The sequence below is a fragment of the Paenibacillus humicola genome (assembly GCF_028826105.1).
GTDB classification, from domain to species: Bacteria; Bacillota; Bacilli; order Paenibacillales; family Paenibacillaceae; genus Paenibacillus_Z; species Paenibacillus_Z humicola.
Genome location: NZ_JAQGPL010000001.1, coordinates 5,277,501 through 5,392,843, shown reverse-complemented (window position 1 = coordinate 5,392,843; position 115,343 = coordinate 5,277,501). Strand labels below are relative to the sequence as shown.

Sequence of the window (115,343 nt, the reverse complement as noted above, 5' to 3'; positions counted from 1 at the left end):
TATTCGAACGGTTTTGTATCGTACCTGGACGTATTGATGAGCGCCACCAGCTTTAGCGATTTTCTCGGGCGGCTTGATTCGCTCCAGTCCATTCTCGGCCAGGATAGGCAAATTTTGGATGACCATAAGAAGGAAAAAGCGCTGGTCGCGGCGAAGAAGCAGGAGATCGAGCAATCGCTCGCGGACGTGAAAGCGATGTACGCCAAGCTGGACGATTACCACGACCTCCTGACGGATAAAGAGAAACAAAAGGAAGTCATGGTGCTCCAATATAATCAGAAGGCCCAGGAGCTTGAGGAAGTCAGCAACGAGCAGGAAGACACGCTGATCGCGCTGGCGAAGAAGGTCGCCGACCTGGAGAAGCAGAAGAACAACATCAAAAATTATTATTCCGGCGGCAAGCTGGCTTTACCTTTACATACGAAATGGCGTTTGTCCTCTCCGTTCGGCATGCGGATTCATCCGATTACCCACGTGCGCAAGGGTCACACCGGCATCGACATGGCGGTCCCGAAGGGAACGCCGATTTACGCGGCGGAATCGGGCGTCGTGCTCGTCGCGCAGTGGTGGGGCGGATACGGCAATTGCATTATCATCGATCACGGCAACGGACTTTGGACGCTGTACGGCCATATTCTCGACGGCGGCATCAAGGTGAAGAAAGGCGAGACCGTCAAGCGCGGGGAGCAAATCGCCGTAGTCGGCATGACAGGCATGGCGACCGGATATCATCTGCATTTCGAGGTGCGCAAGAACGAGATCCCGGTCAATCCGCTGCCTTATATTCAATAACAACTGCATAGCGGGACGATTCCCGCCTTATACCGGCATGCCGTACCTGAAGCAAATAATTGGGTGCGGCTTGTCATATACTAGGAGGGTTGTTTCCAAGCCGGTACATCGAAAGTGGTGGGATGATGCTGTTTAAAGGAAGAACGGTTGCGGCGTTCATGCTGCTGACAATGGCGCTTTCGGTCCTGGTCACGCTGACGTTGACCGATCGCTGGATGCCGCTTGGAGGCCCGGCCAGGGCCGTTACCTCCGCGGCTTCCGGGAAGGAAGGGCTCACCGCGAAGGAGAAGGACAAGCTGGATGCCGTGATGGACCTGATCGAATCGAAATATTACCAGCCGATTGACCGGGAGAAAGTGGTTGACGGGGCCATCGGCGGAATGATCGGCGCGCTTGGGGATCCGTATTCCGTTTATATGGAGAAGGATGTGGCCAAGCAGTTTTCCGAGACGATCGAAGGCTCGTTTTCCGGTATCGGGGCCAGCGTGACGCTGCAGGGCGGCAAGGTTTCCGTAGAGTCGGCGATCAAAGCTTCGCCGGCCGAACGCGCCGGGCTGCTGCCGGGCGACGTGCTGCTGTCGGTGAACGGAGAGAAGCTCGAAGGACTCACCTTGAACGATGCGGTATCCAAAATCCGCGGGCCGAAGGGGACGAAGGTCACCCTGCTCGTTCAACGCTCCGGCGTCAGCAAGCCGTTCCAGCTGGTCATCGTCCGCGACGACGTCGATTACGAAACCGTATATTCGCATTTGCGCAGCGACGGCATCGGCGTGATCGAAATCCGACAATTTTCGCTCAATACGGGAGACCGGTTTGCCGAAGAGCTGGAACAGCTCGAGAAGAAGGGGATGAAAGGGCTCGTCATCGACGTGCGCAACAATCCCGGCGGGGTGCTCCCGGTCGTCGTTTCGGTGGCGCAGCCGTTTGTGCCGGCCGGCAAACCGATCGTCCAGGTCGAGGACCGCTCGGGCCATCGCGAGGAGACGCTGTCCAAAGGCACGGGCAAACCGTACCCCGTCGCAGTGCTGATCAACAAAGGCAGCGCCAGCGCCTCGGAGGTGCTGGCCGGCGCCCTGCGGGAAGAGGCGCATGCGGTGCTGGTCGGCGAAACGTCGTTCGGCAAGGGGACCGTTCAGGTCAGCTACGACAAGACGCTCGGCGACGGCAGCCTGATCAAGATGACGATCGCGAAATGGCTGACGCCGCTCGGTAACTGGGTGCACGAGAAAGGGCTGAAGCCGGACGTCGAGGTCGTGCCGCCCGATTATTATACGGTGACCAAGATATCCAAGACGAAGACGCTCGCGCGCGATTCGATCGGCGACGACGTCCGCAGCCTGCAGATAATGCTGGCCGGGCTTGGCTATAAGGTCGACCGCAAGGACGGCTATTTCAGTGCGGAGACCGAGGAGAGCGTCAAAGCGTTCCAGAAGCAGGCCGGGCTTCCGGTAACCGGGAAGGCGGATAAAGCGACGGACGAGAAGCTCGAGCGCGCGCTTATCGGGAAAATCCGCGACGAGAAAAACGATGTGCAGCTGAATAAAGCGGTCGAGGTGCTCCAGGCGAAGCTGGCCCAGCGCGGATGAAGCCGGCTCGGGAGAGATAAAGAATCGCAAAAGCGCCGGCGATTATCCCCCGTAAAAAAAGGGCAGGCAGGATTTTGCGTCCCGTTTGTCGAAGTGATTGGGAAGGTTGGTTTTCGCGGATTAGACCGCGGCGCCGCCTTCTTTTTTTGCGAGATCGACGACTTCTTGTCAAAAAGGAGTGGACGTTTTGGACACCGCTTTGGAAATGCTCCGGCAGGCCGGATGGGCTGCCGTGCAGCTGCTCATATCCCCGTTCTATTATGCGGCATTAATCGTGATCGCGCTGCAGTACGGACGGCAGACCGTGCTCGAGCGAAGATTGTTTCACGTCCGGCTTCACGGATGGCAGAGCCAGCTGCTCCGCTCGGTGCTGGCAGGGTTTGCCGTCGGCCTTGCGATGTCCGCCGCGGGGCTGTTTCTCGGCATTTCGGTTACCGGCGAAGCCGTCCTCTGGATGTGGGGCGCCGCGGCGCTGCTCGCGCTTGTGCGTGTGCGGTTCCTGTGCTTCGCCTACGGTACCGGCCTGCTCGGCGTCCTGCAGTGGGCGCTCGGCTGGACGGCGCTGGCGCAGCGCGGGGACTGGCTGGGCACAGCAGCCGCATCGCTCGCACGGCTCGACATTGCCGGCCTGCTGCTGCTCGCCGCGCTGATGCATCTTGCCGAGGCGCTGCTCGTCAGGCGGCAGGGCGCACGCTTCGCCAGCCCGCTGTTTCTGGCGGGCAAGCGGGGCAAGCTGATCGGCGCTTACGCGCTGCAGGGCTTCTGGCCGGTACCGCTCCTCCTGCTCGTGCCGGCCGCCGCGGGAAGCGGCGCGGAGACGGCGCTGCCGTGGCCGACCTTGCTCGGCGGCGGGTTCACCCAGCAGGGCGCCTGGACGATGATCGGTTTTCCGGTCGTAATCGGCTTCTCCGAGCTGACACGGACGATGCTGCCGGAGATGAAGGCGCGCGGCGTTTCGGCGCTGCTGGCTCTGTACGGCGCCGTCCTTGCGGGGGCGGCGGCGCTTGCGGCCTTCTGGCCGCCCTTTCTGCTAGCCGCAGCGCTGCTTGCGCCGCTCCTGCACGAAGGGATCATGCTGACCGGCCGTCTTTTGGAGGCCGGGCGCAGCCCGCGGTTCACGCATGACGAGCGGGGGCTGTGCGTGCTCGCCGTCATTCCCGGAACGCCGGCGGAAGCGATGGGCCTGCAGGCCGGGGAAATTTTGCAGAAAGTGAATGGCGTCCGCGTCGGGACGAAGGAGGAGCTTCACGCCGCGCTGCACGTCAACTCGGCCTTTTGCCGGCTCGAGGTGATGAACCTCGAAGGCCAGGTCAAATTTGTCCAGCGCGCCCGTTATGCAGGCGAGCATCACCAGCTTGGCGTCGTGCTTGCGCCGGACGAGAAGGCGAATTATTATGCGGCAGCGCGGAACCTGTCGCTCATCGGTCTTCTGCGCCGCGGCCGCGCGGCGCGCAAGCGCGAAACGCCGTCGACGATGTAAGACCCGGCTCCTCGCCGGCTTTTATTTCGGAATCAACGGAAGGCCTGGGACTTTCAATGTCCCGGGCTTTCGTTTTTTGGCCAAATCCTTTTATAATAGAGTTATAGTTTCGTATGCTTTAATAAATGGAGGCAATAGCATGCAGACCATTCATCCGCCAGAAATCCAGCGCATGATCGACGGCCTGAAGGATCAGGACCTTTACATTCATCTCGAAATGACGTCGGGTGCTTATGCGGCGCACCGCGACGCTTCGCGCCATCCGGCCGCGAATTTTATTTCGAACGCCGTGATCCGCTACGCGAGCGGCTCGATTCAGGGCAGCGGGCCTTACCGGGTCGGCCTGAAGACCGAGAAGGGCTGGATCTATACGGAGGGGCTCACCCACTATGAGGAAACCGAGAAAGAGCGCCTGATCATGGCCGGCCACGACGGCGAAGGCAAGCTGGTCGTCGCCCTGCAGCTGAGCCGGGAGCCGTTCTGAACGGACCCGAGGAGAGGAGAAAAAAATGATGGAACGACGAGTTTTGGTCGTACTGCCGCATCCCGACGACGAGGCGTTCGGCATCTCGGGAACGCTGTCCAAATACGTCCAAGAAGGCGCAAGCGTCACCTATGCCTGCCTCACCTTGGGCGAGATGGGACGGAATATGGGCTTCCCGCCTTTTGCAAGCCGGGTGACCCTGCCGTCGATTCGCAAGCAGGAGCTGGAAGCGTCCTGCGCCGCGATCGGCATTCGTGATTTGCGGATGCTCGGCTTCCACGACAAGACGGTCGAATTCGACCGGGAGCGGCTTGACAGCTGCATGGAAGAGCTGCTGAGCGAGCTTAAGCCGACGCTTGTGATCACGTTTTATCCGGGATACAGCGTACACCCCGATCATGACGCCACCGGCGCGTCGGTCATCGAATCGATCCGGAAGCTGCCGGAAGCGGACAGGCCGCTCGTATACTGCGTTGCATTTGCGAGAGGCCACGAAGAAGCGATCGGCAAGCCGGACGTCATTCACGACGTAAGACCGTTCGTGCAGCAAAAAATCGCTTCGATTACTTCGCATCGTTCGCAATTTCAGGCCGTGGTCGGCGAAATGAAGCTTTCGCAGCAGGAAGCCGAAGAACGGTTCGGGACGGAGCGGTTCTGGACGTATACATTCGCCTGATCGTCTATAGTACGGAAGAAGCCCGTCCATCGGTGGACGGGCTTTCTCGCTAGCGTTAAGCTTTTCTCCTTACCTTCGCAATAGATCTTAGGAAAGTAACGTGTTCCCTCGCCAAAGAACAGCATCATCCGTTTCTTCAAGCTGCCGGAACGTTCCCCGGTCGGCTTCGCTGCTTTCGTTCGGCCGACAGCTGCGGCTATTCCAATTTCCGGAGCACGGTAATTTCGACGCGGCGATTTTTTTGGCGGTTCGCTTCGGTTGTATTTGGCGCGACCGGACGGGTGTCGGCGTAGCCGGCGATTTTGAACTTCTTCGGTTCGAGGCCGTCCTTGTCGATAAAATAGCGCAGCACCGACAGCGCTCTGCCGGCCGACAGCCCCCAATTGTCCTGAAATTCGCCGCCGGGCTGGACCGGCAAATTATCGGTATGGCCTTCAATGCTGATCGTGTTGTCCAGCTGCTTAAACAGGCTGGACAGCTTGTCGAGCACCGGAAAGGCGCCTTTCTTCAAGTCCGCTTTGCCGAGATCGAACAGAAACTGATCGGACAGCCGGATCGCGATGCCTTCCGGCACATCGGCAACGAACACCTGGCTTTCGAGATGGTTCGCTTTCGCATATGCCCGCACGATTTTCAGCAAATCCTGCAGCTCCCGTTCCCGCAGTTGCTTTTCCAGCTGCCGCACCTCCTCGGGGTCCGGCATCTGCGCGTTCAGTTTGGTCAGCTTCGGCTGCTGCGCTTTATCGAGGCCCCCGGTCACGCCGGAGCCCATCTCGAGCACCGAGTCCGCTTTGCGGAATTCCAGCTGAAGCGACTGTGCCAGCACTTTGTATTTATCGACATCGATGCGGCTCATGGCGTATAAAATAACAAAAAAGATGAGCAGCAGCGTAATGAGATCGGAGTAAGTAATGAGCCAGCGCTCGTGATTTTCCTTTTCTCCGCCGCGTTTTTTACTCCTCCTGCGCATCCGGCTCCACCTTCTTCGCCTTCGGATTTTCCGCATCCAGCAGCATGAACGAGGTCAGCTTCTTGCGGATGAGCTGCGGATTTTCGCCGGCCTGGAGCGCGAGCACGCCTTCGAGCATCAGCTCCATCGTCTGGATGTGCTCCTCGCTGTTGGATTTGATTTTGCTGGCGATCGGCAGGTACACGAGATTCGCGCCGGCGACGCCGTATAGCGTGGCCGTGAAGGCAACCGCGATTGACGGGCCGAGCAGGCTTGGGTCCGACAAATTGCTGAGCACGTGGATAAGCCCCATCACGGTGCCGATAATGCCCATCGTCGGCGAGAAGCCGCCGGCCGATTCGAAAATTTTTGCCTGCTGCTCGCGCTTGCGTTCGAGCGCATCGATTTCCATCATCAAAATTTGCCGCGTCAGCTCGGGATCCGTGCCGTCGACGACCATCAGCAGCCCGTCGCGCAGGAAGGGCTCGTCCATCCCGTTCGCTTCCTTCTCCAGCGCAAGCACCCCTTCGCGCCTGGCCACCGTAGCCATCGCGACGATCCGGTCGATCAGCTCGTAGGGATCCGCGCCCGAGCGGCTGAAAGCAAGCCGCAGCGCACCGGGGATCTGCTTGAGCCTCGTGAGCGGATAGCTGACGGCGACGGCCGCGAATGTACCGCCGAAGACGATCAGGATGGCCGTTTTCTCAAAGAGGCTTTCCGCATGGCCGCCTTCCCAGACAAAGCCGAAAAATAACGCGAGCAAACCCGCGGCGATGCCAAAAACCGTTGTCATATCCATCGGTTCGAATCAGCTCCGTTTCGTGTGGTAATGTGACGTTTTGCGTTGGCCGGATGCCTTGTTGACAGCAACCTCCGATTGCAACGGGGAGGCGAAATCGGTATAATAGGACGGGAACACATATTCTTATGTATTTTTTGCGACGCTGTCTATTTTATCGGGAAATATGGGCATACCTTTTAATAGGCCTTTATTCATAGAAAACATAGGATTGGGGTGCAGGCGAACATGAGCAAGGCGCAGCTGTTTCAGCTGAAATCCGAATACCGGCCGCAGGGCGATCAGCCGCAGGCGATCCGCAAGCTGGTGGAGGGCGTCGAAGCAGGGATGAGGCATCAGACGCTGCTCGGTGCGACGGGCACGGGCAAAACGTATACGATTGCCAACACGATTGCGCAGCTGAACCGGCCGACGCTCGTCATCGCCCACAACAAGACGCTGGCGGCGCAGCTGTGCAGCGAGTTCCAGGAGTTTTTTCCGGACAACGCCGTGTCCTACTTCGTCAGCTACTACGACTATTACCAGCCGGAGGCTTATATCCCGTCTTCGGATACGTACATCGAGAAGGACTCGAGCATTAACGACGAAATCGACAAGCTGCGTCACTCGGCGACCAGCTCGCTCTTCGAACGGCGCGACGTCATTATTGTCGCGAGCGTCTCGTGCATCTACGGTCTCGGTTCGCCGCTCGAATACAGGGAGCTGGTGCTAAGCCTGCGCGTCGGCATGGAGAAGCCGCGGGACCAAATCCTGCACAAGCTCGTCGACATCCAGTACCAGCGCAACGATATCAATTTCATTCGGGGAACGTTCCGCGTGCGCGGCGATATCGTTGAAATTTTTCCGGTTGCCAACAACGAGCGGGCGATCCGCGTCGAGCTGTTCGGCGATGAAATCGAGCGCATTACCGAGATCGACGTGCTGACGGGCGAAATCGTCGGCGAACGCGATCATGTCGCGATTTTTCCGGCCTCCCACTTCGTGACGCGCGAGGAGACGATGCGCGTGGCACTGAAGAATATCGAAGCGGAGCTGGAGGAGCGGCTCGCCGAGCTGCGCGGACAGGGCAAGCTGCTGGAGGCGCAGCGGCTGGAGCAGCGGACCCGCTACGACCTGGAGATGATGGCGGAGATGGGGTTCTGCTCCGGCATCGAGAACTATTCGGGGCCGCTCACGTTCCGTGAACGCGGCGCGACGCCATATACGCTGTTCGATTATTTTCCCGACGATATGTTGATCGTTATTGACGAATCCCACCAGACGCTGCCGCAGATCCGGGCGATGTACAACGGCGACCGGGCGCGCAAGGAGGTGCTGGTCGATCACGGCTTCCGGCTGCCGTCCGCACTCGACAACCGGCCGCTTCGCTTCGAGGAGTTCGAGGAGAAGGCAGGACAGCTGATCTATGTGTCCGCAACGCCGGGGCCTTACGAGCTGGAGCACTGCCCGACGATGGTGGAGCAGATCATCCGGCCGACCGGGCTGCTGGATCCGATCGTCGAAGTGCGCAAGACGAAAGGGCAGATCGACGACCTGCTCGGCGAAATCCGGGAGCGGCTGGCCAAGGACGAGCGCGTGCTCGTTACGACACTGACCAAGAAAATGTCGGAGGACCTGACCGATTATTTGAAGGACGTCGGCATCAAGGTACGGTATCTGCATTCGGACATCAAGACGCTGGAGCGGATGCAGATTTTGCGCGACCTGCGGATCGGCACCTTTCATGTGCTCGTCGGCATCAATCTGCTGCGGGAAGGGCTGGACCTGCCGGAAGTATCGCTTGTCGCCATTCTGGATGCGGATAAGGAAGGATTCCTCCGTTCCGAACGGTCGATGATCCAGACGATCGGGCGGGCGGCGCGCAACTCCGACGGCCGCGTCATTATGTACGCCGACAAAATCACCGAGTCAATGGAGAAGGCGATTTTCGAGACGGAACGCCGCCGCGCGATCCAGATCGCCTACAACGAGAAGCACGGCATTACGCCGCAGACGATCCGAAAGCGCATCTACAACGTGATCGAAGCGACCAAGGTCGCCGAGCAGAAGAGCGAATATTTAACCGGTCCGAGCGTCGACAAGATGAGCAAGAAGGAACGCCAGTCGCTGATTCAGCGCTTGGAGGCGGAGATGAAGGAAGCGGCGAAAAACCTGCAGTTCGAGCGTGCGGCTGAGCTTCGCGACGCCCTGCTTGAGCTGAAGGCGGAAACGGCTTAACGGGAGGAGAAACTTTAAGTGGCCAGCGATTCGATTGTCATTAAAGGGGCGCGAGCCCACAATTTGAAAAACATCGACGTCACCATTCCGCGCGACCGGTTTGTCGTGTTGACGGGGCTGAGCGGCTCGGGCAAGTCGTCGCTGGCGTTCGATACGATTTACGCGGAAGGGCAGCGCCGCTACGTCGAATCGCTGTCCGCCTACGCGCGTCAGTTTCTCGGGCAGATGGAGAAGCCGGACGTCGATTCGATCGACGGCCTGTCGCCGGCGATTTCCATCGACCAGAAGACGACCAGCCGCAACCCTCGTTCGACGGTCGGCACCGTAACGGAAATTTACGATTATTTGCGGCTGCTGTTCGCCCGCATCGGGAAGCCGCATTGTCCCGATCACGGCATCGAGATCACATCGCAGACGGTGGAGCAGATGGTCGACCGGCTGATGGAATATCCGGAGCGGACGCGGCTGCAAATTTTGGCCCCGATCGTTTCCGGACGCAAAGGGGAGCACACGAAGCTGTTCGCCGATATCCAGAAGCAGGGCTTCGTCCGCGTCCGCGTCAACGGCGAGATGCGCGAGCTGAGCGAGAAGATCGAGCTCGACAAGAACAAGAAGCACACCATCGGGGTTGTCGTTGACCGGATCGTCGTCAAGTCGGATATCGGAAGCCGGCTCGCCGATTCGATCGAGACGGCGCTTAAGCTTTCCGGCGGCCAGGTGCTGGTCGACGTCATGGAGAAGGAAGAGCTGCTGTTCAGCTCGAACCTTGCGTGCCCGCAGTGCGGGTTCAGCATCGACGAGCTGGCGCCGCGCATGTTTTCGTTCAACAGCCCGTTCGGAGCTTGTCCGGAGTGCGACGGTCTCGGGGCGAAAATGATCGTCGATCCCGACCTGCTTGTCTCCGATCCGTCGAAGTCGATTTTCGAAGGCGCTTTTGAGGCATGGGCAGGCAGCACCTCCAACTACTATCCGCAGTTTCTGGATGCCGTTTGCCAGCATTACCGCATTCCGACGAACGTTCCGGTCAAGGATCTGTCTCCCGAGCAAATGAAGAAGCTGCTGTACGGGACGGGCGGAGAGCGGGTGCGGTTCCGCTACGAGAACGATTTCGGCTACACGAAGGAAGCATACGTCCCCTTCGAGGGCATCGTGCACAACCTGGAGCGCCGTTACCGCGAGACGGGCTCGGACGGCATCCGCGAGCATATCGAGCAGTACATGAGCGCCAAGCCGTGCGGCAGCTGCAAGGGCAAGCGGCTGCGCAAGGAAAGCCTGGCCGTAACGGTCGGCAAGCAAAATATCGCGTATGTGACCTCGCTTTCGATTGGTGAAGCCCAGCGCTTCTTCGGCGGTCTCGACCTGAACGAGAAGGAGCTTACGATTGCGAATCTGATTTTGAGGGAGATCAACAGCCGGCTCGGCTTCCTCGTCAACGTCGGGCTGGAGTATTTGTCGCTCAGCCGTTCCGCGGGAACGCTGTCCGGCGGTGAAGCGCAGCGGATCCGGCTCGCGACGCAGATCGGCTCCAGCCTGATGGGCGTCCTGTATATCCTGGACGAGCCGAGCATCGGTCTGCACCAGCGCGATAACGACAAGCTGATCCAGACGCTGGAGCATATGCGCAATCTCGGCAACACGCTGATCGTCGTCGAGCACGACGAAGACACGATGCTGGCCTCCGATTACATTATCGACATCGGTCCCGGCGCGGGCATTCACGGCGGTCAGGTTGTGTCGCAAGGGACGCCGCAGGAAGTGATGGCGGACGAAAATTCGCTGACCGGCGCCTATTTGAGCGGCCGCCGGTTCATTCCGGTGCCGCTGACCCGCCGCGAGACGGGCGACAAGTGGCTCGAGGTGCGCGGAGCGAAAGAAAACAATTTGCGCGGCATTAACGTCAAGATCCCGCTCGGCGTGTTTACGGCCGTGACCGGCGTATCGGGGTCGGGCAAATCGACGCTCGTAAACGAGATTTTATATAAAACGCTGGCGCGCGATCTGAACAAAGCGAAGGTGCGGCCGGGCGAGCATAAGGAGATCCGCGGTCTGGAGCATATCGAGAAGGTCATCGATATCGATCAGTCGCCGATCGGCCGCACGCCGCGTTCCAATCCGGCGACGTACACCGGTGTGTTCGACGACATCCGCGACGTTTTCGCGTCGACGAACGAAGCGAAGGTCCGCGGCTACAAGAAAGGACGCTTCAGCTTTAACGTCAAGGGCGGGCGCTGCGAATCGTGCCGCGGCGACGGCATCATCAAGATCGAGATGCACTTCCTGCCGGACGTCTACGTACCTTGCGAGGTGTGCAAGGGCAAACGGTACAATCGCGAGACGCTCGACGTGAAGTACAAAGGCAAAAGCATCGCCGAAGTGCTGGGGATGACGATTGAGGACGCTTGCGAGTTTTTTAAAAACATTCCGCGCATCCACCGCAAGCTGCAGACGCTGCTCGATGTCGGCCTGGGCTATATGAACCTCGGCCAGCCGGCAACAACGCTGTCCGGCGGAGAGGCGCAGCGCGTGAAGCTCGCTGCCGAGCTGTACCGCCGCAGCACGGGCAAAACGATGTATATTCTCGACGAGCCGACCACCGGCCTGCACGTCGACGATATCGACCGGCTGCTCGTCGTGCTGCACCGTCTTGTCGATTCCGGCGAATCGGTGCTTGTCATCGAGCATAATTTGGATGTAATCAAGACAGCTGACTACTTGATCGATCTCGGGCCGGAGGGCGGCAGCGGCGGCGGCATGATCGTAGCCACCGGTACGCCGGAGCAAGTGGTGAAAACGAAAGCCTCCTATACCGGCCAATACTTGAAGCCGATTTTGGAGCGCGACCGCGCGCGCACGATTGCAAAGCGCGAAGCGGAGGAGGGAGTGGCAGCCGGGAGGGCGGATTAACATCGGCTGGGTTAAACCTCCAGGCGCCGTAGGCTGGACCTTCCGTTCGCTATTTTCCCCGCTCAAGCTAAGGGGAAGTGACGATTGGAAGCCGTCCCGGCCGCAGTCCGTACCCGACTGGAGTGGAAGTGTTACTTCTCTGTACGGTTAAATTGAAGCGACAGACCGGAATCCGTATCGTCGTTTATGCCGTGAACAATTAACCCCGTCTTTCCGGATCAAGCCTTTCGGAAAGACGGGGTTATTTCTGCTGCATGATTCACGTTTCGCCTTCCTCCGCTATCGATCAAAGGGAGAAGCTTGTTCCGCGCGCCTTAAGACGCGCCGGCTGTTTCTTCTTGTCCGATGCCGACACGAAAAAACCTCCGGAGCTTCATCTCCGAAGGCTTTTCGATCGGCTAAATAGTTAACCGGCTAAAATTTCATTCAGCTTTTCTTGGAACGCCGGCACGCCGACGCGCTTCACGAATCCGTTAAACGATTCGCCGGCCGAACGGTTTTCCTTGTAAAATCCAATCAGCTTCACAAGCACGCCGCCGACGTCGTCGCCTTTGACACGGCCTTTCAGCGCGGTATTAAACGATGCGTTGGGGCCGAGCGTACCGCCGACGGCAATGTCGAACGCGTCGACCATGCCTTCCGGTGTTTTGACCAGCGCGCCCTGCAGACCGATATCGGCAATATGCTTCTGGCCGCAGGCGTTCGGGCAGCCGATGAAATGAATGCGGATTTTCTCATCCAGCTCGATAGCCGAATCCAAAAATTCGGCGACGCGGTGTGCGCGTACTTTCGTTTCCACAACGGCCAGATTGCAAAATTCGTTGCCCGTGCACGATACGGTGCGGCTCATGAACGCTTTGGCATTCGGCGACAGGCGGCGCAGAACGGGCGCTTTAAGCGCCTCTTCGACCTTGTCGTCCGGAACGCCGCTGATGATGATGTTTTGCGACATTGTCGTGCGGATTTTACCTTCGCCGTATTGATCTGCGAGATCGGCCAGCTGTTCAAATTCGTCGGCGTTCGTCCGGCCGACCGGAACATTCAGGCCGATAAAGTTATAACCGGCTTGTTTCTGGGGGTATACGCCGTCATAATAAACGGCGTTCCAGCCGAGCATTTTGTTCTCGCCCTTGGACGGCATATCGCCGATAATTTCGAGCAGCTTTTCTTTGAATTTTTCCGGACCCCAGTCGGCAACGAGAAACTTGAGACGCGCCTGATGGCGTTTCTCGCGGTAGCCGTAGTCGCGGAAAATCGTCGTGACGCCGATGGCGACTTTCAGCACCTCGTCCGGACGGACGAATAGATCGAGCTCCTTCGCCAGGTGCGGCTTCGCCGACAGGCCTCCGCCAACGTAAGCGTGGAAGCCGATCACTTCCTGGCCGTCGATTTCTTTCACGGCGGGCACGAACGCAAGGTCGTTGATCTCCGCGTTGGCATTGTTATAAATGTTGCCAGAGATGGACATTTTATATTTGCGGGGCAGGTTCGAGAAATCCCGGTTCAACAGGAAGAAATCGTTAACCTGATTTACAATGTCGACCGTATCGATCAGCTCGTCCTTGTCGATGCCGGCGAGCGGGTTGCCGACGATGGTCCGCGGGCAGTCGCCGCAAGCTTCATACGAGTACAAGCCGACCGCTTCGAGGCGGTTGAAAATATCCGGCATATTCTCGATTTGCAGCCAATGGAACTGAATCGCTTGACGTGTCGTTACATCCATCAGATCGCGCCCGTAATCCCGGGCGATCGAAGCGAGTGCGCGGGCCTGCGCGCTTGTCATAATGCCGGTGTTGATGCGGACGCGCATCATGAAGTGGCCATCCTTCGGCTTTTGCTCGTAAACGCCGGCCCATTTAAACCGGTTCATGTCGTCTTCCGGAATGGAAGCATAGCCTTCCTTCGAATAGTTGTCGATGATGGTACGGATGACATCGAGCCCGTCCTTTTCATGTTTGACGAATTCGAATTTATTCAATTTGGACGGTTCTTTCATCCAAACGGCTTCGTAAGCCATGGTCAAAATCCTCCTCGCTCATGCGAATGCCGGCGCCAACAGTAATTCCGACGATTCAGCTATGAATTATCTACAAAAATGGTACCACATAATCCCGGCATCGACAATGGAAGCAGTAGAATCGTTTTATAAGACTTTATTATGCGGCGTATTGCCTGCGATTATATTGAGGCGTTTTTCATAGCCATCGCAATGGTGACAAAGTTGTTACGAATCGCAATTCGGACTTGCAACATTGGCACGCAGCGGCTAACATTAGCTAATATAGGCTACGTGCGAAATTAAGGAGGTCTCCCATGTTTCTTGCAGATAATGCTGCCACCGCAGCAGCGGCTGCGGCACCGGCAGCGGCGCCGATCAGCAAATTCGATCCGTTCGACATCGTTATGCTGCTGTTTACCATCCTGATCTTCATCGGCTGGGTGCGACTGCTGATGGCACGCCCGAAGAAAAACAAATTCGCGATCGGATTTGCAACCCTTGCGCTTGCCGTCTTCCTCTTCGCAAACTATGTCATGATCTTCAAAGTGTGGCTCAGCTGATCGAACGTTAGCGGCGCGCGCCGTTCAAACCGCCAGGCTTCCGAATTGCCGGAGCTTGGCGGTTTATTCGTTTCCGGAGAAAAGGCGGACTCTTCGCCAGATACGTCGTGCCATGCGCAGAAAAACAGGCTGACACCGGAAACGGAGTCAGCCTGCTGCTTGTAAGCCGGCCGATGAGCCGGTTACACCCACCACATTTCCCCGAGCGGCTCGCGAATGAGCACCTGCTGCAGGTTTTCGACGGCTTTCGTGAAGCCTTCTTCCACGGACATCAACCCGTCTTCATGCTCGATGCTAACGACGTAGTCGTAGCCGACCAGACGCAGGGCGCTGATGATGTCCGCCCAAGTCTTCATGTCGTGGCCGAAACCGACCGTACGGAACTGCCAAGCGCGGTCGAGCATCATCGTATAAGACTGCATATCCGTTACGCCATGCTTGTTGACGTTGATCGGATCGATCGAAGTATCCTTCGCGTGGAAATGATGAATCGCGCCGGCGCGGCCGAGAATTTGAACGGCTTGAACCGGATCGATGCCCTGCCACCACATGTGGCTTGGGTCGAGGTTGGCGCCAATCGCTTCGCCTGCAGCTTCGCGGAGTCGAAGCAGCGTCGCCGGTGTATGGACCGAGAAGCCGCCGTGCAGCTCGAGGCCGATTTTAACGTTGCGCTCGGTAGCGAGCTTGCCGATTTCGGACCAGTACGGAATGACCTTCGCTTCCCACTGCCATTTCAAAATGTCCTGGTAATCGTTCGGCCAAGGCGCGACCGGCCAGTTCGGATATTTCGCGTTTTCATGGTCGCCCGGGCAGCCGGAGAACGTATTGACAACCGGTACGCCGAGCCTCGAGGCCAGCTCGATCGTTTTGCGGATGACCGCATCGTGCTCGCTCGAGATCGCTTTTTGCGGGTGAAGCGGATTCGCATGGCAGCTCAGCGCACTGATCGTCAGTCCGCGGGCGTCGACCGCCGCTTTGAACGCCTTCAGCTTGCTTTCGTCGGCTAACAGCTGGTCGGGATCGCAGTGCGCGTTGCCCGGGTAGCCGCCGGTGCCGATTTCAATCGCTTCGAGTCCTTTGGATGCGATGTAGTCGAGAGACTCTTCGAACGTCTTCTGTGCGAACAGTACGGAAAATACGCCGAGTTTCATCGGATTGATATTCCTCCCATTAATCATATGACTGTCTTAAAGCTGGACAAGCCCTATTATAGCATGCGCAAACGGCCCCGTTGACATGAAGCTGATGCCAATAACAAAATCGCATACAAAAAAGACAAATGAATGCAAGCGTTTTAGCCTGCATTCTGCCATTCGTTTTCGGTGGAATCGGGGGGCTCGCTCTGGTAAACTTGGTTGTACATCATATGAACGAACCATAAAAAGGATGGCGGAATATACAGTGACAATATCAAACGTTATCGAACGACGTCAGGTCGAGCTGCTGGCTCCGGCGGGAGATTGGGAATGCATGCGGGCGGCTGTGGCGAACGGGGCGGACGCGATTTTTTTCGGCGTGGAAAAATTCAACGCGCGGGCGCGGGCGAACAATTTTCAAATGGACGAGCTGCCGGACATTATGGCGTTTCTGCACAGCTACGGAGTTAAAGGCTTCCTCACGTTCAACATTCTCGTCTTCGAGAACGAGCTGGAGGAAGCGAAAAAGCTGGTCGAGGCATGCATCGACGCGGGTGTGGATGCCGTCATCGTGCAGGATCTCGGCCTGGTGAAGCTGATCCGCGAGATCTCGCCCGATTTCCCGATCCACGGCTCTACGCAGATGACGATCACTTCGCCCGAAGCGGTCGAATTCACGAAGCCGTTCGACATCGAACGCGTCGTGTTGGGACGGGAAAACAATTTGAAGCAGATCCGGACGATCGGCGAGCAGGCGAAGCTGCCCATGGAGGTATTCGTGCACGGGGCGCTTTGCGTTTCCTACTCCGGCCAATGCCTTACATCCGAGATGTGGGGAGGCCGCTCGGCCAACCGCGGCGAATGCGCGCAGGCGTGCCGGCTGCCCTACGATCTGCTGGTCGACGGGGAGCGGAAGCCGATGGGCGATGTGGCCTACCTGCTTTCGCCGAAGGACCTGGCGGCGATCGAGATCATTCCGGAGCTGATCGAAGCGGGCGTGGCATCGTTCAAAATCGAGGGCCGCTTGAAAAGCCCCGAATACGTGGCCAACGTCGTGAGCAAATACCGCGCCGCCATCGACCGCTATTTCGAAGGCGATCGGTCGGCCCCCTCGAAGGAAGAGCTGCGGGAGCTGCAGCAGAGCTTCTCGCGCGGCTTTACGCACGGCTTTCTGAAAGGAACGAACAACAAGCAGCTTGTGGAGGGCACGTTTCCGAAAAGCCGGGGCGTTTATCTCGGCCGCGTGGAACGGGTGCTGCAGGACGGCGTCGTCTGCCGCATCGAGGCGCCGCTGAAGCGCGGCGACGGCATCGTTTTCGATGCCGGCGATCCGACGAAGAAGGAAGAGGGCGGACGGGTGTACGATTTGCGGCGTCAGGGCGCGAAGCTGGAGGGCGAAGCTCAGGAAGGAATCGTGCTTGAGCTTGTTCCGGGCCGCCATGACGTTGATCTTAGGCGCGTGCATATCGGCGACCGGATCTGGAAGACGAGCGATCCGGCGCTCGACAGGCGGCTGCGCGCCACCTTCGAGACCGAGAAGCCGTATCGCGTCTTCCCGCTGAAGGTCGAAGTGAGCGGCGTTAGCGGTGAGCCGCTGCGGACGCGCTGGACCGACGTGCAGAAAGGAACGGCCGTCGAGGTCGTCTCCGGACTGCCGCTGGAGCGGGCGGAGAAACGCCCGATGGACGAGGAGCTGCTGAGCGAGCAGCTCGGACGGCTCGGCGGGACAATTTATCAGCTTGAGTCGCTCGAGGCTGAGCTGCAGGGCGATTTGATTCTCCCGATCCGCGAGCTGAACCGGATGCGCCGCGAAGCGGTCGAGCGGCTGGCCGGCGAACGGCCGAAGCCCCCGGTCTATATTAAGCGGGCGGCCGACGTCTATGCGGATGTGCTCCTTGTGAACGCCGCGGGCGATTCCCGCGGGAGAGCCGGGGCGTCGGCGAAGACGCCGGCTGCGCAGCTGACGGCGCTGTGCCGCAGCCTGCCGCAAATCGAGGCGGCGGCTAGTTCCCCGGTCGGCCTGATCTATGCCGATTTCGAGTTTATCAAGCAGTTTCCAGCCGCCGTCGAAATGGCGCGAAGCGCGGGCAAACGTATCGCGCTGGCGACGCCGCGTATCCATATGCCAGGCGAGAACGGCTACCATGCGAACATCCTTAAGCTGCAGCCGGATGCCGTGCTCGTCCGCAACACGGGGGCGCTTTATTATTACATGAAGGCGCGTTCGGAACGCCCGGGCGAACCTTTTCCCGAGCTGATCGGCGATTTCTCGCTGAACATTGCCAACCACAAGACGGCGGACCTGTTTACCGTCGCGGGCTGCAGCCTGGTGACGCCTTCGTACGATTTGAACGTCCAGCAGATGCTGGACCTGCTCAAACGCAGCGATACGTCCAGGATGGAAGTCGTCATCCATCAGCATCTGCCGATGTTCCATACGGAGCACTGCGTGTACTGCACATTCCTGAGCGACGGCACGGATTATACGAATTGCGGCCGCCCGTGCGAGGAGCACCGCGTATCGCTGCAGGACCGGATCGGCATGTCGCACCCGGTGCGCGTCGATGAAGGATGCCGCAACACGGTCTACAACGCGATCGAGCAATCCGGTGCGGAATATTTGCGTCAATTCGCCGATCTTGGCGTCGCTTCGTTCCGGATCGAATTTCTGGAGGAAACGGCGGATAAAGCGGCGGAGGTGATCGGGCTTTACGGGGAAGCGCTGGCCGGGCGGATCGGCGGCACGCACGTATGGCGCAGCCTGAAAGCGATCAACCAGCTTGGGGTGACCCGCGGACAATTGGCGAAATAACGCGAAATCGGCTGGAAGCGTTCCATCTTTCGACCGTTCATGCTACGGAATGCCAACTTTCTGCCGCCGATTGAAGCAGCCGGAAGGGTTTTGAACGGATTAGGCGAATAGTACCAGTATCGGTACACCATTAGCGACGGACGTCGGATGCGGTTGGCTGAAGAAATATGGGGAATATGGTGAGGGCATGAAGATGGATCGCAATAAAGCAAGCGGGAACGAGCTCGGCGATGCTTGGAGCGACAAGGTGCTCGCATTCGAACGGGCTATTTTGGACGGCGGCATGCTTCAGCTTGAGGAGCTTCGTTCCATTCCGGATGCTTATCGGTTGAAATCCCCGGTACTCCTGCGCGCGGAATGCGAGGACGGACTGCTGAGCGGAAACGTTCATGTGACGAAAAAACGGCTGGAAACGGCGCTCAAAGGGTACGCCGCCCAAGCGGACGAGCAGGCGATGCTTACTATGATGGGCATGCTGGCGCTGCTCTACGGTCAGGTTGGCGACAGGATTGAAGCGAAGCCCGTTCTCCTGCTGCTGGAGCAGGAATGGGCGCGGTCGCCCGAGCGGTGCAGCGGCTTTGTCCCCTGGGCGTTGGCGAGGCTGTTGGAGGGGGTAAGCCCGTCGACCGGCGCCGAACGCGGCGCACCGGGCGCATCGGAGCTGTTTTACGAGGCTGCGGACGGTTTCCGCCGGGAAGGGAAACCGGTCTGGGCGGCATTCGCCCTGCTCGACCGGCTCCTGTTTGACCCGGTCACGATCGACGGAACGGAATGGGAGCTGTGGGTGCGCTGGATCAAAAGGCACGCTTCGGAAGCCCGGTACGGGAAAGCGCTTGGCGAACTGCTGGCAAACCGTTCGGGGAACGAGGAGCTGTACGCCTCGCTGCCCGGGCGTTATGCCTATTTGTGCAGGGCGGTACTGTCGGGCGCGGCGGACGAACAGCCGGATGAGCCTCTGGCGGAGGACATCGAAATCCTTCAATATGCTTCTGCGGCTAAAATCAGGCGGGCGCTCCGCAGCGGTGAGGTGCACGGGGCGGCGGCCGAGTTGAATACGCTCACATTGCTGCTGCGAAGCGGAGCGGCGCCGGCGATGCGGCGGCTTGCCGCCTCGCTTGCCGAAGAAATTCATGCGGCGCGCGAAAATGAACATGCGGCGGCCTGGCTGCCGCCGGGCGCGGCGGAGTTTGATCCGTCTTCGGACAAGGCGCTTGTCGACGAAGTGATCGGCGACCCCAGCCTAAATCCCGCCTATGACGGCGCACCGCCGGCGAACGGGCCGGGTCGAGCGGACGGCGGGATCGCCAAATGGCGCGTCAAGCTGTTCGACGGTATTTCCTTCGGCCGCATCGGCTCGGAGGAAGCCCGGCCCGTCTGGAAGCGCCGGAAAGCGGGGGAGCTGCTCGTTTATTTGCTCGTGCAGCCGGGGTACCGGGCAAGCCGGGAACAGGTCATCGAGCGGGTCTTCGGCGAAGGCGATCCGGCGAAACGGTCGAACCAGCTGTACGTCACGCTGCACGATTTGCGCCAAACGCTTCGGGACATGGGACTGTCGGACGATCCCGTTTACGCCCGGCGAGGCGTCATCGGCATCGAAGAGCAGTGGGTCGACGTTGTCGATTACGAGAAATATTTGGCGCTCTCCCGCGTCGGCGACCAGCTTTGGACGGACGACCGGGAGGAAGCATGCCGGCTGTACGACGAAGCGCTTCCGATTTACGGCAAGCTGGGAACGGAGCTGCCCCAGACGGACTGGCTCGAACGGCTTCGCGAGCAGCTGCTCGACCGGCAGACGATCATGCTGAAGCGGCTGGCCGTTTATTATACGGAAATCCGCGACGATATTCGCGCGGAGCAGCGGCTGGCGGACTGGATTTCGTTTCGCCCCGAGCAGGAGGAAGCGTACGAGCTCATGATCCGGCATAACCTCGGTCAAGGACGGCGGACCGAAGCGGCCGGCTGGTACCGGCGGCTGGAACGCGTCTGCAAGGAAGAGCTGGGAAGCCGGCCGAACGAGGAGATCCAGCGGCTGTTATGGGGATGAGAAGGAGCAAGGAAGAGTTTGCGTGTCCCGGAGCGAGTCTGACCCGGTCCCTTCTGGTTCTCTACACCGTGTCGCTTCTGGTCGGACTTGTCATTGCGCTGGGTGGAAACGTGCTGATCTTAAACGTCTCGCTCTCCAGCCTGCCCATGTTCGGCCTGCCGATTGCCTTCCTGTGCGCTTCGGTCATTGCGGCCGCGCTGTTCGGGTTGACCCGGCTCCGGCTGAAGCCGGTCTATGAATGGTTTCGCGAAAACGGGTCGAAGGAGCAGGAGCAGTCCGCCTTGTTCCGGTTGTTCCGTTGGCCGTACGAGCTGCTTGTCGTCATGAGCGTCCTCGGCTGTCTGTTTTCGATTGCGGCGCACGTTGCGGACAAGCTTCGCTCCGGCGGCGCAGCGGGTTTAGCGCAGGCCGATTGGCCAAGGCTGCTCGGCATAATAGCGGGGGAGCAAAGCCTGTCGGTCACGCTCGGCATCTTCATGTTCACCGCCGTCAGAAGGCTGCTGCGGCCGATTTTGCTGCGGGTGCAGCCGCTGCCGGACCGGTTTACCCCTCACGCTTCGATCGCCCAGCCGCTGCTGATCACTTATGCGGGAACGTTTTTGATCGCGCTGCTGAGCCTGTTCCAATTGATCGTCACGGCCCGGGAAGCGGGTAAAGGGGTCAATCTTTACGTATTCGCCGGAGCCGCCTTCTTTTATTTCACCGCCGGCCTCCTTCTGTTCGGGTTCGTGACGCTTCAGTTCCAGCGGGAGCTTCGCGAATTGATCCGCCGGATCCGAGAGCTGGTCAGCGGAGGACGGGAAGGAATCGGCTCGCGGATGCCGGTCATTTCGGGGGACGAAACGGGCGAGCTGGCGCTGGCCTTTAACGAGCTGCAGGCCCGCATCGGCCGCGAATACGAATCGTTCGAGCGCGAGCTGAAGCTGGCCTACAACGTGCAGGAGAAGCTGCTGCCGCCCGGCGATTTGACGATCGGCTCGTACCGGATCGCCGCGCGCTGCCGGCAGAGCCGGGGCGTCGGGGGCGATTTTTTCGACGTGCTGTCGCTAGGCCCCAGCCGGTTTGCGTTCATGATCGGCGACGTGTCGGGCAAAGGCATGCCGGCGGCGCTGATGATGTCCGCGCTGCTTCTTTTGTTTCGCGCGGAAGTGAAGCGCTGCGGCGAATCGGCCGAAACGCTGTCGCGGCTCAACCGGCAGCTGTGCGAGGCGATGGGCGAAGAGGGCTCCGTCTCCATCGGCGTCGGCATCGTCGATATGGCGACGGACAAGATCCAATATGCAAGCGCGGGGCATTTGTCCCCTTATTTGGTCTCGGCAGAAGGCGAGGCGAAACCGGTCGAATCCAGCTCGCTGCCGATCGGCTTCGATACGGATGCGAGGTATGAGCGGACCGAGTTCGCGATGAAAGCGGGTGATCGTCTGGTCCTGTATACGGACGGACTGATCGAAGCCAAAGACGCCGCCGGGACGATGTACGGCTTCCAAGGGCTCGAGGCCGAGCTGGCCGAATGGGGAACAAGCGGCGATCTGTCCGGATTCGTTGACGAATGGCTCCATCGTCTGGATCGTACGTTCCGTTATGGCGGCGACGACCGTACCGTGGTGGTGCTGGAGCAGGCCGCTCACCTGCGCAAGCCGTCGATTGCGGCGGACAGCGTTTCTCCGGGCGGATTTCCGCCCGGTCCGTTTGTGAACCGCGAATGGTCGCTTCACAGCCGGCTGGGCGAAGAGCGCGGGGTCGCGCTGGAGCTCGGCGCCTGGATCGAAGAGGCCTGGCCCGAGGCGAACGTGCGCGAGGACGTGCAGAGCGCGATCGCCGAAGCGATCGTCAACGCGATCGAGCACGGGAACAATCTGCGTGAGGACGCGCGCGTGGCGGTTGTCGCTCAAATCGGAAGCCGCCTGACCGTCTGCAAAGTATACGACGAGGGCGGCGGGTATTTTCCGCACGTGGCGCGCGACGAGGCGGAAATGGAGAAGAAGCGGGAATCCGACGATCCGCGGGGATGGGGCCTTGTGCTGATCGATTCGCTGGCGGATTACTGGTCTACCGGGCGGGACGAACGGGGATTTTATACCGAGCTGTACTTTATGCGGAAAACAAAGGCCGGACTCGGTCTATAATAGAGAAGGAAAGGGGCTGACTGGCGGTGGAACAGCCGTTAACGATCGAAAAACGTTCCTTTCAAAACGGAATGGTGCTCAAACTGGCCGGCGATCTGACGAAAGCGGCGGAAGCGGATCTGCTTGAAGGACCGGGCGGCGCCGGAAGTCTCGGCGAGGACGTCCGTTTTCTTGCGCTGGATTTAAGCCGGGTCCCCTATATCAACAGCGGCGGGATGGCGGTTCTGATCCGTCTCGCCCGGAACGGCAAAAAAGCCGGAGTACACACCTTCGCCTGGGGCGTGACGCCGCATTACGAAAAATTGTTTCGCATGGTCGGATTGACCGAATTCGTCATGCTTTATCCGGATGAATTCGCCGTCTTCGAACGGATCGAATCGCTCGAGCCGTGAATTTACGCGACCTGCCCGAAGGAGCCGACACCAATGAAACCGGCGATATATGAAAACTGGAGGCACGCGTTCAAGCTGGATCCCGACAAGGAGCTGTCCGACGAAGCGCTGGAGGCGGTCTGCACGTCCGGCACCGATGCGGTGATCGTCGGCGGCTCGAGCGGGGTGACCTATGACAATACGAATGAGCTCTTGTCCCGGATCCGCCGCTACCCGGTGCCGTGCGCGCTTGAGGCATCCAGCGGAGAGGCGGCCGTTCCGGGCTTCGATTACTACTTCATCCCGCTTGTACTTAACGGCGAGGCCGAATGGCTTGTCCGGCGGCAGCTTGAGGCGCTGCGCCTATACGGCGTGTTTATCCCTTGGGAGCAAACGGCCGCGGAAGGATATGTGATCTTGAACGGAGCGTCGGAGGCCGCCCGGCGGACGGGCGCCGAAACCGAACTGGATGCGGAGCAGATCGAAGCCATCGTGCGCATGGCCGACCGGCTGATGCGTCTGCCGATCCTTTATATCGAATACAGCGGCGTATTCGGCGACATGGAGCGGCTCGGACGAATCCGGGAGCTGCTGACCGGGGCGCGGCTTTTTTACGGGGGCGGCATCGACGGTCCGGAGAAGGCGCGCGCCGCTGCGGCATGGGCCCATACCGTCATCGTCGGTAACGCGGTCTACGACAAACTGAACGAAGCGCTCTCAACCGTAGCGGCCGTTAAAGAAAATATCGATTGACTCGTCCGAACTTTTGCAATCCGCCGCTCAATCGTTTTCGAAACGGCCGTAAGGATGACGCGGCGCCTTCACGCCCTGGATCCCAGATCGTTACGGATGCCACGTCCGATTTGAGACGTAAGCATTCAACGTCCATCCCAAACGCGATGCCGTTCCGATTGGGGGAATGTCGGTCATCCGGCTCCATAACAATCGATACGGCACTGTCATTTCCGGTTCGCCGGCACACGTGCATCCTGACGTCCACCCCGGTGGTTAAGGGAGTGTCATTTCGGATTGCAACGCAAGCATCCAGACATCCATCCCAGTGGTTACCACAATACCGTTTCGTGCTGCAACGCGGAACATCCGCATTAATCCCAATCGCTACACCTTTGCCTGCTCCCCGGTTTCCAGTGCGGAGGATCCAATCCCTTGTTCGCCGCGACACACACTTTTTTCATTCGCCTTTTTTCATTCGCTTCGTAAATCCTGTTTTTACCTGCAGACACCTCCTGTAACTGTTCTTACCCGAGTTCACCGGCTCAATGAAGCCGGCACAGCCGAAAACTCAATTGACACCGCCGCGGCGGTTGTCTATGCTGAGAATAGGCGAACAAATGCGAACAAAAGGAGTTTTACCGGTATGCTGAATGAATACGGTATCGACCAGGCGGTGCAGAAGCTGAATCCCCCGCAGCGGGAAGCGGTGCAGGCAACGGAAGGGCCGCTGCTTATTATGGCGGGAGCGGGAAGCGGCAAAACGCGGGTGCTGACCCACCGGATCGCGTATTTGATCGAAAAGCGCCGCGTCGCTCCGTGGAGCATTCTGGCGATCACCTTTACGAACAAGGCGGCTCGAGAGATGCAGCAGCGTGTCGCGTCGCTTGTCGGTCCCTCCGGACAGGATATATGGGTGTCCACCTTTCACTCGATGTGCGTGCGCATCCTGCGCAAGGATATCGGCCGCATCGGATTTACGTCCAATTTTTCCATTCTCGATTCGGCGGACCAGCTTTCCGTGATCCGCAATTGCATGAAGGATATGAATATCGACACGAAAAAGTTCGAGCCGAAAGGCGTACAGGCGGCGATCGGGGGAGCGAAGAACGAGCTGTTGACGCCGGAACGGTTCGAGAACCGGGCAGGGAGCTACTTCGACCAAATCGTGGCCAAAGTATATGCAAGCTACCAGAAGCGGCTCAAGAGCAACAACTCGCTCGACTTCGACGACCTCATCATGACGACGATCCAGCTGTTCAAGGACGAGCCGGATGTGCTCCATTTTTACCAAAACAAGTTCCGTTATATCCACGTCGACGAATATCAGGACACGAACCGCGCGCAGTATATGCTCTGCCGGATGCTGGCGGATAAGCATCACAATATTTGCGTCGTCGGCGACAGCGACCAGTCGATTTACCGGTGGCGGGGCGCGGATATTACGAACATTTTGAATTTTGAACAGGACTACCCGGAATCGAAGACGATTATGCTGGAGCAGAATTACCGTTCGTCGGCGAATATTTTGAACGCTGCGAACGCCGTGATCAATCTGAATGCCGGTCGCAAGCCGAAGAAGCTGTGGACCGATCGCGGCGGGGGCGAATCGATCGGGGTATACGTGGCGGAATCCGAGCACGACGAAGGGTATTTCGTGACGTCGGAAATTCGCAAGCATGTTTCAAAAGGGCGAAAATACGCCGATCATGCCATTCTTTACCGGACAAATGCACAGTCCCGCGTGATCGAGGAAACTTTAATTAAATCCGATATTCCGTATCAAATTGTCGGCGGCATCAAATTCTATGACCGGAAGGAAATTAAAGACCTGCTCGCCTATTTGCGGCTGGTCTCCAACCCGGACGATGACATCAGCTTCGTGCGAATCGTCAACGTGCCGAAGCGGGGCGTCGGCGATACGACGGTCGCCCGGCTGGCGGAAATCGCCGGGGAGCGCGGCGTTTCGCTGCATGCGCTTCTCGAGGAGCTCGATTGGCTGGACGTGACGGGCCGCGCCCGGACCTCGCTGCGCGAGTTTCGCGAGATGATCGGCAATTTGACCCGGATGGTCGAATATTTGTCGGTCACCGAGCTGACGGAGAAGGTGCTCGAATTATCCGGCTACCGCGAGGAGCTGAGCCGCGAGAATACGCTGGAATCGAAAGCGCGGCTCGAGAATATCGACGAGTTCCTGTCGGTGACGATGGACTTCGAGAAGCGAAGCGAAGACAAGTCGCTCGTATCGTTCCTGACCGATTTGGCGCTGATTGCCGATATCGATTCGATGGGCCGGACCGAGGCCGAGGACGGCGAGAAGGATGCCGTCGTGCTCATGACGATGCACAGCGCCAAAGGCCTCGAATTCCCGATCGTTTTCATCATCGGGATGGAGGAGGGCGTGTTCCCGCACAGCCGCGCGTTGATGGACCACGAGGAGCTCGAGGAGGAGCGCCGGCTTGCGTACGTCGGCATTACACGCGCCGAAGAGCGCCTGTATTTATCCTGCGCGCGGACCCGCACGCTGTTCGGCCGCGCGAGCGCGAATCTGCCGTCGCGCTTCCTGACCGAGGTGCCGGACGAGGTGAAAGAGGAAGCCTCGCCCGGCACCGTAATCGGGCGGCGCGCCGGCGGCATCGGCTACGGCGCCGGCAGCCGCGGCTCCGCGGGAACCGGCGGGTTCGGGTTCCGCGGCGCGGGGGGACGCCCCGGCGCGGTCGGGGCGTCCGGCGCGGCGGGCGCCGGCTCTTCCGGCGTGCGCGTAAGCACGCCGCTCGACGCCGCACGCGCGGCCGGAGCGGGCGCCGCCGGAGACGCGGCGGCGCGCGATTTCGCGGCGGGTGACAAGGTATCGCACGCCAAATGGGGCGTCGGCACCGTCGTCTCCGCGCGCGGCACCGGCAACGACAAGGAGCTGCAGATCGCATTTCCGGCTCCGGTCGGGGTAAAGAAGCTGCTCGCAAGCTTTGCTCCGATTACGAAAGTATAGCTTTGATTTTTATATCGGGAGGAACGATGGCGCTGTGACAACGGCAATGGAACCGGGGCAGGCCCGCGATCCGAAGCTTGAGGCCCAAATGCGCGAGCTTGCGGAGCAAATCGAACATCATAACTATCAGTATTACACCTTGGATCAACCGACGATCAGCGACAAAGAATACGATGCCCTGTACGATAAGCTTGTCGAATTGGAACGCCAGGCCGGCTATGCGCTGGAGGATTCCCCGACTCAGCGGGTCGGAGGCGACATTCTGAAGGGCTTCGAGCCGCACCGTCATCGGGCCCGCTTGTGGAGCCTCGATAAAGCGCAGGACCGCGAAGCGCTTCTCGCATGGAACGCCCGTGTCCTGAAAGGGATCAACGATTTCAATTCCAAAAATCCGGACGCCGTCCCGTTGCCGGAACCGTCCTACGTCATCGAACTGAAATTCGACGGTCTTACCCTGAATTTGACCTATGAAGGGGGAAAACTCGTTCAAGCCGCAACCCGCGGCAGCGGCGTTGTCGGCGAAGGTATTTTGGCCCAGGTTAAAACGATTAAATCCATTCCGCTGACCATTCCGTTTACGGGCGGGCGGATCGAAGTGCAGGGCGAAGGCATCATGTTTCTATCCGTGCTCGAAGCCTATAACAAAACCGCCGTCGATCCGCTCAAGAACGCGCGCAATGCTGCGGCCGGCGCGCTGCGCAATCAGAATCCGCGCATAACGGCCGAGCGCCGCTTAAGCGCATTTATCTACAATGTCGGTTATGCCGAAAACGTCGCGTTCGCCACGCATCAGGACATGCAGCGTTTTCTGCAGGACAACCGGTTCAAGGTCAATCCGTATTCAACGTACTGGAATACGATTGAAGAAGTGACCGCCGAGCTGGAACGGATCGAAGCGATGCGCGGCGAGCTGGATTATCTCATTGACGGAGCCGTTGTGAAGCTGACCGATATGCGCACGCGCGAAGTGCTCGGCTATACCGACAAATTCCCGCGCTGGGCGGTCGCGTACAAATTCGAGGCCGAAGAGACGACAACGATTCTCGAATCGGTATCCTGGGAAGTCGGCCGAACCGGGAAAATCACGCCTGTTGCGCGTGTCGAAGCGGTCGAGCTGGCGGGCGTTTCCGTGCAAAACTGCACATTGAACAATATCGGCGACATCGAACGCAAAAATTTGAAGCATGCGCTCGGCACCCGCGTCTTTATTCGCCGCTCCAACGACGTGATCCCCGAAATACTCGGAAAAGCGGACGACGAGCCCGGGGCGGAGATCGTATACCCCGACGCATGCCCGTCGTGCGGCACGGCTCTGGAGCTGCGCGGAGCCCATTTGTTTTGTCCCAACAAGCTCGGCTGCAAGCCGCAGACGATCGGGCGCATCACTCATTTTTCTTCCCGGGACGCCATGGATATTGAAACGTTCAGCGTCATGACGGCGGAGCAGCTGTTCGATGAATGCGGCGTGCACGACCCGGCCGATCTGTATGATCTGACCTATGACAATTTGATCGGATTGGAGCGCTTTGGCGACAAGAAGGCGCGCAATCTGCTCGAAGCGATCGAGAAGTCCAAGGACCGCGAGCTTGCCGCCTTTCTGTTCGCGCTCGGCATTCCGAATACCGGCAAAGCGACGACCAAAATGCTCGCCGACCATTTTGGCAGCTTGGAGGCGGTCCGTTCCGCTGCAATAGAAGAATTGGTGAACCTGCCGGATGTCGGGGGCATTGTGGCGGAGAGCATCTATACGTATTTCCGCGATCCGGTTGCGGCCTCCAGCATCGATCGAATGATCGCCAGCGGCGTGAAAGCGAAGTCCGATGCGCCGCCCCCCGTGCGAACGGACAGCGCGTTCAGCGGCAAAACGGTGGTGCTGACCGGCACGCTTGCGACGATGAGCCGCGACGAAGCGGCGAAAAAGCTCGAAGCGCTTGGAGCGAAGGTAAGCGGCAGCGTATCGAAAAAGACGGATTTCGTCATCGCGGGCGAGAATGCAGGCAGCAAGCTGACGAAAGCGCGCGATCTTGGCATAACGGTAATCGAAGACGAGGACGCGTTCAAAAAAATGCTGGGCGAATAATATACAGCGAAAAGCCGCTGCGAAGGAAGGGATAACGCGGCGGCTTTTGTCATTTTTTACAAGTTGATTTCTTTTGCGGAAAAATGTTATATTATTTTTTGCCGCTCGAAAGGGCTGAGAAACACCAACAGTCAGCTTCGAAAAAAGATTCGAAACGCTGTTGACATAGCCAACGAGAGCTGGTATTATAGGTATCTGTCACGACAAAAGGTGACAGCAAGTTCTTTGAAAACTGAACATATGGATCGCGTTAATTCGACAACGTTTGAATGGAATGAGCTAACAAGCTTTTTCATATCGAGCTTTTCTCTATCGACCTTCGGTCGAAAGCGAAAAACTCATTTTTATGGAGAGTTTGATCCTGGCTCAGGACGAACGCTGGCGGCGTGCCTAATACATGCAAGTCGAGCGGGGCAGGAGGGAGCTTGCTTCCTCCCGCCTAGCGGCGGACGGGTGAGTAACACGTAGGCAACCTGCCTGCAAGACCGGGATAACATCCGGAAACGGATGCTAATACCGGATACGCGGCTTTCCTGCATGGGGGAGCCGGGAAAGGCGGCGCAAGCTGTCACTTGCAGATGGGCCTGCGGCGCATTAGCTAGTTGGTGGGGTAAGGGCCTACCAAGGCGACGATGCGTAGCCGACCTGAGAGGGTGATCGGCCACACTGGGACTGAGACACGGCCCAGACTCCTACGGGAGGCAGCAGTAGGGAATCTTCCGCAATGGACGCAAGTCTGACGGAGCAACGCCGCGTGAGTGAAGAAGGTTTTCGGATCGTAAAGCTCTGTTGCCAGGGAAGAACGGGTCGAAGAGTAACTGCTTTGATCATGACGGTACCTGAGAAGAAAGCCCCGGCTAACTACGTGCCAGCAGCCGCGGTAATACGTAGGGGGCAAGCGTTGTCCGGAATTATTGGGCGTAAAGCGCGCGCAGGCGGCTTCGTAAGCCCAGTGTTTAAGCTCGGAGCTCAACTCCGATACGCACTGGGAACTGCGAGGCTTGAGTGCAGAAGAGGAAAGTGGAATTCCACGTGTAGCGGTGAAATGCGTAGAGATGTGGAGGAACACCAGTGGCGAAGGCGACTTTCTGGGCTGTAACTGACGCTGAGGCGCGAAAGCGTGGGGAGCAAACAGGATTAGATACCCTGGTAGTCCACGCCGTAAACGATGAATGCTAGGTGTTAGGGGTTTCGATACCCTTGGTGCCGAAGTTAACACATTAAGCATTCCGCCTGGGGAGTACGCTCGCAAGAGTGAAACTCAAAGGAATTGACGGGGACCCGCACAAGCAGTGGAGTATGTGGTTTAATTCGAAGCAACGCGAAGAACCTTACCAGGTCTTGACATCCCTCTGACCGGTCTAGAGATAGGCCTTTCCTTCGGGACAGAGGAGACAGGTGGTGCATGGTTGTCGTCAGCTCGTGTCGTGAGATGTTGGGTTAAGTCCCGCAACGAGCGCAACCCTTGATTTTAGTTGCCAGCACGTAATGGTGGGCCCTCTAAAATGACTGCCGGTGACAAACCGGAGGAAGGCGGGGATGACGTCAAATCATCATGCCCCTTATGACCTGGGCTACACACGTACTACAATGGCCGGTACAACGGGAAGCGAAGGAGCGATCCGGAGCGAATCCTAGAAAAGCCGGTCTCAGTTCGGATTGCAGGCTGCAACTCGCCTGTATGAAGTCGGAATTGCTAGTAATCGCGGATCAGCATGCCGCGGTGAATACGTTCCCGGGTCTTGTACACACCGCCCGTCACACCACGAGAGTTTACAACACCCGAAGTCGGTGGGGTAACCGCAAGGAGCCAGCCGCCGAAGGTGGGGTAGATGATTGGGGTGAAGTCGTAACAAGGTAGCCGTATCGGAAGGTGCGGCTGGATCACCTCCTTTCTAAGGAATATACCGGTCCCGACCAGGACCGGACAAAATGTCGAATAACGCGAATCCATGTGTTCAGCTTTGATGGAATTTGCTTGGGGCCATAGCTCAGCTGGGAGAGCGCCTGCCTTGCAAGCAGGAGGTCAGGAGTTCGATCCTCCTTGGCTCCACCAAAAGCATTGCCATCAACAAGCCGCAGATGATACAATATCATGTGCGAATTGCACCTTGAAAACTGGATACGAACAAATGAAACATCCTTTAGCTGAGTTTATTGCTTACGAAGCCCGTTTTCTTTGGAAAACGACTAGGTTAAGCTACTAAGAGCGCACGGAGGATGCCTAGGCACTAGGAGCCGACGAAGGACGTGGCGAACAACGAAATGCCTCGGGGAGCCGTAAGCAGGCGTCGATCCGGGGATGTCCGAATGGGGAAACCCGGCTGGGGCAATGCCCAGTCACCCGTTGCTGAATCCATAGGCAGCGTGGAGGCATACCAGGGGAACTGAAACATCTCAGTACCCTGAGGAAGAGAAAACAATAGTGATTCCGTCAGTAGCGGCGAGCGAACGCGGATTAGCCCAAACCAAGGGGCTTGCCCCTTGGGGTTGTAGGACGTCTCACATGGAGTTACAAAAGCGTTGGTTAGGCGAAGCGGTCTGGAAAGGCCGGCCAAAGAAGGTAAAAGCCCTGTAACCCAAAATCAGCGCTCTCCGAGACGGATCCTGAGTACGGCGGGACACGAGAAACCCCGTCGGAATCCGGCAGGACCATCTGCCAAGGCTAAATACTCCCTAGTGACCGATAGCGAAGCAGTACCGTGAGGGAAAGGTGAAAAGCACCGCGGAAGCGGAGTGAAACAGAACCTGAAACCGTGCGCTTACAAGAAGTCAGAGCCCAATTTAGGGGTGATGGCGTGCCTTTTGTAGAATGAACCGGCGAGTTACGTTCCCGTGCAAGGTTAAGGTGAAGAGCCGAAGCCGCAGCGAAAGCGAGTCTGAATAGGGCGACTTGAGTACGTGGACGTAGACCCGAAACCGGGTGATCTACCCCTGTCCAGGGTGAAGGTGCGGTAACACGCACTGGAGGCCCGAACCCACGAACGTTGAAAAGTTCGGGGATGAGGTGGGGGTAGGGGAGAAATTCCAATCGAACCCGGAGATAGCTGGTTCTCCCCGAAATAGCTTTAGGGCTAGCCTCGGCGTAAGAGTCATGGAGGTAGAGCACGGATGGGGTGCGGGGCCCGCCAAGGGTTACCAAGTCCCGTCAAACTCCGAATGCCATGGACTTATCGCCGGGAGTCAGACGGTGAGTGCTAAGATCCATCGTCAAGAGGGAAACAGCCCAGATCATCAGCTAAGGTCCCCAAGTGTGTGTTAAGTGGGAAAGGATGTGGAGTTGCCCAGACAACCAGGATGTTGGCTTAGAAGCAGCCACCATTGAAAGAGTGCGTAATAGCTCACTGGTCGAGTGACTCTGCGCCGAAAATGTAACGGGGCTAAACACACCACCGAAGCTATGAATTGCCTTTTAGGCAGTGGTAGGGGAGCGTTGAATACGGGTTGAAGGTATACCGTAAGGAGTGCTGGACTGTATTCAAGTGAGAATGCCGGTATGAGTAACGAAAAGACAAGTGAGAATCTTGTCCGCCGAAAGCCTAAGGGTTCCTGAGGAAGGCTCGTCCGCTCAGGGTAAGTCGGGACCTAAGGCGAGGCCGAAAGGCGTAGTCGAAGGACAACAGGTTGAGATTCCTGTACCACCGTAAACCGTTATGAGCGATTGGGGTGACGCAGAAGGGCAGTGACGCGGGGCGATGGAATGCCCCGTCCAAGCAGTGAGGCTGGTTGATCGGCAAATCCGTCAACCGATAAGGCTGGGCTGTGATGGGGAGGGAAAATTACAGTACCGAAGGTCATGGGCTCCGGCTGCCGAGAAAAGCCTCTAGCCAGGTGAAGGTGCCCGTACCGCAAACCGACACAGGTAGGCGAGCAGAGTATGCTAAGGCGCGCGGAAGAACTCTCGTTAAGGAACTCGGCAACATGACCCCGTAACTTCGGGAGAAGGGGTGCCTCGGTAGGGTGAATAGCCCGAGGGGGCCGCAGTGAAAAGGCCCAAGCGACTGTTTAGCAAAAACACAGGTCTGTGCGAAGCCGTAAGGCGAAGTATACGGGCTGACGCCTGCCCGGTGCTGGAAGGTTAAGGGGAGCGGTAAGCCGCAAGGCGAAGCTGTGAACCGAAGCCCCAGTAAACGGCGGCCGTAACTATAACGGTCCTAAGGTAGCGAAATTCCTTGTCAGGTAAATTCTGACCCGCACGAATGGCGTAACGACTTGGGCGCTGTCTCAACGAGAGATCCGGTGAAATTTTAATACCTGTGAAGATGCAGGTTACCCGCGACAAGACGGAAAGACCCCATGGAGCTTTACTGCAGCTTGATATTGGACTTTGGTACGATCTGTACAGGATAGGTGGGAGCCTAAGAAGCCGGAGCGCCAGCTTCGGTGGAGGCGCCGTTGGGATACCACCCTGATCGTATCGGAGTTCTAACCTGCTACCCTGAAACGGGTAGAGGGACCGTGTCAGGCGGGCAGTTTGACTGGGGCGGTCGCCTCCTAAAGCGTAACGGAGGCGCCCAAAGGTTCCCTCAGAATGGTTGGAAATCATTCGAAGCGTGTAAAGGCAGAAGGGAGCTTGACTGCGAGACCGACAAGTCGAGCAGGGACGAAAGTCGGGCTTAGTGATCCGGTGGTACCGCATGGAAGGGCCATCGCTCAACGGATAAAAGCTACCCTGGGGATAACAGGCTTATCTCCCCCAAGAGTCCACATCGACGGGGAGGTTTGGCACCTCGATGTCGGCTCATCGCATCCTGGGGCTGAAGTAGGTCCCAAGGGTTGGGCTGTTCGCCCATTAAAGCGGTACGCGAGCTGGGTTCAGAACGTCGTGAGACAGTTCGGTCCCTATCTGTCGCGGGCGCAGGAAATTTGAGAGGAGCTGTCCTTAGTACGAGAGGACCGGGATGGACGTACCGCTGGTGTACCAGTTGTTCCGCCAGGAGCACCGCTGGGTAGCCAAGTACGGACGGGATAAGCGCTGAAAGCATCTAAGCGTGAAGCCCCCCTCAAGATGAGATTTCCCAGTATGTAAGACCCCTGGAAGACGACCAGGTTGATAGGTTCGAGGTGGAAGCGCGGCAACGTGTGCAGCTGACGAATACTAATCGGTCGAGGGCTTATCCTATCGGTGTTCACGGACACGTGAACGCCGCTTCGGAAGACCAGCTAAAGAATTGATCGGATGTTCGTATCCAGTTTTCAGGGTGTAACGCCCTGAAACAGTTGGACGGATTGGGCGCAAGCTCGAACCGAGTTCAACACCCCGTTTGGTGGCGATGGCGGAGGGGAACCACGCGTACCCATCCCGAACACGACCGTTAAGCCCTCCAGCGCCGATGGTACTTGGACCGCAGGGTCCTGGGAGAGTAGGACGTCGCCAAGCAGCACGAAACCGATTCGCTAAATGCGAGTCGGTTTTTTTGTTGTTTAATACAGGTCAATTAACTTTTGGGACAGTTAACCTTTCGCCTTAGGTTCCGTATCGATTCACCGCCGCTTCAGCGGCGTCAGCTGCATCAGCTGCATCCTATTAATTCCCCAACATTCCCCTGTTGTGGTCTGAACACTTTCACAACCGGATCCCATTTGTGACGTTTAAGGAATCTCTCCGAAGAAGAAATTCCGAATCCAGCAGGCTTCCCGTTTATAATCTCCGGCACTGGTGTTAATGAGTGGTAATGTATAAATCCGCTCATGCCGACCAATATAGTGATAAGACCCTGCTCATCCGATCCCTTGACCTTTTAATAAAAATGCGTATAATAAAATTAAAGTCAAAGAAAGTCAAAGTCAATCGCACGTAAACTTTGACACTCTTGGCTTGATCGGCAAACGGTCGAAGGTTTGTTTTGGCAAGTTAGGGAGGTTGGCAAATTGCGCAACATTTCCGATCTCATCGAGCAGTATTTGAAGCATATGCTGCAGGAGAGCACTGACGGCGCCGTGGAGCTTCAGCGCAACGAGTTGGCGGATCGATTTTCCTGTGTACCGTCCCAAATCAACTACGTGATCAGCACGAGGTTTACGTTGGAGAAAGGCTACATGGTGGAGAGTAAACGAGGCGGCGGAGGGTATATCCGTATCCAGCGCATCGATCTTCCCGCTTTGACGGCCATCCAAGGTCACATCGCGCAGACGGTCGGAGACGAAGTGGACCAGAGTACGGCGGAAGGATTGATTTATCAGCTCGAGGAAGCGAAGCTCATTTCACGCAGGGAAGCCAATCTGCTGAGGGCTGCGGTATGCCGCGACGCCATTGCGGTAAAGCTGCCGCTGCGGGATCAGATTCGCGCCAGGCTGCTTAGAGCGATGCTGCTGACGCTGCTCGTGAAGTAAAGCCTATGAAACCAAGGGCTTTGCAAAGGAGGGATTTACGCTCCAATGATTTGTCAGGAATGCGAAAAAAGGCCAGCCACGCTTCATTTTACGAAGATTGTGAACGGCGAAAAAACGGAGTTCCATATTTGCGAATCGTGTGCGCGGGAGAAGGGCGAAGGTTTGCCGGGCACGGCAAACGGTTTTTCCATACACAGCCTGCTGTCGGGTCTGCTCGATTTTGAACCGGGCGGAACCGCGGGGGCAGGCAGCGCAAAGCAGCAGACGCTGCGCTGCGACGCATGCGGTCTCACGTACGCCCAATTTTCCAAAATGGGGCGGTTCGGCTGCAGTCAATGTTATGCCAAATTCGGCGACAAGCTCGATCCTATCCTAAAACGCGTACACGGTAATACGGTGCATACCGGAAAGGTGCCGAAGCGATCCGGAGGCAAAATTAAATTGAAACGCCAAATCGAACAGCTCCGGCGCGATTTGAACGAACAAATCGTACGCGAAGAGTTCGAAAGCGCGGCGAAACTCCGTGACCAGATTCGCGAGCTGGAACGAAAAGCGGCGGAAGGCTGACGGGAAAGAGGTGTTGTTGGTTTGTCGAAACGTTCGTTTGCAAGGCATGCGCTGAGCGATTGGATGAAAGGCACCGGTCCCGATTCCGATATCGTCATCAGCAGCCGGATCCGGATCGCCCGAAACCTGAGCGGTTTCCCGTTTCCGATGCTCGCTACGAACCAGCAGGCCCGCGAAGTGATGGAGCGCCTGACGGCGGTCGCAGAATCGGGAAGGCTGAGCGGCCTTGGACATTTCGATACGATTCCGTTGTCCGAACTGAACGAGCTGGAACGGCGCGTGCTGGTCGAGAAGCATTTGATCAGTCCGAATCTGGCGAACGAATCCCGGTGCGGTGCGCTTATTCTGAGCAGCAACGAATCGGTAAGCATTATGGTGAATGAAGAGGATCATCTGCGGATCCAGTGCTTGTACCCGGGCTTTCAAATCAATGAAGCATGGGAGCTGGCAAGCCGCATTGACGATATTTTTGAGGAAGTGACCGATTACGCGTTCGATGAGCACCGCGGTTATTTGACTTCCTGTCCGACAAACGTCGGTACCGGCATCCGGGCTTCGGTCATGATGCATCTGCCCGGTTTGGTGCTGACGCAGCAAATCAACCGCATTTTGTCGGCCATTACGCAGGTCGGCCTTGCGGTCAGAGGGATTTACGGGGAAGGCAGCGAGGTGCAGGGAAATCTGTTCCAAGTATCGAATCAAATAACACTGGGGCAGTCGGAAGGCGAAATTATTGAGAACCTGTTCAGCGTGGCGAAGCAAATTATTGAGCACGAGCGAGCGGCAAGACAGCGTATGCTGGAAGAGTCGCGGCTTCGCCTCGAGGACCGGATCTTCCGGTCCTACGGGATTTTATCCAATGCCTTTATTGTGGATTCGAAAGAATCCGCCCAGCGTCTGTCCGACGTGCGGCTCGGCATTGATCTCGGCTTGATCGAGGATGCCTCGCCGCAAGTGATGAATGAAATGATGGTGATGACTCAGCCGGGTTTTCTTCAGCAGCTATTTGAAGAGAAAATGAGTCCCGAACAGCGGGATGTCCGGCGCGCGGAACTGATCCGCAGGCAGCTTCATCGAAAACCTGATCATGGGGGTGCTTGAAGATGATGTTTGGACGATTTACCGAGCGGGCGCAGAAAGTGCTCGCATTGGCGCAGGAAGAAGCGGTTCGTCTCGGTCACAACAATATCGGGACGGAGCACATTTTGCTCGGCTTGAACCGCGAAGGGGAAGGTATTGCAGCCAAGGCGCTTATCGGTCTCGGTCTCAGCCTGGAGAAAATCCAGGATGAAGTCGAGGCGCTCATCGGCCGCGGACAAGAACAGCCGACGAATATCGCATATACGCCGCGGGCGAAAAAAGTAATTGAGCTGTCGATGGATGAAGCCCGCAAGCTTGGTCATACGTACGTCGGGACGGAGCATATTTTGCTTGGGCTTATCCGTGAAGGCGAAGGGGTTGCGGCGCGAGTGCTGAATAATCTCGGCATCAGCCTCAATAAAGCACGGCAGCAAGTGCTTCAGCTGCTCGGCAGCAGCGAAGCGGTTTCCAGCAGCCACGGCACCGCTTCGAACGTAAGCACGCCGACGCTCGACGGTCTGGCCCGCGATTTGACGGCGTTTGCCAAGGACGGCAATCTGGATCCGGTCATCGGCCGGAGCAAAGAAATCGAGCGCGTCATCCAGGTGCTCAGCCGCCGGACGAAAAACAATCCGGTGCTGATCGGCGAACCTGGCGTCGGCAAAACGGCGATCGCCGAAGGGCTCGCGCAAAAAATAATTGCCGGCGAAATTCCGGAGACGCTTCGCGACAAACGCGTTATGACGCTGGACATGGGCTCCGTCGTTGCGGGCACGAAGTACCGGGGTGAGTTCGAAGACCGGCTCAAAAAAATTATGGATGAAATCCGCCAAGCGGGGAATATCATCCTGTTCATCGACGAGCTGCACACGCTGATCGGCGCTGGCGGCGCGGAAGGCGCAATCGACGCCTCCAACATCTTGAAGCCGGCGCTTGCCCGCGGCGAGCTGCAGTGCATCGGCGCGACGACGCTGGACGAATACCGCAAATATATCGAAAAGGATGCCGCGCTTGAGCGCCGCTTCCAGCCGATTACGGTCGATCAGCCGTCACCTGAAGAGGCGGTTCAAATTTTGCACGGACTGCGCGACCGCTACGAAGCGCATCACCGCGTGAAAATTACGGACGAAGCGATCGAACAGGCCGTCAAGCTGTCGGATCGTTATATTACGGACCGGTTCCTGCCGGATAAAGCGATCGACCTGATCGACGAGGCCTCCTCCAAAGTACGTCTCAAATCGTACACGGTACCGCCGAATCTGAAGCAGCTGGAAAACCGGCTCGAAGATATCCGCAAGGAGAAGGACTCGGCTGTGCAAAGCCAGGAATTCGAGAAAGCGGCGGCTCTTCGCGATACGGAGCAGAAGATCCGGGAAGAGCTTGATACTACGAAGAACCAATGGAAGGAAAAACAAGGCCGCACCGATTCCGAGGTAACGCCGGAAGACATCGCGCAGGTTGTGGCAAGCTGGACCGGCATTCCGGTCAGCAAGCTGGCTGAAGAAGAGACGCAGCGTCTGCTGAAGATGGAAGACATCCTGCACGACCGCGTCATCGGCCAGGAGGAAGCCGTAAAGGCGGTCTCCCGCGCCATCCGCCGCGCCCGCGCCGGGCTCAAGGATCCGAAACGCCCGATGGGCTCTTTCATCTTCCTCGGTCCGACGGGCGTCGGGAAAACCGAGCTGGCCAGAGCGCTTGCGGAAGCGATGTTCGGCGATGAGAATGCGGTCATCCGCATCGATATGTCGGAGTATATGGAGAAGCACTCCACCTCCCGTCTTGTGGGAGCTCCTCCGGGATATGTCGGCTATGAAGAGGGCGGCCAGCTGACCGAGAAGGTACGCCGCAAGCCGTATTCGGTCGTCCTGCTCGACGAAATCGAGAAGGCGCATCCGGAAGTGTTCAATATTTTGCTGCAGGTGCTGGAAGACGGACGGCTGACGGATTCGAAAGGCCGCGTCGTCGATTTCCGCAACACGCTTATCATCATGACGTCGAACGTCGGCGCCGAACAAATCAAGCGCAATTCTTCGCTGGGCTTTACCGCCGCGCAGGATGCCGGACGCGACTTTAACATCATGAAAGACAAAGTGATGGCAGAGCTGAAAAAAAGCTTCCGTCCGGAGTTCCTGAACCGGATCGACGAAACGATCGTCTTCCATTCGCTGGACCAGGAGCACATCGCACAAATCGTGACGCTCATGTCCGACGAGCTGCGCAAACGGCTGCGCGAGCAGGAAGTGGACTTCACGCTGACCGATACTGCGAAAGCTTTTCTCGCCAAGGAAGGCTTCGATCCGCAGTACGGCGCGCGTCCGCTGCGCCGGGCGATCCAGAAGCATATCGAGGATCGCTTGTCCGAGGATCTGCTGATGGGCAATATCTCCAAAGGCGATACGCTGACGATCGACGAGAAGGACGGCGAGCTGGTCGTGACGCGTTCGAACGCCGAACCGGCTGCAAAATCGTAATCCCGCTGTAAAGCCACATTAAGGGACAGTTCCGACAAGCCCCCCGGGGGCAGAAAGGAGCTGTCCCTTTTTTTGGCGCAGTGCCGAAGGCAATAAAGGTGTTTATCCCCGGCGCGAGAAATGGTAAACTTTTGTTGAACGCCTATCGAATAAGGAGCCGCTAATGGCAAAAGTTAAAATCAAATTCGCATGTACCGAATGCGGCAACGAATCGCCGAAATGGCTGGGCAAATGTCCGGGCTGCGGTTCATGGAATACGATGATTGAGGAAAAGGAAACGATCGTCAAAACACAGGGTATGGGCTCACCGCTCATTCAGACGAAAGAAAAGCCGCGTTCCATCATACACATAGAAAGTGGCCAGGAGCCCCGAATCGAGACCAAGCTGCAGGAGCTTAACCGCGTGCTCGGCGGGGGCGTCGTGCCCGGTTCGCTCATTCTGGTCGGCGGGGATCCCGGGATCGGGAAATCGACGCTGCTGCTGCAGACGTCCCATGCGCTGGCGTCGAAATCGCTCACCGTGCTGTATATTTCCGGCGAGGAATCGGTTCGCCAAACGCGGCTGCGGGCCGACCGTCTCGGCGCGTTGACGGAGTCCCTCTACGTGCTGTGCGAGACGAACATGGAGCTGATTAACGAAGCGATTGAGTCAATCCGGCCGGATTTTCTCGTTATCGATTCGATTCAGACCGTATACGACCCGAACGTGCCTTCAGCGCCCGGCAGCGTCGCGCAGGTGCGTGAGTGCACGGCCCATTTTATGCGCGTCGCAAAAATTAAAGGCATCGCCACCGTGCTCGTCGGCCATGTGACGAAGGAAGGCGCAATTGCCGGCCCGCGTCTGCTGGAGCATATGGTGGATTGCGTGCTCTATTTCGAAGGCGAACGGCATCATTCGTATCGGCTGCTGCGCGCGGTCAAAAACCGCTTCGGCTCGACGAACGAAATCGGCATCTTCGAGATGGGCGAAAGCGGCCTGCGCGAAGTGACCAATCCGTCGGAGCTGTTTCTGTCGGAACGGCCGCTCGGCGTTTCGGGATCCATCGTCGTGGCGAGCATGGAAGGGACGCGTCCGGTGCTTGTCGAGCTGCAGGCGCTCGTGGCGACAACGAATTTTCCTTCACCGCGGCGGATGTCGACAGGCATCGACCATAACCGGATGGCACTCATCATTGCCGTGCTGGAGAAGCGAATGGGCATGTTCCTGCAAACCCAGGACGCTTATCTGAACGTCGCCGGCGGGGTGAAGCTTGACGAGCCGGCCGTCGACCTGGCGGCGGCCGTCAGCATCGCTTCCAGCTTCCGCGACGCGCCAACGAGACCGTTCGACGTCGTGTTCGGCGAGATCGGGCTGACCGGAGAGGTGCGCGCCGTATCGAGGGCGGAGCAGCGCGTAAAGGAGGCGCAAAAGCTCGGATTCAAGCGCGTGATCATGCCGGAGAAAAGCCTGAAGGGCTGGAACCCGCCGTCCGGCATCGATATCATCGGCGTAGAAACGGTGTCGGACGCGCTTCAGGCGGCGCTTGGATAGAGGGGGCAAATGATGAAGGAACCAAGTCCACAAGAAATCATGAATCAACTGCTGCAAATGGTCGCGCCCGGGACCGCTTTCCGGGATGGTCTGGACAACGTTCTGCGTGCCAAAACGGGGGGACTCATTGTCGTCGGTTACAGTCCGGAGGTCATGGAACTCGTTGACGGGGGCTTTTCCATTAACTGCGATTTTTCTCCGAACTATTTGTACGAGCTGGCCAAAATGGACGGCGCCATTATTTTAAGCGAGGACCGCAAACGCATTTTATATGCCAATACGCAGCTTATTCCGGACAGCTCCATCTCGTCGATCGAGACGGGGATCCGCCACAGGACCGCGGAAAGGGTGGCCAAGCAGACGGGCAAGCTGGTCGTTTCCATTTCGCAGCGGCGTAACGTGATTACGCTGTATCAAGGAAATCTTCGTTATTCCCTGAAAGAAATGGGCGTTATTTTAACGAAGGCGAATCAGGCGATTCAAACGCTTGAGAAATATAAAACGGTGTTGAACCAGTCGTTTACGAATCTGTCCGCGCTTGAATTCGAAGAACTGGTTACGCTGCAGGAAGTCGCCCATGTGATCAAGCGGGTTGAAATGGTACTGCGCGTGAAAAACGAAATTAAACGTTATGTGAACGAGCTGGGGACCGAGGGCCGGCTGATCAGTATGCAGATGGAAGAGCTGGTCGGAGGCGTCGAGGAGGAAGCCTGGTTCCTGCTGAAGGATTACGCCCGAGACTCGCAGGACGAGCGGGTTCGCGAAATCCGGGCCGCGATTCATAAGCTGAATTCGGAGGAGCTGCTTGATTCGGGACCGATCGTCAAGCTGCTTGGTTACTCCGCAACAAACACCGCCGTCGAGGAGCTGATCGCTCCGCGCGGCTACCGGCTGCTGAGCCGGATTCCGCGGCTGCCAACGGTGATTATGCACAATTTGATCGAACACTTCCAAAAGCTGCCGCATATTTTGATGGCGACCATTGAGGAGCTGGATGCCGTCGACGGCATCGGTGAGGTCAGAGCCCGCGCAATTAAGGAAGGGCTGAAGCGGATCCAGGAACAGATGTTCATTGACAGACAAATCTAAATCCCATACAATGTGAGAATGCGGACAGTGACTCTTTTGCCGCTTCTGCGCCGCGGTCGCTCATCCCCTGGAAAACCGGTACAGGCAGTATTTTCACGTTCAGACGTTCATGCCGTGTCCGGACTTTTGGGGCATAGTAAAGATGAGGTGGAGCAAAAGATGATTACGAAATCGATACCGAGTCTTTTTACGGTGGCGAATTTGTTTCTGGGGATTATCGCCATTATTCTTATTTTTCCCGATAACGCGAAGCCGGAGATCGCCGCGATGATGGTTATTATCGCCATGCTGATGGACGGAGTGGACGGACGTGTGGCAAGAGCGCTCAATGCGCAGAGCGAATTCGGCAAGGAGCTTGACTCGCTTTCGGATGTCATTTCGTTCGGCGTTGCGCCGGCCTTTATTATGTACAGCGTCGCTTTTCAGGAGCTGAACGCGGCTCCCGCTTGGATCATTACGGCGCTGTTCCCAATATGCGGGGCGCTGAGACTTGCCCGTTTCAATGTCATTACGAGTTCGTCGGGTTATTTCATCGGTCTTCCGATTCCGGCGGCGGGCGGAGTACTCGCTACGCTGGCCCTGTTCCACAAGGACATCCCGGTGTCAGTCCTGATGGCAAGCACGCTCGTGCTTTCGTTCCTGATGGTCAGCACCATTAAATATCCGAATTTCAAGAAAGTCGGTATTCCGCGAAACGCCGTATGGGTCGTGCCGATTATCGCAATCATAACGGTTGTGCTCGGCATTGTGTTTCACAATCACCTGTCCAAAATCGTCTTTATTCCGCTTGTGCTCTACGCGCTTTACGGCCTAAAAAAAAACGTTGATCGCCGTCTCCCCGTGAAATTTCGCAAACGCCGCAAACCGGCTCTGCAGGAAGACGGCGTTCATACGGAGCACAGCGCATAAACCGTGGATATACATCGAACCGCCCTGTGGCAATCCTCTTCGGAAGGATCGCCGCAGGGCGGTTTTTTGTCGTCAATATAAGAGAAACGGTCTTGCCCCCGCAGTCGGGCGACGGAAGCGTTCTTGTGTCAGATCAGGTCAAATTAAACAATCCGAGGGTGGAGCATTTTCCTGATTCCTGGGCGACCACATCATCGAGCTGAATGCCCAGCAAGTTGCACATCGCAGACATGTAAAACAAATTGCGTCCCAATTCGTTCTGAATGGCGTCCTTGCACAGCTCGCACAGCTCGCCGTTCATGTGATGATGCAGCTTCACCTTCGCTTGTTCCAGGTTGATGTCGTCGGAAAATCCCTGCTTGCGGGCATTCAATTCGATGCAGCCGCATTCCGTTACGGATTTCGCTACGGCACGATTGACAGCGGCGCCGGACTGGCCGTACTTCGACATGACGTCCAGCAAACTTCGGTGCCGAAGCAGCACGTCGGACACTTGCTGTTGAAATTGCGTCAGCGTTTGGGCACTCATCGATTCCACCTCACTTCGGGTATGCATTGCATGCTCTTATTATAAGCCTCAGCGCCCCGCATTTCAAAACCGAAATGCCTATTTTATTTCCTCTGCCGAAAAGGTTAACAATTTCTAATCGTTTCCCGTTCCACCACGATTAACGTGTGAAAGATTGGCACATAATTGTAATGGAGGTGGATTCATGTGATGAAACGAATTATTCAAACGATCGGCGTGCTGTTTGGCGGAGCGGCAGGCGCCCAAGTGTATAACGGGATGAATTTGGGCGCGTTTTGGAGCGATACGTCATACGGTATGCTGCAAACATCGGGCGGCTACTACATGAATGTTGGAATCGGCGCGGTGTGCGGCTTCGTGGCGGCGTCGATGCTGTCCGGAGCGATCGTCAAATGGATGCAGCGGGGCGTCGAACGCGCTGCGGCCGTCCCGGCGGGAGATTTGCTGTCCGGAGCGGGAGGGCTGACGCTTGGTCTAGCGCTGTCGGCTCTCGTGTACCCGGCTTTTTCGGGCCTTCATGGCGCGGCGGTCTTTATCCCGATTTGCTTCACGGTGGCGCTTGGCTTTATCGGCCTGCGCCTTGGCCTCAGCAAGCAGGAGGAAATCTCCGAGAAGCTTGCCGGCTTGTTTCAAGCGAAGCGCAAACCGGCTGCCGCCGATGAGGAAAGCAGCTATGAAGAGCATAAAATTTTAGATACAAGCGTCATCATCGACGGTCGGATCGCCGATATTTGCAAGACCGGGTTTATCGAAGGCACGCTGGTCATTCCGGAGTTCGTGCTGGAGGAACTGCAGCATATTGCCGATTCCTCGGACTTGCTGAAACGCAACCGCGGCCGGCGCGGACTGGACATTTTGAACAAAATCCAGAAAGAGCTCGACGTGAAGGTGCTCATTTACGAAGGGGAGGTTGAGGAGGGCGAGGTCGACAGCCGTCTGGTGAAGCTGGCCAAAATTTTGAAGGGCAAGGTCGTCACGAACGACTTCAACCTCAACAAAGTGTGCGAGCTGCAGGGCGTCTCGGTGCTGAACATTAACGATTTGGCCAACGCCGTGAAGCCGGTCGTGCTGCCTGGAGAAGAAATCGTCGTCCAGGTAATCAAGGACGGCAAGGAGCACGGGCAGGGTGTCGCCTATCTCGACGACGGCACGATGATCGTCGTGGAAGGCGGCCGCGATTATATCGGAACGACGATGGAAGTGCTCGTGACCAGCGTCCTGCAGACGTCCGCGGGACGGATGATATTCGCCAAGCCGAAGCTGTTGGAAAAAGCGCTGTAACGCGGTATGATAGTACTCATGCGGCGTTTCGGGCGATCGAAACGTCGAAATGAGCTTACAGCGAGGCGGTTGAAGAGCATGTCGCGCAAACGGGAAACATGGGGCGTCGTCGTCGTGGCGGCGGGACGCGGAACGCGGATGGGGACGGCGGAGAGCAAGCAGTATCTGCCGCTGCGGGACAAGCCTATTCTGGTCCATACGCTGGACGTTTTTAATGCGATGGACGAGGTCGGCGAAATTGCGCTGGTCGTGCCCGCGTCCGACGTGCGGCGGTGCTCCGAGCTCGTACGAGCGTTCGGAATCGATAAAACATCGGCGGTGATTGCCGGTGGCGGCGAGCGTCAGCATTCGGTGCGGCTCGGTTTAACGGAGCTCACCTCCGAGTGGGTCATGGTGCACGACGGGGTACGTCCGCTGGTCAGCGCCGCCGCTATCCGGCGCTGCATGGCCGAAGCCGGGCGGTCCGGAGCAAGCGTGCTTGCGGTTCCGGTCAAAGACACGATCAAGCAGGTCAATGAAGCGGGTGTCATTGTTTCGACGCCCGACCGGCGCAGCTTGTGGGCGATCCAAACGCCGCAAGCTTTTCGTCGTTCCCTGCTGCTTGACGCGCACGAGAAAGCGGCGGCGGACGGCTTTGTCGGCACTGACGACGCGATGGCGGTCGAGCGGCTGGGCGTACAGGTAACGGTGGCGGAAGGGGAATATACAAATATCAAGATCACAACGCCCGATGACCTGCCTTATGCGGAGTTTTTACTTGGGGAACGGGAACGGCTTTCCACACGATTCGGGAGAGGGGAACGGGAGCTATGATACGGATTGGACAAGGCTTCGACGTCCATCAGCTGACGGAAGGACGGCCGTGCATTATCGGCGGCGTCACGATTCCGTATGAGAAGGGGCTGCTAGGCCATTCCGACGCCGACGTGCTGCTGCACGCGATCAGCGATGCGATTCTCGGCGCGCTCGGAATGGGCGATATCGGCAAGCATTTTCCGGATACCGATCCGGCGTTCAAGGACGCGGACAGCCTGAAGCTGCTGCGTCATGTCTGGTCGCTGGCCAAGGAACGCGGCTACAAGCTGGGCAACGTCGATTCGACGATTATCGCGCAGCGGCCGAAGATGGCGCCTTACATCCCGCAAATGACGGCTATTATCGCGGAAGCGCTCGAAGCGGAAGAGCCGCTGCAGGTGAACGTCAAAGCGACGACGACGGAGCGGCTCGGCTTTGCCGGGCGGGGCGAAGGAATCGCGGCGCAGTCGGTTGTAAGCCTCGTGAAGGTTATGCTATGATCGGTTGAAAACGGAACAACGAAAAGGAGCAGCGTAAAGTTATGACGGATCAGGTTCGCGTTCGCTACGCGCCGTCCCCCACCGGGCATCTTCATATCGGCAACGCCCGCACGGCCTTATTCAATTATTTGTTTGCCCGGAGCCTCGGCGGCGCCTTCATCATCCGGATCGAAGACACCGACGTGAAACGCAATGTGGCGGGCGGCGAGGAAAACCAGCTCACCTATTTGAAATGGCTCGGCATCGACTGGGATGAAAGCGTCGACGTCGGAGGCGAGTACGGCCCCTACCGGCAGACCGAGCGGCTGGACATGTACCGGACATGTTACGAGGACCTGCTTGCCCGGGGGCTGGCCTATCGGTGCTACTGCACCGAGGAGGAGCTGGAGCGGGAGCGGGAGGAGCAGATCGCGCGCGGCGAGACACCGCGCTACTCGGGCAAGCACCGCGATCTGTCCGAAACGGAGAGGCTGGCCTTCGAAGCGGAAGGCCGCGTGCCCAGCATTCGTTTCCGCGTGCCCGAAGGCCGGACGTACACGTTTACGGATATGGTCAAAGGCTCGATCAGCTTCGAATCGGACGGGATCGGCGATTTTGTCATCGTCAAAAAAGACGGCATTCCGACGTATAATTTCGCCGTTGCGGTCGACGACCATTTGATGGCGATCAGCCACGTGCTGCGGGGAGAGGACCATATTTCCAACACGCCGCGCCAGCTGATGATTTACGAGGCGCTGGGCTGGGAGCCGCCGCAGTTCGGCCACATGACGCTGATTGTCAACGAGCAGCGCAAAAAGCTGAGCAAACGCGACGAGTCGATCGTTCAGTTTATCGAGCAGTATGACGCGCTCGGCTATTTGCCGGAGACGCTGTTCAATTTCATCGTGCTGCTCGGCTGGTCGCCCGAGGGAGAGCAGGAAATGTTTTCCCGCGAGGAGCTGATTCAGGCGTTCGACGCCGCCCGCCTCAGCAAAAGCCCGGCCGTATTCGACACGAACAAGCTGGCGTGGATGAACAACGAATATATCAAGAAGACGGAGCTGCCGCGTCTTGTCGAGCTTTGTCTGCCGCACCTGCAGCGTGCGGGACGGCTGCCGGAGACGCTTGACGACAGCGGCCGGGCATGGGCGGCGGCGCTCGTCGCGCTTTATCAGGATAAGCTGCGTTACGCGTCGGAAATTGTGGAACTGACGGAGCTGTTCTTTCAGGCGGATGTTCAGGACGAGGAAGAAGCGAAGACGGTGCTGGCCGAGCAGCAGGTGCCTGCGGTGCTGGCGGACTTCCTGGATCGGGTCAAAGCGCTCGAAGCGCTGGACGTGGACAATGTCAAAGCTGCGATCAAAGCGGTGCAGCAGGCGACCGGCTTCAAAGGCAAGCAGTTGTTTATGCCGATCCGCGCCGCACTGACCGGGCAAACGCACGGACCCGACCTGAACCAAACGATTGCGCTGCTGGGCAAATCGAAGGTGGAGACGCGGCTGGCCGCCCGATTGGCTTAGGGCTTTCGCCCTGACGGCAGGTGAACGCCTCTTGCGGGTTTTTCGGCAGTCGGCTATACTTAGAGGTACAATTTTGTTATCGGTATGTACGGTTAAAGGCTAGGATCAGGAACGTTCATGATTTTGCGGGGATTGACAGAGAGGGCGACCGTTAGGACGGAGCCGGCGCTTGCGGAGCATTAGGACTCTGCCGGAATCGGACCGCCAGTCGAACGGGTGGAAGTCGCCTGAGTTCCTTGGAATGGACGCTGCGCCTGTGAGCCGCGTTTCCGATCCGCCCCTTATTCGGGCCGCGGGGTAGGTCGCGACGTATCGTCCGCGTTAAGGACTTCGAGACGGGTGCCGTCCTTTTATGGGGCATCCACCTGAGCAGAGTGGAACCGCGTCCGCTGACGCCTCTGCAGCGATACTCGCTGCAGAGGCTTTTTGCATTCGCGGACACCGTGCCGTACTTGCGCGCCGAAGCCGGAGAGGAGTCTTGACTATGTTTCGCCATATCAGGTCCGATATCGCAACCGTGTTTGACAACGATCCCGCCGCCAGAAGCAAGTTCGAGGTCGTTTTTACGTATTCGGGCCTCCACGCCATCTGGGCGCATCGGCTGGCGCACCGGTTATACCGGCGGGGCTGGTTTACGATTGCGCGCATTATATCGCAGATCAGCCGGTTTTTTACCGGAATTGAAATTCATCCCGGCGCCAGAATCGGCGAGCGCCTGTTCATCGATCACGGGATGGGCGTCGTCATCGGCGAAACGTGCGAGATCGGGGATAATGTCGTGATTTACCAGGGCGTGACGCTCGGCGGCACCGGCAAGGAGAAGGGCAAACGACACCCGACCATCGGCAATAACGTCGTTATCGGTTCCGGGGCGAAGGTGCTGGGTTCGTTCACGGTTGGCGATAATGTCAATATCGGCTCGAATGCCGTCGTTTTGCGGGAAGTGCCCCCGAACAGCACCGTGGTCGGCAACCCGGGACGCGTCGTCAAACGAAACGGCGAACGGGTCGGCGACCGGCTCGACCATACGAAGCTGCCCGACCCCGTCGTGGAGATGCTGCGCGACATGCAGCGGCAAATCGACGACTTGAAAGCGGAACTGAGGCGCGACCGGATGGAGCGGAAGGAACTTGAGAAAGAGCCTATAGCTGGAGGAGAAGCGAGAAGATGAGCTTGCATATTTACAATACGATGTCACGCGAAAAAGAGGAATTCAAACCGCAGAAGCCGGGCAAAGTGAAGATGTACGTATGCGGTCCGACCGTGTACGATTACATTCATATCGGCAACGCCCGGCCGGTTATCCTGTTCGATGTTTTGCGGCGGCACCTGGAGGCGTCCGGCTACGAGGTCAACTACGTGATGAACTTTACCGACGTCGACGACAAGCTGATCCGCAAAGCCGAGCAGCTCGGGACGACCGTCCCCGAGGTCGCGGAACGGTTCATCGCCGCGTTCAACGAGAACATCGAAGCGCTCGGCGTGCGCAGGGCGACGATCAATCCGCGGGTAACCGACAATATCCCCGAAATCATCGCGTTCATCGGAGGTCTGGTCGACAAAGGCTACGCCTACGAAAGCGGCGGGGACGTTTACTTCCGCACGGGAAAATTCGACGAGTACGGCAAGCTTTCGCATCAAAATATCGGCGAGCTTCAGTTCGGCATCCGCATCGGCGTGGATGAACGGAAAGACAGCGCGCTCGATTTTGTCCTGTGGAAAGCGGCGAAGCCGGGCGAAATTTTTTGGGAGAGTCCCTGGGGTCCCGGCCGTCCCGGCTGGCATATCGAATGCTCGGCGATGGCGAAGAAATATCTTGGCGATACGCTCGATATTCACGGCGGCGGACACGATCTGCAGTTCCCGCATCACGAATGCGAGGTGGCGCAATCGGAATCGTTGTCCGGCAAGCCGCTGGCGCACTACTGGATGCACAACGGGTATATCAACATCAACAACGAGAAAATGTCGAAATCGCTCGGCAACGGCATTACGGTGAACGAGCTGTTCAAACGGGTCAATGCCGAGGCGATCCGCTATTTCATGCTGTCCGGGCATTACCGCAGTCCGCTCAATTTCAGCGACGATACGATCGAGCAGGCGGTCAACAGCGTCGAACGGATCGCAAACTGCTACTGCAATCTGGAGCACCGACTGACCGTCGCGGTCAAGACGGCGGACGAGGACGCGGAGAGCCTGAAGAGCCGCATCCGGGAAATTGAGGGCAGGTTTAAGGCGAAGCTGGACGACGACTTCAATACGCCGGATGCGATCACAGCCGTTTTCGATCTGGTCAGCGAGGCGAACCAATATTTGAAGCGTCCGGTTGTTTCGGTGGAAAGCCTGCAGCTGCTGAAGGAATCGCTCGAGTCGTTCGACCGCGTCCTCGGCTTGCTGCCGATTCGGCAGCAAGCCGGGCTGCCCGATGCGGAAATCGATGCGCTCATCGCCGAGCGGACCGAGGCGCGCCGGACGAAAAACTGGAAGCGGGCCGACGAGATCCGGGACCAATTGGCCGGCGAGGGCATTCTGCTCGAAGATACGCCGCAGGGCATCCGGTGGCGCCGCAAATGACGGGGCGAAGCGATTTGCCGCCGGCATCCGGTAAGCCGGAGGCCGGTATTACGGGCCCGGCGGGCCCGGCAGGGACGGAATCGGACGCCGCTTTGTCCGGGCCTGAAGGCGAAGGCCTTTGGTTCCATGCTCCGGCCAAGCGGCCGAACCTGTTAAACCCCGTCGTGCTCGCCTACGTCGGCGACGCGGTGTTCGAGCTGCTCGTCCGGCAGTACCTGGTGAGCCTGACCAATCACAAGTCGGATCACCTGCATCGCCAGGCGACGAGGCTTGTCTCGGCCAAAGCGCAGCGCGCGCTCCTGGAGAAGTGGCAGCCGCTGCTGACCGAGGCCGAGGCGGAGATCGTCCGGCGCGGGCGGAACGCCAAATCCGGCAGCCCGCCTAAAAACGCCGATCCGGCCGATTACCGGCATGCGACGGCGCTGGAATGTTTGGTGGGGTATTTATATTACGGCAAGCAGAGCGGACGGCTGCAAGAACTGATGGCGGTCGCCTTTGGCGAGCAACATGCCGCTTCCCGCTGCGCCGAGGAGGACAAGCAATGACAGAGCGGGATTCGGGAGAATGGATCGCAGGCAAGCATCCGGTTATGGAGGCGCTGCGTTCCGGCCGTGAAATCAATAAAATATGGGTTGCCGAGCAGTCCCAGAAAAACCTGCCGGCGCAAATCATCGCGGAAGCCCGGAGAGCCGGCATCGTCGTGCAGGTGGCGGACAAGCGCAAGCTGGACCAGCTCGCCCCGGACGTTCCGCATCAAGGAATCGTGGCCCAGGCGGCGGCGTACCGGTACTACGAGATCGACGAGCTGCTGGAGCGGGCGGCGGCAAGCGGAGAGACGCCGTTTTTTCTGCTGCTCGACGAAATCGAGGACCCGCACAACCTCGGATCGATCCTGCGAACCGCGGAATGCACGGGCGTTCACGGGGTGATCATCCCGAAGCGGCGTTCCGCCTCGTTGAACGCGACCGTGTCCAAAACGTCCGCCGGGGCGGCCGAATACGTGCCTGTCGCAAGGGTCACGAATCTTGCCCAGACGATCGACCGGCTCAAGGAAGCGGGGATCTGGATTGCGGGAGCGGATGTCGGAGCCGAGCGGGACGTATACGAAACGGCCCTCGATATGCCGCTGGCCGTCGTCATCGGCAACGAGAGCAAAGGCATCGGCCGTCTGATCCGCGAGAAGTGCGATTTTCTGTTGAAGCTGCCGATGACCGGCCGCCTGAATTCGCTGAACGCTTCGGTTGCCGCGGGCGTGCTGATGTACGAAGTGATCCGGCAAAGGCGGAGCCGATAGCCGATGCGGCGTCAAAAAGACGTTCTGCTCGTCGACGGCTACAATATGATCGGCGGCTGGCCGCAGCTTGCGGCACTGAAGGAACGCAACCTGGAGGAAGCCCGGGACCGGCTGCTTGAAATGCTGGCCGACTATCAAGGGTTTACCGGCCTGTCGGTCGTCGTCGTGTTCGACGCGCATCAAGTGCCCGGCTCGGGCGCTTCCTTCAGCCAATACCGCCTGAAGGTCGTGTATACGAAAGAGAAGGAAACGGCGGACGCCTGCATCGAGAGGCTGGCCTCCGAGCTGGCTCTGCGCAGCCGGGATATCTATGTGGCGACCTCCGATTCGGTGGAGCAATACGTCGCATTCGGCAAAGGAGCGCTGCGGATTTCGGCGCGCGAGCTTCTCATCGATATCGAGCAGAACCGCAAGGCGATCGAGCGGACGATTCAAGGGAGCGGAGGCGCCAAACGCAACGAGCTCGACAATAACCTCAGCCTCGACGTGCGGATGAAGCTGGAGCGGCTGCGCCGCGGCAAGCAGTGAGGGGACGGCAAAGGCCTTATTTTTCATCAACCCGCGCACTGATGTCAAATTTCTTCACGCGCACTTGACGCCAATCGGAGATTGCTTCCAATTCTACTAGTTAATAATCGAATGTTCGACATCATGTTCATTGACGGTATCAGGTTACATAATGTATACTGTTTTTATCTTTTGGTTTATGCACGAATTGGTAGAATGCAGTCCGTTGAAGTAGCCCATGGAAGCAATGCACGCCTTTCGAGCCGGAGGGATTGTTCGTGAGCATCGACCTCAAAGAGTGGAAAACGCTGGAATATGACTGCAAAGCGGACGAAGATGTGGTGGAAGCGGTTCGTGACGGCGACGGCGAGGCGCTGGAGTATTTGATCAACAAATACAAGAACTTCGTCCGCGCCAAAGCGCGTTCCTACTTCCTGATCGGGGCCGATCGCGAGGATATCGTGCAGGAAGGCATGATCGGATTATATAAATCGATACGCGATTTTAAAGGGGACAAGCTGGCGTCTTTCAAGGCGTTCGCCGAGCTGTGCATCACGAGGCAAATCATTACGGCGATCAAGACGGCCACCCGTCAGAAGCATATTCCGCTGAACTCCTACGTATCTTTGGACAAGCCGATCTACGATGAGGATTCCGATCGCACGCTGCTTGACGTCATATGCGGAACCCGGGTTTCCGACCCGGAAGAGCTGATCATCAATCAGGAAGAGTTCGTCGGTTTGGAAGATAAAATGTCCGAGATTTTAAGCGACCTCGAGCGCAAGGTGCTGATGCTTTATCTCGACGGGCGTTCCTATCAGGAAATCGCCGTCGATTTGGACCGTCACGTGAAATCGATCGATAATGCGCTTCAGCGCGTGAAACGGAAGCTCGAGCGGTATTTGGAAATCCGCAATATTACCGGCTGACCCGGCGGACATCCGGGCGGAGCAGCACGATTGGAGCCTTTTAGGCTCTTTTATTTTTACTTCCCTCCAACGTTTGGAACGGCTGTTTTTTGCCGATACTAGGCAGTGCAGTTCGAGAGAGTCCGGAAGGCTTCGCGATGAGATGGCGGTCGGGAAAACGGAAGCGTTCGTATGCGGTCAGGCTTGACAAGCGATAAGGCGCTGCAATATTCATTGACACGGTTTACCGCTTGTGATAAATTGTTTGAGTGGCCCTAAATAGGTTTTTTTTTGGTGGGTTCTGAATCAAGTTTGGTTCACATACGACGATTCAAGCTTTTTTTATTTTACGGTAGTTCGGGAGGTGTACGGGAATGCGGGTTATTATCACGCTGGCGTGCAACAACTGCAAACAAAGAAACTATGCAACCAGCAAAAACAAACGGAATCACCCCGACCGCATCGAGATGAAGAAGTTTTGCAAGTTCTGCAACGAGCATACTCCTCATCGCGAGACGAGATAACTTGGAGGTGTGGACGTGACGTTTTTAGCAAAGCTGAAGCAAAGCTTCGGCACGACGTTTTCCTTCTTCTCCGACAGCTATGCGGAACTGAAGAAGGTCCGCTGGCCAAGCCGTAAAGAGCTGACAAGCTACTCGATCGTCGTCCTGGTGACGGTCATCGTTGTCGCGATTTACTTTTGGGTTCTTGACATCGGGATCTCCCAATTGGTCGAACTGATTGTTTAAGAAGGGTCCAAAAGGTGGCTTGTTATGGAAAAAAGATGGTACGTTGTTCATACTTACTCCGGGTATGAGAATAAAGTGAAGGCGAACCTGGAGAAGCGGGTCGAATCGATGGGGATGGAAGACAAGATTTTCCGAGTCCTCGTTCCGATGGAAGAAGAAGTGGTGAACAAAGACGGCAAGAAGAAGACCGTCATGCGCAAGGTTTACCCCGGCTACGTCCTTGTGGAGATGATTCAGACCGACGACTCCTGGTATGTCGTTCGCAATACGCCCGGCGTGACGGGATTCGTAGGATCGACCGGTTCCGGTTCGAAGCCGACGCCTCTGCTGCCCGATGAAGTGGAGCAGATTCTGAAGCATATGGGCATGGAAGAGCCGAAGCCGAAGATCGAATTCGATCTGAAAGAGACGGTTCGCGTCAAAGTGGGTCCGTTCGCCAACTTCGTCGGTACGGTCGAAGAAATTTTGCTGGATAAGAGCAAGCTGAAGGTGCATGTCAACATGTTCGGCAGGGAAACCCCGCTTGAGCTGGATTACACTCAGGTGGAGAAGATATAAACCGGTTTCCGCATAAACCGCCGTATGGCGGAGGAGCGGCCCCGGCAGCACCGGTTCCGTTTCCGGCACGATTACTCGGGCAAGGAGGTGTGCAGCATGGCAAAAAAAGTGATCAAGTTGGTTAAATTGCAGGTTCCGGCAGGCAAGGCGAATCCGGCTCCGCCGATTGGCCCGGCGCTCGGTCAAGCAGGCGTGAACATTATGGCGTTCTGTAAAGAGTTCAACGCGCGTACGGCGGATCAGGCCGGGTTGATTATTCCGGTCGTTATTTCCGTATTCGAGGATCGTTCGTTTACATTCGAGACGAAAACGCCTCCGGCAGCAGTGCTTCTTCGCGTCGCAGCCAAGATCGATAAAGGATCAGGCGAGCCGAACAAGAAGAAAGTCGCTACGGTAAAGCGGGATAAGGTTCGCGAAATCGCAGAGCAGAAGATGCCTGATTTGAACGCGGCTTCGGTTGAAGCGGCAATGCGTATGATCGAAGGCACGGCCCGCAGCATGGGCGTCGTCATCGAGGACTAATTCACTGATGACGAAATCGTAAGACACGCCGGTTTGCGTTGTCTTTTGAGCGGAAGCAAGGTTCCGCTCCGTGGGAGGACTCCGCAAAGGAGATGTTCCGTTACGACCACACGAGGAGGAGAATAGAAATGGCTAAAAACGGCAAGAAATATCAAGAAGCCGCCAAGCTGATCGACAGCGAGGCAACGTACGAATCTTTGGAAGCCATTGAGCTTGTGAAGAAGGCATCTTCCGCCAAATTCGACGAGACGATCGAAGTCGCCGTGCGGCTTGGCGTCGATTCGAAGAAGCAGGACCAGGCGGTGCGCGGAGTTGTCGTACTTCCGCACGGCACGGGTAAAACGAAACGCGTTCTCGTTTTCGCGAAAGGCGACAAAGCCAAAGAAGCGGAAGCGGCAGGCGCGGATTATGTCGGCGATGCCGATGTGATCAACCGCATTCAGCAAGGCTGGTTCGATTTCGACGTTTGCGTCGCGACTCCGGACATGATGGCTGAAGTCGGTAAGCTCGGACGTATTCTCGGCGGTAAAGGTCTCATGCCGAACCCGAAAGCGGGCACCGTTACGTTTGACGTGGCCAAAGCGGTTCAGGAGATCAAAGCCGGTAAAATCGAGTACCGTCTCGATCGTGCAGGTCAGATCCACGCTCCGATCGGTAAAGTATCCTTTGACGCAGAGAAGCTGAACGAGAATCTTCGGACGCTGGTCGATGCGCTCAATCGCGCGAAGCCGGCGGCTGCGAAAGGCATTTACCTGAAAAACATTGCCGTTTCCTCGACGATGGGACCGAGCGCGCGCGTGAACGCCGCCGTATTCCGTTAAGAGAAACGACGACTGACATTCGAATACGCATACCGTAGACAGTAGGTGCCTTCGGGCTTAATTTCCTACCGAGGTGTTATGATAAAGCGTTTGTGACGCTTCGGCCGCTGGGCCGAGCGAATACCGGACCGTCATGGCCTTCGCATCGTCTGCGAGGGCCTTTTCTCATGCATCGCGGACAATGGAATTGGAAACGGAATGCCCAGTAGATTACGGGAGGTGTACAAATTGGCAAACGCAAAAATCATCGAAAGCAAACAACAAGCGGTGAACGAAATTTCGGCGAAGCTGCGTGAGAGCGCGTCAACGGTCGTTGCGGACTATCGCGGACTGAACGTTGCGCAAGTGACGGAGCTTCGGAAGCAGCTTCGCGACGCGGGCATCGAATTCCAAGTGCTTAAAAACTCGCTGGTGCGCCGTGCGACTGCAAGCGCCGAGCTGAGCGAGCTGGACAACGTGCTTACGGGACCGACAGCGATCGCATTCAGCAAAGCGGATGCCGTAGCGCCTGCGAAAATCTTGAGCGATTTCGCCAAGAAGAATGAAGCGCTGCAAGTAAAAGGCGGCGTTGTCGACGGTCAAGTGTTCGACGCCGGCCAAATTAAGGCGCTGGCGGACCTGCCTTCCCGCGAAGGCTTGCTGTCCATGCTCCTCAGCGTGCTGCAGGCGCCGATGCGCAACTTCGCGCTTGCGGTTAAAGCCGTTGCGGAAAAGCAAGAAGCGTAAGACCGGTTCATAAAATTCAAACACGATTATTGGAGGTTTAACCATGAGCAAAGAGCAAATCTTGGAAGCCATTAAAGGCATGAACGTTCTGGAACTGAACGATCTCGTTAAAGCAATCGAAGAAGAATTCGGCGTAACGGCCGCAGCACCGGTAGCGGTTGTAGCCGGCGGCGGCGCAGCCGAAGTGGCTGAGCAAACCGAATTCGACGTCATTCTCAACAGCGCAGGCGCGTCCAAAATCAACGTCATCAAAGTCGTTCGCGAAATCACGGGTCTCGGCCTGAAAGAAGCGAAAGATCTGGTCGACAACGCACCGAAGCCGCTGAAAGAGAAAGTCGGCAAAGAAGAAGCGGAAGCTGTAAAAGCGAAGCTCGAAGAAGCGGGCGCTTCCGTCGAAGTGAAGTAATTGAAGCTTCAATAGCAGCAAACCCCTTGAGGCCGCAGGCTTCGAGGGGTTTGTTGAATTTTGGGCTGAGGAAGCCAGGAGGAAAAACATGGCCGATCATTACTTTACGCGTACCCCCGGCGCCGAGCATAACCGGCAGCTCCATGAGTCCCAACTGCGCGGCATTCGGCTGCAGTTTTTGACGGATGCAGGCGTTTTTTCGAAATCGGGTGTCGATTACGGGAGCCGCGTGCTTGTCGAAGCGTTGGACCTGCCGGATAACGCCCGCGTACTGGATGTCGGATGCGGCTACGGGCCGATCGGCATAACGGCGGCCAAGCTGGTGCCGAATGGGCATGTGACGATGATCGATGTGAACGAGCGTGCTATCGAGCTAGCGGAGGAAAACGCAAAGCTGAACGGAGTTTTGAACGTGACCGTGCTGCAAAGCGATTTGTACGAGCGGGTGCGGGAGATGAAGTTTGATGCGATCGTGACGAATCCGCCGATCCGGGCGGGTAAAGCGGTCGTGCACCGTATTTTTGAGGAAGGCTTCCAGCTGCTCGCGCCGGGCGGAGCAATGTGGGTGGTTATTCAGAAGAAGCAGGGCGCGCCGTCGGCGGCAAGCAGGCTGGAGGAAGTGTTCGGCGCGGTCGAAGAAGTGACGAAGGACAAAGGCTATCGCATCTTTAAAGCGGTCAAGCGGCTCTAATACGAAACGCAACTATTTGTTGACTTGGTATTTTTGATGTGGTATCATTATAAAATGTCAGCATTAAGATGGGCTCAATCTCTTTAGTTTACTAAAATGTCAAGCGTTATTTTGGCCAGCCTGATTTCACAGCCTGTATGTAAGGGAGGGAATGGCTCCCGGACGTGCGATGGGATGAATAAAATATCCCGGTTTGACGTATAATGTTTACATTTTGGGCAAAATTACTTGATATGGGCCTTTTTGCGTGCTGGAAGTTGCAGAAGCGGTTTGGCAGAGACATGCTCTTTTTTCGAATTAGTTCGATAAGGGCTTTTCTTTATTTAAAATATAAGAAAATATAAATTTGAATGTTATGCTTTCTTATATTCGGAGTAAAGATACTGCTTTACCGCCTAAGAAGGCGCGGGATTTCGCGCTTTCTGTGCCAGCGGTTCGTGCGAAGCGTGAGCCGTTTTTCTGCTTGCTGCATGATGATGCGTTCGGCAATCGGCCGATGCCGTTGGCGGACGTTACTTTACGCTTACAGAACCGTTTGTTGGCTTCGCGGCCGGTTAACGGTGAATACGAATCACTTTCTGTTAAGCAGACATGAGGGGTGAGGTTAAGTTGGCAGGACAACTTGTTCAGTATGGTCGGCGCACGCGCAGAAGCTATGCCCGCATCGACGAAGTGCTCGAAATCCCGAACCTGATTGAAATCCAACAAAAATCGTACGAGAAGTTTCTGGAGAAGGATTTGCTTGAGCTGTTCCAGGACATCTCGCCGATTCAGGATTTTACGGGGAACTTGATGCTCGAATTCATCGACTACTCGCTCGGCGAGCCGAAATATTCCGTCGATGAGTCGAAAGAGCGCGACGTGACATACGCAGCGCCGCTGCGCGTAAAGGTTCGGCTGATCAACAAGGAAACCGGCGAAGTGAAAGAGCAGGAAGTGTTCATGGGCGATTTCCCGCTGATGACCGAGACGGGCACGTTCATCATTAACGGCGCGGAACGGGTTATCGTCAGCCAATTGGTGCGCTCTCCTAGTGTCTATTTCAGCACGAAAGTGGACAAAAATGGCAAAAAAACGTATACGGCGACGGTTATTCCGAACCGCGGCGCCTGGCTGGAGCTTGAAACCGACGCAAAGGACATCATTTACGTGCGGATCGACCGTACGCGGAAAATCCCGGTGACCGTTCTCCTGCGCTCACTCGGCTTCGGCACGGACGCCGAGATTCTGGATTTGCTCGGCCATGACGAATATATTCGCAACACGCTCGACAAAGACAACACCGACTCGACGGAGAAAGCGCTGATCGAAATTTACGAGCGCCTGCGTCCGGGCGAACCCCCGACGCTGGACAATGCCAAGAGCTTGCTCGTGGCGCGCTTTTTCGATCCGAAGCGTTACGATCTGGCCAATGTCGGACGTTACAAAATCAATAAAAAGCTCCATATCAAAAACCGCCTTTTCAATCAACGGCTTGCCGAAACGCTGGTTGATCCGACGACAGGCGAAATTTTGGCCGAAGCCGGCCAAATGATCGACCGCCGTCTGCTTGACGAGCTGATTCCGTACTTGGAGAATAACGTAGGCTTCAAAATCTACCATACGGCTGGCGGCGTTCTCGATGCGGATAGTATTCCACTTCAGGCCGTCAATGTATTCTCGCCCGTAGAAGACGGGAAAATCATTAAAGTCATTGCCAACGGTTTGATCGACAAGTCCGTCAAGCATATTACCCCGGCGGATATTATCGCATCGATCAATTATTTTATTAACCTCTTACACGGCGTTGGAAGCACCGACGATATCGACCATCTGGGCAACCGTCGTCTTCGTTCGGTCGGCGAGCTGCTGCAGAACCAGTTCCGCATCGGTCTGTCCCGGATGGAGCGCGTCGTTCGCGAGCGTATGTCCATTCAGGACGCGAACGCGATTACGCCGCAGGCGCTGATTAATATTCGTCCGGTTATCGCGTCGATCAAGGAGTTTTTCGGGTCCTCGCAGCTTTCGCAGTTTATGGACCAGACAAACCCGCTTGCCGAGCTGACGCATAAACGGCGTCTGTCCGCACTCGGTCCAGGCGGTCTGACGAGAGAGCGCGCCGGTTTCGAAGTGCGGGACGTTCACAACTCCCACTACGGCCGGATGTGCCCGATCGAGACGCCTGAAGGTCCGAACATCGGTTTGATCAACTCGCTTTCGACGTTTGCCCGCATCAACGAATATGGTTTTATCGAGGCTCCGTATCGCTGGGTCGATCCGAAGACGAGCATTGTTACCGAGCAGATTGCCTACTTGACGGCGGACGAAGAAGACAACTACGTCATCGCCCAGGCAAACGCGAAGCTGACCGAGGAAGGCAAATTCGCCGAAGAATCGGTTATCGTCCGCTACAATAAGCAGGCCGACAACATTTTGACGATGCCAAGCGACCGGGTCGACTATATGGACGTATCTCCGAAGCAGGTTGTTTCGGTGGCAACGGCGCTTATTCCGTTCTTGGAGAACGACGACTCGAACCGCGCGCTGATGGGCTCCAACATGCAGCGTCAGGCGGTGCCGCTCTTGATCCCGAAATCGCCGCTTGTCGGCACGGGGATGGAGCATAAGTCGGCCAAAGACTCGGGCGTATGTATCGTCTCCAAGTATGACGGAGTTATCGAACGCGTCTCGGCCAATGAAATTTGGCTGCGCCGGATTGAAGTCATCGACGGCAAATCGGTAACCGGCGATTTGGTGAAATATAAGCTGCACAAGTTTATGCGCTCGAACCAGGGGACGTGCATCAACCAGCGGCCGATTTGCAACAAAGGCGACATCATCAAAAAAGGTGATATTCTTGCGGACGGTCCTTCCACGGAGCGCGGCGAGCTGGCTCTCGGCCGCAACGTCGTTGTCGCTTTTATGACGTGGGAAGGCTACAACTACGAGGACGCCATTCTGCTCAGCGAGAAGCTTGTGAAGGAAGACGTATATACGTCCATTCACATTGAGGAATACGAGTCCGAAGCGCGCGATACGAAGCTCGGACCGGAAGAAATTACGCGCGATATTCCGAACGTCGGCGAGGAAGCGCTGCGCAACCTCGACGAGCGCGGCATTATCCGCGTGGGCGCTGAAATCAGCGCCGGCGACATCCTGGTCGGGAAAGTAACGCCGAAGGGCGTGACCGAGCTGACCGCGGAAGAGCGGCTGCTGCACGCGATTTTCGGCGAGAAAGCGCGCGAAGTGCGCGACACCTCCTTGCGCGTGCCGCACGGTACGGACGGGATCGTCGTCGACGTGAAGGTGTTTACCCGGGAGAACGGCGATGAGCTGCCGCCTGGCGTAAACCAGCTCGTCCGCGCCTACATCGCCCAGAAGCGTAAGATTTCCGAAGGCGACAAAATGGCCGGACGCCACGGCAACAAAGGGGTTATCGCCCGCATTTTGCCGGAAGAGGATATGCCGTTCCTGCCGGACGGCACGCCGGTTGAGGTTGTCCTGAATCCGCTCGGCGTTCCGTCTCGGATGAACATCGGCCAGGTACTTGAGGTTCACCTCGGCATGGCCTGCAAGCGTCTCGGCATTCATGCCGCTACGCCGGTTTTCGACGGCGCTCGTGAATACGACGTCTTCGATACGATGGAAGAAGCGGGCATGCAGCGCAACGGCAAAACGCGTTTGTTCGACGGCCGGACAGGCGAAGAATTCGAACGCGAAGTAACCGTGGGCGTCATGTATATGATCAAGCTGGCGCACATGGTCGACGATAAAATCCATGCCCGTTCAACCGGTCCGTACTCGCTCGTCACCCAGCAGCCGCTGGGCGGCAAGGCGCAGTTCGGCGGCCAGCGCTTCGGCGAGATGGAAGTCTGGGCGCTCGAGGCGTACGGCGCGGCGTACACGCTGCAGGAAATTTTGACGGTCAAATCCGACGATGTCGTCGGCCGCGTCAAAACGTACGAATCGATCGTCAAGGGCGAGAATGTGCCGGAGCCTGGCGTTCCGGAATCGTTTAAGGTTTTAATCAAGGAGCTTCAGAGCCTCGGCATGGATGTCAAAATCCTGACCGAGAACGAAGAAGAGATCGAGATGAAAGAAATCGACGACGAGGATGACGGAACGAGCGACAAGCTCAATCTGAACCTTGAAGGCGCCGAAGTCGGAGTCGAGTAACGGACTAACGGATGGACGATGCGCCGATGCACGCCGGTACTGCCTGGAGCGGGCCGGCGCGCGAAGCGGCGTAAATCCGGCAAACACAAGTGAACCATGACGAAGGAGGGTTGCTCCTTGTTGGACGTGAACAACTTCGAGTACATGAAGATCGGATTGGCCTCCCCGGATAAGATCCGTTCCTGGTCCCGCGGAGAAGTGAAGAAACCGGAGACGATCAACTACAGGACGCTGAAACCGGAGAAGGAAGGTCTGTTCTGCGAGAAGATCTTCGGACCGACGAAGGACTGGGAGTGCCATTGCGGCAAATATAAGCGCGTCCGTTACAAAGGCGTCGTGTGCGACCGCTGCGGCGTCGAAGTGACGCGCGCGAAGGTCCGCCGCGAACGGATGGGGCATATCGAGCTGGCTGCGCCCGTATCGCATATTTGGTATTTCAAAGGCATCCCGAGCCGGATGGGACTGGCGCTCGACATGTCGCCCCGCTCGCTCGAGGAGATTATTTATTTTGCATCGTATGTCGTAACGGACCCGGGCGATACGCCGCTGGAGAAGAAACAACTCCTGTCCGAGAAAGAATACCGCAGCTACCGCGAGAAATACGGCTATGGCTTTCAGGCCGGCATGGGCGCCGAAGCGGTCAAGAAGCTGCTGCAGGACATTGATGTCGAGCGCGAGCTTGAAACGCTCAAGGAAGACCTGCGCACGGCTCAAGGCCAGCGCCGTAACCGCGCCATCAAGCGTTTGGAAGTGATCGAGGCGTTCCGCAATTCCGGCAACAAGCCGGAATGGATGATCCTCGACGTGCTTCCGGTTATTCCGCCGGAGCTTCGCCCGATGGTGCAGCTGGATGGCGGCCGTTTTGCAACGTCCGACTTGAACGACCTGTACCGCCGTGTCATTAACCGGAACAACCGTCTGAAGCGTCTGCTCGATTTGGGCGCTCCCGACATCATTGTGCAGAACGAGAAGCGGATGCTGCAGGAAGCCGTAGACGCGCTGATCGACAACGGTCGTCGCGGCCGTCCGGTTACCGGTCCCGGCAACCGTCCGCTCAAATCGCTCAGCCATATGCTGAAAGGCAAGCAGGGCCGTTTCCGTCAAAATCTGCTCGGCAAACGCGTCGACTATTCCGGACGTTCCGTTATCGTCGTCGGGCCGAGCCTGAAAATGTATCAGTGCGGCCTGCCGAAGGAAATGGCGCTTGAGCTGTTCAAGCCATTCGTCATGAAGGAGCTCGTGAACAAAGGGCTCGCACACAACATTAAGAGCGCAAAACGGAAAGTTGAACGCGTCAGTCCAGAAGTATGGGATGTCCTCGAGGAAGTAATCAAGGAGCATCCGGTGCTGCTGAACCGTGCCCCTACGCTTCACCGTCTTGGCATCCAGGCCTTCGAGCCGATTTTGGTCGAAGGACGCGCGATTAAGCTGCATCCGCTCGTTTGTACCGCTTATAACGCGGACTTCGACGGTGACCAGATGGCCGTTCACGTTCCTTTGTCCGCAGAAGCGCAGGCCGAAGCGCGTCTTCTGATGCTGGCGTCCGGCAACATTTTGAACCCGAAAGACGGCAAGCCGGTCGTTACGCCTTCGCAGGACATGGTCCTCGGCAGCTATTATCTGACGATGGACAACAAGGAAGCGAAAGGCAGCGGCTCGGTATTCTCGTCCGTGAACGAAGCGATTTCGTCTTATCAGCGCGGGATCGTCTCACTTCATGCCCGTATTTTCATGCCCGTTCGCGTGCTGAACAAAGCAAACTTTACCGAAGACCAGCAGAAGTCGCTTATTTCGACAACCGTCGGTAAAGTGATCTTTAACGAGATTTTCCCGGATACGTTCCCGTACATCAACGAGCCGACCAAAGTGAACCTGCTGCAGGGGACGCCGGACAAATATTTTGTTTACGAAAAAGGCGCCGATTTGAGCGCGTTTATGAACAACGTTCCGCAAATGGGCGCGGTGGGCAAGGAATACCTCGGCCAAATTATTGCCGAATGCTTCCGCCGTTACCATACGACGCTTACGTCGGTCATTCTCGACCGGATCAAGCAGCTCGGCTTTACGTATTCGACCCGCGCCGGCATTACGATTGCCGTCTCCGACGTTATCGTGCCGCAGGAGAAGCAGCAGCTGCTGCAGGAATCGGAAGATAAGGTCAAAGTGGTCACGAACCAGTACCGCCGCGGCTTGATTACGAATGAAGAGCGTTACGACCGGGTTATTGAAATTTGGAGCAAAGCAAAAGATCAAATTACCGATGTCCTCATGAAATCGATGGACCGCTACAACTCCATCATGCTCATGGTGGATTCGAAAGCGCGGGGCAACAAATCGCAGATTACCCAGCTCGGCGGCATGCGGGGCCTGATGGCCAACCCGTCCGGACGGATTATCGAGCTGCCGATCAAGTCGAACTTCCGCGAAGGCCTGACCGTCCTCGAGTACTTCATCTCGACGCACGGCGCGCGAAAAGGTCTCGCCGATACGGCGCTGCGGACCGCGGACTCGGGTTATCTTACCCGCCGTCTTGTCGACGTTGCGCAGGATGTGATCGTCCGCGAGGAAGACTGCGGTACGGATAAAGGATTTACCGTCAGCAAGATCCAGGACGGCAAAGAGGTCATCGAGGATTTGTACGACCGCATCGAGGGCCGCTATTCGTTCGAAACGATCCGCCATCCGCAGACGGGCGAGATTATCGTCCACCGCAACGAGCTGATCGATTCGAATAAAGCGGAAGCCATCGTTGCCGCAGACATCGAGAAGCTGCAGATTCGCTCCGTTCTCAGCTGCCGCGCGCGTCATGGCGTATGTAAAATCTGCTATGGGCGCAACTTGGCTACAGGCAAATTCGTCGAGATCGGTGAAGCGGTCGGCATTATTGCCGCTCAATCGATCGGTGAGCCGGGAACCCAGCTGACGATGCGTACCTTCCACACCGGCGGCGTTGCCGGCGACGATATCACGCAAGGTTTGCCGCGGATTCAGGAGCTGTTTGAAGCGCGCAATCCGAAAGGCCAGGCGATCATTACCGAGCTTGACGGCGTGATCAAGGATATCCGGGAGACGAAAGACCGCCGTGAGATCGAAGTGCAGGGCGAAGCGGAATCGAAAGTGTATTCCGTCAGCTACGGTTCGCGCATTCGCGTGGTTAAGGGTCAGCATGTCGAGGCGGGCGACGAATTGACGGACGGTTCGATCGACCCGAAGGATATGCTTCGAATCAAAGGGATTCGCGGCGTTCAGAACTATATTTTGCAGGAAGTTCAGCGCGTTTACCGGAACCAGGGCGTTGAAATCAACGATAAACACGTTGAAGTCATGATCAAGCAGATGCTGCGCAAGATTCGCATCGTCGACGCCGGAGAGACGACCTTGCTGCCGGGCTCCTTCGTTGATATTCACGAGTACGAAGCCGCGAACCGGGAAGTCATTCTGTCCGGGCGCGAGCCTGCGGTCGCCAAGCCGGTACTGCTCGGGATTACGAAAGCGTCGCTTGAAACGGACTCGTTCTTGTCCGCCGCTTCCTTCCAGGAGACGACCCGCGTGCTGACGGATGCGGCCATCAAAGGGAAAGTCGACCAACTGCTCGGCTTGAAAGAGAATGTCATTATCGGCAAGCTGATTCCTGCAGGGACCGGCATGACCCGATATCGCAACATTCGTTTTGCCGGCATGGATGACGAGCTGGAGCAAATGGACGATCAATTGGAAGAAGATGCGGTGACGATCGAGTAACGAACGTTAACGAGGTTTACCTTTAACGTGTGCAATGAGCGGCTGTCATGCGGTCGATATTATGCCGGACAGCCGTTCGCTGCGCACATTTTCAGCGAACATTTCGTTTTACGAAATCTATTCATTTGGCACCAGGAAACTTGCTTGACATATCGCTAGGCGGAATGCTACTATATCGTAGTGTGCCTAAATGCATTGCCCGGAGGACGGGATAAGCATGCAGTATGCGGTTGGCAGTAAGCAAACGGCGAGAATGGTGGAGCAGCGCAAAGCCGTTCGCGTCTATGTTGCGCAAGATGCGGATTCGCAGATGAAGGAAACGATTGTCCGACTCTGCAAAACGGCGGGAGTGCCGGTCCAATGGATCGACACAATGAAGAATCTCGGGGAAACCTGCGGTATTGACGTCGGCGCTGCTATGGCGGCTGAAATACCGGACATCGAATAAACGTTATCGTTTTTGCCGCTTATCGAAGCGCGCAAAAATTTTCGTTTGTCTCTTTATGAACCGCCTGGATCTGTGGGCTTAAAATGAGCCGTTAAGATTGTTTGTTTTACAATATGGGAAGGGGGTGGCAGCATGCCAACAATCAACCAGCTGGTACGCAAAGGCCGTGAAGCGAAAATCGTCAAATCGAAATCGCCGGCCCTGCAAAGAGGATTCAACGCTCTGAAACGCGAGGCAACGGATATCAGCGCTCCGCAAAAACGCGGTGTCTGCACTCGCGTCGGTACGATGACGCCGAAAAAACCGAACTCCGCGCTGCGTAAATACGCAAGGGTTCGCTTGTCGAACCGCGTTGAGGTTACGGCTTACATTCCGGGTATCGGACATAACCTGCAAGAGCACAGTGTCGTATTGATTCGCGGCGGACGGGTAAAAGACCTTCCGGGTGTACGTTACCATATCGTTCGCGGCGCGCTCGATACGGCAGGCGTAAACAACCGGAAACAAGCTCGTTCGAAATACGGAACGAAACGCGCGAAAGCGAAAAAATAAATCGCATGAGGTTATTTCATGCAAATCAATGCTAATACTTGGTGAAAGGGGGATTACCTCATGCCACGCAAAGGTCCAGTACCGAAACGTGATGTACTTCCGGATCCGCTTTATAACAGCAAGCTGGTAACGCGTTTGATTAACCGCATCATGATCGACGGCAAACGCGGCGTAGCGCAGACGATTTTGTATGATGCGTTCACGCTGATCAACGAGCGCACGGGTAAAGACCCGATGGAAGTATTCGAAGCGGCTATCAAAAATATTATGCCTGTACTTGAAGTTAAAGCGCGCCGGGTAGGCGGCTCCAACTATCAGGTCCCGGTAGAAGTAAAGCCAGAGCGACGCACGTCGCTTGGTCTCCGCTGGCTCGTCAACTACTCCCGCAACCGCGGCGAGAAAACGATGGAGGAGCGTCTGGCGGCAGAAATTATCGACGCATCCAACAATACGGGCGCATCGGTGAAAAGACGCGAAGACACGCACAAAATGGCAGAAGCGAATAAAGCATTCGCACACTACCGTTGGTAGGATTCGCATAATCGAAAGGAGACGAAATCATGGCAAGAGAGTTCTCCTTGAAAAATACGCGCAATATCGGGATTATGGCGCATATTGACGCAGGAAAAACGACCACGACCGAACGGATCCTTTTCTACACGGGCCGTACCCACAAAATCGGCGAAGTGCATGAAGGCGCAGCGACGATGGACTGGATGGAGCAGGAACAGGAGCGCGGCATTACGATTACGTCGGCCGCTACAACCGCTCAATGGAATGGTCACCGCATCAATATTATCGACACCCCGGGACACGTCGACTTCACGGTTGAAGTCGAACGTTCCCTGCGCGTATTGGACGGGGCCGTTGGTGTATTTAGTGCCAAAGAAGGCGTCGAGCCGCAATCCGAGACAGTATGGCGTCAAGCTGACCGTTACGGCGTGCCTCGTATCGCGTATGTTAACAAAATGGACATCATTGGCGCAGACTTCCTTAATGTCGTCAAAGACATGCGTGAGCGTCTGCAGGCCAATGCCGTTGCCATTCAACTTCCGATCGGCGCCGAGAACGACTTTATCGGTGTAATCGACATTGTTGAACGTGTCGCTTACAAATATAAGGACGATCTGGGTAAAGAACCGGAGAAAATCGAAATTCCGGCGGAATACACCGATAAGGTCGACGAACTCCGTCTGGAATTGGTTGAGAAAGTTGCAGAACTGGACGAAGAGCTCACGATGAAGTATCTGGAAGGTGAAGAAATCACGATTCCGGAGCTCAAAGCGGCTCTGCGCAAAGGCGTTTGCGAAGTGAAAATCTTCCCGGTCATTTGCGGCTCCTCGTACCGCAATAAAGGCGTTCAGCTTATGCTCGACGCGGTCGTCGACTATCTGCCGTCGCCGCTCGACGTTCCGGACATCAAGGGTACTCTTGAAGACGGCACGGAGACGACGCGCAAATCGGCTGACGATCAACCGTTCTCAGCACTGGCGTTTAAAATTATGACGGACCCGTACGTTGGCAAATTGACGTTCTTCCGCGTATATTCCGGCATCCTGAATTCCGGATCGTACGTTGTGAATGCGACGAAAGGCAAACGCGAACGGATCGGTCGTATTCTTCAAATGCACGCGAACAGCCGTCAGGAAATCAGTGAAGTTTACGCTGGCGATATTGCGGCAGCCGTAGGCCTCAAAGATACGACGACCGGCGATACGTTGTGCGATGAGAAGAATCCGGTTATTCTGGAGTCGATGAACTTCCCTGAGCCGGTTATCCAGCTTGCGGTTGAGCCGAAGACGAAAGCGGACCAGGATAAGATGGGTATCGCGCTGCAAAAGCTGGCCGAAGAAGATCCGACGTTCCGCGCTCATACAGACGAAGAGACCGGACAAACGATCATCGCCGGCATGGGCGAGCTTCACCTCGAAATTCTGGTTGACCGGATGCTTCGCGAGTTTAAGGTCGAAACGAACGTCGGTAAGCCGCAGGTTGCATACCGCGAGACGTTTAAACAAGCCGCGAAGGTTGAAGGCAAGTTCGTGCGCCAATCTGGCGGCCGCGGTCAATACGGTCATTGCTGGGTTGAATTCGAGCCTCAAGAAGCTGGCGCGGGATTCACCTTTGAGAACAAAGTCGTCGGCGGCTCGATTCCTCGTGAATATATCGGTCCGATTCAGGCCGGTATTGAAGAATCCATGAAGAACGGCGTTCTTGCCGGATTCCCGCTCGTCGATATCAAAGCTACCGTATTCGACGGTTCGTACCATGATGTCGACTCCTCGGAGATGGCGTTCAAAATTGCCGGATCCATGGCGCTTAAAGCGGCGAAGGACAAGTGTGCTCCCGTACTGCTTGAGCCGATTATGAAGGTCGAAGTCAGCGTTCCGGAGGAGTACATGGGCGACGTTATGGGGATGCTGAGCTCCCGTCGCGGTCGTATCGAAGGTTCGGATACGCGTCACGGCGCAGTCATCATTCGTGCGAAGGTACCTCTTGCCGAAATGTTCGGATACTCGACGACGCTTCGTTCCGGTACGCAAGGCCGCGGCGTGTTCTCGATGGAACTGTCGCACTATGAAGAAGTTCCGCGTTCGATCTCGGAAGAGATCATTTCGAAATCCAAAGGAAACGCGTAATTCGGATTTTCGCAGCGGATAAGTTGTACTTTGGCAGGGGAAGGCGGCGATTAGCCGCTTAAACCCGCCGATCACATACACATTTCCTAATATTAAGGAGGAAAAAGTTCAATGGCTAAGGCTAAATTTGAACGTAACAAACCGCACGTTAACATTGGTACGATCGGTCACGTTGACCATGGTAAAACGACGCTGACAGCGGCCATCACGACGGTACTTTCCAAAAAATACGGCGGTGCTGCTGTAGCATTCGACCAAATCGACAAAGCTCCGGAAGAGCGCGAGCGCGGTATCACGATCTCGACGGCTCACGTTGAGTATGAAACGCCTAACCGCCACTATGCTCACGTTGACTGCCCGGGTCACGCCGACTATGTTAAAAACATGATCACCGGTGCTGCTCAAATGGACGGCGCAATTCTCGTTGTATCCGCAGCTGACGGCCCGATGCCGCAAACGCGCGAGCACATTCTGCTCTCCCGTCAGGTAGGCGTACCGTACATTGTCGTATTCCTGAACAAGTGCGACATGGTTGAAGACGAAGAGCTGCTTGAGCTCGTTGAAATGGAAGTTCGCGACCTGCTGAACGAGTATGAATTCCCGGGCGACGATACGCCGATCGTTCGCGGCGCAGCTCGTGAAGCTCTGTCCAATCCGGACGGCCCTTGGGCTGACAAAATCGTTGAGCTGTTCGAGCAAATCGATACCTACATTCCGACGCCTGAGCGCGACACGGAAAAGCCGTTCCTTATGCCGGTCGAGGACGTGTTCACGATTACGGGCCGCGGTACCGTTGCTACGGGTCGCGTAGAGCGCGGTACGGTTAAAGTAGGCGATGAGATCGAAATCGTAGGTCTCAACGAAGAAACGAAAAAATCCGTCGTTACGGGCGTTGAAATGTTCCGTAAACTGCTTGACTCCGCTCAAGCCGGCGACAACATCGGCGCACTGCTCCGTGGTGTTGACCGTAAAGAAATCGAGCGCGGCCAAGTATTGGCGAAGCCGGGTTCGGTTAAACCGCACACGAACTTCACCGCTCAAATCTACGTCCTGACGAAAGAAGAAGGTGGCCGTCACAAGCCGTTCTTCACTGGCTACCGTCCCCAATTCTACTTCCGTACAACGGACGTAACGGGCATCATCAACCTGCCGGAAGGCACGGAAATGGTTATGCCTGGCGACAACATCACGGTAACGGTTGAGCTGATCGCTCCAATCGCCATCGAAGAAGGCACTCGCTTCGCAATTCGCGAAGGCGGCCGCACCGTAGGCGCCGGCGCTGTTGCAACGATTCAAAAATAATTACCCGCGGCTACAGCCGCACATCTAAAGAGCATTCCTTCGGGGATGCTCTTTTCTTTATTGGCGCCATGTGAGTGAGCTGGTACCTGTACATATAGGTAAATTCCCCACAGGTGCGATTGTGCGTTAATAGGAAACGGCTGGATGCATGTGTGGGAGCCATTCTTTGCGTACCATTCACAGCTGTCATTTCACGGTGTTTTCGCTGCATGATGGCGGTCAGTCGGCTACGGAGTAAACAAAAGCTGTTTTGAAATATTTCGTTCGCGTGTTATAGGCCTCCATCTACCCTTGTAGTAGCTCGTACATCAACATAAAGATTCCTTGTGCCTGGTCCTGATACAACTTTCGCATCGTCTCTCGTAAAACTACAAATCGAGGCCAGATTGACGAATGAAGCGGCGGCGATTGCGACGGAAGGCGGTATCGTGCCCGTCCTCCGGATTCTGTAACAACCGCAAAAACCCATGACCCTGATCCAAAGACTTGCCACCTGAGAAACACGATATCTATCGATCATGACCAAGATCCTACTTTTTATTAGTGCCAACCTACAACATATTTACCCCCTGTATTAGTAAAGGAACTTCCATTATTTACTTAGGACCAATATTCCATGAAGTGGGAGTGTAGCTGAACCACATGATTTCTGAATACAACTTACATTTCGTTATACGATTGAAGCAAGGGAAATCTATACATAAATTTAAATCGATTTACCATACCAACGGTATCTCCTATGCAAAAAAAATAGCGCCCCCTTTCGGGAGCGCTATCCGATGGATTATTAGTTAATGAATCCAACGTTGCTGAGAAAACGGATAATCATTGTAGCGGCTTCAGCGCGGTTTGCGTTAGCGTCGCCGACCACTTGCGTGGAGGTTTGGCCAAGTACAATACCGGACTTGATCGCTGCAGCGACTTCGGCTTTCGCCCAGCCAAGAGAAGCAGCGTCGGTATATTTAGCAAGAGCTGCAGACACATCAGCGTCGGACAGCTTCACGTCTTTACCGGCATAAGCCATAGCACGAACGACCATAGCTGCCACTTCTTTGCGGGTAATGTTCGCGTTCGGTTTGAAGCTGCCATCTTCGTAGCCTTTGATGATACCAGCGTCAGCAGCAGCTGCTACAGAACCGGCATACCATTGGTTCGAAGCTACATCTTTGAAGGATGCAGTTCCGGAAGCGTCAAGACCCAACGAACGAACGACCATTGCTGCAAACTCGGCACGAGTGATATTCCGTTTCGGTTCGAACTTGTTAGCGCCCGTTCCTTCAACGATCAGCTTCGATGCCAGAGTGGTCACGTCTTTCTGCGCCCAGTTACCGACCATATCCGTGAAGGATACAGGCTTCACATTCACAACCGTGTAGATGCTGTTACCGTTACGCATCAACGTTGCAGTCGTTTTGCCATCCTCCGTTGCAAACGTAGTCGGAACAAAGTTCAACTCGTTTGTATCCGGATTAAACATAACGCCTGTCAGGTTATAAGTCGTATCGGTTACAGTTTCAGACAACGGAAGCTGACGAGAAACGTATTGACCAAAGTTGACTTCTTGCTCCTTACCGCTGCCTTGTGCCACGACATTGAAATCGTAAACTGGAGCGACAGATTCACCAACTTTATAAACAGCATTTGCAACTTCCGTTGCGTCATCGCCCGTTACCTTTTTCATATCGACACGAATGACCAAAGTAGAAAGATCAACTCCAACGGAGTCAGCCAGTTTTCGGAGGTCAAGCGCGCCAATGGGAAGGGTGTACGTAACGCCTTCGCTGTTTTTAATCGTCAGTGATTTACCGCCGACCAGAGCATTAGCTGGCAGGTAGAGAGTTTCAATATCGGTCGTAATTGTCGCCGTTCCGTCAGCTTGCAGTGCAGCAATAAGGCTGGCTGCATCGACGTTACCATTTTCAAAAACAACGATCGGACCGCTGGATGATCCTCCGCCACCATAGTAACCACCGCTACCATAGTAGTTACGATCGTAGTAAACATCAGAAATGACATCACTGCCTGGGTAGAAATAATTGAACCTCAATTTGCTATATTCCGGGTAAACATTACTCGGCACATCAAAATCGAAGTAAACGCTACCTGCAGCAGAGTTTGAGTATGTAGTGTCAATGGTCCAATGGAAGCCATTTTCAGCATACACCTCAACCTGTACGCTATTGTTCTGAGATTTAAGCTGATCGTATACATCCTGAGATACGTAAACTTGTCCGGACACAGATCCGTTGCTGCTGGTGATATTTTGGAAACCAGCGCTGGCAAAAGCAATGATCGGTACAAGCATCGTGATCGTCATTAAAAGGACAATCAATCCAGCGGTCTTTTTCAAGACCAGTTTTTTCATGTTTTCACCTCCTTTCATTAAAATGAAGAATATCTCATCATCTACGAAAACGAATTATATACTAGATCATGGAAGAAAAAAAGATCAATATTTGTAAATAGAAAGAAAATATATAAATTTGTCGAGCAAATTTCAAAACATTGGTTCATAACTAGGAGTTTCGCAATGTCCCAAATACTTTCACAAATATTTATCGGTAAAGAATTTGTAATTGTTTATGCATAAAGCGTCTAAAGTATATTATTTACGAATAATCAACGTGCACCAACCGATTCCTCTACTTGATCCAACGTTATTTTTTCATTGGGATCCGAGCTAATCAACTTCTTTTGTAGATCCAAGTCGTCTTTTCCCGTTTTGTGAAGAGAAGCTAAATAATACCTTACACCAGCACGATTAGTAGTATAGTTCACCGACGGATCGTTGCCTGTTAATGGTTCAGTTCTCATTGGTTCTAGAACCTTTATGGCTTGTTGATAGTCTTTCGTAAAATAGTAGATTCCGCCAATAGCCAGCCGAATGGTAGGTGTAAGTTCAAATGGTCGGCCAGGCAGTTGTTCCTTTGGCAAATCTTTAAGTTTATCAATTCGGCTCAAAACTTCTTTATACAAATTAAGTGCCTGATTCCAAACACTTTTAGATTCATCCGGCTCAGTACTTAAATCCGCTTGACCGTCAACAAAGTATTCTAGCATGGCTGCTTCATAAAAATTAATATCCCAGGGAAATTTACTAATCCCTTCTTTTAAGGAATTGATTGCATTATTATACGCTCCTAAATCTTTAAAGTTGCGATATTGAGCCAAAATCAAATCATGATTATAAGGCTCATAAGGTACAAGCCGGTCAAGAGCGGTTTTCGCTTGCTGCAAATAGGTTTGATTATGTGTTTGTTGATAGGCCTGACTTAGCAAACTAACTTTAGTTAATGTATAAGTGGGATGATCAGGCGTGATTTTAATGGCCTTGTCGATATCCGGCAAAAGATTATCCAATGTTGCGTTTCCTTTACTCGCATTTGCCAAAGCCTGATCGTAGTATTGATTGGCATTGTGTAGGCGCATGGTCCAAGAGAATAAGATGATAGACAGAAGAGCTACTGATGCCGGGAAAATATATTTGTACTTGCTGTTGCTATATTCATTCCATTTAACGATAATCAATTCACTTCCATATGGGGCCAACATAGCACCCAGACAGAAGAATACTAGACTGCTGTAATAAAGATAACTCATATCGAAATCGATCATGCTATGCGCCAAGAGCGACAGCGAAACGATGAAAAAGAAAAATTGACTGCCTTGAAGATTTTTATGCTTAATATACAACCGAATAAAAAGGATATAGGAAATTGCAATCATGGCGAGTACAATGACAAAACCTATAACTCCAACTTCAACCAGCGTTTGAATAAAATAACTGTGAGCTTGATTGCTTGAATAGGGATTGCTCTGGTATTTCTGATAAATAGTCGCCCATCCGCCACCACCCGTACCTAGTATTGGATAATCCCGAATAACCTTAAATGCGTCCCGATAAAAGGTCTCCCTTTCCAAAACACTGTGCTGATCAAAGTTGATATTCTCCAGGCGCTGAGCGATCTGTTCAGGCAGCAATTTTTGAATTTCTCCACTGCTGATGACTAAAATTGAAAGTATAACTCCAATGCCAACAACAATAATAGGGATAACAAAAACGGACCCTTTTCGTAAACTCAAGGAAGAGAGTTTCTTCTCGAACCATGGAACCACCCATTGATTGCAGGCAAATACAGCTAAAGCCGTAACAATTGAAGTAACGATTACGAGAAGCCAGCTTTGTAAAGCCATTTGTTGCCAGAAAGGTATCGTATGAGCAGGTGAACCAGCGGCTTTCGGTTGTACGATTCGTGCGATTTTATCGTAATTTGTTGTAATCTTACTTAAAATGATGAAAGTTGAAAGAATCGACAATACCATGTACAGTAGATATGAGATTTGACGAACCATCCTAAAAAACGGCAAAATAATCAACACAAGAAACGGAAGGATTACGATTGCGCCACGAGAGTATGTAAGCATGAATGATGTGAACAAGGGCACAAGCATAACAGCGTGCATCATTCTTATATACCATCGTTTAGTGAAGACAATGAAATAGAGACAGGCCAGGAACAATGCAACAAGGAACCCGGCGTATGTATTTGAATATTGAAAAACGGATGTGAGTCTATACGTTCGGCCATCTGCTAACCACAATGCATCGGTATAATGAACTTGTCCAAAGAGATTTAATAGACCGAAAACCACTATTACATAGCCGCTTAATTGTATAAACGAAACAAACCACGTCTTTGTTTCGTTTGAATTTATTAAATATAGTCCAAAAATATAAAACGCGGCTAGAACGAAATAGTTCAAAATCATAATTCGAGCGAAATGCTCCGAAGCTGCATGAAAGGATGCAAAGAAATATACGACAGGTAGAAGCAAGATACCAATTGATAAAAGGGATTTGTAGTTGTTCAGCTGCCATTTCATAAAAAGAAAGATGGCCATAACAACTAATGTAGCGAAAACAGCTAGCATGGCGCCGTATAATTTATCTTCGTACCCTACTTGATATCCATTAAACAAACCTTGGTAAAACGGGGATACGATAAAAAAAAGGGAGACAAGAATAATGCCAAGCCATTGAATCAGCGAAAAATCCAGGGCAGTATTTTTTTTCTTGGGAAGCTTATCGTTTCTCATTTTAAGACTCCTTGTGGTTAACTTATTCTTCCTTGAGACGTATTCATTCTAGCAAAGTAGGCATTAAAATTCCATAGAGGAACAATTGAATTGATTTTATATCTGGTACTGTTTAGCAATCGGTTTGTATAATAACGTTAAAATTGGGTAAATGCTTTCCTAGTATTTTGGAAGGAGGTGGTGGATAATTTGCGAGTAATCAAGTTTTACACCACTTTAATTTGGTATACACCATTAATTATATTTAGGAGAGACTATGAAACAACATGTATATAACCTATTGAAATATAAAGACTTATTTATTGAACTCGTAAGAAAAGATGTCAAACTTAAGTATAGAAATTCATCGATTGGGATGCTTTGGAGCATGTTGCAGCCGCTCTTAGTTATGGGAGTTTTGACCATTGTATTTTCATCTCTTTTTAAAAACAACATTCAAAACTTTCCCGTTTATGCTTTAACAGGCAGAATCATCTATTCATTCTTTTCAGAAGGAACACATTTTGCACTTGATTCTATCCCATCGAATAGCCAGTTAATTCGAAAGGTTTATGTACCTAAATATTTTTTTCCGATTTCAAAAATCTGTTCATCATTCATTACGAATTTTTTAGCGGTTGTTCCATTAATTTTAGTTATGTTTATTACAGGGATGCATCTATCTTTTGACGATTTATTAATCTTCATTCCATTAATCTTACTGTTTTTTATCACTATAGGGGCGGGATTAGTGTTATCTACATTATCAGTGTTTTTCAGGGATATAAAACATCTTTATTCAGTTTTACTCATGTTAGTCATGTATACAACACCGATCTTTTACCCAATCGGGATTATCCCTGATAAATACTTAATATTAATTGAATTTAATCCGTTGTTTTCAATATTACGAATGTTTAGAGAAATATTGATACAAGATAATCTCCCTTCAGGACATGATATCGTTGTCTCATTTTCATACGCATGTTTTCTTATAATCGTAGGCTTATCGGTGTTTTATAAGAATCAAGACCGATTTATTTTTCGAATTTAGACTGGGCCTATAAGAATTGAGGAGAAACTTTATGCAAGATCAAAATACGGTGCTTCAAGTCAATAATTTAACGATGCAGTATCGTTTGACGACAGAAAAAGTGGAATCGTTCAAAGAGTTTTTTATTAAAAAATTGATGAAAAAAATAAATTATGAACACTTTCTTGCCTTGGACAATGTCAGTTTCGAAGTAAAAAAAGGAGAGATATTTGGGATTGTCGGACTCAATGGAGCTGGTAAGAGCACCTTATTGAAAATTATCGCTGGAATACTGAAGCCTACATTTGGAGAGGTCACAAGAAGGGGATCTATCGCTCCGTTAATCGAATTGGGGGCCGGATTTAACAATGATTTGTCAGGTATAGAGAATATTTATCTTAACGGAATGCTTTTAGGGTTTTCTAAAAAATTTCTATCAAATAAAATCGATGAAATTATTGCATTTTCAGAACTTGAAAAGTTTATTCATTCGCCTATAAAAAATTATTCTTCAGGAATGAAAGCGCGTCTCGGATTTTCAATTGCAACCAGCATACAACCTAATTTGCTTATTGTCGATGAAGTACTATCGGTTGGAGATTTCAAATTCAAGGAAAAATGCGAACAGAAAATAAAGAATATGATTCAGTCGGGAACCTCAGTTTTATTCGTTTCTCACTCGTTGTCCCAGGTACAGGAATTGTGTCAAACTGTTTTGTGGTTGGAAAAGGGCAAAGTACGTGAAATAGGAGAGTCAGCTATAGTTTGCAATAAGTTTCGGGAAGAAGCTTAATTTCTACATTTCTTAATTTCGATCCGATCTAACTCTTAAATTAGGAGACGGTTAAATGCAAAGATTTTGGGATTTAGTAATTCACCCGATTCTATCGGTAATTGATGCGAAGAATGTTGTTGAAATTGGAAGCCAAAGTGGCAAAAATACTGATAAGCTGATAAAGTATTGCGCAGGAAAAAGTGGCACACTATTTACGATAGATCCTGAACCTTTGTTTGATTTGAAAACCTATGAACAAAAATATGGTAATACGATTCAGTTTTATTTAGAACTGAGTTTAAATGCATTGCCAAAGATTAATAGCTACGACGCAATATTAATTGATGGAGACCATAATTGGTATACGGTTTATAACGAGTTGAAAATTATTGAGCAGACTTTCGAAGGAAGAGAATTCCCGGTTGTTTTTATTCACGATATTCATTGGCCGTATGGAAGAAGAGATCTTTATTATAATCCAGATAATATACCTTTAGGTTATCAGCAGCCATACAAAAAAATGGGTATATCCCCTAGTTATTCGAGTCTAGTCGAACAAGGAGGACTTAATCCTCACTTAAATAATTCTATTTATGAACACACTCCTAAAAATGGAGTTCTCACAGCAATTGAGGATTTCGTTAAACAAACTTCTTTTGATTTACTGTTTTACCAAGTTCCTGGATTCCATGGATTGGGAATAATTATTAATCGTGCCCAACAATATTTGATTAAACCTTATGAATTGTATGAGTTTTCCAACTCACTTGTTAGAGACGTTGAATTACAGAGAGTAATGAGTCATATTAAGGTGATAGAATTAAATAAAGAAAAAAAACAAACTGTTGAGAAGACAATCGTTTTAAAAGAACAAGTCAGTAAATTAGATCAAAAAGTAAAAAAACTTGAAAAGTTACTCGAGCAAAAAGATGAATATTTAAAGAGGCTAGAAAGAGAGAATCAAGAAACTCATAAACAGTTTAGTGTTCAGAAAGAACAAATAAATGAATTAAATGTTTCAATTACTTTTAAGAGTAAAGAAATTGATAATTTGACAAAGATGCTTGCAAAGAAAAATACTGAATATATCAGAATGGAAAAAGCGGCAAATACACACCTTAATTCTGTGAGATATAAGCTGGGCGATGCTCTTATCCTTGCAAGCAAACCGTCTAAGCATACATTGCTATTACCAGCTAGAATGTTTAATTTGTTAACTGAAGGCAAGAAAAACAGGATTGAAAGAGGACAAGACGAAAATATCAAAGCTGAAAAATACAAAAGCAGTGAAATAAAGCCTGAAAATACAAAACAAGATAGAAATATAGATGATAAAATGCATATAAAGAGCCAATCTTTTCCTAAGGCAGTCGACATAATTATTCCAATTTACAATGCTTTTGAAGAACTTGTAGATTGTATTAATAGTATTTTAAAATTTACCGATTATCCTGAATATCGTATTCTTCTTGTAAATGATTGTTCTCCTGATAATCGAATTTCTGCTTATTTGCAAGAACTTGAATCAAGATACGAACATATAGTGGTTATGCAAAATGAGAAAAACCTAGGTTTTATAGAGACTGTAAATAAAGGAATGCTTTATTCGGATAGAGATGTAATTTTATTAAATAGCGATACCAGAGTAACTCGAGATTGGTTGAGAAGTATGGTTATATGTGCCTATTCGAAAAAGGAAATAGCTACTGTAACTCCTCTGAGTAATGCAGCAGGTCCTTTCTCAGTTCCTTATTTTAATCAGAATCAAGATTTACCTAACGGTTATTCGGAACACGATATGGCTGAATTATTAGCTAAGCATTCGCGTAATGATTATCCTTCTGTTCCAACCGGTAATGGTTTTTGTATGTTTATAAAAAGGTTTGTGCTTGATCAAATTGGAGTTTTCGATCAAATTTATGGTAGAGGGTATTGCGAAGAAAACGATTTTTGTATGCGTGTAAAAAAATATGGAATGATGAATGTTATTGATGATTCAACATTTATTTACCATAAGCGAAGTGTTTCATTTGGTGATGATAAAAATGAATTGCTTAAAAAAAACCGACTTATTTTGGACGACAGATACCCGAATTATAAGTCCGAAGTGGATGCATTTTTAAAAGCAAATCCTCTTGAGCATTTGCAGGTAGATATGAGACTTGACATGATTAATTCAAACAAAAAAGAAGGAAATCATAGAAATTTATTATTTGTATTACATAAAGGAGGGGGAGGGACACCTTTAACGAATTTGGATCTCACACGACAATTAAGTCGAGAATATAACTGTTTTATATTAATTAGTGATTCAATGCATCTTGAATTATCTATAGTAGATTCTGAGACCGGAAACGAACGGAAATTGAAAAGTTATTATTTTCAACGACCGATACAAATAACAGATTTCCGCAGAGATGATTATGAACAGATTTTAATTAATATTATAAACAAACATAATATAAATCTCATTCATGTTCGCCATTTATTGGGACATACATTTGATTTACCTTATATTGCGAACCAACTCAATATTCCGCTTGTCATGTCTTTTCACGATTTTTACTTCATTTGTCCGACCATCCAACTACTCGACAACAATATGAGGTATTGTGGAGGCAATTGTACGCCAGGAAATGGAACGTGCAATTACCAACAAAAGCGCTTTCCGGAGATGCCCGAGCTTAAGCATAAATGGGTTTACACTTGGAAAAATAATGTTCGAGATATGCTTAATAATATTAGTTACTTCGTTACTACTTCTGAGTATTCTAAAAAAAGATATACTGAAGTATATCAAGAACTGGAAAATCAGGATTTCAGAGTAATTGAACATGGTAGAGATCTAAATAATTTATTAGATGTTTCTGAGTTACCAAAACCAAATAGTAAAATAAAAATTGTTACATTTGGTGGTATTAATGAAAGCAAAGGAATGCAGTTAATCATTGATTTAGTAAAACTTGACCGGGCTCGAAGCAACAGATTGGAACTTCACGTATTAGGTAATACAGTAGCAAAGATAAAAGATTTCACTATTTATCATGGGCCCTATGAAAGGGACAAATTAGGGGAGCGTCTAAAAGAAATTAAGCCCAATTTTTCAGTGATCTTTTCAATATGGCCTGAAACGTATTGCCATACGTTAACGGAATCCTGGGCATTCGGTTTACCACCATTTGTAAGTGATATTGGTACGTTGCGTGAACGCGTTCTTCGTCATAAAGCAGGGTGGCTTGTCGACTATACGGATGTTGAAAAGGTTTATAAGATGATTTTGCAAGTAAGTGATTCAGAAAATGAATATTATAGAGTTAAAGATGAAATGAAAAATATTCGATTTAAAGATACAAATACAATGTCAAATGAGTATAATGTTATTTACAAAGAATTGCTCAATGAGACAAATCATGTTAAATCAGTTTCTAAACCTACACTTTAAATTAGGATGTTTAATTACATGAAAACAATTAATTTCTGTTTCAAAATAGGTGTCCCGTCCAAGCGGGAGCTTCATCAATGGGGAGATTATCACTTAATTCGCAGTTTCGGCGAAGCCCTGAAAAATAAGGGGCATCATTACGAAATTCAAATTCTTCCTGAATGGCATACTGACCGGGATTTTGATGCTGATATCATTGTACATGTCAGGGGCTTGTCAAAATATCAAGTCAAGCCTCATCATTTTAATATCATGTGGAATATTTCACATCCCTCTAAAATTGATTTTGATGAGTACAATCAGTACGATTTGGTGCTGGTTGCTTCGGAGACTTATTCTGAGCAATTAAAGGACAAACTAAGCGTGCCTGTTCAAGCTTTGCACCAATTCGTGGATACTAAATTATTCTATCCTGATCGAAATAAAGCGTATCAATCCGAATTATTGTTTGTTGGTAACTCCAGGGGAGTTATGCGCGAGATCATACGGGACATCCTTCCGCCGCCGAAATCGCTCACAGTTTATGGAGGAGGCTGGAAGGGGCTGATTCCCGATCAGTATATTAAAAATGAATATTTTCCCAACGAAAAACTGAGAATTTTATATTCTTCTTGTAATATATTATTAAATGATCACTGGGAAGATATGAAATCGTATGGTTTTATCAATAACCGTATATTTGATGCGTATGCTTGTAAGTCTATCGTAATCAGTGACTCTCATAGCGAGCTTGAAAAGTTGTTCCCTCATGCATTAACCTATAACTCGCGAAAAGGTTTATTGGAATTAATTCAGGATATTTTCGAACGGAAAAATTATTATTCTGAATTGACAGAGACTTTATACTGCCAAACAGTTGAGGATCACACTGTTAACCGGCGCGTAGATCAATTTTTAGAGATTCTTTCAAATTTCAACCTTCAAAAGCAATATCCTAAAGCTAAACAGCAAAAATCAGTCAAAAAAGTCGCGAACGAATTTTTATTGACCCGGCTAGGCTATGGGAAAACTTATCGCTTATTACATAAGTCTTACCACAAAGTTAACACGATTAAATCGCAAATCAAACAAATAAGTATCATACTTCAAAAGGCAAAGATCAAGCTTTTTAACGAAGAGGGACTTCATACTTTATTAAACATGGCCAGTGAAGCTGAAATTAAAGCTTTGGCTACTCGTTTAGCGGTTCCTTATCAGTCGCCTCAGTTGGTAAGTATAATAATTCCTACGAAAAATGGAGTTCATCATCTTCGGCATCTCGTTCCGCATCTTATGATCAACACCTTAATCGAAAACTATGAGGTTTTAATAATTGATAATAACAGTAACGATTCAACCAAGAGATTTACCGAAGGAATAAACGATCCCCATTTCAAATTTATCAATACTGCTCGTGATTTGAATTTTTCCGAGACAATCAATTTTGGAGTGAAACATGCACGAGGAGATATATTTGTTTTTCTTAACAATGATGTTGTGCCGCTATTCGGCTGGCTGGATGAACTGCTTAGAGCCTTTCGATCGGAAGACAATGTTGGTATTGTTGGATCGCGCTTAATTTATAACCACCAGAACAAGTTGAATAAACATGGTGAAGTACTATACCCGGGATGTTCGATCCAACACGATGGTATTAAAATAAATTGGAGTCATAATGGATTGATGCCTTATAACACTGGGAAATATCGTAACCCGCTTGACACGAATCATGAAAGCTGGACTGAAGAGGTGCCGGCCGTTACTGCTGCTTGTATGCTAACTGATCGGCAAACATTTGAGGCCGTAAATGGTTTTAACGAAGACTATCAATTTGGAAAAGAAGATGTAGATTACTCGCTTAAAGTTAGGAAGTATGGCAAAAAAATTCTGATTCATCGGAGATCTCTACTATTTCATCGTGAATTTGCTTCACAAACGAAAAGAAGTAAACGATCTCGAAAAATGATGCGCATTCGAAACAATGAAATTTTTAACAAACTTTGGTTCAAAGAAATTTCTTCTGAAATTTGGAAGGAAAAGATTTATAATCGAAAACAGTTTTGGTCGGAGACTCCTTTGAATATCTGTTTTCTGGTAACTGAAAATCGTCCGGATACAACAGCGGGGGATTTCTTCTCTGCATATGGACTTGGCAGCTCATTAAAAGAAAGGTACGGGTACGAAGTCAGCTATTTACCAAGAAGACCTATTTTCGAATGGAACGAAGTACCCGAAAGTACGGATATCGTCATCATTATGCGTCATGATTGCGATATACGCAAGCTAAATATATCCCCGAAAACATTAAAAGTCGCCTGGGTCCGTGGGTATGTGAAGGAATGGCTGGCGCAACCTTGGGTTGATCAATTCAACGGACTGGTATTTTCAACCGACTTTGCTTTACAAATAGGGAAAACGAGTGTTGATAATCGGAAAATTTGGGGGGCTCTTCCTCTCGCAATTACCTCAGAGTTTAGTTCAGTGAGAGAATTTCAACGAGATATTGATGTAAGTTTTGTAGGTAATATTTTTGAAGTTCCCAGAGACATCGTTAAATGTCTGGATCTTAGCCAATCTTTTGATTTTCATTTTTATGGAAGGCTTGAAGCTGAAAAAAATCACCCGTGGCGGCCTTATCATAAAGGTTCGATTGAACATGGTAAAGTACCGCAAATCTATGGCAGGAGCAAAATCGTTATCGAAGATACGGCCCCATTTAACGCAGGAACGATTAATCTCAGGGTTTTTGAGGCAGCTGCAGGTGGTGCTTTAGTTATATCTAATTTTACGGAAGGTTTGACTGAGTTATTTGGAGAAAGTGTTTTAATTTACCGCGATAAAGAACACTTAACTGAGCTCATCTCCTACTATTTAAATCATGAGGATGAGAGGGCTTTTAAAGCTGAACAGGCAAGGCAGATCGTGTTCGATCACCATACTTTTTATCATCGTGCAGCAACTTTTAAAAAACTGCTGGAGGAGCGTTTTCTTTATTTTGAGGTTGAAAAGAATTAATTCGACTTACATGACAGGGGACGGAATTTGTTATGAAAATTGGAGTATTTGGAGCAGGCTACGTTGGACTTGTTACGGCAGCATGCTTTGCGGAACTCGGTCATCAATTGATGGTTGTCGAAAAGAACAAAGAAAAGCTCGAAAAACTAAAAAGCGGACAGAACACAATTTATGAACCTGATCTAGACGAACTGTTACAAAATAATACAAAAAACGGCCGGTTAACTTTTTTTCTACAAACCGAAACAGTGGTCGAAAACTGTGATGTATTGTTTTTATGTGTCGGAACTCCTCCAAAAGAAGATGGCAGTGCGGATATGTCTCAAATCGAGTCGGCAATAATCGAAATTATAAGGTGCGTTAGTCCGTCCGCCTATAAGCTAATTGTTCTTAAAAGTACAGTACCCGTAGGTACAGCGGCACGTTTAAAGGAACTGATCCAGTTTTATAAAGACGATAAACAAATCGAAATTGAAATCGCCTCAAATCCCGAGTTTTTAAAAGAAGGCGTCGCTGTTGACGATTTTATGAATCCGGAAAGAATTGTGATGGGTGTATCCAGTCAAAAGGCTGCTGAAATATTACAAAACATTTATCAATCGTTCAGTTGTCCCAAAATTGTTACGAATTCCAATACGGCCGAAATCATCAAATATGCTGCCAATTCATTCCTCGCTACAAAAATCTCTTTTATTAATATGGTTTCGGATTTATGCGATGCAGTAGGAGCCGATGTGAGACAAGTTGCACTAGGAATGGGTTACGACGATCGTATAGGCAGCAAATTTTTGAAAGCTGGTATCGGTTTTGGGGGTTCTTGTTTCCCAAAGGATTTAAGAGCTTTTGCTCATGCCGGGGATAAAAACAACTTAAATTTCAATTTATTGGATGAAGTCATACGCATAAACAATGAAAGACCTGCTAAAATGGTAAATAAATTAAAGGATCTTTTGTGGGTCCTAACAGGAAAAACGATAGGAATATTGGGATTAACCTTTAAGCCAGAAACTGATGACGTAAGGGAAACTCCAGCATTCCCATTCATTGATGCTTTACTAAAAGAGGGAGCAAAGGTCAGAGTTTTTGATCCGATCGGAATGTCAAATTTTAAAACGATGTTTCATCAAGTTTCCGAGAAAATCGATTTTGCATCAGATGAGTATGGAATGAGTGAGAATTGTGATGCGATCGTATTGGTTACGGACTGGAAGCAATTTATTGGGCTTGATTGGGACCGAATCCTACAAAACATGAATCTCCCGGTAATTTTAGATACTCGTAATTGTTTAAATGGGGAGGAGATGACTAAAAAAAGGTTCATCTATGCGGATACCAGTTTCAACTATGCTAAAAGTAGGAGGTAAGAAATATGAAAGGCATCATCCTAGCCGGAGGAACCGGCTCACGTCTGTACCCGCTCACGAAAATCACCAACAAGCACCTGCTCCCCGTAGGTAAATATCCGATGATATTTCATGCGATTGCGAAGTTGAAAGAAGCCGCAATTCATGACATTCTCATCGTGACCGGCAAGGAGTACATGGGCGACGTCGTGAACCTTTTGGGCAGCGGCAAAGAATTTGGCCTTACGTTTACGTATAAGGTGCAGGACGAAGCGGGAGGGATTGCCCAAGCTCTGGGGTTGGCCGAGCAGTTTGTGAACGGTGATCAGATGACGGTCATTTTGGGAGACAATGTTTTTGCCGACGGGATCGCAACTTTTGCGGATCATTTCCGTCAACAACAAAAAGGGGCGAAGATTCTCATTCAACAGGTCCATGATCCGCAGCGTTACGGCGTTCCGGAATTGCAAGGCGATCGGATCGTTTCGATCGAGGAGAAGCCTGCGCAGCCGAAAAGCAGTTATGCCGTAACCGGAATTTATATGTATGATTCCCGCGTGTTCGAAATCATTCGCACCTTGAAGCCGTCCGGGCGCGGGGAATTGGAAATCACGGATGTTAATAACGCCTACATCGCCGCCAATGAACTGACATATGATATTTTGCAGGGCTGGTGGACGGATGCGGGAACGCATGCTTCGCTTATGCGCGCCAATGAGCTGGCGAAGGATATTGTCTTCGGCGAAGAGTTCGGTCAACTTAAATTATAGATTGAAGGTGCCGCAATCATGCATATTGTTCAAACCCGGCTCCCCGGTGCAAAACTGATCGAGCCCGCTGTTTTTGGCGATCACCGGGGTTTTTTTATGGAAAGCTACAATGATGCCGCGTTCAAGGCCGGCGGTATCGATCATCTTTTTGTCCAGGATAATCATTCGCTCTCCGTCGAAGCGGGCGTATTGCGGGGGCTTCATTATCAGCTGAATCCGAAGGCACAGACCAAGCTGGTACGCGTGACTGCCGGCGCAATTTACGACGTCATCGTGGATATCCGCAAAGGATCGCCTACATATGGCCAGTGGCAGGGCTTTATTTTGAGCGCTTCGAATAAACGGCAGCTGCTGGTCCCGCAGGGCTTCGCCCACGGCTTTTGCACGCTTGTTGCGAACACGGAGGTTCAATATAAGGTGGATGCGCTGTATTCGCCCGAGCATGACCGGGGCATTGCCTGGGACGACCCGGCGCTTGGTATCGACTGGCCGGTATCGAAGCCGGTACTGTCGGATAAAGATGCGAAGCATCTCGCGCTCGCGGACGCGGAAAACAATTTTCAATACGAAGGGTGAGCGGTTCGTTCATGAAGATGTTAATTACCGGCGGCGCCGGCTTTATCGGGAGTAATTTTGTCCTTTATATCGCAAGGAATTACCCGCAGTACGAGATGATTAACGTCGATGCGCTCACCTATGCCGGTAATCTGGAAAATTTGCGTTCGATCGAGCATCATGCGCATTACCGGTTTGTCAAAGCGGATATCGCCGACCGCGCGGCGCTGGAGCCGCTGTTTGCGGAAGGACTCGACGTTGTGGTGAATTTTGCCGCGGAATCGCATGTCGACCGGAGCATTTTGCAGCCGGATCTGTTTGTTCGAACGAATATATTGGGGACGCAGACACTGCTGGACCTGGCCAAAATGTATCAAGTGCCGAAATTCGTCCAGGTGTCGACGGATGAAGTGTACGGAACGCTGGGCGCAACGGGACTGTTTACGGAAGAAACGCCGCTTGCTCCGAACAGCCCGTATTCGGCAAGTAAGGCCGGAGCCGATCTGATGGTACGCGCATATCACGAAACGTTCGGGATGAACGTGAATATTACGCGGTGCTCCAACAACTATGGTCCTTATCAATTTCCGGAGAAACTAATTCCGCTCATGATTCAGAATGCGCTTGAGGATAAGCCGCTGCCGGTTTATGGCGATGGTATGAATATTCGCGACTGGCTGTATGTCGAAGATCACTGCAGTGCTATTGATCTCGTGGTTCATAAAGGCGTAGCCGGAGAAGTCTACAATGTCGGCGGTAACAATGAGCGCAACAACATCCAGGTGGTCAAAACGATTTTGGCGGAGCTTGGCAAGCCGGAGTCGCTCATCGCATTTGTGAAAGACCGTCTCGGCCACGACCGCCGCTATGCCATCGACGCCGATAAGATTCGCCGCGAGCTGGGCTGGAAGCCAAAGCATAATTACGAAACCGGCATCCGGGAGACCATCCGGTGGTATTTGGCTAACCGGGAATGGATGAACCAGGTTTTGTCCGGTGCTTATCAGCAGTACTATCAAACGCAGTATGGCGAGCGGTTGGGGGAAACCTCATGACGGCGCGCACCCGAAAAATTTTGGTGACCGGCGCGAATGGGCAGCTGGGTGCCGAGATTGTCCGGCTGAAGGCGGAGGGGCTCGAAATTCGCGGTTTCCGCCGGGAGGAGCTGGATGTGACGAACCTGGAGCAGGCGCGAAGCGTCATCGCCGATTATTCGCCCAATGTGGTCATCCACTGCGCCGCGTATACGGCGGTCGATCTGGCCGAGTCCGAACCGGACGAGGCTTTTCGCGTTAATGCTGCCGGCACGCGCAATATCGCTCTTGCAGCAAGGGAGTCCGGCGCAAAGCTTTGCTATATCAGCACGGATTATGTGTTCGACGGGACGGGCAGCGTCCCCTATCATGAAACGGATACGACCGGCCCGCGTACCGTTTACGGAAAGTCGAAACTGGCGGGCGAGCAGGCGGCCGCGGCGTTTCATGACCGTTTTTTTATCGTACGGACGTCCTGGGTATACGGCAGGTACGGCAGCAATTTTGTCAAGACGATGCTGAAAATGGCGGACGAGCGCGACCAATTAAAGGTCGTTCACGATCAAATTGGCTCGCCGACCTATACGCTCGATCTTGCGCGGTTTCTGCTTGAACTGGTTCAGACCGACTATTACGGGATTTATCATGCCTCCAATACCGGCATCTGCTCGTGGTACGAATTCGCGAAAGCGATATTCGAGCTCAGCGGCAAGACGGTCCGGCTGGAGCCTTGCACGACAGCGGATTTTCCGCGGCCGGCTCCGCGGCCCGCTTACTCGGTAATGGATCACAGTGCGATCCGGATTCATGGATTGACCGACCTTCGGCCTTGGCGGGAAGGGCTCGAGCATTTCTTGCAAGGACGCGTTTCGGATTGAACAAGCCGCCGGCAACCGCAAGCGTTACGATTGTCACCTACAACAGCGAATCCGATATCGGGCCTTGCCTGGAAGCGGTTTTGACGCAAACGCATCCCGTGGAACGAATCGTCGTTGTCGATAACGCTTCGTCCGACGGAACATGCGGTATCGTCCGCCGGTTTGACGGACCGGTTACCCTCCTTGTCAACGAAATGAACATCGGCTTCGCCCCCGGACACAATCAGGCGATCGCACACACGAAGTCCGATTATGTGCTTGTTCTGAACCCGGATGTTATCCTCGAACCCGACTATCTGTCCGTCATCCTTCATTATATGGAGGCGCATCGGGAGATAGGCAGTGCAGCCGGCCGCCTGGTGTTTGCCGCGGATCCGGACGTGATTGATACGACGGGACTCGTGATGGACGCTTTTCGCAGGGCGAGAGACCGGGGGACGGGAGAGCCGGCCGCCAACTGGCTGCAGTCCGGGGAAGTATTCGGGGTTTCCGGCGCCGCGGCGGTTTATGCTCGCAGGATGATCGATGATATCCGCATCGACGGACAATTTTTTGACGAGGCCTATTTTGCCTACAAAGAAGATGTCGATGTCGCCTGGAGGGCGAGGCTGCTGGGCTGGAAAGCGTATTACGCGGCGGATGCGCGGGCGCTCCATCATCGAGGCTGGAAATACGAGGGGCGTGCCAGCCGCAAGTCGAAGCCGCTTTTTCTAAGACGCCATTCCTATCAGAACCGTATTTATACGATGGTGAAAAACGAGCCTGCCGGGTGGAGACTGCTGCTCCGTTTGCCCGCATTGATCGGGATGGAACTGGCGATGACGGGGTATGCGGCGGTGTTCGAGCCCGGACTGCTTGGATGCTGGGCGGCCATTGCCCGAACGCTGCCGCAAATGCTGCGGAAGCGGCGGATTTTGTATCGCCGTATTCATGATAGAAATGGAAGTTCCTAGTCGATATTAGGTTGGTTCGCTCTACTTAATCTGCTACAATAGAAGTAGATTCGACAGCAGAACAAATAGAGTTTAAATGGGGAAGAGAACATGATTCGTCAAAACCAGCGTTTTTTGACGCAAATTTATGTACTGGCTGATCTGCTGTGCACCTTGATTACGTTTCTTTTCGCCTACTGGCTGAAATTCAGAAGCGGTTGGATTCCGCATTATAATACGCTTCCTTTCGGCGAGTATCTTCTGTGGGGAACGGTTTATTCGTTCGCGGCCGTTTTGGTCGGGTTCTACGTCCGCTTCTATGCGCCGCGGCGGCGAAAGAGCTTCTCCTTCGATATTTTGAAAATCATACAAGTGCACGGCATCTCGTTCCTCGGTCTGATGAGCATGCTCTTCATCGCGAAAGAAGTACATATTTCCCGCGAATTTTTGGCGATTTTCATGGTCATTAACGTGGTTGCGCTTATAACCTACAGGTATATGGTGAAGCAGGCGCTGATCCGGCTTCGCCGCAAAGGATACAACAAACGGTATGTGCTTGTGCTGGGCGCCGGGTCGGTCGGACGCAGCTTTTACGAAAGCTTGCAGCAGCATCCGGAGCTTGGCTATGAGGTGCTCGGCTTTCTGGACGATTATCAACAACATCACGCCCCCGAATACCGTCACTTGAAGCCGATCATCGGCACGATCGACGACCTGGCTGTCAAATTGAGCGGGCTGATCGTCGACGAGGTTATCATTGCGCTTCCGCTTAAGGCTTACGCGAAATACAGCTTAATCATCGAGCAATGCGAGAAGGCGGGCGTCAAGACGCTCATTATCCCCGATTTCTACGATCTGCTGCCGGCACGGCCGTTTTTCGATAATTTCGCCGGTATTCCGCTTATTAACGTGCGGGACGTTCCGCTGGACGAACTGAGCAACCGGATTTTGAAGCGGGCGTTCGATATCGCATTTTCGGTCATCGCGATTATCTTTTCCTCGCCGATCATGCTGTTCGCTTACATCGGAATCAAGCTGACCTCGCCGGGCCCTGCCATTTTCAAGCAGGAGCGGATGGGACTGGACCGTCGTACCTTTAATATGTACAAATTCCGTTCGATGCATGTAAGCGATCCGAATGTGGCCAATACGCAGTGGACGGTCGAAAACGACCCGCGCCGCACGAAATTCGGGGCGTTTCTGCGCAAGGCGAGCATCGACGAGCTTCCGCAGTTTTTTAATGTGCTGGCCGGTCATATGAGCGTGGTCGGCCCTCGCCCCGAACGGCCGTTTTTCGTCGAGCAGTTTAAAGAAGAGATACCGAAATACATGGTCAAGCATCACATTCGTCCCGGGATTACGGGCTGGGCGCAGACGAACGGTTTGCGCGGCGATACGTCGATCAATGACCGGATCGTGCACGACTTGTTTTACATCGAGAATTGGACGTTCATGTTTGATTTGAAAATCATCGTGAAGACGGTCGCGAAAGGTCTTGTGGATCGAAATGCATACTGAAGCGGTCAGCCGCCCGTTTCGAATCTCCGTTATCATACCGACCTACCAGGCCGGCCCGCCGCTTAAGGAACTCTTGCATCGTCTGCGCAAGCAAACCTTCCCACCCGACGAAATTATTGTCGTCGATTCGTCGTCCGACGACGGAACGCCCGGGCTGGCTGCGGCGGAAGGCGCGTCCGTGTTTTCCGTTCAGAAGAGCGAATTCGATCACGGCGGAACGCGCAATTATGCGGCGGGTCTGGCACGCGGCGATATTCTCGTGTTTATGACGCAGGACGCAATGCCGGCGGACGAGCATCTGCTTGAGCGATTGACCGAGCCGCTGCTTCGGGACGAACGAATCTCTTCCGTTTATGCCAGGCAGCTCGCCAGGCCGGATGCGAAGACGCTGGAAAGGCTTGCCCGGAGCTACAACTATCCGCCGGAGTCTTCGGTCAAAGATAAAAGCGATCTCGCGAAGCTGGGCGTCAAAACGTTTTTCTGCTCCAACGTCTGCGCGGCGGTTCGCAGAGACATATATAATGAAGTGGGACGTTTTCCCGAGCCGGTTATCTTTAATGAAGATATGATTTTAGCGGCCAAATGCATTTTGAGTGGCTACAAGATCGCCTACGCGGCGGAAGCGAAGGTGATCCATTCGCACAGCTACACGCTCGTTCAGCAGTTCAAGCGTTTCTTCGATAACGGCGTATCGATGAGCACCAACGAATGGATCTACGAATATTCCGCCGTTGGCGGCGAAGGATCGAATATGGTGCGGGGGCTGATCCGCGATTTGCACCGAAACCGGCAGTGGCACCAGATACCGCTGCTCATCGCCGAATCGGCGGCGAAGCTGATCGGATATGAGCTCGGTAAACGGCACCGCCGGCTGCCGAGAGGGCTATGCGGAAAATTCAGCATGCATCACGGCATCTGGCAGAAGCTCCACGCTGCGCCGAACCAAACGAGATCAATGGGACAATGACCGCTCGAACGCTTGATACGAGCCGGAGGTTGTCCTTTTTGTTTGCTGCGGCACCCTATCAACGGAAGCCCAAGATTTCTGTTGCATTCGCCTTTCCATTCCGCTATAATAGTGAACGTTGGTCTGTGACGTTGCGATGATGCGAGAGGTTGCCGACACACCCGGCTCCTTTGCCATGAGGGGCCAGTCGGGTTTTTCTCGCGGAGTATGTCCGATACTAAATTGGGCGATAGAAGGAGGGACTTATATGGCAAAGCAAAAGATTCGTATCCGCTTGAAAGCGTACGATCACAGAATTCTTGACCAGTCCGCGGAGAAAATCGTGGAAACGGCGAAACGATCCGGTGCAGGCGTGTCGGGACCGATTCCGCTTCCGACGGAAAAGCAAGTCATCACCATTTTGCGCGCGGTTCACAAGTACAAGGATTCTCGGGAACAATTCGAGATGCGCACGCACAAGCGTCTGATCGATATTGTCAATCCTACGCCGCAAACGGTCGATGCACTCATGCGTCTCGATCTGCCATCCGGTGTAGATATCGAAATCAAACTGTAATACCGAATACCGATACGCGAAAGGAAAAGAGGTGTCAACATGAAAGGTATCTTAGGCAAAAAACTTGGCATGACGCAAGTATTTACCGCAGAGGGCAACGTCGTACCGGTAACGGTTATCGAAGCGGGTCCTTGCGTGGTCTTGCAGAAGAAAGACCGGGAGAACGACGGCTACGAAGCGGTTCAGCTCGGCTTTGCCGACAAGAAAGAGAAGAGAGCGACCAAGCCGGAAATCGGCCACGCGAAAAAAGCCGATACGGCTCCTAAGCGCTACGTTCGTGAGATTCGCGGTGTGAACATCGGCGAGTTCGAGGTTGGCCAGCAGCTGAAAGCCGATCTGTTCGCAGAGGGCGAATTTGTTGACGTTACGGGGATTTCCAAGGGCAAAGGCTTCCAGGGCGTTATTAAGCGCTGGGGACAAAGCCGCGGTCCGATGGCTCACGGTTCGCGTTACCACCGCGGTCCGGGTTCCATGGGTTCGATTCAAGCGAACCGCGTTCCGAAAGGCAAGCATTTGCCGGGCCACATGGGCCACGAAACGGTTACGATTCAAAATCTCGAAGTTGTACGTGTCGACGCGGAACGCAACGTTCTGCTCGTGAAAGGCTCCATTCCGGGCCCGAAAAACAGCTTCGTCAAAGTTAAACTTACGGTGAAGAAATAACGCTGACGAAAGGAGGAACAAGAAATGCCAAAAGTAGCACTTTACAGCGTGAGCGGCTCGCAGGTCGGTGAAGTGGAGTTGTCCGATGCCGTATTCGGCGTCGAACCGCACGTTCACGTTCTGCACAGCGCCGTGCTGCTGCAGCAAGCAGCCCAGCGTCAAGGCACGCACAAAACGAAAGGCCGCTCGGAAGTTCGCGGCGGCGGCCGCAAGCCTTGGAAGCAAAAAGGGACGGGCCGCGCTCGTCAAGGCTCCATTCGCTCTCCGCAATGGGTCGGCGGCGGCACCGTATTCGGACCGACTCCGCGCAGCTACAGCTTCAAGCTTCCTAAGAAAGTTCGCCGTCTGGCGATCAAATCCGCTCTGTCTTCCAAAGTGATTGACAACGATATTATCGTTCTGGATCAGCTGGCGCTCGCTGCGCCGAAGACGAAAGAATTCGCAGCCATTCTGAACAACCTGAACGTTGCCCGCAAGGCGCTGGTTGTTACGGCGGGCTTCGAAGACAACGTCGCATTGTCCGCTCGCAACATCCCGGGTGTGAAATTTGTCGCAGCCGACGGCATCAATGTTCTGGACGTCATGGCACATGACAAGCTGATCATCACGAAGGAAGCGGTCGAGAAAGTACAGGAGGTGCTTGCGTAATGAAAAATCCACGCGATATTATCAAGCGCCCGATCATTACCGAACAAACGAGCGATTTCATGGCGAATAAACGCTATGTATTCGAGGTTGATATCCGTGCAAACAAAACGGAAATCAAACAGGCCATCGAGCAGATTTTTAAAGTGAAAGTAACGGGCGTCAATACGCTCCGCATGCCGGCCAAGCCGAAACGCTACGGCCGTTATAACGGTTATACGTCGGAGTGGAAAAAAGCAATTGTGCAATTGTCCGCCGACAGCAACGAACTTGAATTTTTTGAATCGGTTTAATGAAACGGACGGGGCGCCCGCGCTCCGCTCTGTAAATAAACCGGGACATAACGGTTAAGGAGGGAATCGAAGTGCCTATTAAGAAGTATAAACCGACTTCCCCGGCCCGCCGTGCCATGTCCGTCTCGACATTCGAAGAGATTACGACAAGCACCCCGGAGAAATCGCTTCTTGCGCCGCTTTACAAGAAAGCCGGTCGCAACAATCAAGGCAAAATTACGGTTCGCCATCACGGTGGCGGCCATAAGCGCAAATACCGCATTATCGACTTTAAACGGAACAAGGACGGCGTCGTAGGCAACGTTGCGACGATCGAATACGATCCGAATCGGACCTCGAACATCGCGCTGATCCATTACGCCGACGGCGATAAGCGGTACATCATCGCTCCGAAAGGCCTAAAGGTTGGGGATCAAGTGGTATCCGGCGCAGAAGCCGATATCAAAATCGGCAATGCCCTGCCGCTCGAGAACATCCCGGTCGGTACGGTCATCCACAATATCGAGATGAAGCCGGGCAAAGGCGGTCAACTCGTTCGCGCCGCAGGCACGGAAGCTCAGCTTCTCGGTAAAGAAGACGACTACGTCGTCATCCGGCTGTCGTCCGGCGAGGTTCGCCGCATTCTGAAGAAATGCCGCGCTACCATTGGCGCTGTCGGCAACGAGGATCACGAGCTCGTGAAAATCGGTAAAGCGGGCCGTTCCCGCTGGCTTGGCAAACGTCCGGAAGTTCGCGGTGTCGTCATGAACCCGAACGATCACCCGCACGGCGGCGGCGAAGGCCGCGCACCGATCGGCCGCAAATCGCCGATGTCGCCTTGGGGTAAACCGACGCTTGGCTACAAAACGCGTAAGAAGAAAAAAGCTTCGAGCCAATACATCATTCGTCGCCGCACGAAATAACGGCGCTTGATCATCGATGCGCGGCTGCCTTAAGTCGCGCAAGCTACCGTGAAGGGAGGATCATCCATGGGTCGCAGTTTGAAGAAGGGTCCGTTTATCGACGGCTACCTGCTCAAGAAAGTCGAAGATCTGAACGAAACGAACAAGAAGGTCGTTGTAAAAACCTGGTCGCGCCGTTCCACGATTTTTCCGCAGTTTATCGGACATACGTTTGCCGTTTACGACGGCCGCAAGCACGTGCCGGTCTACGTGACGGAGGATATGGTCGGTCATAAACTCGGCGAATTCGCTCCGACGCGCTCGTACAAAGGCCACGGAGACGACGACAAAAAAACCGGCCGCCGTTAATCGGCGGGCGTAAAGCTGAAAGGAACGAGAGGAGGTTACATCCATGCCAGAAGCAAAAGCGAGCGCGAATTTCATTCGTATTGCCCCTCGCAAAGCGCAGCTCGTTGTGGACTTGATCCGCGGCAAGCAAGTCGGCGAAGCAATTGCGATTTTGCGCCATACGCCGAAAGCCGCTTCCCCGATCGTGGAGAAGCTGTTGAATTCCGCGGTTGCAAACGCGGAGCATAACTACCAAATGGACGTTAACAATTTGGTTATTTCGCAAGTTTTCGTCAACCAAGGACCGACGATGAAACGTTTCCGCCCTCGCGCGATGGGACGTGCCAGCCGGATCAATAAAAGAACGAGCCACATCACTTTGGTGGTATCCGAAAAATAAGGAGGGAAAACGTGTGGGTCAAAAGGTAAATCCCGTCGGTCTTCGTATCGGCATTATTCGCGACTGGGAATCCAAATGGTATGCAGGCAAAGACTTCGGGGATCTGCTCATGGAGGACGTGAAAATCCGTGAGTACCTGAAGAACAAACTGAAGGACGCTGCTGTTTCCCGTTTCGAAATCGAACGTGCGGCCAACCGCGTGAACGTCACGATTTATACGGCGAAGCCGGGCATGGTCATCGGCAAAGGCGGTTCCGAGGTCGAGAATCTTCGTTCCGAATTGGCGAAGATCACGAAGGGCAAGAAGGTCCATATCAATATTTCCGAAATCAAAAATCCGGAGCTCGACGCAATTCTCGTTGCCGAAAGCATTGCCCAGCAGCTTGAACGCCGCATTTCGTTCCGCCGTGCGATGAAACAATCGATTCAGCGGACAATCCGGGCAGGCGCGAAAGGCATTAAAACATCGGTCAGCGGTCGTCTGGGCGGTGCGGAGATTGCTCGTACGGAAGGTTACAGCGAAGGTACGGTACCGCTTCATACGCTGCGCGCCGATATCGATTACGGCACGGCAGAAGCGCATACGACTTACGGCCGCATCGGCGTAAAAGTATGGATCTATCGCGGTGAAATCCTTCCGCAGAAGAAGAAAGCTGCAGCTCCCCAGGAAGGAGGCAACTAATCATGTTGGTACCAAAACGCGTCAAACACCGCAAGCAGCAGCGCGGTAACATGAGAGGCCGCGCGAAAGGCGGTACGGAAGTCGCCTTCGGCGAATACGGCCTGCAGGCTCTTGAGCCGGCATGGATCACCAACCGTCAAATCGAAGCGGCACGGATCGCCATGACCCGTTACATTCGCCGGGGAGGTAAAGTTTGGATCAAAATTTTCCCTGCCAAGCCGATCACCCAGAAGCCGCTTGAGGTTCGGATGGGTAGCGGTAAAGGTAACGTGGAGAAATGGGTGGCTGTCGTGAAGCCGGGCAGAATCATGTTCGAGCTTGCCGGCGTATCCGAAGAGATCGCGCGCGAAGCCATGCGTCTCGCCGCACATAAACTCCCGGTTAAAACGAAGTTCGTGAAACGCGAAGAAGTGGGTGGTGAAGCAAATGAAAGCTAGTGAATTTCGCAACCTGACCTCTGCTGAGCTCGAACAAAAAATCTCCGGGTTTAAAGAAGAGCTGTTCAACCTTCGTTTTCAATTGGCCACCGGTCAGCTGGACAACCCGATGAGGATCCGCGACGTGCGGAAGGAAATAGCTCGTGCCAAAACCGTTTTGCGTGAAAGAGAACTCGGAATTACCAGCTGAGCTGCTGATTCCCGAACATATGAAACGCGATAGCAGGGAAGGAGGAAGAACATGAGCGAACGCAATGCCCGCAAAGTTCAAATCGGAAAAGTCGTGAGCGATAAGATGGACAAAACGATCGTTGTTGCCGTTGAGACTTACAAAAAACACGATCTGTACCATAAGCGCATCAAATACACGAAGAAATTCAAGGCGCATGACGAGAACAACCAGGCCAAAATCGGCGATACGGTAAAAATCATGGAAACTCGTCCGCTTTCGAAAGACAAACGGTTCCGCCTGGTCGAAATCGTTGAAGAAGCTATAATTCTTTAAGCTCGCCGCGCTCCAAAAGACGCGAAGCGGTAAGCATTTTTCCGAAAGGAGGACGTTAACATGATTCAACCATTTACTCGTTTGGCCGTCGCTGACAACTCCGGCGCGAAGGAACTGATGTGTATCCGCGTGCTCGGCGGTACGGGACGTCGTGTTGGCCATATCGGCGATCTGATCGTCTGCTCCGTCAAACAAGCAACACCCGGTGGCGTTGTCAAAAAGGGTGACGTCGTTAGAGCGGTTATCGTGCGTACGAAGCGTTCGGTTCGCCGTAAAGATGGTTCCTACATCGCATTTGACGAAAATGCGGCGGTTATCGTAAGGGAAGACAAGAGCCCCCGCGGCACGCGTATTTTCGGACCGGTCGCCCGCGAGCTCCGCGATCGCGATTTCATGAAAATCGTTTCGCTCGCACCGGAAGTTATCTAAGACATTCCCCAGAAAGTGAAGAGAAGCTTTGAAGTCTGATCCGATACTTTCCGGGGCCCGAAGAAGCTTGAATAACAAGCAAGCAGGAGGTGTAACTCATGCCACGGCTGAAAAAAGTGTTGGAATCCCATAACAATAAATTGCACGTGAAAAAAGACGATAACGTCATCGTCATCACCGGCAAAGACAAAGGCAAGAAAGGCCGCATCATCGCCGCTTATCCGCGTGAAAACCGCGTACTGGTCGAAGGCGTCAATATGGTGAAGAAGCATACGCGCCCGTCGCAGGCGAATCCGCAAGGCGGCATCATCGAGCAGGAAGCGCCGATTCATGTATCGAACGTGATGCACCTGGATCCGAAGAGCGGCAAAGCGACCCGGATCGGTTACAAAGTGCTCGACAATGGCAAAAAAGTCCGGATCGCAAAGAAATCCGGTGAAGTGATCGACTAATTGACCGCCCTGAGAAAGGAGGACCCTAAGCAATGGCAGTAAGAATGAAAGATCGTTTTCTGAACGAAATTACGCCTGCTCTGATGCAGAAGTTTAACTATACGACCGTCATGCAAGTGCCGAAGGTCGAGAAAGTCGTGATCAACATGGGGGTAGGCGAAGCGGTCGCCAACTCCAAAGTGCTGGATTCGGCTGTCGAAGATCTTCGTCTGATCGCCGGTCAGAAACCGGTCGTCACCCGTGCGAAGAAATCAATCGCGGGCTTCAAGCTTCGCGAGAACATGCCGATCGGGGTTAAAGTTACGCTGCGCGGCGAGCGCATGTACTATTTCCTCGACAAGCTGTTCAACGTTTCGCTTCCGCGCGTCCGCGACTTCCGCGGCGTATCGACGAGAGCGTTCGACGGACGCGGCAACTATACGCTCGGATTGAAAGAACAGCTCATCTTCCCGGAGATCGAGTACGATAAGGTCGATAAAGTGCGCGGTATGGACGTCGTCATCGTCACGACGGCAAAAACGGACGAAGAAGCTCGTGAGCTGCTGACCCAACTGGGCATGCCGTTTGCGAAGTAATCCACAGGAGGTGTAGAACCAAGTGGCAAAAACTTCGATGAAAATCAAGCAGCAGCGCCCGCCGAAATTCAAAGTGCGCGCCTACACGCGCTGCGAACGCTGCGGCCGTCCGCATTCCGTATTGCAAAAGTTTAAAATTTGCCGGATTTGTTTCCGTGAATTAGCATACAAAGGCCAGATTCCTGGCGTTAAAAAAGCAAGCTGGTAAACGGCTTGAGTATCGGGAAGGAGGTTCACACAAATGGTTATGTCTGATCCGATCGCAGATATGCTGACGCGCATCCGCAACGCCAACGTTGTGCGCCATGAAACCGTGGAAATGCCCGCTTCGAAAGTGAAGAAGCAGATCGCCGAGATTTTGAAACGCGAGGGCTTTATCCGCGATGCTGAGTATATCGAAGACAACAAACAAGGGATCATCCGTATTTTTCTGAAATACGGCCCGAACCAAGAGCGCGTCATTACCGGACTGAAGCGTATCAGCAAGCCCGGCCTGCGCGTATATACGAAATCAACCGAAGTCCCTCGCGTTTTGGGCGGTCTCGGAGTGGCAATCATCTCCACGTCCAAAGGGATTATGACCGATAAAGAAGCCCGTCAGGTGAAATCCGGCGGCGAAGTGATTTGCTACGTTTGGTAATCAAGCGTCACAACGATTGGAGGTGTAACCATGTCTCGTATTGGCCGTAAACCGATTCAAATTCCAGGCGGCGTCAACATCGACCTGGCCAACAGCGTCATTACCGTTAAAGGACCGAAGGGTACGCTCAGCCGCGAAATCCACAAAGATATGAAGGTGGTCCTCGCGGACAGCATCATCACGATCGAACGTCCTTCCGACAATAAACTGCATCGCTCTCTGCACGGTACGACCCGCAGCGTCATCGCCAACATGGTGAACGGAGTAACCGAGGGCTTCGCCAAAAGCCTCGAGCTCGTAGGCGTTGGATACCGTGCGAACAAATCCGGCGAGAAAGTGGTCCTGAACGTGGGATACTCCCACCCGGTTGAAATCGCACCGGAGAAGGGCATCGAGTTCGAAGTACCTTCGAACACGAGGATCGTCGTGAAAGGCATCGACAAGGAGCTCGTCGGCGCTACCGCGGCGAAAATCCGCTCCGTGCGCGAGCCCGAGCCGTATAAAGGCAAAGGGATCAAGTACGAAGGCGAACGCATCCTTCGCAAGGAAGGCAAGGCCGGCAAGAAGAAATAAGCGTTCCGGCGGATCGCTTGATCGGATAGCATCCTGAAAGCATACTAGGAAAGGAGCGTACAACGAATGATTACAAAAGGCGATAAAAACAAGGCCCGTTTGAAACGCCACCTGCGCGTGCGCAAGAAAATCAGCGGAACGACGGCACGTCCGCGTTTGTCTGTTTTTCGTTCTTCCAAGCACATTTACGCCCAGCTGATCGACGACGTTCAAGGCGTAACGATCGCTGCCGCTTCTACGAAGGATAAAGAGCTGGCCGGCCAAATCGGCAACGGCGGCAACGTGGAAGCAGCGCGTAAAATCGGCGAGCTGATCGCAAACCGCGCCAAAGAGAAAGGCGTAACGGAAGTCGTTTTCGACCGCGGCGGTTACTTGTACCATGGACGTGTTCAAGCGCTTGCCGATGCAGCCCGCGAAGCAGGGCTTGAATTTTAAACGATACCACTTAACAAGGAGGTAAGACGACTTGCGTATAGATCCGAATGCGTTAGAATTAACGGAAAAGGTAGTCCAAATCAACCGTGTAGCGAAAGTTGTAAAAGGCGGACGCCGTTTCAGCTTTAGCGCACTGGTCGTTGTCGGTGACGGCAAAGGTTACGTCGGCGCAGGCATCGGTAAGGCATCCGAGGTTCCGGACGCCATCCGCAAAGGCATCGAGGATGCGAAGAAAAACCTGATCCATGTCCCGCTTGTCAATACAACGATTCCGCACCAGGTGCTCGGACATTTCGGCGCAGGACGCGTGCTGCTCAAGCCGGCATCGGAAGGTACCGGCGTTATTGCGGGCGGTCCTGTTCGTGCCGTTCTCGAGCTTGCAGGCGTGGGCGACATTTTGACAAAGTCGCTCGGTTCTTCCAATTCCATGAACATGGTCAACGCGACGCTGGAAGGCCTCACCCGCCTGAAACGCGCCGAGGACGTTGCCAAACTGCGCGGAAAAACCGTACAAGAGCTCTTGGGTTAAGGAGGGGAACACGATGGCAAAATTGCAAATCACCCTCGTTCGCAGCCTGATCGGCCGTAACGAGAAGCAGCGCATGACTGTGAAAACGCTCGGTTTGCGCAAGCTTCATCAAACGGTTGTTCACAACGACAACCCGGCCATTCGCGGCATGGTGAACCATGTCAGCCATTTGGTGAAAGTCGAAGAAGTACAAGGATAAGATTGCAATACAGGCAGTTCAAAAAATAGAAGGAGGTGCAGCACACGATGAAATTGCATGATCTGAAGCCTGCAGAAGGGTCCCGCAAAGCAAGCTTTCGCGTAGGACGCGGTATCGGCAGCGGCAACGGCAAGACGGCCGGCAAAGGTCACAAAGGTCAAAACGCCCGTTCCGGCGGCGGCGTCCGTCCGGGCTTCGAGGGCGGTCAAAACCCATTGTACCGCCGTTTGCCGAAACGCGGTTTCAATAACCCGTTCCGTAAGGAGTACGCGATTGTGAACATCGATGAGCTGAACAGCTTTGCAGCCGGCACGGAAGTGACGCCTGAGCTCTTGATGGAGCAGGGGATCGTAAAGAACCCGCTCGCGGGCATCAAGGTTCTCGGCAATGGCGAAATCAGCGTCCAGCTGACGGTGAAAGCAAACAAGTTCTCTCAATCTGCGGTAGAGAAAATCCAGGCTGCCGGCGGTAAAACCGAGGTGATCTAATGTTCAAGACCGTCTCCAACATTTGGAAGGTAGAAGACCTGCGCAAACGGATTTTGTTCACACTGTTCATCTTGCTCGTTTACCGGATCGGTACGTTTATCCCGGTTCCCGGCGTCGATAAAAGCGTTCTTCAGCAAGCAGGCCAATCCGGTGAAGGTTTGTTCGGCTTGCTGAACACGTTCTCCGGCGGGGCGCTGTATCAATTCTCGATTTTGGCGCTTGGGATCATGCCGTACATTACGGCTTCGATCATCGTCCAGCTGCTCTCGATGGATGTGATTCCGCGTTTTGCCGAATGGGCCAAAGAGGGCGAAAGCGGCAAGAAGAAGCTGACGCAAATTACGCGTTACGGTACGGTCATCCTCGGTTTGATCCAGGGCTTCGGCACGGCGATCGGTTTTAACCGTCAATATCAATATCAGATGATTCCGGGGGCAACTATCACGGATTACATCATGATTGCGATCATTCTGACGGCCGGCGTCTCCTTTCTCATGTGGCTCGGCGAACAGATTACGGAGAAAGGGATCGGCAACGGGATTTCGATCCTGATTTTTGCCGGGATCGTCGCTCGTATCCCTACGCACGTGCGCTCGATCTATACGACGACCTTTGTCGACAATGCCGGCAACTTGTTTCTCAACATTGTCAAGATCCTCTTGGTGTTGATTGTCATTGTTGCGGTTATCGTGGGGGTCATTTTCGTTCAGCAGGGGATCCGGAAAATTCCGGTTCAATATGCCAAACGGGTTGTCGGACGCAAAATGTACGGCGGCCAATCGACGCATATTCCGCTCAAAGTGAACGGTGCAGGCGTCATTCCGGTCATCTTTGCGGTTTCGCTGCTGATGTTCCCGATTACCATCGCCCAGTTTTGGTCGACGCATGCTTGGGCACAATGGGTACAGAGTAACCTGTACTACGACCAGCCGCTCGGCATGGTGTTGTACGTGATTCTGATCATCGGGTTCACCTTTTTCTACACGTTCGTGCAAATCAATCCGGTGCAAATGGCCGATCAGATGAAGAAGAACGGCGGATATATTCCGGGCATTCGTCCGGGCAAGCCGACGTCCTCCTACATCACCCGGGTCATGTCGCGGCTGACCTTGAGCGGAGCGATCTTCCTGGCGCTCATCTCGATCCTGCCGGTTATTTTCGGTAGTCTGGCCGACTTGCCGCGGGACGTTCGGCTCGGCGGCACATCGCTTCTGATCGTTATCGGCGTTGCGCTCGATACGATGAAGCAGATCGAGACCCAGCTGATCAAGCGCCATTACAAAGGGTTTATCAATAAATAACGATCAGGTTCACGTTCGGGATTCCGGGCATTCGCTCGGCGGATGGCGGAACCCGGCCCTAGCCTATTGTATTTAAAGCGAGGAACACGCATATGAACATTTTATTCATGGGTCCTCCAGGCGCCGGCAAAGGCACGCAGGCCGAGCGGATCGTCGATGCCTTCGGCATTCCGCACATCTCGACCGGCGATGCGTTTCGTCTTGCGATGAAGCAGGGCACGCCGCTCGGACAGAAAGCGAAAGAATACGTCGATCAAGGCCTGCTCGTTCCGGATGAGATCACGAACGGAATCGTTCGCGAGCGGCTGCAGCAGGACGATTGCATGAAAGGCTTCCTGCTCGACGGTTTTCCCCGCACGCTTCAGCAGGCCGAAGCGCTTGACGATATGCTGGCGGAGATGGGACGCACAATCGATCATGTCGTGAACTTGAAGGTTGACCGCGGGCTCCTGCTTGCGCGTCTGACCGGTCGCCGCATTTGTAAATCCTGCGGAGCGACCTACCATGTGATGTTCAACCCGCCGAAGCAGGAAGGCGTATGCGACAAATGCGGCGGCGAGCTGTACCAGCGGTCAGACGATACGGAAGCGAAGGTCGGTACGCGTCTCGACGAATACATTTCCAAGACGGCTCCGCTGCTCGATTATTACAGTGCAAAAGGTGTCTTGCGAGAAGTGGACGGCGAGAAGGAGATCGATGAGGTCACGGCGGATATCGTATCCTGCTTGCGAGGTTCGGCAGAATGATCATTTGCAAGTCCGAAGCGGAATTGCGATTGATGAGAGAGGCTGGCCGGATTGTGGCGGAGACGCACCGTTTGCTTAAGGCAGCGATTCGTCCCGGCATCACGACCCGGGAGCTGGACGGAATAGCCGAAACCTATATTCGAAGTCAGGGCGCCACACCTTCATTCAAAGGCTACAACTCATTCCCTGGCAGCATATGCGCTTCTGTGAACGAAGAATTGGTGCACGGCATACCGGGGCCGCGCAAGCTGAGCGAAGGCGATATCATCAGCATCGACATCGGAGCGCAGTACGAAGGGTACCATGGCGACTCGGCCTGGACCTACGGCGTCGGCGAGATCGGCGATGATGCCAAACGTCTGCTCGAGGTGACGGAGGAATCGCTTTACGCGGGGCTCGCGCTTGTCAAACCGGATGTGCGGTTATTCACCGTATCGCATGCGATTCAGAAAGTGATTGAAGCTGCAGGCTTCTCCGTCGTTCGCGAATATGTCGGTCACGGCATCGGAGCGAGTCTCCATGAAGAACCGCAAATTCCGAACTACGGCATACCCGATCGCGGCCCGCGCCTGAAACCCGGCATGGTGCTCGCCATCGAGCCGATGGTCAATATCGGCGAGCGTTATGTCCGTACACTGGAGGATAATTGGACGGTCGTCACCGAGGACGGTTCCCTATGCGCTCATTTCGAGCATACGGTGGCCGTAACGGCGGACGGCTTTGAAATATTAACCCTATCCGGGGAGCAGGCAGGTTGAGCGCATTGGAGCATGTGCCCGAAATCGGCCGCATTGTCAAGGTGCTCCGCGGCAAGGACGAAGGGACGTACGCCGTCGTCATCGGCATCGTCGACGAACGCTTCGTTCTGATCGCGGACGGCGACAAGCGGCGCTTCGATCAACCGAAGAAGAAAAACGTGCTGCATCTTCTGATGCAACCGGCCGTCAGTCATGAAGTGCAGACCAGCATGCGGGAAACCGGCCGGGTAACGAACGCCAAACTGCGTTATGCGATTCAGAAGGTTTTGCAAGGGAAAGGAGAATGACTGTGGCCAAAGAAGACGTGATTGAAGTCGAAGGTACGGTCGTGGAGCCGCTGCCCAACGCCATGTTCAAGGTGGAACTGGAGAACGGACATCAGATTCTCGCCCATGTATCGGGTAAACTCAGAATGCATTTTATCCGCATCCTGACGGGAGATAAAGTGGTCGTCCAGTTGTCGCCTTACGATTTGTCCAGAGGACGCATTACCTATCGGAAGTAAGGCCGCCGGCCTTATGGAAGAAAGAATTCGGGAGGTAATCACAATGAAGGTCAGACCTTCGGTCAAGCCGATTTGCGAAAAATGCAAAGTCATTCGACGCAAAGGCAACGTGATGGTGATTTGTGAAAATCCGAAACACAAACAAAAACAAGGATAAGGAGGGATAACGGTATATGGCACGTATTGCTGGTGTTGACTTGCCGCGCGACAAGCGCGTCGTCATCGCATTGACGTACATTTTCGGAATCGGCAAAACGACGTCGCAAAAGATTCTGCAAACGACCGAGATTAGCGAAGATACCCGCGTTCGCGATCTGACGGAGGATGAAGTCAGCCGTCTGCGCGATGCGATCGACCGTTCGGTTAAAGTGGAAGGCGATCTTCGCCGCGAAATTTCCCTGAACATCAAACGGCTGATCGAAATCGGCTGCTATCGCGGTATCCGCCACCGCCGCGGTCTTCCGGTCCGCGGTCAACGGACGAAAACGAATGCTCGTACGCGCAAAGGTCCTCGCCGGACTGTAGCGAACAAGAAGAAATAATAAGGGGGGATAACGTACAATGGCTAAACCGAAAAAAGTGGTCCGCACCAAACGCCGCGACCGCAAAAATATCGAATCGGGCGTTGCGCATATCCGCTCGACGTTCAATAACACGATCGTTACGATTACCGATCCGCACGGCAATGCAATTTCGTGGGCCAGCTCGGGCAACCTGGGCTTCAAAGGATCCCGCAAAAGCACGCCGTTCGCCGCGCAAATGGCGGCCGAATCGGCAGCGAAAGCGGCTATGGAGCACGGTATGAAAGCCGTAGAAGTGATGGTAAAAGGCCCTGGCGCCGGCCGGGAAGCGGCAATCCGCTCGCTGCAGGCGGCAGGTCTTGAAGTTAACCTCATTAAAGACGTCACGCCGGTTCCGCATAACGGATGCCGTCCGCCGAAACGTCGTCGCGTATAGTCTTTGAAGCGTGTGGTATCAAATATCTGCAACTTGTGAATAATGGTTGTGAAGGTTTGGCATACTACATGATTTGACTACATTAGCGATCATGGTAACGGAGCGACGTTTTGAAGGAGGTTACTATTAGTGATTGAGATCGAAAAGCCGAAAATCGAAACCGTAGAGTTGAACGAGGAAGGCACATACGGACGTTTCGTAGTCGAACCGTTAGAACGCGGATACGGCACGACGCTCGGGAACTCGCTGCGCCGAATCCTGTTGTCGTCGCTGCCCGGTGCAGCAGTGACCTCGGTTCAAATCGACGGTGTGCTCCACGAGTTCTCCACGGTTCCGGGAGTGATCGAGGACGTAACCGAGATCATTCTGAACCTGAAGAGCCTCTCGCTCAAGATCCATTCCGATGAAGAAAAGGTTTTGGAAATCGACGCGGAAGGCGAAGGTAATGTTACGGCGGGCGATATTCGCGCAGACAGCGATGTCGAGATTTTAAACCCTGATCTTCATATCGCTACCTTGGCCTCCGGCGCGCGGCTCCATATGCGGGTTTTCGCAAACCGTGGACGCGGCTACGTGCAAGCGGACCGTAATAAACGTGAAGACCAGCCGATCGGCGTCATCCCGATCGATTCGATTTACACGCCAATTACACGCGTCAACTACAGCGTTGAAAATACCCGTGTCGGTCAAGTAACGAACTATGACAAGCTGACTTTGGAAGTATGGACCGACGGGAGCATTCGGCCGGAAGAGGCGGTCAGCCTCGGTGCCAAAATTTTGACCGAGCATCTGGATCTTTTCGTCGGGTTGACGGACGAAGCGAAAGATGCGGAGATCATGGTCGAAAAAGAAGAAGACAAGAAAGAGAAAGTACTCGAAATGACAATCGAGGAGCTGGATCTTTCGGTACGTTCGTACAACTGTCTGAAGCGAGCGGGCATCAATACCGTGCAGGAGCTGATCACGAAAACCGAAGAAGACATGATGAAGGTCCGCAACCTGGGCCGCAAGTCTTTGGAGGAAGTTCAGGAGAAGCTGGAAGAGCTCGGTCTTGGTCTCCGAATGGAAGAATAGAAGAACGAACGCACATCTTGGAGAAGGAGGGGAAAATCTATGGCATACTCTAAACTGAGCCGTGACGCAAGCTCGCGCAAAGCGTTGTTCCGCGACTTGGTCACCGATTTGTTCCTGTACGAGCGCATCCAAACGACGGAAGCGAAGGCGAAGGAGCTTCGCCCCATCGCAGAGAAGCTGATTACGCTGGCGAAACGCGGCGATCTTCACGCCCGTCGTCAAGCGGCGGCGTTCGTCCGTCGCGAAACGATCGACGGCGAGCAGGATGCAATTCAAAAGCTGTTCTCGGAACTGGCTACCCGTTACTCGGAACGTGCGGGCGGTTACACGCGGATCTTGAAGCTGGGACCTCGCCGCGGTGACTCGGCACCTATGGTGTACTTGGAACTGGTTGACCGTGCGTAAATAAGGAAAGGGTGGACCTTGCGGCCACCTTTTTTTATTGCCCGGCACGCCGCTCGCGGAAAGGAGGTGCAGGATGATGAATGTGCGAATGGTCGTCAGCTACGACGGGAACCGCTATAACGGATTTCAGACGCAGCCGGGCGGCAATACGATTCAGGACGTCCTTGAAACGGGGATCTGCAGCCTGACCCGCGAAGGCATCCGCATAATCGGATCCGGACGCACCGATGCGGGCGTTCATGCGCGGGGACAGGTCATCAACTTCCATACCGAGGCGAAAATACCGATCGAACGATGGGCGCTGGCGCTGAACTCGCGGCTCCCGGACGATATCGTCGTCCTTTCCGCGGATGAGGCGCCGGACGAGTTTCACGCCCGGTTTTCCGCCAAGCGCAAGACGTACCGGTATACGATCGATACGGGCCATTTTCCGAACGTGTTCATCCGCAGGTACAGCTTTCATCATCATGCGCCTCTCGATATCCGTGCTATGCGGTTGGCGCTCAATGCGCTGATCGGCGAGCACGATTTCACTTCGTTTACCTCAACCCAATCGACGCAGCTCAGCCACGTTCGAACGCTGTATGACGGCTGGCTCGAGGAAAGCGAAGGCCGGCTCGACATTTTTGTCACCGGCAGCGGGTTTCTCTACAATATGGTGCGCATTATCGCGGGAACGTTGATCGACGTCGGCGAGGGCAAGCGAAGGGCAGAGGATATGCCGGATATTTTGGCGGCGAAGGACAGGACGGCGGCCGGTCCGACGGCGATGGCGCATGGTCTTGCTTTGTGGAGTGTCGAGTACGAATAACGGCAGTAAGCTGGCGGTGTAAACCAACAATTTGCTTGCGTATAAACGCCCAGTATAGTAGAATATTACTTGTGCTTTCTAAGTGGCTCTCCCACAGCCCCGACTTAGACGGCCTCATAAATGAACGAAAATGACTTTGACTAAAATCGAATGAACCGATGAAACGTGAACGTTTCTTCATACATGAGAATGAACGGTCGTTTACATGAAGAAGGAGGATCTTCCATGCGCACCACCTACATGGCTAAGCCGAACGAAGTCGAACGCAAATGGTACGTCATCGATGCGGAAGGCAAGACGCTCGGCCGTCTGGCCAGCGAAGCGGCGGCGCTTATCCGCGGCAAGCATAAACCGCAGTTTACGCCGCATGTTGATACGGGCGATTTTGTCGTTGTGATCAACGCGGAGAAAATTGTCCTGACGGGCAAAAAGCTGCAAAACAAAATGTACTATCGTCACTCCCTGTATCCGGGCGGCTTGAAAGTGACGTCCGCGCAGGACATGATCAAGAACAAACCGATCCGCGTACTGGAGCAAGCGATTCACGGCATGCTGCCGAAGAACCGCCTGGGCGAGAAAATGAAGCTGAAATTGAAAGTATATGCCGGTTCGGAACATCCGCATCAAGCACAAAATCCGGAAGTTTACGAACTTCGCGGTTAATTGAGAGGGAGGACAGTTTCATGGCTCAAGTTCAATACTACGGAACCGGTCGTCGGAAACACTCCGTTGCACGCGTACGCCTTGTACCGGGTGAAGGACGAATTGTCATCAATAAACGCGATCTCAACGAATACTTCGGTCTCGAAACGCTGAAGTTGATCGTAAAACAACCGCTTGCCCTGACGGAAACGGGCAGTAAATACGATGTGATCGTCATTGCTTCAGGCGGCGGCATTTCCGGTCAAGCCGGTGCAATCCGCCACGGGATTTCCCGCGCACTGCTGAAGGCCGATCCTGAATTTCGGCCGGTGCTCAAGCGTGCAGGATTCTTGACCCGCGATCCGCGCATGAAAGAACGGAAGAAATACGGACTTAAAGCGGCACGCCGCGCACCTCAGTTCTCTAAACGTTAATGTGACGAAGCAAAATACCTTTCCTGCGTGCCGGGAGAGGTATTTTTCATATTTTTGGCGCATTTCAGTCATTGAACAATAGGCAGGGAGCCTTTATAATCTAATGTAGATGGATTTACTAGGAATTCACATTGGAGGGCAACGGCCATGAATTTGTTCGAAAAAGAAGCACTGGTTACGCAGAAAGCGGAAGAGCTTGAAAACGCCGCGCCGGAAGCGATTTTGCAATATGCGGTCGAAACATTTCCGAAGATTACGTTCGCGTGCAGTTTTGGTGCAGAGGACGTTGTGCTGGTTGATATGCTGCAGAAGATCAGCCCGAAGACGGACATTTTCTATTTGGATACCGATTTTCACTTTAAAGAAACGTATGAGACGCGCGACCGTATGATCGAGCGTTACGGCATGACTTTTGTGCAGGTGAAGCCGGAACTGACGCCGGAGCAGCAAGCGGAACGCCACGGGGCCGAGCTGTGGAAAAGCGATCCGAATCAATGCTGCAGCATCCGCAAAGTGCAGCCATTAACGAAAATATTGTCCAAATACGACGCCTGGATTACCGGCATTCGCAGGGACCAGGCACCAACGCGGGCAAATGCGAAAAAGGTTGAATATGATACAAAATTCGGTCTGATTAAATTCAATCCGCTCGCAAGCTGGACATCGGAAGACGTATGGAATTATATCCGCGAGAACGACGTGATTTATAATCCGCTGCATGACCGTAACTACCCGTCGATTGGCTGCGAATACTGCACGCGTCAGGTGATGCCGGGCGAGGATCCGCGTGCAGGACGCTGGGCGGGTACCGACAAGACGGAATGCGGATTGCATAAATAAGGAGGTTTTTATTCATAATGAGCAGCATTCAACCGCATGGCGGCGTACTGGTCAACCGGATCGCAGCCGGAGCGGAGCGCGAGGCGCTTCTTACGGAAGCCAGCTCCCTGAAAACGATCGAAGTAAGCAAATGGACCATTTCCGATCTCGATTTGATCGCAGTCGGCGCATTTTCGCCGCTGACCGGCTTTATGAACGAAGCGGATTACCGGTCCGTCGTCGAAAATATGCGTCTGGCCAGCGGATTGGTATGGAGTATCCCGATCACTCTTGCCGTTGAGGCATCTACAGCGTCGGAGCTGTCGGTCGGGCAGCGTGTAACGCTGGCAGGCGAGGACGGCGTTCTGTATGCCGTGATTACTGTGGAAAGCATTTATAACGTGGATCAAAAGCATGAGGCGCGAAACGTATTCAAAACGGATGAAGAAGCGCATCCGGGCGTTGCCAAGCTGTACAGCCGGCCATCCACGTATATCGGCGGGCCGATTACGCTGCTGAACCGTCCGGTTCCGGAGAAGTTCAATGAATTTTATTTTACCCCGGAACAAACGCGAAAAATCTTCGCCGAGAAAGGCTGGAAGAAAGTTGTCGGCTTCCAGACCCGGAATCCGGTTCACCGTGCACACGAATACATTCAGAAATCGGCGATGGAAATCGTCGACGGGCTTTTTCTCAACCCGCTCGTGGGTGAAACGAAATCGGACGACGTACCGGCCGTAGTACGAATGAAAAGTTACATTGCGCTGCTGGAAAATTACTATCCGAAGGACCGCGTATTCCTCGGTGTATTCCCGGCGGCCATGCGCTATGCCGGTCCGCGTGAAGCGGTATTCCATGCGCTCGTTCGGAAAAATTACGGATGCACGCATTTTATTGTCGGCCGCGACCATGCGGGCGTGGGCGATTATTATGGCACGTATGAAGCGCAGGAGCGCCTCGCTTCGTTCCCACCGGAGGATCTCGGCATTACGCCGCTGTTCTTCGAGCACAGCTTCTTCTGCAAGAAATGCGGCAATATGGCATCGAACAAGACATGTCCGCATGGCAAAGAAGATCATTTGACGCTTTCCGGAACAAAGGTTCGCGCGATGCTGAGAGAAGGCGTATGCCCGCCTCCGGAATTTTCGCGCCCGGAAGTGGCCAAAATTTTGATCGAAGGGATGGCCGAACAGCCGGTCTCCTGACAATCAGACCGAATTAAATTGCGCATTGTCCGCATATGAAGCCGCCTCGTCCCATAAGATGTACTGAAGCGCAGGTCAGACAGGCCTGCCGGAAATCATCGCTGGGGATGGGGTGGTTTTTTGCATGCGTCGCAACATTCGTAACCGGCTGGTTGTCTGGATTACATACCGGGGAGCGCTGCGGATCGGGATCGGCATGATCGCGGTGCTGCTCACCGTGCTGGTACTGACCGAGGAAGTGCCGGTGACACGGACATGGACCTACTGGACGCTGCCGTTGTCGGGCAAAACGATTGCCATCGATGCGGGGCACGGCGGAGCCGACGGAGGAGCGGTCAGCAAGCAGGGCGTGGTGGAAAAGGACCTGAATTTGGCGATCGCTCTGCAGCTCCGGGATTTCCTGCAGCAGGCGGGCGCCGTTGTCGTCATGACGCGGGAGGGCGACTACGATTTGGCGGAAGACGGCACTCAGAAATTAAGTCGGCGCAAAACGGAGGATTTGACGAAACGGGCGCAGTTCGTGAAGGATAAGCAGGCGTCCCTGCTCATCAGCATTCATATGAACAGTATTCCGTCCCCAAGATGGTCGGGTGCGCAGACGTTTTTCTATCCGAACCATCCGGATAACGCTGTCCTTGCTTCGCTGATCCAGGATGAGATCAAGCGGAACCTGCAGAACACGCAGCGGGTCGCGGCTACGGTCAATACCGTTTATTTGCTGAAGGCGGTCGGAGAGATTCCGAGCGCGCTGGTGGAGGTCGGCTTTTTGTCTCATCCCGGCGAATCGACGCTGCTGGCCGATGCCAACTACCAGAAGAAAGTGGCGGCCTCGATTTATCAAGGCATCCTTCGATATACGGCAGGGGAAAAATGGAGCGGCGTATCCGGCGGCGGGAAATCGGGCAGCTAAACGGCACGGCTTGGTCAAACACCGATTTATGTTATAATCATTTTAAATACCAGATGCAGCATTGGCAGGCATACGCTGCCATAAACGAATTAACGGACAGGAGACGAACAGCCCAATGTTGACCCGTGAAGAAGCCATTGCGGCCGCGGAACGCGCGGCGGCCGCTTTTAGCGCGGAGCAGGCGATCGCGATCCGCGATGTTGTTGTGAAAGATGCCGGCGTCTCGATGACGGTTCAAATCGCCGATGAAGCCCAGCGGTCCGCGCTGGAAGGCGCGCTGCGCGAAGCGCTGGAGAGGGCCGGCGCCGAAACCGTTCATCTTCGGTTTCGGGCCGGTGATGCGCCGGCCGGCGGCGCGCACGGCGCCGCCGCAGGCGGGAGCGGCGGGGCCGCCGCGGGCAGAGCCGCCGGCGGCCAGCCGGCCGCAGGCGCGCGGCCCCATCGGGGCCCCGGGGCCGCGCCCCCGCCTTCGCCGCTGCTGCGCGAGGGCAGCGGCGTTGAGTTCATCGCCGTCGCCAGCGGTAAAGGCGGCGTCGGCAAATCGACGGTGACCGTGAATCTCGCGGTCGCCCTGGCCCGCAAGGGCAAACGCGTCGGCATCATCGACGCGGATATTTACGGCTTCAGCGTGCCCGATATGATGGGCATCGAGGAGCGGCCCAATGTCGAGAACGAGCGCGTCATTCCGATTGAGCGCTTCGGCGTGAAAGTCATCTCGATGGGATTTTTCGTCGAAGATAACGCCCCGATCGTCTGGCGCGGCCCGATGCTCGGCAAAATGCTCCGCAACTTCTTTGCCGAAATCGAATGGGGCGAGCTTGATTATATGCTGCTCGACCTTCCGCCCGGAACGGGGGACGTGGCACTCGATGTCCATCAGATGATTCCGCACAGCAAGGAGATCATTGTGACGACGCCGCACGCCACGGCAGCTTTCGTCGCGGCGAGGGCAGGGGCGATGGCGATAAAGACGGAGCACGAAATTTTGGGCGTGGTGGAGAACATGTCGTATTACGTCAGCCGCAACGGCGAAATCGACTACGTATTCGGCCGCGGCGGCGGCGCCAAGCTGGCCGAGCAGCTGAATACCGATCTGCTGGCGCAAATTCCGCTCGGCGCGCCGGACAACCACCCGTCCGAGCCTGATTTTTCGCCTTCGGTCTATAAGGAAGATTCGGCCGCCGGCAAGCTGTACGCGGAAGTCGCCGACCGCGTCATCGCAAAATGCGGCAAATAAACATCGAAAACCGGAGCCAAACGGGCGCTCCGGTTTTTCGTGTTTAAGTGGAGCTTTGGTCGCCGCCTTCGCCGCCTTCACCGCCGCCTTGTTTCGTCACCTTTTCGTCCGGCTTAGGTTTCAGTTCTTCCTGCACGGCCTTTTTCATCAAATCCAAAATTTCCAGCCGGAACAGCGGACTTGACATCGATTCCTGCATAATCGTCTTCACTTGTTTACGGTATTGAGTGCTTTGCAGTACCTCCAAAATCATGCGGTCCATCTCGGGGCTTTTCATCACCTGCATCAGATCGCGCTGATAAGCCGGATCCTTTAGCAGGTCTTTATGAATCTGCTTGTTCTGCTTATTGACGGCCTTGGCGAACTCGCCGGCGAACCGCGGATCGGTCATCAGCTTTTGAATGACTTTATAATAATCGGGGGATACCAGCGTTTCCTTAACCACCATCTTGAGCTGTTCCTGATCTTGGGCCGACAGCAGCTTGATCCCCGAGCCGGAGCCGCCAACGGATGAAATCGTCGACTCCTGCAGCGCTTTTTGCGCGTCCTCGGTTTTAAGGATGTCAATTACCATCGACTTCATGTCTTTGTAGCTGAGCGCTTCACTTCCTCCGCCGCCGGACGGCTCCGAGCCGCAGCCCGTCGCCAGAACCATCAGCGCCAGAAAAGCGGGCAAAAATGCGCAGCGTTTCAACATAACCCGTGTCTCCCTTCTGTCGAAGCACCGTAATTCTTGGGTAGTAGTATGCGACATTGTTCAGGGGATTATCATACCCGCCGCGTAGCTTTTTATAGTGAACGTGGTAAAATAAAGGGTGGACTTACACCGTCCGTTTCCTGCAAGCCATTAACCCATGGGAGTGACAGACGTGAATTTGCGAAAATGGTTCTTTTTATTCTGGAGCACGATGGCCGTCGGCGGAGCTGCTACCGTCGTCGTCGGCACCGTCATGCAGTGGACGGATAAATCGTTCGGCTTCATGGGACTCGAGGCGGCCAGCTTCAATGCGCTGATGATGGCGCTCGTCGGCTTGTTGTTCGGCGCCTTCAGCCAAATGGGCTTTTTCGCATATTTGACGTTGAATTATATTGCCCTGAGCGTTTTTCGCAAAAGCTACCTGTGGAACGCGCTCCAAGCCTATACAACCCTGTTTACGCTCGGCGGACTTGGATATATGCTGTACCTGGACCGCAAATTGCTGGGCAGCTGGATGTTTTTGGCCGTTCCGCTTCTGTTGGCTGCCGCTGCTTGGGCCGTTAGCTATTGGAAAGTGAAGCGTACGAACGTCAACGCTTTTGTCCCGACCATGTTTTTGCAGGTGGTCGTCACGGTACTCGAAGCGTGGCCGAGTCTTCAAGGCGAAGGGAGCAATCCGAGTTCCATCCCGTTTATGATGATTCCGTTGTTCGTCTGCAATGCTTACCAAATTATGTGGCTGCACCGGCTTGTCGGCAAACAAACAACCGGCACCGCAGCGAATGCGAAGCCGGTTGCGAAATAACTTTTGATTAAAAATTGACGGCGGCGTTCAATTGATCGACCATGGCCGATTTATCCCGAACCGTTTTTCCCTGAAGGTCGGTTTGGGCAAGCAGCTCGGAGACCGTGACGAATTCGTAGCCTTTGGCCCGGAGCTGACCGATAATGGCGGGAAGGGCGGCCGCCGTTTGTTTGACCGAATCGCTTGCATGCATCAGGATGATATCGCCCGGATGCGCCTTGCTGACGACGCGGTTAATAATTTTATCCGTGCCGATATTCATCCAGTCGAGGGAATCAGTATCCCATTGAATCACGGTATAGTTCAGCTCTTCCGCGATACGGAGCACCCTTTTGTCAAAATCGCCGTTTGGCAAACGGATCAAATTCGGCGCTTTTCCCGTCACCTGCGCCAGAATCGTGTTGGCGGTCTGAATCTGCTTCCGGATTTCTTCGTCGTTTAATTTGCTGTAATTTTCGTGTTTGTGTCCGTGACTGCCGATTTCATATCCGGCATCGACGATTTTTTTGACGATATCCGTATGCGTCTGCGCCCAAGGCGAGGAGAGGAAGAAAGTTGCTTTCGTCACATTTTGTTCCTTCAGCATATTCAGGATCGGCTCGGTTTTCTTTTCCCCCCAGCTGATGTCGAACGTCAAGGCCACAATTTTTTTGTCCGTCGGCACGCTGTAGATCGCCGCAGGCAGCTGAGGCGCAAAAACCGTCACATTATCCTTTTCCGCATAAACGACGCCGGCGGAAAACAGCACCCCGACGCAAATGAGAAAATAACGCTTCAGTTTTCGGCCGTTCATGACATAAAACAGGTTCATTCGGACGCTCCTCTCAAAAAAGGGCTTGTTTCTAGTACAACTTATGCTCGTACAACGAACTTCATGCCGGGCAAGAATAATAAACGATTGAAAAGGGAGGATGAAGCGGTGTTCGCTCTCCGGGAAATCTTCAGACATCTTAAAACGATGCGGCATTACTTGGCGCTCAGCTCCGTCATTTTATTGGCGGGAATGGTCGTAGGGGGGACGAATCCGGCGTTCGAAGCGTTTATCGAGCATCAGTTGACCGGATTGAAACAAATGGC

Annotated in this window: 108 protein-coding genes, 1 tRNA gene, 3 rRNA genes and 1 other annotated feature (2 of these 113 cut by a window edge); of the genes, 103 read left to right on the top strand and 9 right to left on the bottom strand. The window is 53.8% G+C overall.

Features of this window, described 5'->3' with window-relative positions; genetic code table 11:
• The 5 genes from PD282_RS24730 to bshB2 form a co-directional block, all read left to right on the top strand.
• Positions 1-792 carry the 3' portion of a murein hydrolase activator EnvC family protein gene (locus tag PD282_RS24730; protein ID WP_274654140.1) on the top strand. It extends 381 nt beyond the left edge of the window, so the window shows 792 of its 1,173 coding nt (coding positions 382-1,173); the start codon falls outside the window, past its left edge; it ends in the stop codon at positions 790-792.
• 122 nt (positions 793-914) lie between these two features.
• The gene (locus PD282_RS24725; protein ID WP_338045228.1) at positions 915-2,378 is read left to right on the top strand and encodes a S41 family peptidase; all 1,464 of its coding nucleotides are present in this window, start codon (positions 915-917) and stop codon (positions 2,376-2,378) included.
• A 178-nt stretch (positions 2,379-2,556) separates the two neighbouring features.
• Complete coding sequence (locus PD282_RS24720; RefSeq protein WP_420832326.1) at positions 2,557-3,858, top strand: PDZ domain-containing protein; 1,302 nt, start codon at positions 2,557-2,559, stop codon at positions 3,856-3,858.
• 139 nt (positions 3,859-3,997) lie between these two features.
• A complete protein-coding gene (locus PD282_RS24715; protein WP_274654137.1) occupies positions 3,998-4,342 on the top strand; it encodes a YojF family protein in 345 nt (114 codons plus the stop codon).
• A gap of 28 nt (positions 4,343-4,370) precedes the next feature.
• Positions 4,371-5,018, top strand: coding sequence for a bacillithiol biosynthesis deacetylase BshB2 (gene bshB2 / locus PD282_RS24710; protein WP_274654135.1), 648 nt, complete (start codon positions 4,371-4,373; stop codon positions 5,016-5,018).
• A 196-nt stretch (positions 5,019-5,214) separates the two neighbouring features.
• Here bshB2 and PD282_RS24705 read toward each other — a convergent pair whose 3' ends face one another.
• Both PD282_RS24705 and PD282_RS24700 read right to left on the bottom strand, forming a co-directional pair.
• Positions 5,215-5,988, bottom strand: a complete 774-nt coding sequence (locus tag PD282_RS24705; protein ID WP_274654133.1) for an OmpA/MotB family protein — start codon at positions 5,986-5,988, stop codon at positions 5,215-5,217.
• Positions 5,972-6,766 (bottom strand): flagellar motor protein, encoded by a 795-nt coding sequence (locus tag PD282_RS24700; RefSeq protein ID WP_274654131.1) that lies wholly within the window; start codon positions 6,764-6,766, stop codon positions 5,972-5,974. Before PD282_RS24700 ends, PD282_RS24705 begins: the two co-directional genes overlap by 17 nt.
• 228 nt (positions 6,767-6,994) lie before the next feature.
• Here PD282_RS24700 and uvrB point away from each other — a divergent pair, with 228 nt between their 5' ends.
• Together uvrB and uvrA are read left to right on the top strand one after the other, a co-directional pair.
• Positions 6,995-8,983 (top strand): excinuclease ABC subunit UvrB, encoded by a 1,989-nt coding sequence (gene uvrB / locus PD282_RS24695; protein WP_274654129.1) that lies wholly within the window; start codon positions 6,995-6,997, stop codon positions 8,981-8,983.
• An 18-nt stretch (positions 8,984-9,001) separates the two neighbouring features.
• On the top strand, positions 9,002-11,887 hold the full coding sequence (gene uvrA / locus PD282_RS24690) for an excinuclease ABC subunit UvrA (RefSeq protein WP_274654127.1): 2,886 nt from the start codon (positions 9,002-9,004) through the stop codon (positions 11,885-11,887).
• Positions 11,888-12,293: 406 nt separating this feature from the next.
• Here uvrA and PD282_RS24685 read toward each other — a convergent pair whose 3' ends face one another.
• Positions 12,294-13,904, bottom strand: coding sequence for a nitrite/sulfite reductase (locus PD282_RS24685; RefSeq protein WP_274654125.1), 1,611 nt, complete (start codon positions 13,902-13,904; stop codon positions 12,294-12,296).
• A gap of 296 nt (positions 13,905-14,200) precedes the next feature.
• Between PD282_RS24685 and PD282_RS24680 the strand changes: the two genes are divergently transcribed.
• Positions 14,201-14,446, top strand: a complete 246-nt coding sequence (locus tag PD282_RS24680; protein WP_274654123.1) for a hypothetical protein — start codon at positions 14,201-14,203, stop codon at positions 14,444-14,446.
• A gap of 182 nt (positions 14,447-14,628) precedes the next feature.
• Here the strand turns inward: PD282_RS24680 and PD282_RS24675 are convergent, their stop codons facing one another.
• Positions 14,629-15,597 (bottom strand): sugar phosphate isomerase/epimerase family protein, encoded by a 969-nt coding sequence (locus tag PD282_RS24675; RefSeq protein WP_274654121.1) that lies wholly within the window; start codon positions 15,595-15,597, stop codon positions 14,629-14,631.
• 319 nt (positions 15,598-15,916) lie between these two features.
• On the opposite strand from PD282_RS24675, the gene PD282_RS24670 reads away from it, so the two are divergent.
• The 18 genes from PD282_RS24670 to pssA all read left to right on the top strand — a co-directional run bounded on the left by PD282_RS24670 (position 15,917) and on the right by pssA (position 42,716).
• A complete protein-coding gene (locus PD282_RS24670) occupies positions 15,917-18,394 on the top strand; it encodes a U32 family peptidase (RefSeq protein ID WP_420832377.1) in 2,478 nt (825 codons plus the stop codon).
• 193 nt (positions 18,395-18,587) lie between these two features.
• Positions 18,588-20,438 carry an AfsR/SARP family transcriptional regulator gene (locus PD282_RS24665; RefSeq protein ID WP_274654117.1) on the top strand — a complete coding sequence of 617 codons (1,851 nt, stop codon included), beginning with the start codon at positions 18,588-18,590 and terminating at the stop codon, positions 20,436-20,438.
• Entirely contained in the window at positions 20,429-22,564 is a 2,136-nt protein-coding gene (locus PD282_RS24660; protein ID WP_274654115.1) for an ATP-binding SpoIIE family protein phosphatase, read from the top strand. The genes PD282_RS24665 and PD282_RS24660 overlap by 10 nt, the downstream gene beginning before the upstream one ends.
• 26 nt (positions 22,565-22,590) lie before the next feature.
• Positions 22,591-22,956: an STAS domain-containing protein gene (locus PD282_RS24655; protein WP_274654113.1), complete on the top strand. Its 366-nt coding sequence runs from the start codon at positions 22,591-22,593 to the stop codon at positions 22,954-22,956.
• Between the two features lie 33 nt (positions 22,957-22,989).
• Positions 22,990-23,688: a heptaprenylglyceryl phosphate synthase gene (gene pcrB, locus PD282_RS24650; RefSeq protein ID WP_274654111.1), complete on the top strand. Its 699-nt coding sequence runs from the start codon at positions 22,990-22,992 to the stop codon at positions 23,686-23,688.
• A 625-nt stretch (positions 23,689-24,313) separates the two neighbouring features.
• Complete coding sequence (pcrA, locus tag PD282_RS24645; RefSeq protein WP_274654109.1) at positions 24,314-26,656, top strand: DNA helicase PcrA; 2,343 nt, start codon at positions 24,314-24,316, stop codon at positions 26,654-26,656.
• Between the two features lie 88 nt (positions 26,657-26,744).
• Entirely contained in the window at positions 26,745-28,736 is a 1,992-nt protein-coding gene (ligA, locus tag PD282_RS24640; RefSeq protein WP_420832376.1) for an NAD-dependent DNA ligase LigA, read from the top strand.
• A gap of 343 nt (positions 28,737-29,079) precedes the next feature.
• Positions 29,080-30,631, top strand: a 16S ribosomal RNA gene (locus tag PD282_RS24635).
• A gap of 85 nt (positions 30,632-30,716) precedes the next feature.
• Positions 30,717-30,792, top strand: a tRNA-Ala gene (locus PD282_RS24630).
• A gap of 137 nt (positions 30,793-30,929) precedes the next feature.
• A 23S ribosomal RNA gene (locus PD282_RS24625) occupies positions 30,930-33,858 on the top strand.
• A gap of 141 nt (positions 33,859-33,999) precedes the next feature.
• Positions 34,000-34,116 (top strand): 5S ribosomal RNA (gene rrf / locus PD282_RS24620).
• The 16S, 23S and 5S rRNA genes sit together here with 1 tRNA gene alongside, the layout of an rRNA operon.
• Positions 34,117-34,607: 491 nt before the next feature.
• A complete protein-coding gene (locus PD282_RS24615) occupies positions 34,608-35,069 on the top strand; it encodes a CtsR family transcriptional regulator (RefSeq protein ID WP_274654107.1) in 462 nt (153 codons plus the stop codon).
• Between the two features lie 45 nt (positions 35,070-35,114).
• Entirely contained in the window at positions 35,115-35,636 is a 522-nt protein-coding gene (locus tag PD282_RS24610; protein ID WP_274654105.1) for a protein-arginine kinase activator protein McsA, read from the top strand.
• Between the two features lie 21 nt (positions 35,637-35,657).
• Positions 35,658-36,737: a protein-arginine kinase McsB gene (locus PD282_RS24605; protein ID WP_274654103.1), complete on the top strand. Its 1,080-nt coding sequence runs from the start codon at positions 35,658-35,660 to the stop codon at positions 36,735-36,737.
• Between the two features lie 2 nt (positions 36,738-36,739).
• Entirely contained in the window at positions 36,740-39,187 is a 2,448-nt protein-coding gene (gene clpC / locus PD282_RS24600) for an ATP-dependent protease ATP-binding subunit ClpC (RefSeq protein WP_274654101.1), read from the top strand.
• Positions 39,188-39,350: 163 nt separating this feature from the next.
• Positions 39,351-40,718 (top strand): DNA repair protein RadA, encoded by a 1,368-nt coding sequence (radA, locus tag PD282_RS24595; RefSeq protein WP_274654099.1) that lies wholly within the window; start codon positions 39,351-39,353, stop codon positions 40,716-40,718.
• Positions 40,719-40,730: 12 nt separating this feature from the next.
• Positions 40,731-41,807, top strand: a complete 1,077-nt coding sequence (gene disA / locus PD282_RS24590) for a DNA integrity scanning diadenylate cyclase DisA (RefSeq protein ID WP_274654097.1) — start codon at positions 40,731-40,733, stop codon at positions 41,805-41,807.
• Between the two features lie 159 nt (positions 41,808-41,966).
• Positions 41,967-42,716 (top strand): CDP-diacylglycerol--serine O-phosphatidyltransferase, encoded by a 750-nt coding sequence (gene pssA / locus PD282_RS24585; protein WP_274654095.1) that lies wholly within the window; start codon positions 41,967-41,969, stop codon positions 42,714-42,716.
• 133 nt (positions 42,717-42,849) lie between these two features.
• Here pssA and PD282_RS24580 read toward each other — a convergent pair whose 3' ends face one another.
• Positions 42,850-43,245 (bottom strand): nucleoside triphosphate pyrophosphohydrolase family protein, encoded by a 396-nt coding sequence (locus PD282_RS24580; RefSeq protein ID WP_274654093.1) that lies wholly within the window; start codon positions 43,243-43,245, stop codon positions 42,850-42,852.
• Positions 43,246-43,434: 189 nt separating this feature from the next.
• On the opposite strand from PD282_RS24580, the gene PD282_RS24575 reads away from it, so the two are divergent.
• From PD282_RS24575 to tuf, 25 genes are all read left to right on the top strand, one after another.
• On the top strand, positions 43,435-44,526 hold the full coding sequence (locus PD282_RS24575; protein WP_274654091.1) for a PIN/TRAM domain-containing protein: 1,092 nt from the start codon (positions 43,435-43,437) through the stop codon (positions 44,524-44,526).
• A gap of 78 nt (positions 44,527-44,604) precedes the next feature.
• Positions 44,605-45,339, top strand: coding sequence for a 2-C-methyl-D-erythritol 4-phosphate cytidylyltransferase (ispD, locus tag PD282_RS24570; RefSeq protein ID WP_274654089.1), 735 nt, complete (start codon positions 44,605-44,607; stop codon positions 45,337-45,339).
• Positions 45,336-45,821 (top strand): 2-C-methyl-D-erythritol 2,4-cyclodiphosphate synthase, encoded by a 486-nt coding sequence (gene ispF / locus PD282_RS24565; protein WP_274654087.1) that lies wholly within the window; start codon positions 45,336-45,338, stop codon positions 45,819-45,821. Before ispD ends, ispF begins: the two co-directional genes overlap by 4 nt.
• Before the next feature lie 41 nt (positions 45,822-45,862).
• The gene (gene gltX / locus PD282_RS24560; protein ID WP_274654085.1) at positions 45,863-47,320 is read left to right on the top strand and encodes a glutamate--tRNA ligase; all 1,458 of its coding nucleotides are present in this window, start codon (positions 45,863-45,865) and stop codon (positions 47,318-47,320) included.
• Positions 47,321-47,804: 484 nt separating this feature from the next.
• Complete coding sequence (gene cysE, locus PD282_RS24555; protein ID WP_274654083.1) at positions 47,805-48,491, top strand: serine O-acetyltransferase; 687 nt, start codon at positions 47,805-47,807, stop codon at positions 48,489-48,491.
• Entirely contained in the window at positions 48,488-49,894 is a 1,407-nt protein-coding gene (gene cysS, locus PD282_RS24550) for a cysteine--tRNA ligase (protein WP_274654081.1), read from the top strand. Before cysE ends, cysS begins: the two co-directional genes overlap by 4 nt.
• A complete protein-coding gene (locus PD282_RS24545; protein ID WP_338045227.1) occupies positions 49,891-50,439 on the top strand; it encodes a Mini-ribonuclease 3 in 549 nt (182 codons plus the stop codon). The genes cysS and PD282_RS24545 overlap by 4 nt, the downstream gene beginning before the upstream one ends.
• Entirely contained in the window at positions 50,436-51,188 is a 753-nt protein-coding gene (rlmB, locus tag PD282_RS24540; RefSeq protein WP_274654079.1) for a 23S rRNA (guanosine(2251)-2'-O)-methyltransferase RlmB, read from the top strand. The genes PD282_RS24545 and rlmB overlap by 4 nt, the downstream gene beginning before the upstream one ends.
• A 3-nt stretch (positions 51,189-51,191) precedes the next feature.
• Entirely contained in the window at positions 51,192-51,716 is a 525-nt protein-coding gene (locus PD282_RS24535) for an NYN domain-containing protein (RefSeq protein ID WP_274654077.1), read from the top strand.
• 257 nt (positions 51,717-51,973) lie between these two features.
• Entirely contained in the window at positions 51,974-52,624 is a 651-nt protein-coding gene (gene sigH / locus PD282_RS24530; RefSeq protein ID WP_274654075.1) for an RNA polymerase sporulation sigma factor SigH, read from the top strand.
• 353 nt (positions 52,625-52,977) lie between these two features.
• Positions 52,978-53,127 (top strand): 50S ribosomal protein L33, encoded by a 150-nt coding sequence (gene rpmG / locus PD282_RS24525; protein WP_274654073.1) that lies wholly within the window; start codon positions 52,978-52,980, stop codon positions 53,125-53,127.
• 15 nt (positions 53,128-53,142) lie between these two features.
• On the top strand, positions 53,143-53,352 hold the full coding sequence (gene secE / locus PD282_RS24520; RefSeq protein WP_274654071.1) for a preprotein translocase subunit SecE: 210 nt from the start codon (positions 53,143-53,145) through the stop codon (positions 53,350-53,352).
• A gap of 24 nt (positions 53,353-53,376) precedes the next feature.
• The gene (gene nusG / locus PD282_RS24515) at positions 53,377-53,910 is read left to right on the top strand and encodes a transcription termination/antitermination protein NusG (protein WP_274654069.1); all 534 of its coding nucleotides are present in this window, start codon (positions 53,377-53,379) and stop codon (positions 53,908-53,910) included.
• A gap of 96 nt (positions 53,911-54,006) precedes the next feature.
• A complete protein-coding gene (gene rplK / locus PD282_RS24510; RefSeq protein ID WP_274654067.1) occupies positions 54,007-54,432 on the top strand; it encodes a 50S ribosomal protein L11 in 426 nt (141 codons plus the stop codon).
• A 128-nt stretch (positions 54,433-54,560) separates the two neighbouring features.
• Positions 54,561-55,253 carry a 50S ribosomal protein L1 gene (gene rplA / locus PD282_RS24505; RefSeq protein WP_274654065.1) on the top strand — a complete coding sequence of 231 codons (693 nt, stop codon included), beginning with the start codon at positions 54,561-54,563 and terminating at the stop codon, positions 55,251-55,253.
• A gap of 14 nt (positions 55,254-55,267) precedes the next feature.
• Positions 55,268-55,428: a sequence feature (ribosomal protein L10 leader region), on the top strand.
• Between the two features lie 53 nt (positions 55,429-55,481).
• Positions 55,482-55,979 (top strand): 50S ribosomal protein L10, encoded by a 498-nt coding sequence (gene rplJ, locus PD282_RS24500; protein WP_274654063.1) that lies wholly within the window; start codon positions 55,482-55,484, stop codon positions 55,977-55,979.
• A gap of 43 nt (positions 55,980-56,022) precedes the next feature.
• A complete protein-coding gene (gene rplL / locus PD282_RS24495; protein ID WP_274654062.1) occupies positions 56,023-56,385 on the top strand; it encodes a 50S ribosomal protein L7/L12 in 363 nt (120 codons plus the stop codon).
• An 88-nt stretch (positions 56,386-56,473) separates the two neighbouring features.
• Positions 56,474-57,076: a class I SAM-dependent methyltransferase gene (locus PD282_RS24490; RefSeq protein ID WP_274654060.1), complete on the top strand. Its 603-nt coding sequence runs from the start codon at positions 56,474-56,476 to the stop codon at positions 57,074-57,076.
• Positions 57,077-57,685: 609 nt separating this feature from the next.
• Positions 57,686-61,231 carry a DNA-directed RNA polymerase subunit beta gene (gene rpoB / locus PD282_RS24485; protein WP_274654057.1) on the top strand — a complete coding sequence of 1,182 codons (3,546 nt, stop codon included), beginning with the start codon at positions 57,686-57,688 and terminating at the stop codon, positions 61,229-61,231.
• Between the two features lie 117 nt (positions 61,232-61,348).
• Positions 61,349-64,972, top strand: coding sequence for a DNA-directed RNA polymerase subunit beta' (rpoC, locus tag PD282_RS24480; RefSeq protein ID WP_274654055.1), 3,624 nt, complete (start codon positions 61,349-61,351; stop codon positions 64,970-64,972).
• A 217-nt stretch (positions 64,973-65,189) separates the two neighbouring features.
• Positions 65,190-65,420, top strand: a complete 231-nt coding sequence (locus tag PD282_RS24475; RefSeq protein ID WP_274654053.1) for a ribosomal L7Ae/L30e/S12e/Gadd45 family protein — start codon at positions 65,190-65,192, stop codon at positions 65,418-65,420.
• Positions 65,421-65,552: 132 nt separating this feature from the next.
• Positions 65,553-65,972: a 30S ribosomal protein S12 gene (gene rpsL / locus PD282_RS24470; RefSeq protein ID WP_274654051.1), complete on the top strand. Its 420-nt coding sequence runs from the start codon at positions 65,553-65,555 to the stop codon at positions 65,970-65,972.
• Positions 65,973-66,032: 60 nt separating this feature from the next.
• The gene (gene rpsG, locus PD282_RS24465; RefSeq protein WP_274654049.1) at positions 66,033-66,503 is read left to right on the top strand and encodes a 30S ribosomal protein S7; all 471 of its coding nucleotides are present in this window, start codon (positions 66,033-66,035) and stop codon (positions 66,501-66,503) included.
• Positions 66,504-66,532: 29 nt separating this feature from the next.
• The gene (gene fusA, locus PD282_RS24460; protein WP_274654047.1) at positions 66,533-68,611 is read left to right on the top strand and encodes an elongation factor G; all 2,079 of its coding nucleotides are present in this window, start codon (positions 66,533-66,535) and stop codon (positions 68,609-68,611) included.
• A gap of 111 nt (positions 68,612-68,722) precedes the next feature.
• Positions 68,723-69,913, top strand: coding sequence for an elongation factor Tu (tuf, locus tag PD282_RS24455; RefSeq protein ID WP_274654045.1), 1,191 nt, complete (start codon positions 68,723-68,725; stop codon positions 69,911-69,913).
• Positions 69,914-70,700: 787 nt separating this feature from the next.
• Here tuf and PD282_RS24450 read toward each other — a convergent pair.
• Together PD282_RS24450 and PD282_RS24445 are read right to left on the bottom strand one after the other, a co-directional pair.
• Positions 70,701-72,278, bottom strand: a complete 1,578-nt coding sequence (locus PD282_RS24450; protein ID WP_274654043.1) for an S-layer homology domain-containing protein — start codon at positions 72,276-72,278, stop codon at positions 70,701-70,703.
• 254 nt (positions 72,279-72,532) lie between these two features.
• Positions 72,533-75,010 carry an O-antigen ligase family protein gene (locus tag PD282_RS24445; protein ID WP_274654041.1) on the bottom strand — a complete coding sequence of 826 codons (2,478 nt, stop codon included), beginning with the start codon at positions 75,008-75,010 and terminating at the stop codon, positions 72,533-72,535.
• A gap of 256 nt (positions 75,011-75,266) precedes the next feature.
• On the opposite strand from PD282_RS24445, the gene PD282_RS24440 reads away from it, so the two are divergent.
• The 50 genes from PD282_RS24440 (at position 75,267) to PD282_RS24195 (ending at position 112,764) form a co-directional block, all read left to right on the top strand.
• Positions 75,267-76,043, top strand: coding sequence for an ABC transporter permease (locus PD282_RS24440; protein ID WP_274654039.1), 777 nt, complete (start codon positions 75,267-75,269; stop codon positions 76,041-76,043).
• Between the two features lie 31 nt (positions 76,044-76,074).
• Complete coding sequence (locus PD282_RS24435) at positions 76,075-76,815, top strand: ABC transporter ATP-binding protein (protein WP_274654037.1); 741 nt, start codon at positions 76,075-76,077, stop codon at positions 76,813-76,815.
• 55 nt (positions 76,816-76,870) lie between these two features.
• Entirely contained in the window at positions 76,871-80,239 is a 3,369-nt protein-coding gene (locus PD282_RS24430) for a glycosyltransferase (RefSeq protein WP_274654035.1), read from the top strand.
• 18 nt (positions 80,240-80,257) lie between these two features.
• On the top strand, positions 80,258-83,233 hold the full coding sequence (locus tag PD282_RS24425; protein WP_274654033.1) for a glycosyltransferase family protein: 2,976 nt from the start codon (positions 80,258-80,260) through the stop codon (positions 83,231-83,233).
• Positions 83,234-83,265: 32 nt separating this feature from the next.
• Positions 83,266-84,597 (top strand): UDP-glucose dehydrogenase family protein, encoded by a 1,332-nt coding sequence (locus PD282_RS24420; protein ID WP_274654031.1) that lies wholly within the window; start codon positions 83,266-83,268, stop codon positions 84,595-84,597.
• Positions 84,598-84,602: 5 nt separating this feature from the next.
• Positions 84,603-85,346, top strand: a complete 744-nt coding sequence (locus tag PD282_RS24415) for a sugar phosphate nucleotidyltransferase (RefSeq protein WP_274654029.1) — start codon at positions 84,603-84,605, stop codon at positions 85,344-85,346.
• 18 nt (positions 85,347-85,364) lie between these two features.
• The gene (gene rfbC, locus PD282_RS24410; protein WP_274654028.1) at positions 85,365-85,922 is read left to right on the top strand and encodes a dTDP-4-dehydrorhamnose 3,5-epimerase; all 558 of its coding nucleotides are present in this window, start codon (positions 85,365-85,367) and stop codon (positions 85,920-85,922) included.
• An 11-nt stretch (positions 85,923-85,933) separates the two neighbouring features.
• Positions 85,934-86,956 carry a dTDP-glucose 4,6-dehydratase gene (rfbB, locus tag PD282_RS24405; protein ID WP_274654027.1) on the top strand — a complete coding sequence of 341 codons (1,023 nt, stop codon included), beginning with the start codon at positions 85,934-85,936 and terminating at the stop codon, positions 86,954-86,956.
• Entirely contained in the window at positions 86,953-87,813 is an 861-nt protein-coding gene (gene rfbD / locus PD282_RS24400; protein WP_274654026.1) for a dTDP-4-dehydrorhamnose reductase, read from the top strand. Before rfbB ends, rfbD begins: the two co-directional genes overlap by 4 nt.
• A complete protein-coding gene (locus PD282_RS24395; protein WP_274654024.1) occupies positions 87,810-88,766 on the top strand; it encodes a glycosyltransferase family 2 protein in 957 nt (318 codons plus the stop codon). Before rfbD ends, PD282_RS24395 begins: the two co-directional genes overlap by 4 nt.
• Positions 88,767-88,856: 90 nt before the next feature.
• Complete coding sequence (locus tag PD282_RS24390; RefSeq protein WP_274654022.1) at positions 88,857-90,263, top strand: undecaprenyl-phosphate glucose phosphotransferase; 1,407 nt, start codon at positions 88,857-88,859, stop codon at positions 90,261-90,263.
• Positions 90,241-91,230 (top strand): glycosyltransferase family 2 protein, encoded by a 990-nt coding sequence (locus tag PD282_RS24385; RefSeq protein ID WP_274654020.1) that lies wholly within the window; start codon positions 90,241-90,243, stop codon positions 91,228-91,230. The genes PD282_RS24390 and PD282_RS24385 overlap by 23 nt, the downstream gene beginning before the upstream one ends.
• Positions 91,231-91,477: 247 nt before the next feature.
• On the top strand, positions 91,478-91,786 hold the full coding sequence (gene rpsJ, locus PD282_RS24380; RefSeq protein WP_006676490.1) for a 30S ribosomal protein S10: 309 nt from the start codon (positions 91,478-91,480) through the stop codon (positions 91,784-91,786).
• Positions 91,787-91,825: 39 nt separating this feature from the next.
• On the top strand, positions 91,826-92,449 hold the full coding sequence (gene rplC, locus PD282_RS24375) for a 50S ribosomal protein L3 (protein WP_274654017.1): 624 nt from the start codon (positions 91,826-91,828) through the stop codon (positions 92,447-92,449).
• A gap of 24 nt (positions 92,450-92,473) precedes the next feature.
• Positions 92,474-93,097: a 50S ribosomal protein L4 gene (rplD, locus tag PD282_RS24370; RefSeq protein ID WP_274654015.1), complete on the top strand. Its 624-nt coding sequence runs from the start codon at positions 92,474-92,476 to the stop codon at positions 93,095-93,097.
• Positions 93,097-93,387 carry a 50S ribosomal protein L23 gene (gene rplW, locus PD282_RS24365; RefSeq protein WP_274654013.1) on the top strand — a complete coding sequence of 97 codons (291 nt, stop codon included), beginning with the start codon at positions 93,097-93,099 and terminating at the stop codon, positions 93,385-93,387. The genes rplD and rplW overlap by 1 nt, the downstream gene beginning before the upstream one ends.
• Positions 93,388-93,458: 71 nt before the next feature.
• Entirely contained in the window at positions 93,459-94,289 is an 831-nt protein-coding gene (rplB, locus tag PD282_RS24360; RefSeq protein ID WP_274654011.1) for a 50S ribosomal protein L2, read from the top strand.
• Between the two features lie 66 nt (positions 94,290-94,355).
• Positions 94,356-94,637: a 30S ribosomal protein S19 gene (gene rpsS / locus PD282_RS24355; RefSeq protein WP_274654009.1), complete on the top strand. Its 282-nt coding sequence runs from the start codon at positions 94,356-94,358 to the stop codon at positions 94,635-94,637.
• 43 nt (positions 94,638-94,680) lie between these two features.
• Positions 94,681-95,016: a 50S ribosomal protein L22 gene (rplV, locus tag PD282_RS24350; protein ID WP_274654007.1), complete on the top strand. Its 336-nt coding sequence runs from the start codon at positions 94,681-94,683 to the stop codon at positions 95,014-95,016.
• A 13-nt stretch (positions 95,017-95,029) separates the two neighbouring features.
• Entirely contained in the window at positions 95,030-95,698 is a 669-nt protein-coding gene (gene rpsC / locus PD282_RS24345; RefSeq protein WP_274654005.1) for a 30S ribosomal protein S3, read from the top strand.
• Between the two features lie 2 nt (positions 95,699-95,700).
• Positions 95,701-96,135 (top strand): 50S ribosomal protein L16, encoded by a 435-nt coding sequence (gene rplP, locus PD282_RS24340; RefSeq protein ID WP_274654003.1) that lies wholly within the window; start codon positions 95,701-95,703, stop codon positions 96,133-96,135.
• Complete coding sequence (rpmC, locus tag PD282_RS24335) at positions 96,125-96,325, top strand: 50S ribosomal protein L29 (protein WP_274654001.1); 201 nt, start codon at positions 96,125-96,127, stop codon at positions 96,323-96,325. Before rplP ends, rpmC begins: the two co-directional genes overlap by 11 nt.
• A gap of 51 nt (positions 96,326-96,376) precedes the next feature.
• On the top strand, positions 96,377-96,640 hold the full coding sequence (rpsQ, locus tag PD282_RS24330) for a 30S ribosomal protein S17 (RefSeq protein ID WP_274653999.1): 264 nt from the start codon (positions 96,377-96,379) through the stop codon (positions 96,638-96,640).
• Positions 96,641-96,700: 60 nt separating this feature from the next.
• Positions 96,701-97,069 (top strand): 50S ribosomal protein L14, encoded by a 369-nt coding sequence (gene rplN, locus PD282_RS24325; protein ID WP_274653996.1) that lies wholly within the window; start codon positions 96,701-96,703, stop codon positions 97,067-97,069.
• Between the two features lie 98 nt (positions 97,070-97,167).
• Positions 97,168-97,521, top strand: coding sequence for a 50S ribosomal protein L24 (rplX, locus tag PD282_RS24320; protein WP_274653994.1), 354 nt, complete (start codon positions 97,168-97,170; stop codon positions 97,519-97,521).
• A 32-nt stretch (positions 97,522-97,553) separates the two neighbouring features.
• Positions 97,554-98,096 (top strand): 50S ribosomal protein L5, encoded by a 543-nt coding sequence (gene rplE / locus PD282_RS24315; RefSeq protein ID WP_274653992.1) that lies wholly within the window; start codon positions 97,554-97,556, stop codon positions 98,094-98,096.
• Between the two features lie 22 nt (positions 98,097-98,118).
• Positions 98,119-98,304: a type Z 30S ribosomal protein S14 gene (locus PD282_RS24310; RefSeq protein ID WP_185121710.1), complete on the top strand. Its 186-nt coding sequence runs from the start codon at positions 98,119-98,121 to the stop codon at positions 98,302-98,304.
• A gap of 33 nt (positions 98,305-98,337) precedes the next feature.
• Positions 98,338-98,736: a 30S ribosomal protein S8 gene (gene rpsH, locus PD282_RS24305; protein ID WP_274653989.1), complete on the top strand. Its 399-nt coding sequence runs from the start codon at positions 98,338-98,340 to the stop codon at positions 98,734-98,736.
• A 30-nt stretch (positions 98,737-98,766) separates the two neighbouring features.
• Positions 98,767-99,309 (top strand): 50S ribosomal protein L6, encoded by a 543-nt coding sequence (rplF, locus tag PD282_RS24300; RefSeq protein WP_274653987.1) that lies wholly within the window; start codon positions 98,767-98,769, stop codon positions 99,307-99,309.
• A 66-nt stretch (positions 99,310-99,375) separates the two neighbouring features.
• On the top strand, positions 99,376-99,744 hold the full coding sequence (rplR, locus tag PD282_RS24295) for a 50S ribosomal protein L18 (protein ID WP_274653985.1): 369 nt from the start codon (positions 99,376-99,378) through the stop codon (positions 99,742-99,744).
• A gap of 31 nt (positions 99,745-99,775) precedes the next feature.
• Complete coding sequence (gene rpsE / locus PD282_RS24290) at positions 99,776-100,273, top strand: 30S ribosomal protein S5 (protein WP_274653983.1); 498 nt, start codon at positions 99,776-99,778, stop codon at positions 100,271-100,273.
• Between the two features lie 13 nt (positions 100,274-100,286).
• Entirely contained in the window at positions 100,287-100,472 is a 186-nt protein-coding gene (gene rpmD / locus PD282_RS24285) for a 50S ribosomal protein L30 (RefSeq protein WP_274653982.1), read from the top strand.
• 47 nt (positions 100,473-100,519) lie between these two features.
• Positions 100,520-100,960 (top strand): 50S ribosomal protein L15, encoded by a 441-nt coding sequence (rplO, locus tag PD282_RS24280; RefSeq protein WP_274653980.1) that lies wholly within the window; start codon positions 100,520-100,522, stop codon positions 100,958-100,960.
• Positions 100,960-102,261: a preprotein translocase subunit SecY gene (gene secY, locus PD282_RS24275; protein ID WP_274653978.1), complete on the top strand. Its 1,302-nt coding sequence runs from the start codon at positions 100,960-100,962 to the stop codon at positions 102,259-102,261. The genes rplO and secY overlap by 1 nt, the downstream gene beginning before the upstream one ends.
• Positions 102,262-102,353: 92 nt before the next feature.
• Positions 102,354-103,007, top strand: coding sequence for an adenylate kinase (locus tag PD282_RS24270; RefSeq protein ID WP_274653976.1), 654 nt, complete (start codon positions 102,354-102,356; stop codon positions 103,005-103,007).
• Entirely contained in the window at positions 103,004-103,765 is a 762-nt protein-coding gene (gene map / locus PD282_RS24265; RefSeq protein ID WP_274653974.1) for a type I methionyl aminopeptidase, read from the top strand. The genes PD282_RS24270 and map overlap by 4 nt, the downstream gene beginning before the upstream one ends.
• Positions 103,762-104,052, top strand: coding sequence for a hypothetical protein (locus PD282_RS24260; RefSeq protein ID WP_420832325.1), 291 nt, complete (start codon positions 103,762-103,764; stop codon positions 104,050-104,052). The genes map and PD282_RS24260 overlap by 4 nt, the downstream gene beginning before the upstream one ends.
• A gap of 2 nt (positions 104,053-104,054) precedes the next feature.
• Positions 104,055-104,270: a translation initiation factor IF-1 gene (gene infA, locus PD282_RS24255; protein ID WP_219874756.1), complete on the top strand. Its 216-nt coding sequence runs from the start codon at positions 104,055-104,057 to the stop codon at positions 104,268-104,270.
• A 43-nt stretch (positions 104,271-104,313) separates the two neighbouring features.
• Positions 104,314-104,427 carry a 50S ribosomal protein L36 gene (gene rpmJ, locus PD282_RS24250; protein WP_003333770.1) on the top strand — a complete coding sequence of 38 codons (114 nt, stop codon included), beginning with the start codon at positions 104,314-104,316 and terminating at the stop codon, positions 104,425-104,427.
• Between the two features lie 16 nt (positions 104,428-104,443).
• Positions 104,444-104,812 (top strand): 30S ribosomal protein S13, encoded by a 369-nt coding sequence (rpsM, locus tag PD282_RS24245; RefSeq protein WP_274653972.1) that lies wholly within the window; start codon positions 104,444-104,446, stop codon positions 104,810-104,812.
• Positions 104,813-104,831: 19 nt separating this feature from the next.
• Complete coding sequence (rpsK, locus tag PD282_RS24240; protein WP_148933645.1) at positions 104,832-105,227, top strand: 30S ribosomal protein S11; 396 nt, start codon at positions 104,832-104,834, stop codon at positions 105,225-105,227.
• Positions 105,228-105,356: 129 nt separating this feature from the next.
• Positions 105,357-106,301, top strand: coding sequence for a DNA-directed RNA polymerase subunit alpha (locus PD282_RS24235; RefSeq protein WP_274653969.1), 945 nt, complete (start codon positions 105,357-105,359; stop codon positions 106,299-106,301).
• Positions 106,302-106,340: 39 nt separating this feature from the next.
• Positions 106,341-106,706: a 50S ribosomal protein L17 gene (gene rplQ, locus PD282_RS24230; protein ID WP_274653967.1), complete on the top strand. Its 366-nt coding sequence runs from the start codon at positions 106,341-106,343 to the stop codon at positions 106,704-106,706.
• A gap of 73 nt (positions 106,707-106,779) precedes the next feature.
• Entirely contained in the window at positions 106,780-107,517 is a 738-nt protein-coding gene (gene truA, locus PD282_RS24225) for a tRNA pseudouridine(38-40) synthase TruA (protein WP_274653965.1), read from the top strand.
• Between the two features lie 225 nt (positions 107,518-107,742).
• Entirely contained in the window at positions 107,743-108,180 is a 438-nt protein-coding gene (gene rplM, locus PD282_RS24220; protein ID WP_274653963.1) for a 50S ribosomal protein L13, read from the top strand.
• Positions 108,181-108,200: 20 nt separating this feature from the next.
• Positions 108,201-108,593: a 30S ribosomal protein S9 gene (rpsI, locus tag PD282_RS24215; RefSeq protein ID WP_274653961.1), complete on the top strand. Its 393-nt coding sequence runs from the start codon at positions 108,201-108,203 to the stop codon at positions 108,591-108,593.
• A gap of 147 nt (positions 108,594-108,740) precedes the next feature.
• Entirely contained in the window at positions 108,741-109,433 is a 693-nt protein-coding gene (locus PD282_RS24210) for a phosphoadenylyl-sulfate reductase (protein WP_274653959.1), read from the top strand.
• Positions 109,434-109,450: 17 nt separating this feature from the next.
• Positions 109,451-110,617 (top strand): sulfate adenylyltransferase, encoded by a 1,167-nt coding sequence (gene sat, locus PD282_RS24205; RefSeq protein WP_274653957.1) that lies wholly within the window; start codon positions 109,451-109,453, stop codon positions 110,615-110,617.
• Positions 110,618-110,741: 124 nt separating this feature from the next.
• Positions 110,742-111,527: an N-acetylmuramoyl-L-alanine amidase CwlD gene (gene cwlD, locus PD282_RS24200; RefSeq protein WP_274653955.1), complete on the top strand. Its 786-nt coding sequence runs from the start codon at positions 110,742-110,744 to the stop codon at positions 111,525-111,527.
• Positions 111,528-111,642: 115 nt separating this feature from the next.
• Complete coding sequence (locus tag PD282_RS24195; RefSeq protein ID WP_274653953.1) at positions 111,643-112,764, top strand: Mrp/NBP35 family ATP-binding protein; 1,122 nt, start codon at positions 111,643-111,645, stop codon at positions 112,762-112,764.
• Between the two features lie 43 nt (positions 112,765-112,807).
• Here the strand turns inward: PD282_RS24195 and gerD are convergent, their stop codons facing one another.
• Complete coding sequence (gene gerD / locus PD282_RS24190; protein ID WP_274653951.1) at positions 112,808-113,461, bottom strand: spore germination lipoprotein GerD; 654 nt, start codon at positions 113,459-113,461, stop codon at positions 112,808-112,810.
• Positions 113,462-113,633: 172 nt separating this feature from the next.
• On the opposite strand from gerD, the gene PD282_RS24185 reads away from it, so the two are divergent.
• Positions 113,634-114,266 (top strand): KinB-signaling pathway activation protein, encoded by a 633-nt coding sequence (locus tag PD282_RS24185; protein ID WP_274653949.1) that lies wholly within the window; start codon positions 113,634-113,636, stop codon positions 114,264-114,266.
• Between the two features lie 7 nt (positions 114,267-114,273).
• Here PD282_RS24185 and pdaB read toward each other — a convergent pair whose 3' ends face one another.
• A complete protein-coding gene (gene pdaB, locus PD282_RS24180; protein ID WP_274653947.1) occupies positions 114,274-115,077 on the bottom strand; it encodes a polysaccharide deacetylase family sporulation protein PdaB in 804 nt (267 codons plus the stop codon).
• 108 nt (positions 115,078-115,185) lie between these two features.
• Between pdaB and PD282_RS24175 the strand changes: the two genes are divergently transcribed.
• On the top strand, positions 115,186-115,343 hold the 5' end (the start) of the coding sequence (locus PD282_RS24175; RefSeq protein WP_274653945.1) for a stage II sporulation protein M. Its footprint extends 457 nt past the window's final position; 158 of the gene's 615 nt are visible here — the first part of the coding sequence; its start codon is at positions 115,186-115,188; its stop codon lies beyond the right edge, outside the window.

Excerpts from the sequence above, each read along its gene's own strand:
- PD282_RS24725 (WP_338045228.1), top strand. The coding sequence starts at position 915 with ATGATGCTGTTTAAAGGAAGAACGGTTGCGGCGTTCATGCTGCTGACA.
- PD282_RS24715 (WP_274654137.1), top strand. The coding sequence starts at position 3,998 with ATGCAGACCATTCATCCGCCAGAAATCCAGCGCATGATCGACGGCCTG.
- bshB2 (WP_274654135.1), top strand. The coding sequence starts at position 4,371 with ATGGAACGACGAGTTTTGGTCGTACTGCCGCATCCCGACGACGAGGCG.
- PD282_RS24705 (WP_274654133.1), bottom strand. The coding sequence starts at position 5,988 with ATGCGCAGGAGGAGTAAAAAACGCGGCGGAGAAAAGGAAAATCACGAG.
- PD282_RS24700 (WP_274654131.1), bottom strand. The coding sequence starts at position 6,766 with ATGGATATGACAACGGTTTTTGGCATCGCCGCGGGTTTGCTCGCGTTA.
- uvrB (WP_274654129.1), top strand. The coding sequence starts at position 6,995 with ATGAGCAAGGCGCAGCTGTTTCAGCTGAAATCCGAATACCGGCCGCAG.
- PD282_RS24685 (WP_274654125.1), bottom strand. The coding sequence starts at position 13,904 with ATGGCTTACGAAGCCGTTTGGATGAAAGAACCGTCCAAATTGAATAAA.
- PD282_RS24680 (WP_274654123.1), top strand. The coding sequence starts at position 14,201 with ATGTTTCTTGCAGATAATGCTGCCACCGCAGCAGCGGCTGCGGCACCG.
- PD282_RS24675 (WP_274654121.1), bottom strand. The coding sequence starts at position 15,597 with ATGAAACTCGGCGTATTTTCCGTACTGTTCGCACAGAAGACGTTCGAA.
- PD282_RS24670 (WP_420832377.1), top strand. The coding sequence starts at position 15,917 with ATGCGGGCGGCTGTGGCGAACGGGGCGGACGCGATTTTTTTCGGCGTG.
- PD282_RS24665 (WP_274654117.1), top strand. The coding sequence starts at position 18,588 with ATGGATCGCAATAAAGCAAGCGGGAACGAGCTCGGCGATGCTTGGAGC.
- PD282_RS24660 (WP_274654115.1), top strand. The coding sequence starts at position 20,429 with ATGGGGATGAGAAGGAGCAAGGAAGAGTTTGCGTGTCCCGGAGCGAGT.
- pcrB (WP_274654111.1), top strand. The coding sequence starts at position 22,990 with ATGAAACCGGCGATATATGAAAACTGGAGGCACGCGTTCAAGCTGGAT.
- pcrA (WP_274654109.1), top strand. The coding sequence starts at position 24,314 with ATGCTGAATGAATACGGTATCGACCAGGCGGTGCAGAAGCTGAATCCC.
- ligA (WP_420832376.1), top strand. The coding sequence starts at position 26,745 with ATGCGCGAGCTTGCGGAGCAAATCGAACATCATAACTATCAGTATTAC.
- PD282_RS24610 (WP_274654105.1), top strand. The coding sequence starts at position 35,115 with ATGATTTGTCAGGAATGCGAAAAAAGGCCAGCCACGCTTCATTTTACG.
- clpC (WP_274654101.1), top strand. The coding sequence starts at position 36,740 with ATGATGTTTGGACGATTTACCGAGCGGGCGCAGAAAGTGCTCGCATTG.
- radA (WP_274654099.1), top strand. The coding sequence starts at position 39,351 with ATGGCAAAAGTTAAAATCAAATTCGCATGTACCGAATGCGGCAACGAA.
- disA (WP_274654097.1), top strand. The coding sequence starts at position 40,731 with ATGAAGGAACCAAGTCCACAAGAAATCATGAATCAACTGCTGCAAATG.
- pssA (WP_274654095.1), top strand. The coding sequence starts at position 41,967 with ATGATTACGAAATCGATACCGAGTCTTTTTACGGTGGCGAATTTGTTT.
- PD282_RS24580 (WP_274654093.1), bottom strand. The coding sequence starts at position 43,245 with ATGAGTGCCCAAACGCTGACGCAATTTCAACAGCAAGTGTCCGACGTG.
- PD282_RS24575 (WP_274654091.1), top strand. The coding sequence starts at position 43,435 with ATGAAACGAATTATTCAAACGATCGGCGTGCTGTTTGGCGGAGCGGCA.
- ispD (WP_274654089.1), top strand. The coding sequence starts at position 44,605 with ATGTCGCGCAAACGGGAAACATGGGGCGTCGTCGTCGTGGCGGCGGGA.
- ispF (WP_274654087.1), top strand. The coding sequence starts at position 45,336 with ATGATACGGATTGGACAAGGCTTCGACGTCCATCAGCTGACGGAAGGA.
- gltX (WP_274654085.1), top strand. The coding sequence starts at position 45,863 with ATGACGGATCAGGTTCGCGTTCGCTACGCGCCGTCCCCCACCGGGCAT.
- cysE (WP_274654083.1), top strand. The coding sequence starts at position 47,805 with ATGTTTCGCCATATCAGGTCCGATATCGCAACCGTGTTTGACAACGAT.
- cysS (WP_274654081.1), top strand. The coding sequence starts at position 48,488 with ATGAGCTTGCATATTTACAATACGATGTCACGCGAAAAAGAGGAATTC.
- PD282_RS24545 (WP_338045227.1), top strand. The coding sequence starts at position 49,891 with ATGACGGGGCGAAGCGATTTGCCGCCGGCATCCGGTAAGCCGGAGGCC.
- rlmB (WP_274654079.1), top strand. The coding sequence starts at position 50,436 with ATGACAGAGCGGGATTCGGGAGAATGGATCGCAGGCAAGCATCCGGTT.
- PD282_RS24535 (WP_274654077.1), top strand. The coding sequence starts at position 51,192 with ATGCGGCGTCAAAAAGACGTTCTGCTCGTCGACGGCTACAATATGATC.
- rpmG (WP_274654073.1), top strand. The coding sequence starts at position 52,978 with ATGCGGGTTATTATCACGCTGGCGTGCAACAACTGCAAACAAAGAAAC.
- nusG (WP_274654069.1), top strand. The coding sequence starts at position 53,377 with ATGGAAAAAAGATGGTACGTTGTTCATACTTACTCCGGGTATGAGAAT.
- rplK (WP_274654067.1), top strand. The coding sequence starts at position 54,007 with ATGGCAAAAAAAGTGATCAAGTTGGTTAAATTGCAGGTTCCGGCAGGC.
- rplA (WP_274654065.1), top strand. The coding sequence starts at position 54,561 with ATGGCTAAAAACGGCAAGAAATATCAAGAAGCCGCCAAGCTGATCGAC.
- rplL (WP_274654062.1), top strand. The coding sequence starts at position 56,023 with ATGAGCAAAGAGCAAATCTTGGAAGCCATTAAAGGCATGAACGTTCTG.
- PD282_RS24490 (WP_274654060.1), top strand. The coding sequence starts at position 56,474 with ATGGCCGATCATTACTTTACGCGTACCCCCGGCGCCGAGCATAACCGG.
- PD282_RS24475 (WP_274654053.1), top strand. The coding sequence starts at position 65,190 with ATGCAGTATGCGGTTGGCAGTAAGCAAACGGCGAGAATGGTGGAGCAG.
- rpsL (WP_274654051.1), top strand. The coding sequence starts at position 65,553 with ATGCCAACAATCAACCAGCTGGTACGCAAAGGCCGTGAAGCGAAAATC.
- rpsG (WP_274654049.1), top strand. The coding sequence starts at position 66,033 with ATGCCACGCAAAGGTCCAGTACCGAAACGTGATGTACTTCCGGATCCG.
- fusA (WP_274654047.1), top strand. The coding sequence starts at position 66,533 with ATGGCAAGAGAGTTCTCCTTGAAAAATACGCGCAATATCGGGATTATG.
- tuf (WP_274654045.1), top strand. The coding sequence starts at position 68,723 with ATGGCTAAGGCTAAATTTGAACGTAACAAACCGCACGTTAACATTGGT.
- PD282_RS24450 (WP_274654043.1), bottom strand. The coding sequence starts at position 72,278 with ATGAAAAAACTGGTCTTGAAAAAGACCGCTGGATTGATTGTCCTTTTA.
- PD282_RS24445 (WP_274654041.1), bottom strand. The coding sequence starts at position 75,010 with ATGAGAAACGATAAGCTTCCCAAGAAAAAAAATACTGCCCTGGATTTT.
- PD282_RS24440 (WP_274654039.1), top strand. The coding sequence starts at position 75,267 with ATGAAACAACATGTATATAACCTATTGAAATATAAAGACTTATTTATT.
- PD282_RS24435 (WP_274654037.1), top strand. The coding sequence starts at position 76,075 with ATGCAAGATCAAAATACGGTGCTTCAAGTCAATAATTTAACGATGCAG.
- PD282_RS24430 (WP_274654035.1), top strand. The coding sequence starts at position 76,871 with ATGCAAAGATTTTGGGATTTAGTAATTCACCCGATTCTATCGGTAATT.
- PD282_RS24425 (WP_274654033.1), top strand. The coding sequence starts at position 80,258 with ATGAAAACAATTAATTTCTGTTTCAAAATAGGTGTCCCGTCCAAGCGG.
- PD282_RS24420 (WP_274654031.1), top strand. The coding sequence starts at position 83,266 with ATGAAAATTGGAGTATTTGGAGCAGGCTACGTTGGACTTGTTACGGCA.
- PD282_RS24415 (WP_274654029.1), top strand. The coding sequence starts at position 84,603 with ATGAAAGGCATCATCCTAGCCGGAGGAACCGGCTCACGTCTGTACCCG.
- rfbC (WP_274654028.1), top strand. The coding sequence starts at position 85,365 with ATGCATATTGTTCAAACCCGGCTCCCCGGTGCAAAACTGATCGAGCCC.
- rfbB (WP_274654027.1), top strand. The coding sequence starts at position 85,934 with ATGAAGATGTTAATTACCGGCGGCGCCGGCTTTATCGGGAGTAATTTT.
- rfbD (WP_274654026.1), top strand. The coding sequence starts at position 86,953 with ATGACGGCGCGCACCCGAAAAATTTTGGTGACCGGCGCGAATGGGCAG.
- PD282_RS24390 (WP_274654022.1), top strand. The coding sequence starts at position 88,857 with ATGATTCGTCAAAACCAGCGTTTTTTGACGCAAATTTATGTACTGGCT.
- rpsJ (WP_006676490.1), top strand. The coding sequence starts at position 91,478 with ATGGCAAAGCAAAAGATTCGTATCCGCTTGAAAGCGTACGATCACAGA.
- rplC (WP_274654017.1), top strand. The coding sequence starts at position 91,826 with ATGAAAGGTATCTTAGGCAAAAAACTTGGCATGACGCAAGTATTTACC.
- rplD (WP_274654015.1), top strand. The coding sequence starts at position 92,474 with ATGCCAAAAGTAGCACTTTACAGCGTGAGCGGCTCGCAGGTCGGTGAA.
- rplW (WP_274654013.1), top strand. The coding sequence starts at position 93,097 with ATGAAAAATCCACGCGATATTATCAAGCGCCCGATCATTACCGAACAA.
- rpsS (WP_274654009.1), top strand. The coding sequence starts at position 94,356 with ATGGGTCGCAGTTTGAAGAAGGGTCCGTTTATCGACGGCTACCTGCTC.
- rplV (WP_274654007.1), top strand. The coding sequence starts at position 94,681 with ATGCCAGAAGCAAAAGCGAGCGCGAATTTCATTCGTATTGCCCCTCGC.
- rplP (WP_274654003.1), top strand. The coding sequence starts at position 95,701 with ATGTTGGTACCAAAACGCGTCAAACACCGCAAGCAGCAGCGCGGTAAC.
- rpmC (WP_274654001.1), top strand. The coding sequence starts at position 96,125 with ATGAAAGCTAGTGAATTTCGCAACCTGACCTCTGCTGAGCTCGAACAA.
- rpsQ (WP_274653999.1), top strand. The coding sequence starts at position 96,377 with ATGAGCGAACGCAATGCCCGCAAAGTTCAAATCGGAAAAGTCGTGAGC.
- rplN (WP_274653996.1), top strand. The coding sequence starts at position 96,701 with ATGATTCAACCATTTACTCGTTTGGCCGTCGCTGACAACTCCGGCGCG.
- rplX (WP_274653994.1), top strand. The coding sequence starts at position 97,168 with ATGCCACGGCTGAAAAAAGTGTTGGAATCCCATAACAATAAATTGCAC.
- rplE (WP_274653992.1), top strand. The coding sequence starts at position 97,554 with ATGGCAGTAAGAATGAAAGATCGTTTTCTGAACGAAATTACGCCTGCT.
- rpsH (WP_274653989.1), top strand. The coding sequence starts at position 98,338 with ATGGTTATGTCTGATCCGATCGCAGATATGCTGACGCGCATCCGCAAC.
- rplF (WP_274653987.1), top strand. The coding sequence starts at position 98,767 with ATGTCTCGTATTGGCCGTAAACCGATTCAAATTCCAGGCGGCGTCAAC.
- rplR (WP_274653985.1), top strand. The coding sequence starts at position 99,376 with ATGATTACAAAAGGCGATAAAAACAAGGCCCGTTTGAAACGCCACCTG.
- rpmD (WP_274653982.1), top strand. The coding sequence starts at position 100,287 with ATGGCAAAATTGCAAATCACCCTCGTTCGCAGCCTGATCGGCCGTAAC.
- rplO (WP_274653980.1), top strand. The coding sequence starts at position 100,520 with ATGAAATTGCATGATCTGAAGCCTGCAGAAGGGTCCCGCAAAGCAAGC.
- secY (WP_274653978.1), top strand. The coding sequence starts at position 100,960 with ATGTTCAAGACCGTCTCCAACATTTGGAAGGTAGAAGACCTGCGCAAA.
- PD282_RS24270 (WP_274653976.1), top strand. The coding sequence starts at position 102,354 with ATGAACATTTTATTCATGGGTCCTCCAGGCGCCGGCAAAGGCACGCAG.
- map (WP_274653974.1), top strand. The coding sequence starts at position 103,004 with ATGATCATTTGCAAGTCCGAAGCGGAATTGCGATTGATGAGAGAGGCT.
- rpmJ (WP_003333770.1), top strand. The coding sequence starts at position 104,314 with ATGAAGGTCAGACCTTCGGTCAAGCCGATTTGCGAAAAATGCAAAGTC.
- rpsM (WP_274653972.1), top strand. The coding sequence starts at position 104,444 with ATGGCACGTATTGCTGGTGTTGACTTGCCGCGCGACAAGCGCGTCGTC.
- rpsK (WP_148933645.1), top strand. The coding sequence starts at position 104,832 with ATGGCTAAACCGAAAAAAGTGGTCCGCACCAAACGCCGCGACCGCAAA.
- rplQ (WP_274653967.1), top strand. The coding sequence starts at position 106,341 with ATGGCATACTCTAAACTGAGCCGTGACGCAAGCTCGCGCAAAGCGTTG.
- truA (WP_274653965.1), top strand. The coding sequence starts at position 106,780 with ATGATGAATGTGCGAATGGTCGTCAGCTACGACGGGAACCGCTATAAC.
- rplM (WP_274653963.1), top strand. The coding sequence starts at position 107,743 with ATGCGCACCACCTACATGGCTAAGCCGAACGAAGTCGAACGCAAATGG.
- rpsI (WP_274653961.1), top strand. The coding sequence starts at position 108,201 with ATGGCTCAAGTTCAATACTACGGAACCGGTCGTCGGAAACACTCCGTT.
- PD282_RS24210 (WP_274653959.1), top strand. The coding sequence starts at position 108,741 with ATGAATTTGTTCGAAAAAGAAGCACTGGTTACGCAGAAAGCGGAAGAG.
- sat (WP_274653957.1), top strand. The coding sequence starts at position 109,451 with ATGAGCAGCATTCAACCGCATGGCGGCGTACTGGTCAACCGGATCGCA.
- cwlD (WP_274653955.1), top strand. The coding sequence starts at position 110,742 with ATGCGTCGCAACATTCGTAACCGGCTGGTTGTCTGGATTACATACCGG.
- PD282_RS24195 (WP_274653953.1), top strand. The coding sequence starts at position 111,643 with ATGTTGACCCGTGAAGAAGCCATTGCGGCCGCGGAACGCGCGGCGGCC.
- gerD (WP_274653951.1), bottom strand. The coding sequence starts at position 113,461 with ATGTTGAAACGCTGCGCATTTTTGCCCGCTTTTCTGGCGCTGATGGTT.
- pdaB (WP_274653947.1), bottom strand. The coding sequence starts at position 115,077 with ATGAACCTGTTTTATGTCATGAACGGCCGAAAACTGAAGCGTTATTTT.